Source organism: Vreelandella titanicae BH1, assembly GCF_000336575.1.
GTDB lineage: Bacteria > Pseudomonadota > Gammaproteobacteria > Pseudomonadales > Halomonadaceae > Vreelandella > Vreelandella titanicae.
Genome location: NZ_AOPO01000003.1, coordinates 230687 through 345226, shown reverse-complemented (window position 1 = coordinate 345226; position 114540 = coordinate 230687). Strand labels below are relative to the sequence as shown.

General features: G+C 55.7%; 103 protein-coding genes and 2 pseudogenes (2 of these 105 only partly in view). 57 read left to right on the top strand and 48 right to left on the bottom strand.

Annotation, left to right across the window (positions count from 1 at the left end; translation table 11 throughout):
• The 3 genes from HALTITAN_RS08940 to HALTITAN_RS08930 all read right to left on the bottom strand — a co-directional run.
• Positions 1–392, bottom strand: partial view of an imelysin family protein gene (locus tag HALTITAN_RS08940; protein ID WP_009286895.1) — the 5' portion only. It extends 634 nt beyond the left edge of the window; only the first 392 of its 1026 coding nucleotides appear in the window; the start codon lies at positions 390–392; its stop codon lies off the left edge, out of view.
• 23 nt (positions 393–415) lie between these two features.
• Positions 416–1885: a di-heme oxidoreductase family protein gene (locus HALTITAN_RS08935; protein ID WP_009286894.1), complete on the bottom strand. Its 1470-nt coding sequence runs from the start codon at positions 1883–1885 to the stop codon at positions 416–418.
• 91 nt (positions 1886–1976) lie between these two features.
• The gene (locus HALTITAN_RS08930; protein WP_138799719.1) at positions 1977–3272 is read right to left on the bottom strand and encodes an imelysin family protein; all 1296 of its coding nucleotides are present in this window, start codon (positions 3270–3272) and stop codon (positions 1977–1979) included.
• A gap of 208 nt (positions 3273–3480) precedes the next feature.
• On the opposite strand from HALTITAN_RS08930, the gene HALTITAN_RS08925 reads away from it, so the two are divergent.
• Positions 3481–4347 (top strand): LysR family transcriptional regulator ArgP, encoded by an 867-nt coding sequence (locus HALTITAN_RS08925; RefSeq protein ID WP_027957195.1) that lies wholly within the window; start codon positions 3481–3483, stop codon positions 4345–4347.
• A gap of 206 nt (positions 4348–4553) precedes the next feature.
• A complete protein-coding gene (locus HALTITAN_RS08920) occupies positions 4554–6359 on the top strand; it encodes a diguanylate cyclase (RefSeq protein WP_009286893.1) in 1806 nt (601 codons plus the stop codon).
• A 16-nt stretch (positions 6360–6375) separates the two neighbouring features.
• Here the strand turns inward: HALTITAN_RS08920 and HALTITAN_RS08915 are convergent, their stop codons facing one another.
• Together HALTITAN_RS08915 and HALTITAN_RS08910 are read right to left on the bottom strand one after the other, a co-directional pair.
• A complete protein-coding gene (locus HALTITAN_RS08915) occupies positions 6376–6933 on the bottom strand; it encodes a cytochrome b (protein ID WP_009286892.1) in 558 nt (185 codons plus the stop codon).
• Between the two features lie 129 nt (positions 6934–7062).
• Positions 7063–7935, bottom strand: coding sequence for a LysR substrate-binding domain-containing protein (locus tag HALTITAN_RS08910; protein WP_009286891.1), 873 nt, complete (start codon positions 7933–7935; stop codon positions 7063–7065).
• Between the two features lie 101 nt (positions 7936–8036).
• Between HALTITAN_RS08910 and HALTITAN_RS08905 the strand changes: the two genes are divergently transcribed.
• Positions 8037–8915 (top strand): DMT family transporter, encoded by an 879-nt coding sequence (locus tag HALTITAN_RS08905; RefSeq protein ID WP_039858919.1) that lies wholly within the window; start codon positions 8037–8039, stop codon positions 8913–8915.
• 125 nt (positions 8916–9040) lie between these two features.
• Here HALTITAN_RS08905 and HALTITAN_RS08900 read toward each other — a convergent pair whose 3' ends face one another.
• Positions 9041–10486 carry a hypothetical protein gene (locus HALTITAN_RS08900; RefSeq protein WP_039858917.1) on the bottom strand — a complete coding sequence of 482 codons (1446 nt, stop codon included), beginning with the start codon at positions 10484–10486 and terminating at the stop codon, positions 9041–9043.
• Between the two features lie 325 nt (positions 10487–10811).
• Here HALTITAN_RS08900 and HALTITAN_RS08895 point away from each other — a divergent pair, with 325 nt between their 5' ends.
• The 3 genes from HALTITAN_RS08895 (at position 10812) to HALTITAN_RS08885 (ending at position 15235) form a co-directional block, all read left to right on the top strand.
• A complete protein-coding gene (locus HALTITAN_RS08895) occupies positions 10812–11192 on the top strand; it encodes a septal ring lytic transglycosylase RlpA family protein (RefSeq protein WP_027957199.1) in 381 nt (126 codons plus the stop codon).
• A gap of 227 nt (positions 11193–11419) precedes the next feature.
• Complete coding sequence (locus HALTITAN_RS08890; RefSeq protein ID WP_009286888.1) at positions 11420–12418, top strand: NADP-dependent oxidoreductase; 999 nt, start codon at positions 11420–11422, stop codon at positions 12416–12418.
• 261 nt (positions 12419–12679) lie between these two features.
• The gene (locus HALTITAN_RS08885; protein WP_009286887.1) at positions 12680–15235 is read left to right on the top strand and encodes a glucose/quinate/shikimate family membrane-bound PQQ-dependent dehydrogenase; all 2556 of its coding nucleotides are present in this window, start codon (positions 12680–12682) and stop codon (positions 15233–15235) included.
• Positions 15236–15328: 93 nt separating this feature from the next.
• On the opposite strand, the gene HALTITAN_RS08880 is transcribed toward HALTITAN_RS08885, so the two are convergent.
• On the bottom strand, positions 15329–17392 hold the full coding sequence (locus tag HALTITAN_RS08880) for a TonB-dependent receptor family protein (protein WP_009286886.1): 2064 nt from the start codon (positions 17390–17392) through the stop codon (positions 15329–15331).
• A gap of 155 nt (positions 17393–17547) precedes the next feature.
• Here HALTITAN_RS08880 and HALTITAN_RS24790 point away from each other — a divergent pair, with 155 nt between their 5' ends.
• The 6 genes from HALTITAN_RS24790 (at position 17548) to HALTITAN_RS08850 (ending at position 22959) form a co-directional block, all read left to right on the top strand.
• Positions 17548–17721 carry a YqaE/Pmp3 family membrane protein gene (locus HALTITAN_RS24790; RefSeq protein WP_035538925.1) on the top strand — a complete coding sequence of 58 codons (174 nt, stop codon included), beginning with the start codon at positions 17548–17550 and terminating at the stop codon, positions 17719–17721.
• A 192-nt stretch (positions 17722–17913) separates the two neighbouring features.
• A complete protein-coding gene (locus HALTITAN_RS08870; RefSeq protein WP_035538928.1) occupies positions 17914–18891 on the top strand; it encodes a GlxA family transcriptional regulator in 978 nt (325 codons plus the stop codon).
• Between the two features lie 183 nt (positions 18892–19074).
• Positions 19075–20061, top strand: coding sequence for a TRAP transporter substrate-binding protein (locus tag HALTITAN_RS08865; protein WP_009286885.1), 987 nt, complete (start codon positions 19075–19077; stop codon positions 20059–20061).
• Positions 20062–20121: 60 nt separating this feature from the next.
• Complete coding sequence (locus tag HALTITAN_RS08860) at positions 20122–20619, top strand: TRAP transporter small permease (RefSeq protein ID WP_039858915.1); 498 nt, start codon at positions 20122–20124, stop codon at positions 20617–20619.
• Positions 20616–21896, top strand: a complete 1281-nt coding sequence (locus HALTITAN_RS08855; protein ID WP_009286884.1) for a TRAP transporter large permease — start codon at positions 20616–20618, stop codon at positions 21894–21896. The genes HALTITAN_RS08860 and HALTITAN_RS08855 overlap by 4 nt, the downstream gene beginning before the upstream one ends.
• Before the next feature lie 46 nt (positions 21897–21942).
• Entirely contained in the window at positions 21943–22959 is a 1017-nt protein-coding gene (locus HALTITAN_RS08850; protein ID WP_039858911.1) for a proline racemase family protein, read from the top strand.
• A gap of 45 nt (positions 22960–23004) precedes the next feature.
• Here HALTITAN_RS08850 and HALTITAN_RS08845 read toward each other — a convergent pair whose 3' ends face one another.
• Together HALTITAN_RS08845 and HALTITAN_RS08840 are read right to left on the bottom strand one after the other, a co-directional pair.
• Positions 23005–24267, bottom strand: coding sequence for a dicarboxylate/amino acid:cation symporter (locus HALTITAN_RS08845; RefSeq protein WP_039858908.1), 1263 nt, complete (start codon positions 24265–24267; stop codon positions 23005–23007).
• A 63-nt stretch (positions 24268–24330) separates the two neighbouring features.
• Positions 24331–25275 (bottom strand): AraC family transcriptional regulator, encoded by a 945-nt coding sequence (locus HALTITAN_RS08840; RefSeq protein ID WP_039858993.1) that lies wholly within the window; start codon positions 25273–25275, stop codon positions 24331–24333.
• A gap of 210 nt (positions 25276–25485) precedes the next feature.
• Between HALTITAN_RS08840 and HALTITAN_RS08835 the strand changes: the two genes are divergently transcribed.
• Together HALTITAN_RS08835 and HALTITAN_RS08830 are read left to right on the top strand one after the other, a co-directional pair.
• Complete coding sequence (locus tag HALTITAN_RS08835; RefSeq protein WP_022523629.1) at positions 25486–26226, top strand: SDR family oxidoreductase; 741 nt, start codon at positions 25486–25488, stop codon at positions 26224–26226.
• Positions 26227–26630: 404 nt separating this feature from the next.
• Positions 26631–26837 carry a cold-shock protein gene (locus HALTITAN_RS08830; protein ID WP_007111402.1) on the top strand — a complete coding sequence of 69 codons (207 nt, stop codon included), beginning with the start codon at positions 26631–26633 and terminating at the stop codon, positions 26835–26837.
• 139 nt (positions 26838–26976) lie between these two features.
• On the opposite strand, the gene HALTITAN_RS08825 is transcribed toward HALTITAN_RS08830, so the two are convergent.
• The gene (locus HALTITAN_RS08825; protein ID WP_009286881.1) at positions 26977–27843 is read right to left on the bottom strand and encodes a putative RNA methyltransferase; all 867 of its coding nucleotides are present in this window, start codon (positions 27841–27843) and stop codon (positions 26977–26979) included.
• A gap of 36 nt (positions 27844–27879) precedes the next feature.
• Positions 27880–28809, bottom strand: coding sequence for a DMT family transporter (locus tag HALTITAN_RS08820; protein WP_009286880.1), 930 nt, complete (start codon positions 28807–28809; stop codon positions 27880–27882).
• Between the two features lie 97 nt (positions 28810–28906).
• Here HALTITAN_RS08820 and HALTITAN_RS08815 point away from each other — a divergent pair, with 97 nt between their 5' ends.
• Positions 28907–29842, top strand: coding sequence for a LysR substrate-binding domain-containing protein (locus HALTITAN_RS08815; RefSeq protein ID WP_039858905.1), 936 nt, complete (start codon positions 28907–28909; stop codon positions 29840–29842).
• Here the strand turns inward: HALTITAN_RS08815 and HALTITAN_RS08810 are convergent.
• Complete coding sequence (locus HALTITAN_RS08810) at positions 29835–30593, bottom strand: helix-turn-helix domain-containing protein (RefSeq protein WP_009286878.1); 759 nt, start codon at positions 30591–30593, stop codon at positions 29835–29837. The genes HALTITAN_RS08815 and HALTITAN_RS08810 overlap by 8 nt on opposite strands.
• Before the next feature lie 160 nt (positions 30594–30753).
• On the opposite strand from HALTITAN_RS08810, the gene HALTITAN_RS08805 reads away from it, so the two are divergent.
• Both HALTITAN_RS08805 and HALTITAN_RS08800 read left to right on the top strand, forming a co-directional pair.
• A complete protein-coding gene (locus HALTITAN_RS08805) occupies positions 30754–34227 on the top strand; it encodes an acyl-[ACP]--phospholipid O-acyltransferase (protein ID WP_039858903.1) in 3474 nt (1157 codons plus the stop codon).
• A 232-nt stretch (positions 34228–34459) separates the two neighbouring features.
• A complete protein-coding gene (locus tag HALTITAN_RS08800) occupies positions 34460–34807 on the top strand; it encodes a DUF952 domain-containing protein (protein ID WP_039858901.1) in 348 nt (115 codons plus the stop codon).
• 1 nt (position 34808) lies between these two features.
• Here HALTITAN_RS08800 and HALTITAN_RS08795 read toward each other — a convergent pair whose 3' ends face one another.
• Positions 34809–35564, bottom strand: coding sequence for an alpha/beta hydrolase family protein (locus tag HALTITAN_RS08795; protein ID WP_039858900.1), 756 nt, complete (start codon positions 35562–35564; stop codon positions 34809–34811).
• A gap of 186 nt (positions 35565–35750) precedes the next feature.
• Here HALTITAN_RS08795 and HALTITAN_RS08790 point away from each other — a divergent pair, with 186 nt between their 5' ends.
• Positions 35751–36527 (top strand): glutamate racemase, encoded by a 777-nt coding sequence (locus HALTITAN_RS08790; RefSeq protein WP_009286877.1) that lies wholly within the window; start codon positions 35751–35753, stop codon positions 36525–36527.
• A 16-nt stretch (positions 36528–36543) separates the two neighbouring features.
• Here HALTITAN_RS08790 and HALTITAN_RS08785 read toward each other — a convergent pair whose 3' ends face one another.
• The 6 genes from HALTITAN_RS08785 to HALTITAN_RS08760 form a co-directional block, all read right to left on the bottom strand.
• Positions 36544–36975 carry a helix-turn-helix domain-containing protein gene (locus HALTITAN_RS08785; protein ID WP_022519612.1) on the bottom strand — a complete coding sequence of 144 codons (432 nt, stop codon included), beginning with the start codon at positions 36973–36975 and terminating at the stop codon, positions 36544–36546.
• A gap of 92 nt (positions 36976–37067) precedes the next feature.
• Entirely contained in the window at positions 37068–38795 is a 1728-nt protein-coding gene (locus HALTITAN_RS08780) for a mechanosensitive ion channel family protein (RefSeq protein ID WP_039858893.1), read from the bottom strand.
• Between the two features lie 189 nt (positions 38796–38984).
• Entirely contained in the window at positions 38985–39518 is a 534-nt protein-coding gene (locus HALTITAN_RS08775; protein WP_009286875.1) for a GDYXXLXY domain-containing protein, read from the bottom strand.
• Entirely contained in the window at positions 39515–40585 is a 1071-nt protein-coding gene (locus HALTITAN_RS08770) for a DUF4401 domain-containing protein (RefSeq protein WP_051051964.1), read from the bottom strand. Before HALTITAN_RS08770 ends, HALTITAN_RS08775 begins: the two co-directional genes overlap by 4 nt.
• The gene (locus HALTITAN_RS08765; RefSeq protein WP_039858890.1) at positions 40582–41553 is read right to left on the bottom strand and encodes a DUF2157 domain-containing protein; all 972 of its coding nucleotides are present in this window, start codon (positions 41551–41553) and stop codon (positions 40582–40584) included. Before HALTITAN_RS08765 ends, HALTITAN_RS08770 begins: the two co-directional genes overlap by 4 nt.
• 58 nt (positions 41554–41611) lie before the next feature.
• The gene (locus HALTITAN_RS08760; protein ID WP_009286874.1) at positions 41612–43267 is read right to left on the bottom strand and encodes an FMN-binding glutamate synthase family protein; all 1656 of its coding nucleotides are present in this window, start codon (positions 43265–43267) and stop codon (positions 41612–41614) included.
• Positions 43268–43441: 174 nt separating this feature from the next.
• Between HALTITAN_RS08760 and msrP the strand changes: the two genes are divergently transcribed.
• Both msrP and msrQ read left to right on the top strand, forming a co-directional pair.
• Positions 43442–44458, top strand: a complete 1017-nt coding sequence (gene msrP / locus HALTITAN_RS08755; protein WP_009286873.1) for a protein-methionine-sulfoxide reductase catalytic subunit MsrP — start codon at positions 43442–43444, stop codon at positions 44456–44458.
• Entirely contained in the window at positions 44458–45078 is a 621-nt protein-coding gene (gene msrQ / locus HALTITAN_RS08750) for a protein-methionine-sulfoxide reductase heme-binding subunit MsrQ (RefSeq protein WP_009286872.1), read from the top strand. The genes msrP and msrQ overlap by 1 nt, the downstream gene beginning before the upstream one ends.
• A gap of 29 nt (positions 45079–45107) precedes the next feature.
• Here msrQ and HALTITAN_RS08745 read toward each other — a convergent pair whose 3' ends face one another.
• Positions 45108–45686, bottom strand: coding sequence for an NAD(P)H-dependent oxidoreductase (locus HALTITAN_RS08745; protein ID WP_039858887.1), 579 nt, complete (start codon positions 45684–45686; stop codon positions 45108–45110).
• A 173-nt stretch (positions 45687–45859) separates the two neighbouring features.
• Here HALTITAN_RS08745 and HALTITAN_RS08740 point away from each other — a divergent pair, with 173 nt between their 5' ends.
• The 3 genes from HALTITAN_RS08740 to HALTITAN_RS08730 all read left to right on the top strand — a co-directional run bounded on the left by HALTITAN_RS08740 (position 45860) and on the right by HALTITAN_RS08730 (position 49105).
• Complete coding sequence (locus HALTITAN_RS08740) at positions 45860–46774, top strand: LysR family transcriptional regulator (protein ID WP_039858884.1); 915 nt, start codon at positions 45860–45862, stop codon at positions 46772–46774.
• Positions 46775–46988: 214 nt separating this feature from the next.
• Positions 46989–48353 carry a metal-dependent hydrolase family protein gene (locus HALTITAN_RS08735; RefSeq protein ID WP_235270469.1) on the top strand — a complete coding sequence of 455 codons (1365 nt, stop codon included), beginning with the start codon at positions 46989–46991 and terminating at the stop codon, positions 48351–48353.
• 8 nt (positions 48354–48361) lie between these two features.
• Complete coding sequence (locus HALTITAN_RS08730) at positions 48362–49105, top strand: hypothetical protein (protein ID WP_009286869.1); 744 nt, start codon at positions 48362–48364, stop codon at positions 49103–49105.
• Positions 49106–49305: 200 nt separating this feature from the next.
• On the opposite strand, the gene HALTITAN_RS08725 is transcribed toward HALTITAN_RS08730, so the two are convergent.
• Complete coding sequence (locus tag HALTITAN_RS08725) at positions 49306–49965, bottom strand: NADPH-dependent F420 reductase (protein ID WP_039858882.1); 660 nt, start codon at positions 49963–49965, stop codon at positions 49306–49308.
• A 100-nt stretch (positions 49966–50065) separates the two neighbouring features.
• Here HALTITAN_RS08725 and HALTITAN_RS08720 point away from each other — a divergent pair, with 100 nt between their 5' ends.
• On the top strand, positions 50066–50959 hold the full coding sequence (locus HALTITAN_RS08720) for a LysR family transcriptional regulator (RefSeq protein WP_022519631.1): 894 nt from the start codon (positions 50066–50068) through the stop codon (positions 50957–50959).
• A 9-nt stretch (positions 50960–50968) separates the two neighbouring features.
• Here HALTITAN_RS08720 and HALTITAN_RS08715 read toward each other — a convergent pair whose 3' ends face one another.
• Positions 50969–51823, bottom strand: coding sequence for a helix-turn-helix transcriptional regulator (locus HALTITAN_RS08715; RefSeq protein WP_009286867.1), 855 nt, complete (start codon positions 51821–51823; stop codon positions 50969–50971).
• A 143-nt stretch (positions 51824–51966) separates the two neighbouring features.
• Between HALTITAN_RS08715 and HALTITAN_RS08710 the strand changes: the two genes are divergently transcribed.
• Positions 51967–53133: an MFS transporter gene (locus HALTITAN_RS08710; protein ID WP_009286866.1), complete on the top strand. Its 1167-nt coding sequence runs from the start codon at positions 51967–51969 to the stop codon at positions 53131–53133.
• A 68-nt stretch (positions 53134–53201) separates the two neighbouring features.
• Here HALTITAN_RS08710 and HALTITAN_RS08705 read toward each other — a convergent pair whose 3' ends face one another.
• Both HALTITAN_RS08705 and HALTITAN_RS08700 read right to left on the bottom strand, forming a co-directional pair.
• Positions 53202–54098, bottom strand: a complete 897-nt coding sequence (locus HALTITAN_RS08705) for an NAD(P)/FAD-dependent oxidoreductase (protein WP_009286865.1) — start codon at positions 54096–54098, stop codon at positions 53202–53204.
• A 147-nt stretch (positions 54099–54245) separates the two neighbouring features.
• Positions 54246–54695: an Rrf2 family transcriptional regulator gene (locus tag HALTITAN_RS08700; RefSeq protein WP_027957229.1), complete on the bottom strand. Its 450-nt coding sequence runs from the start codon at positions 54693–54695 to the stop codon at positions 54246–54248.
• A 265-nt stretch (positions 54696–54960) separates the two neighbouring features.
• Here HALTITAN_RS08700 and HALTITAN_RS08695 point away from each other — a divergent pair, with 265 nt between their 5' ends.
• From HALTITAN_RS08695 to HALTITAN_RS08685, 3 genes are read left to right on the top strand one after another with little or no spacing between them, the layout of a single operon-like run.
• Positions 54961–55179, top strand: a complete 219-nt coding sequence (locus HALTITAN_RS08695) for a DUF1656 domain-containing protein (RefSeq protein WP_022519635.1) — start codon at positions 54961–54963, stop codon at positions 55177–55179.
• A gap of 23 nt (positions 55180–55202) precedes the next feature.
• Positions 55203–56087 carry an efflux RND transporter periplasmic adaptor subunit gene (locus HALTITAN_RS08690; RefSeq protein ID WP_039858879.1) on the top strand — a complete coding sequence of 295 codons (885 nt, stop codon included), beginning with the start codon at positions 55203–55205 and terminating at the stop codon, positions 56085–56087.
• 3 nt (positions 56088–56090) lie between these two features.
• Entirely contained in the window at positions 56091–58166 is a 2076-nt protein-coding gene (locus HALTITAN_RS08685; protein WP_051051960.1) for an FUSC family protein, read from the top strand.
• 56 nt (positions 58167–58222) lie between these two features.
• Here HALTITAN_RS08685 and HALTITAN_RS08680 read toward each other — a convergent pair whose 3' ends face one another.
• Positions 58223–59149, bottom strand: a complete 927-nt coding sequence (locus HALTITAN_RS08680; protein WP_039858876.1) for a LysR family transcriptional regulator — start codon at positions 59147–59149, stop codon at positions 58223–58225.
• Positions 59150–59289: 140 nt separating this feature from the next.
• Here HALTITAN_RS08680 and HALTITAN_RS08675 point away from each other — a divergent pair, with 140 nt between their 5' ends.
• The 4 genes from HALTITAN_RS08675 to HALTITAN_RS08660 all read left to right on the top strand — a co-directional run bounded on the left by HALTITAN_RS08675 (position 59290) and on the right by HALTITAN_RS08660 (position 62542).
• On the top strand, positions 59290–59682 hold the full coding sequence (locus tag HALTITAN_RS08675) for a RidA family protein (protein WP_039858874.1): 393 nt from the start codon (positions 59290–59292) through the stop codon (positions 59680–59682).
• Positions 59683–60058: 376 nt separating this feature from the next.
• On the top strand, positions 60059–60802 hold the full coding sequence (locus HALTITAN_RS08670) for an SDR family oxidoreductase (protein ID WP_039858871.1): 744 nt from the start codon (positions 60059–60061) through the stop codon (positions 60800–60802).
• 67 nt (positions 60803–60869) lie between these two features.
• A complete protein-coding gene (locus HALTITAN_RS08665) occupies positions 60870–61397 on the top strand; it encodes a TetR/AcrR family transcriptional regulator (RefSeq protein ID WP_039858869.1) in 528 nt (175 codons plus the stop codon).
• The gene (locus tag HALTITAN_RS08660) at positions 61394–62542 is read left to right on the top strand and encodes an MFS transporter (protein WP_009286862.1); all 1149 of its coding nucleotides are present in this window, start codon (positions 61394–61396) and stop codon (positions 62540–62542) included. The genes HALTITAN_RS08665 and HALTITAN_RS08660 overlap by 4 nt, the downstream gene beginning before the upstream one ends.
• 248 nt (positions 62543–62790) lie before the next feature.
• Here HALTITAN_RS08660 and aroQ read toward each other — a convergent pair whose 3' ends face one another.
• The 5 genes from aroQ to HALTITAN_RS08635 all read right to left on the bottom strand — a co-directional run bounded on the left by aroQ (position 62791) and on the right by HALTITAN_RS08635 (position 67372).
• A complete protein-coding gene (gene aroQ, locus HALTITAN_RS08655) occupies positions 62791–63414 on the bottom strand; it encodes a gamma subclass chorismate mutase AroQ (protein WP_161609175.1) in 624 nt (207 codons plus the stop codon).
• A 113-nt stretch (positions 63415–63527) separates the two neighbouring features.
• Positions 63528–64451, bottom strand: a complete 924-nt coding sequence (locus tag HALTITAN_RS08650) for an AraC family transcriptional regulator (protein WP_039858867.1) — start codon at positions 64449–64451, stop codon at positions 63528–63530.
• A 73-nt stretch (positions 64452–64524) separates the two neighbouring features.
• Complete coding sequence (locus HALTITAN_RS08645) at positions 64525–64932, bottom strand: DoxX family protein (protein WP_083868754.1); 408 nt, start codon at positions 64930–64932, stop codon at positions 64525–64527.
• A gap of 215 nt (positions 64933–65147) precedes the next feature.
• The gene (locus HALTITAN_RS08640; RefSeq protein ID WP_009286860.1) at positions 65148–66656 is read right to left on the bottom strand and encodes an ATP-binding protein; all 1509 of its coding nucleotides are present in this window, start codon (positions 66654–66656) and stop codon (positions 65148–65150) included.
• The gene (locus HALTITAN_RS08635) at positions 66653–67372 is read right to left on the bottom strand and encodes a response regulator (RefSeq protein ID WP_009286859.1); all 720 of its coding nucleotides are present in this window, start codon (positions 67370–67372) and stop codon (positions 66653–66655) included. The genes HALTITAN_RS08640 and HALTITAN_RS08635 overlap by 4 nt, the downstream gene beginning before the upstream one ends.
• Before the next feature lie 593 nt (positions 67373–67965).
• Here HALTITAN_RS08635 and HALTITAN_RS08625 point away from each other — a divergent pair.
• From HALTITAN_RS08625 to HALTITAN_RS08615, 3 genes are read left to right on the top strand one after another with little or no spacing between them, the layout of a single operon-like run.
• On the top strand, positions 67966–68415 hold the full coding sequence (locus HALTITAN_RS08625; RefSeq protein WP_039858865.1) for a (2Fe-2S)-binding protein: 450 nt from the start codon (positions 67966–67968) through the stop codon (positions 68413–68415).
• 45 nt (positions 68416–68460) lie between these two features.
• Entirely contained in the window at positions 68461–70629 is a 2169-nt protein-coding gene (locus HALTITAN_RS08620) for a xanthine dehydrogenase family protein molybdopterin-binding subunit (RefSeq protein WP_051051959.1), read from the top strand.
• 31 nt (positions 70630–70660) lie between these two features.
• Positions 70661–71674, top strand: coding sequence for an XdhC family protein (locus HALTITAN_RS08615; protein WP_051051956.1), 1014 nt, complete (start codon positions 70661–70663; stop codon positions 71672–71674).
• Positions 71675–71845: 171 nt separating this feature from the next.
• Here HALTITAN_RS08615 and HALTITAN_RS08610 read toward each other — a convergent pair whose 3' ends face one another.
• Entirely contained in the window at positions 71846–72805 is a 960-nt protein-coding gene (locus tag HALTITAN_RS08610) for an AraC family transcriptional regulator (RefSeq protein ID WP_236614946.1), read from the bottom strand.
• Between the two features lie 167 nt (positions 72806–72972).
• Between HALTITAN_RS08610 and HALTITAN_RS08605 the strand changes: the two genes are divergently transcribed.
• Genes HALTITAN_RS08605 through HALTITAN_RS26335 form a run of 3 tightly spaced genes read left to right on the top strand, consistent with a single transcriptional unit; the run spans position 72973 to position 75149 of the window.
• Entirely contained in the window at positions 72973–74031 is a 1059-nt protein-coding gene (locus HALTITAN_RS08605) for an aldo/keto reductase (protein WP_051051955.1), read from the top strand.
• Positions 74000–74872: an aldo/keto reductase family oxidoreductase gene (locus HALTITAN_RS08600; RefSeq protein ID WP_039858862.1), complete on the top strand. Its 873-nt coding sequence runs from the start codon at positions 74000–74002 to the stop codon at positions 74870–74872. Before HALTITAN_RS08605 ends, HALTITAN_RS08600 begins: the two co-directional genes overlap by 32 nt.
• Positions 74873–74927: 55 nt before the next feature.
• The gene (locus HALTITAN_RS26335; protein WP_039858861.1) at positions 74928–75149 is read left to right on the top strand and encodes an SDR family NAD(P)-dependent oxidoreductase; all 222 of its coding nucleotides are present in this window, start codon (positions 74928–74930) and stop codon (positions 75147–75149) included.
• On the opposite strand, the gene HALTITAN_RS08590 is transcribed toward HALTITAN_RS26335, so the two are convergent.
• Together HALTITAN_RS08590 and HALTITAN_RS08585 are read right to left on the bottom strand one after the other, a co-directional pair.
• Positions 75136–76059, bottom strand: coding sequence for an NADP-dependent oxidoreductase (locus HALTITAN_RS08590; protein WP_039858859.1), 924 nt, complete (start codon positions 76057–76059; stop codon positions 75136–75138). The two genes, HALTITAN_RS26335 and HALTITAN_RS08590, sit on opposite strands and share 14 nt — an antisense overlap.
• Entirely contained in the window at positions 76056–76526 is a 471-nt protein-coding gene (locus HALTITAN_RS08585; protein ID WP_039858972.1) for an ester cyclase, read from the bottom strand. Before HALTITAN_RS08585 ends, HALTITAN_RS08590 begins: the two co-directional genes overlap by 4 nt.
• Before the next feature lie 102 nt (positions 76527–76628).
• Here HALTITAN_RS08585 and HALTITAN_RS26330 point away from each other — a divergent pair.
• Positions 76629–76814 (top strand): annotated as a pseudogene (locus tag HALTITAN_RS26330) (LysR family transcriptional regulator); the annotation flags it as partial.
• An 18-nt stretch (positions 76815–76832) separates the two neighbouring features.
• A complete protein-coding gene (locus HALTITAN_RS08580; RefSeq protein WP_233973889.1) occupies positions 76833–77534 on the top strand; it encodes a LysR substrate-binding domain-containing protein in 702 nt (233 codons plus the stop codon).
• Positions 77535–77636: 102 nt separating this feature from the next.
• Here the strand turns inward: HALTITAN_RS08580 and HALTITAN_RS24780 are convergent, their stop codons facing one another.
• The 3 genes and pseudogenes from HALTITAN_RS24780 to HALTITAN_RS08570 all read right to left on the bottom strand — a co-directional run bounded on the left by HALTITAN_RS24780 (position 77637) and on the right by HALTITAN_RS08570 (position 78892).
• Positions 77637–77822: an SDR family oxidoreductase gene (locus tag HALTITAN_RS24780; protein WP_236614945.1), complete on the bottom strand. Its 186-nt coding sequence runs from the start codon at positions 77820–77822 to the stop codon at positions 77637–77639.
• Positions 77803–77988 (bottom strand): annotated as a pseudogene (locus HALTITAN_RS26325) (hypothetical protein); the annotation flags it as partial. The pseudogene HALTITAN_RS26325 and the gene HALTITAN_RS24780, both read right to left, overlap by 20 nt.
• Before the next feature lie 22 nt (positions 77989–78010).
• A complete protein-coding gene (locus HALTITAN_RS08570) occupies positions 78011–78892 on the bottom strand; it encodes a LysR family transcriptional regulator (protein ID WP_009286858.1) in 882 nt (293 codons plus the stop codon).
• 124 nt (positions 78893–79016) lie between these two features.
• On the opposite strand from HALTITAN_RS08570, the gene HALTITAN_RS08565 reads away from it, so the two are divergent.
• Complete coding sequence (locus HALTITAN_RS08565) at positions 79017–79886, top strand: SDR family oxidoreductase (RefSeq protein ID WP_039858853.1); 870 nt, start codon at positions 79017–79019, stop codon at positions 79884–79886.
• 37 nt (positions 79887–79923) lie between these two features.
• Positions 79924–80397 (top strand): SRPBCC family protein, encoded by a 474-nt coding sequence (locus tag HALTITAN_RS08560; protein WP_039858851.1) that lies wholly within the window; start codon positions 79924–79926, stop codon positions 80395–80397.
• A gap of 324 nt (positions 80398–80721) precedes the next feature.
• On the opposite strand, the gene HALTITAN_RS24515 is transcribed toward HALTITAN_RS08560, so the two are convergent.
• Together HALTITAN_RS24515 and HALTITAN_RS24510 are read right to left on the bottom strand one after the other, a co-directional pair.
• A complete protein-coding gene (locus tag HALTITAN_RS24515; protein ID WP_161609174.1) occupies positions 80722–81828 on the bottom strand; it encodes a sulfatase-like hydrolase/transferase in 1107 nt (368 codons plus the stop codon).
• Positions 81764–82570, bottom strand: coding sequence for a DUF3413 domain-containing protein (locus tag HALTITAN_RS24510; RefSeq protein ID WP_051051953.1), 807 nt, complete (start codon positions 82568–82570; stop codon positions 81764–81766). The genes HALTITAN_RS24515 and HALTITAN_RS24510 overlap by 65 nt, the downstream gene beginning before the upstream one ends.
• A 272-nt stretch (positions 82571–82842) precedes the next feature.
• Between HALTITAN_RS24510 and HALTITAN_RS25545 the strand changes: the two genes are divergently transcribed.
• Positions 82843–83115, top strand: a complete 273-nt coding sequence (locus HALTITAN_RS25545; RefSeq protein ID WP_161609173.1) for a hypothetical protein — start codon at positions 82843–82845, stop codon at positions 83113–83115.
• 153 nt (positions 83116–83268) lie between these two features.
• Here the strand turns inward: HALTITAN_RS25545 and HALTITAN_RS08545 are convergent, their stop codons facing one another.
• The 3 genes from HALTITAN_RS08545 to HALTITAN_RS08535 are packed head-to-tail and all read right to left on the bottom strand — an operon-like array spanning position 83269 to position 88630.
• On the bottom strand, positions 83269–84411 hold the full coding sequence (locus tag HALTITAN_RS08545) for an amidohydrolase family protein (RefSeq protein WP_009286857.1): 1143 nt from the start codon (positions 84409–84411) through the stop codon (positions 83269–83271).
• A gap of 8 nt (positions 84412–84419) precedes the next feature.
• Positions 84420–87479, bottom strand: a complete 3060-nt coding sequence (locus HALTITAN_RS08540) for an efflux RND transporter permease subunit (protein ID WP_009286856.1) — start codon at positions 87477–87479, stop codon at positions 84420–84422.
• Complete coding sequence (locus tag HALTITAN_RS08535; protein ID WP_236614944.1) at positions 87476–88630, bottom strand: efflux RND transporter periplasmic adaptor subunit; 1155 nt, start codon at positions 88628–88630, stop codon at positions 87476–87478. The genes HALTITAN_RS08540 and HALTITAN_RS08535 overlap by 4 nt, the downstream gene beginning before the upstream one ends.
• Positions 88631–88843: 213 nt before the next feature.
• Between HALTITAN_RS08535 and HALTITAN_RS08530 the strand changes: the two genes are divergently transcribed.
• The 9 genes from HALTITAN_RS08530 to HALTITAN_RS08495 all read left to right on the top strand — a co-directional run bounded on the left by HALTITAN_RS08530 (position 88844) and on the right by HALTITAN_RS08495 (position 99411).
• A complete protein-coding gene (locus HALTITAN_RS08530; protein ID WP_009286854.1) occupies positions 88844–89659 on the top strand; it encodes a MipA/OmpV family protein in 816 nt (271 codons plus the stop codon).
• Entirely contained in the window at positions 89659–90345 is a 687-nt protein-coding gene (locus HALTITAN_RS08525; protein WP_009286853.1) for a response regulator transcription factor, read from the top strand. Before HALTITAN_RS08530 ends, HALTITAN_RS08525 begins: the two co-directional genes overlap by 1 nt.
• The gene (locus HALTITAN_RS08520; RefSeq protein WP_009286852.1) at positions 90314–91678 is read left to right on the top strand and encodes an ATP-binding protein; all 1365 of its coding nucleotides are present in this window, start codon (positions 90314–90316) and stop codon (positions 91676–91678) included. The genes HALTITAN_RS08525 and HALTITAN_RS08520 overlap by 32 nt, the downstream gene beginning before the upstream one ends.
• Before the next feature lie 49 nt (positions 91679–91727).
• Positions 91728–92153 carry a Rid family hydrolase gene (locus HALTITAN_RS08515; RefSeq protein WP_039858846.1) on the top strand — a complete coding sequence of 142 codons (426 nt, stop codon included), beginning with the start codon at positions 91728–91730 and terminating at the stop codon, positions 92151–92153.
• A gap of 130 nt (positions 92154–92283) precedes the next feature.
• A complete protein-coding gene (locus HALTITAN_RS08510; protein ID WP_039858843.1) occupies positions 92284–93435 on the top strand; it encodes an alpha/beta hydrolase in 1152 nt (383 codons plus the stop codon).
• Positions 93436–93542: 107 nt separating this feature from the next.
• Complete coding sequence (locus HALTITAN_RS25320; protein WP_141439856.1) at positions 93543–93872, top strand: hypothetical protein; 330 nt, start codon at positions 93543–93545, stop codon at positions 93870–93872.
• Between the two features lie 654 nt (positions 93873–94526).
• The gene (locus HALTITAN_RS08505; RefSeq protein WP_201304181.1) at positions 94527–95063 is read left to right on the top strand and encodes a class I SAM-dependent methyltransferase; all 537 of its coding nucleotides are present in this window, start codon (positions 94527–94529) and stop codon (positions 95061–95063) included.
• A gap of 91 nt (positions 95064–95154) precedes the next feature.
• On the top strand, positions 95155–96252 hold the full coding sequence (locus HALTITAN_RS08500) for an efflux RND transporter periplasmic adaptor subunit (RefSeq protein ID WP_152419251.1): 1098 nt from the start codon (positions 95155–95157) through the stop codon (positions 96250–96252).
• 3 nt (positions 96253–96255) lie between these two features.
• Complete coding sequence (locus tag HALTITAN_RS08495) at positions 96256–99411, top strand: efflux RND transporter permease subunit (protein ID WP_009286849.1); 3156 nt, start codon at positions 96256–96258, stop codon at positions 99409–99411.
• Between the two features lie 513 nt (positions 99412–99924).
• On the opposite strand, the gene HALTITAN_RS25735 is transcribed toward HALTITAN_RS08495, so the two are convergent.
• The gene (locus HALTITAN_RS25735; RefSeq protein WP_169331550.1) at positions 99925–100095 is read right to left on the bottom strand and encodes a hypothetical protein; all 171 of its coding nucleotides are present in this window, start codon (positions 100093–100095) and stop codon (positions 99925–99927) included.
• A 382-nt stretch (positions 100096–100477) separates the two neighbouring features.
• Between HALTITAN_RS25735 and HALTITAN_RS08490 the strand changes: the two genes are divergently transcribed.
• Complete coding sequence (locus HALTITAN_RS08490; protein WP_009286848.1) at positions 100478–101734, top strand: AAA family ATPase; 1257 nt, start codon at positions 100478–100480, stop codon at positions 101732–101734.
• Positions 101735–101805: 71 nt separating this feature from the next.
• Here HALTITAN_RS08490 and HALTITAN_RS08485 read toward each other — a convergent pair whose 3' ends face one another.
• Positions 101806–102918: an MFS transporter gene (locus HALTITAN_RS08485; protein ID WP_233973897.1), complete on the bottom strand. Its 1113-nt coding sequence runs from the start codon at positions 102916–102918 to the stop codon at positions 101806–101808.
• Positions 102919–103088: 170 nt separating this feature from the next.
• Between HALTITAN_RS08485 and HALTITAN_RS26205 the strand changes: the two genes are divergently transcribed.
• From HALTITAN_RS26205 to HALTITAN_RS08475, 3 genes are all read left to right on the top strand, one after another.
• Positions 103089–103211 carry a hypothetical protein gene (locus HALTITAN_RS26205; RefSeq protein ID WP_255200352.1) on the top strand — a complete coding sequence of 41 codons (123 nt, stop codon included), beginning with the start codon at positions 103089–103091 and terminating at the stop codon, positions 103209–103211.
• 294 nt (positions 103212–103505) lie between these two features.
• Entirely contained in the window at positions 103506–104012 is a 507-nt protein-coding gene (locus HALTITAN_RS08480) for a hypothetical protein (RefSeq protein ID WP_039858840.1), read from the top strand.
• 119 nt (positions 104013–104131) lie between these two features.
• Positions 104132–104428, top strand: coding sequence for a DUF1330 domain-containing protein (locus tag HALTITAN_RS08475; RefSeq protein ID WP_039858839.1), 297 nt, complete (start codon positions 104132–104134; stop codon positions 104426–104428).
• Positions 104429–104508: 80 nt separating this feature from the next.
• Here HALTITAN_RS08475 and HALTITAN_RS08470 read toward each other — a convergent pair whose 3' ends face one another.
• Together HALTITAN_RS08470 and HALTITAN_RS08465 are read right to left on the bottom strand one after the other, a co-directional pair.
• Positions 104509–106635, bottom strand: a complete 2127-nt coding sequence (locus HALTITAN_RS08470) for a TonB-dependent siderophore receptor (RefSeq protein WP_009286845.1) — start codon at positions 106633–106635, stop codon at positions 104509–104511.
• Positions 106636–106927: 292 nt separating this feature from the next.
• Positions 106928–108127 (bottom strand): multidrug effflux MFS transporter, encoded by a 1200-nt coding sequence (locus tag HALTITAN_RS08465; protein WP_039858838.1) that lies wholly within the window; start codon positions 108125–108127, stop codon positions 106928–106930.
• Between the two features lie 210 nt (positions 108128–108337).
• Between HALTITAN_RS08465 and HALTITAN_RS08460 the strand changes: the two genes are divergently transcribed.
• Entirely contained in the window at positions 108338–108847 is a 510-nt protein-coding gene (locus tag HALTITAN_RS08460; protein WP_039858836.1) for a cupin domain-containing protein, read from the top strand.
• Positions 108848–108976: 129 nt separating this feature from the next.
• Here HALTITAN_RS08460 and HALTITAN_RS08455 read toward each other — a convergent pair whose 3' ends face one another.
• The 3 genes from HALTITAN_RS08455 to HALTITAN_RS08445 form a co-directional block, all read right to left on the bottom strand.
• A complete protein-coding gene (locus tag HALTITAN_RS08455) occupies positions 108977–110491 on the bottom strand; it encodes an MFS transporter (protein ID WP_009286842.1) in 1515 nt (504 codons plus the stop codon).
• Between the two features lie 116 nt (positions 110492–110607).
• Complete coding sequence (locus HALTITAN_RS08450) at positions 110608–113754, bottom strand: multidrug efflux RND transporter permease subunit (RefSeq protein WP_009286841.1); 3147 nt, start codon at positions 113752–113754, stop codon at positions 110608–110610.
• Positions 113755–113776: 22 nt separating this feature from the next.
• Positions 113777–114540 carry the 3' portion of an efflux RND transporter periplasmic adaptor subunit gene (locus HALTITAN_RS08445; protein ID WP_009286840.1) on the bottom strand. The gene runs 394 nt beyond the window's last position, so the window shows 764 of its 1158 coding nt (coding positions 395–1158); its start codon lies beyond the right edge, outside the window; its stop codon occupies positions 113777–113779.

The window sequence follows — 114540 nt, the reverse complement described above, 5'->3', positions numbered from 1 at the left end:
GCGATATCTTGGGCATCCGGGGCTTCGGCTGCCTTCAGCCAGCCGCGCACCTTGCTGCCCACCAGGTTTTTACGGTCTGGCCAGAATTGCAGTTGCCAGCCTCGGCTATTCTGCTCGACCGGGCCGAACTGAATAAAACGCACCGCCTGCCAAGCTTGATAGGCGCTCAGCCAGTCATTTTCCAGCCGCTGTCTGAGCGCTTCGTCTGGGCTCTGGCAAAAGCGTGCGGCGCTAGCTTCCAGGCGCTCGGAGGCGGCGCTCAGCTCAGCATACTGAAGTTCCACCGCGCCGTGCCACATTTCCCGCGGCGTAGGGGTGTCCGTAGCAAAAGAGAGCGGCGTCGCGAGTAGCGCGCAAGCCAGCAAACTCAGGCGGCGAAGAGATGCGATCACGTTAACTCCTTAACAGTAATGACTTACAGGGATTCAAGGAAACGTATAAGTTCCGCTCGCTGGTCAGCGGGCAATGCGCGATAGCCCTGGGTAGCGCTTTCTGCCTCACCACCGTGCCAGAGTATCGCCTCTTCCAGAGTGCGGGCGCGACCATCGTGGAGAAAACCAGCCCGGGGGTTAACCGTTTGCGCCAAGCCGATGCCCCACAGCGGCGGGGTGCGCCATTCGCGGCCATCGGCCTGGAACTCGCTGCGATGATCAGCCAGGGCATCGCCCAGATCGTGGAGCAGTAGGTCGCTATAGGGCCATATTTCCTGATTGGCTAGCGCCGGACGGGCAGCATCCGCAGCGGTGCGATGGCGCGGCGTATGGCAGCTCGCGCAGCCGAGCGCGTTAAATCTCTCAGCGCCCTGTTTCACCGCTGGGTCATCCATATTGCGTCGCATCGGTACCGCCAAGCTGGAGGCGTAGAAGGTCACGAAGTCGGCCACGTCATCGCTGACCTCAGGCGTGCCACCGTTAGGAAAATCATCGCACCCCTGGCTCTCCATGCAGTCGGTTTGTGGCACCAGACTGGAGGTCAGCCCCATATCCCCGGCAAAGGCGTGCAGCCCCTGCTGCTCAATGCTGGGCTCGCCGGCTTTCCAGCCAAAACGCCCTAGCACCGTGGTACCACTGCGCACATCCCATACCTGGTTGTAGCGGCCGGAAATCCCGTCGCCATCAGCATCGTCAGGGTCTGCGGCAGCGATAAGGTCAGCTTCAGGAATCGCTTCTAGCAGGCCCAGGCCAATCATTGGCGGTGCCAACCGTGGCGAGGTTTGCAGTGACTCCGGCAGCTCTCCGTAAGCGGGCTCGGCAATCGAGTAGAGCGGCTCCTGCAAGGTGACGCTGGTGCCATCGGTGAAACTCACTTCCCGAGGACGATACTCAATCACCAGCTTGGCCTCGGGCTTGGCACCGCTAATCGCCGCGGTTTGGAGCTGCAAACCGTAGTTAGGTACCGGAAGCGCGCCCCGCTGCTCCAGTGTTTCTGGATCCGCTTGGCTTGCGGGTAGCGAGAGGCGCAGAAACAGCGCGATGGGGTTTTCGTCGCCGGTGGGTGGGTGCCCCCGACCATCTTTAAGGTGGCACCCCTGGCAGCTATTGGTATTGAGCAGCGGCCCCAGGCCATCCCGGGCCTCGGTGCTGGCGGGCGCCGCCACCCAAGGGTTGCGAAAGAAGCTGTTACCGACGCTGAAATCCAGCCGCTTGGTCATCGACATATTACCCAACGGCAGCGAATAGGCGTTATGGTCAAACTGCTCCACCGAGCCATCGCCACCACTCATGGGCGTCGTTTGAATGGGATAATCTTGGCTAGGTGGCGCATTTTGTATAGGTGATTCGGCTGCCTGCAAGGGCACGGCCAACAAGAACAGTAAGAAACTGCTGTGGGCTAATGTGCTGGGCACCCACTTGGCTAGGACAATAAACCGGGGTAAGCGGTACATGGTGATACCTTGAGAAGGAAGATACTGACAAAACCAACAGAGCCGCGCGATAGCAACACTATCGGCGGCTCATGGTAGACGCTAGTCCGCTCTAGAACCGGTGACCGGCATCATCAGGCTGTAGGGAGGTCACGCCCAGTTCACCTGCGGCCTGTTCGATAGACCCTGTTTGCGCCACCAGGGAGAGAATCGCCTCGTTGATCAATTCACTGCCCTGCTCGTTACCCGGCGCAATCATCATATCGAATGCCATCGGCGAGCTTTCCGCTTCAGCCGCCTGCTTGATAGCATCAAGCCTCGCCATGGTGGCTTCAAGCTGCGCACCAAGGGTGTCGGCTAGCTCGCTATCTGCTTGAGACAGTAAGTCTTGCAGCGAAGGCCCCTCTACCACACTGCCATCAAGGCGTTGATAGCTGCCGGTGTAGATATTCTGAACACCCTGGCCGTTGTAGTAGTGAGAGTTGTGGGTATTGTCACTGAAGCAGTCGTGTTCATCCTCAAAAGAGTTGGCTTCCAGCGCTACCTTCATGCGCTCACCCGCCAGCTCGCCAAGCGACAGCGAGCCCATGCCAAACAGCATGCGGCGCAGGCCTTCCTGATCGCTCTCCGCCAGCAGCTCCTGGCGATAGTTGCCTTCAGTTTCCGGCGCCCACTGGGCCACCATCCACTCAAGGTCGTCAACGAGCAGGTCGGACACCGCGTCCAGATAGCTGCGGCGGCGATCGCAGTGGCCATGAGTGCAGTCATCGCCGGTTTGGTAATCACTCACCGGTCGTTCGCCGTTGCCTTCCTCAAAGCCATGCAGATCCTGCCCCCAGAGCAGAAACTCGATGGCGTGATAGCCGCTGGCGACGTTAGCCTCCGAGCCGCCAATTTCATTCAGGTCGGCGAGTAATGCTGGGGTAATGTCGCTAACGTCCAGAGTTTCGCCGCCGACAGTGATTTGCTCGTTGGCAATAATATTAGCAGTGGCGCCTTCGTTACCCAGCTCATGCTGGTAGTCGTCGCCTTCGACATAATCGATCATGCCTTCGTCCAGAGGCCAGGCGTTGAGCTGTCCTTCCCAATCGTCCACCACCGCATTACCAAAACGAAACACTTCGCTCTGCTGATAAGGCACCCGCGCCTGCAGCCAGGCTTGCTTGGCTGCGCTCAGGGTTTCGGCCGTGGGATTGGCGAGCAATTCGTCGATACGCTCGTTCAATGCTTGGGCAGCATTCAGTGCATCGGCGTAATTGGCATGAGCCAGATCGGCGTAGTGTTTAACCACGGCGTCAGCGCTAACGGTGTCAGCAGCAGCGGTGTCGACAGCAACTGGGGCAAAAGGCATCAGCGCGCTAAGCGCAACGATGCCAGCAAGAGGGCGACGGAGCATGATGGCGGGCATTACAGTGTCCTTTAGGCTGTGGCATTACAGAAACTACTCACATAAAGTGCTAGGCAACCCGAGAGGGTTTTGGTGCTCTAGCCCTGCCTGAAATGTAATTCATTGACCTATGAGATTCAATCCTATTTGATCTTAAATAGAGAGCACTACGCCGTTTCATCACCATTTTTTGCTCTGTGTCACTTTTTGCTGCCTTGGGAAAACCGACATGCTGGATTATAAACTGCTTCATGCCTTGGCAATCGTGGTGGAGTGCGACGGTTTTGAGCGCGCAGGCGATGTACTGGGGCTTTCGCAGTCAGCTGTCTCCCAGCGCATTAAGGCACTGGAGGTTCGCCTTGGGCAGCCGGTGCTTATACGCTCTCCTCATCTAGCGCCGACCCCTGCGGGCCAGCGGCTGTTGACCCATTACCAGCAAGTACAGCTATTAGAGCGCGATCTCCGCGGCTCCCTACCCACGCTGGATGACCAGGCGCCGCGTCTGCGGATTGCTATCAATGCGGATAGCTTGGTCACTTGGTGGGCCGAGGCCGTTGCCACGATCTGCCAAGAGGAGGGTTTACTGCTGGATTTGGTGATTGAAGACCAGGATGTCGGACTCAAGCGCTTGCGCGATGGCGATGTAGCGGCCTGCCTGTGCGCCACACCACAACCGATAGCCGGTGCACGCAGTGTTGCGCTGGGAGAAATGCGCTACCACCCTTTGGCGACACCGGCTTATATCGAACGCTACTTTCCAGAAGGCCCTTGCAAAGAGAGCTTTCAATCCGCGCCAGCCATCGTCTTCGGCCCTCACGATCAGTTGCAGCATCGCTTTCTTGCTCAGTGCGGCTATCACGGCCACTTTCCTTATCACCTCTGCCCATCTTCAGAAGGGTTTGTGCGCTTAGCCACAGCCGGGGTCGGTTACGGCATGATGCCTCAGTTGCAGGTCGGCGAATTAATGGCCAGTGGCCAACTAGCCAGTGTTGCTCCCGGTCATTTTTTAGCAGTGCCCTTGTACTGGCATTTTTGGCGCCACAGCGGGCAACTCATTCAACGACTTACGCAACATTTAAGTCGTGCTATGACTTAAGCATGAGAGTTTTCAACGTTTCCTTTCACCAAAGCCAACTACACTCAAAGAGCTTATCGTACGGCACAAGGAAATTTGAGCTGCTTTTGAGCGGGGTGGCATGCAAACCGCATCTGAGCGCTATGCCGACGAATTAGCGGCCCCCGGCGGGTAAGGGAACCCAGGGAACAGCGAACGGGGTAAAAAAACGAAAAAAGCGATACCCTATGCATGCACAACGTTTAACAGCGGGTGTTTACACCGGCTTATTGCTGCTGCTTGCGGTTTGTTTTATGCCCTGGGCGCAGGCAAATACTCTCCTATCCGCATCGCCAAGCCAGGCGAGCTATTCACTTGCCCCTTATAACGAGTTCTGGCACGCCGACGAACAGTCTGTAACGCTTAACGATTTGCTCGCCCAATCGCGTACTTTTACACCCACGCACCAAGCCCAAGATTTAAATTTCGGCTATACCCGTGGTGATGTGTGGCTGCGCACTCAGGTGCGCAATGATTCGTCGGAACCCCAGCGTTGGATCGTGGAGTTTGAATACCCGTTCTTGGATTACGTTACCCTTTATACGCTTCGCCAACAGCTCCGCGATGTGCAGCAAAGCGGCAGCGCGGTTCCCGTTGAACAACGCGCGCTCGCCCACCGGCAGGCGGTTTTTCCACTGGAGCTGGCCGCCTTTGAAACCGTCACGCTGTATACCCATGTGGCTGCCTCAGGCAGCAAGATGCTTAACTATAACTTATTAACGCCAGAGGTGTTTTATACCCAAAATGATCGTCATAATTTTTGGCTGGCGACCTACTTTGGCATGCTGCTGGCGATGGGTTTATATAACTTACTGCTATTTTTTGGCTTAAAAGAGCGCGCATTTCTTCACTACTCGCTATTTGTCGCTGGCTTTGGACTTGCCATTCTGGCGTTTAACGGCATTGGCACACTCATGTTTTGGAGTTTTCTGGGTGAGAACACGTCTCGCTTGGTGGCGCTCGGTTTCACCTTTGCCTCTACCATGGCCACACTGTTTGCGCAGAGCTTCCTAAACACAGAGACGTACTGCCCACGCTGGCACCAGGTATTAAACACCTTTCGCAGCTACTGTTGGCTCGCCGTCATTGCCTCGCTGCTGCTGCCCATTCCTGCGGCCCTCCACCTAATGGATGTGACGGGGTTTATGGCGGCTTTACTGCTCCTGATATGCGGCAGCTACTGCAGCTTTCGACGCATACCCAGCGCTAGATTCTTCGTGTTTGCGTGGTCGATATTTCTGCTGGGTGCAGGTGTCTTTGCACTCCGCAACCTGGGCATACTGCCGGCTAATTTTATTACCCTACACGGCATTCAAATTGGCTCGGCGCTAGAAATGTTACTGCTTTCGCTTGCACTGGCATCACGCTTTAACAAACTTAAACGGCAAAAAGAGCGCGCTCAAGCCGCTATGCTAGCTGCGCTAAAAAAGCAGGAAGCCGTGCTGGAACAAAAAGTCGCTGCCCGAACTAAAGCGCTAGAGCATTTAGCCAACGGCGATATGCTGACCGGTTTATTAAATCGCCATGGCCTGGCGCGCTGCGCCGCAGAAGCTCTGGAGCGTAATCGTCAAAACGGCCATCGCTTGGCGCTCCTGATGCTTGATCTGGATCGTTTCAAACCCATTAACGACTGCTACGGCCATGAGGCAGGTGATTTTGTCTTACAACAAATTGCCAAACGTATTGCCCATATGGCGCGTACCGGTGACCACTGTGCACGCTTTGGTGGTGATGAGTTTATTATTATCATGGAGAACATCGAACCTCACGATACGCTTGAGAATATACAGGCACGTATCGACGAAGCCATTCGCTCACCCATCAAACTCCCCTGCGGCGAGCGAGTTAGTGTTAGCGTGAGCATTGGGGTAAGCACTTGCCAGGGAACAGAGGGTGCCACTCTTGAGAGTTTACTGCGTGAAGCCGATAGCCATATGTACGCTGTCAAATCACGCCAAGCGGTAGAGTTCTATCGCTACGGCTCGGCGAGTTAGGTATTAACCTTGGTCATTAATCAAACAGGCTCATACGTTTCATAACGTTATCGCGTTTGATTTTCCAATGGAACATGGCACCGGCGACGTGCAGTACCACCAAACCTAAAATGGCCCACCCCAGGCGCCCATGCCACATAAAGAGTTGCTCAGATAGTTGCTCGCGCTCGCCAATCAAACCGGGTAAATGCCAGTGGAAAAACTCCACGGGAAAGCCGCCGCTTGCGGTAGCCGCCCAGCCCAATAAAGGCATAACGACCAACGCCAAGTAGAGCAAATGGTGAACGCTGGTACTCACCACCCTCTCGAAGGCATTTAGAGGCGGTTCATGGTCAGGCACCACAAAGGCCAGGCGGGTAATAATACGTAGCGTCATTAGCAACAGGATCAGCACACCCAGCGTCTTATGGCTGGTATACAGCAAGTTCGTCAACATATTGCCGACTAGAGCGAGGGTGCGTTCATAGCCCAAAAAGCCTAACGTTAAACCGCTGGCCAAGGAGAGCAGCACCGCGCCAGCCACCAGCCAGTGCAACACCCGATGCGGGTAGATATAGTGATCCAGTTCGTGCATGCAGTGCTCCTAACAGCCAATTCATTTGCTCTTCATTCTAGTCAGTAACGCTCCCTTACGCTGATTAAAGCACTACACGGCCATCAACGCTAAGCACTACCTAGGCTCTACTTGGTCTCAAAAGCCACTTTATAACGCTTGTTCGGGCACTGCCAGCTGATCGCGTATTAACTCTGCCAAACGGCGCGCAGGCTCCGAAGGTCGGTGCGGCGCCCGGTGCAGCGCCAACTCAATCATCGGCAGCGCAGGCAGCCCACTGCTCTCATCCAGCGGTCTCAGTGCAGGGGTTAGCATGCTGCGAGTCACCACCACGATGGCCAGCCCAGCGGTCACAATTGGCGCCAGCCCCGCCATGGATTGGCTGGTATAGGCCACGCGCCAGCTGCGCCCCGCCGATTGCAGCGCCTGCTCGGCCACTTCACGGAATACGTCAGCCCCCGGTGAGTAGAGCGCCAACGGCAACGGGTCGCTTAGCAGCGGCTGCTGGTTCATACCGACTGCCCACAACAGCGGTTCCCGGCGAATCACATCGCCGCCCGGCGAGTTGCGCTGCCGGGTCACCAGGGCGAGATCCAGCTCTTTAGCTTTAACCTGCTCAACGAGATGCGCGCTAGTGCCGCAGATCACCTTTAACCCCACAGCGGGGTAGAGCTGATGAAAGTAGGCAAACACCGAAGGCAGCAACGAAGCGTAATCTTCAGGAATGCCGAGAGTAAGATCGCCTGTCACCTGGCGCGCCTGCATATCGCTCCACGCGTCATCGTTAAGTGCTAATAGCCGTCGGGCGTGGTTAAGCAAGCGTTCACCTTCTGAGGTAAAGCGTATTCGCCGCCCTTCCCGCTCGTGCAGCGTGAGCGAGAGCTGCGCTTCTAACCGCTGGAGCTGCATGCTCACAGTGGACTGGGTATACGCCAACCGTTTAGCAGCTGCGGTCACACTCCCAGTGTCCGCAATCGCCACCAGGGTGCGTAGCAGGGTTAGGTCTAACGTGGGGGCACGCATATATCACCAAGCTTGATGAAAACGATCACAAAAGATCGATATTGTGATGCATTGATGATGAGTATGCTGCTCGGTACATGCTCAAATCAAGGAGAACTCTTATGCATCCCGTTCACTCCCCTGCGTTATTCCCACGTTGGTACAGTGTTGGTGCGGCGCTGGTGGCCGTGATGCTTTGGAGTTCGGCACCGCTGCTGGCTGAGTTTGCCAAAGCGACACCGCCCTTGCAGTTAACTGCCGTTACCCTGTTAGCGGGATCATTGGCGACGCTACCATTAAGCCGCCGTATTAATGTCGCTGCCTGCGGCGCGGGTTGGCAACTCAGCGTTTGGATGGGTATCCCACTGCTCATCTTTGGCGCCGTCAGCACCTACTTTATTGGTATGCGGCTAGCCCCCGCCGCCGAAGCAGCGTTAATTACCTACACTTGGCCCGTGCTGTTTGTGCTACTCAGCCAATGGAGTCGTTTTGGCCGCCTGCGCATCGCAGGGGTGGTCGGCGCTCTGATTGCGTTTTCAGGCGCTTCGCTACTGCTGGTTCCTCAAACCATCAGTGGAGGGCTGGGTGGTGCCACCACGGGCTACGCGCTAGCACTGCTGGCCGCCTGCTGCTGGGCGATCTATTCATGGTTAAGCCAAGCTGCACCAGTGGCCTTAACACCCCTGCTGCCGCGGCTACTGCTGATTGCCTGCGCTATTGCCGTGGCAGCCAGCTTAATACTGGAAGGCACCCTCGCCCTCCCCAGCGGTGAAGCGTTACTCGCGGGCATCGCACTGGGCTTGGGGCCTTACGGAGTAGCCATGGTGGCCTGGGATAAAGCATTGCGCTGGGGGCACGCGAGCCTTGTGGGCAGCTTGGCGTATGGCGTGCCGATTCTAGCCGCCCTACTGCTGGTGCTAGCAAACATGAGCGTGCTCGACTGGCGCCTACCCGCCGCGACCGTGCTGGTAGTGGTAGGCTGCCTCAAAGCTGGCCGTTAACCTCCTCACGCCTAACTATTTACGCCTCACGCCTCACCATTTACTCATCACCATCGACCAATAAACCAACGCCCCTATCACGATAAGCAACAGGGGCGCTGGGTATTATCGATTAACGCTAACAATTAAAGCTCTGGGGGAATGTCCGTCGGCTCCATGTCGAGGCTTAGTTCAAATAAGCCGCTACCGGTAGCGCTAAACCCGCGTGCGCTTACCGTGTAAGTGCCGGGCAGCAACTGCTCTTGAAGCCGTGAGTCGGTACCGCCCGCGCCGTCGTCATCGCTGGCGATAAAACCCTGACCACTGATCTCAATAAAGGTATCAAAATCGTCAGAGCGCATTTCCAACGTCACTAACGAGCTCTCTTCTACTTCCAACTGATACGTCAGCGGTTCACCGCTATACCAACCGTTAAGCGCTTCACCAGGGGTAAGCGTACCTTCATTACGCAGATCGACATCTGGCATATCACGCGGTGCCATGGAGAGCGTAAACATGCCACTGCTCTCGCCATAGGCAGTACGTGCCGTTAACTGATACTCACCGGGAGCAAGAAAATCAGCGATGCTAGCATCCAGGTTGCCGGCACTGTCATCATCTTCGCGGTAGTAACCGTTAGGCCCTTCAAGCACCAGGTAGGAATCGATGTCGCTGGAGCGCATCTCAATTTGGTACATGCCTGCTTCTTCTACTTCTACTTGGTAACTAAGCGCCTGGCCACTAAACCAGCCGTTGAGAGAGTCATCGGGCGTCAGAGCGCCATCATTGCGCAGCTCACCATCACCCGGTAACTCGTGAGGCTCTACTGAAAGCGTATAAACGCCATTGCCATCATCGTAGGCGCTACGTGCCGTCAGCGTATATTCACCGGGCTCAAGGAAATCAGCGATGCGCGCGTCTAAATCACCGGCGCTGTCGTCGTCTTCGCGGGCGTAACCGTTCGGCCCTTCAATCTCCAGGTAAGCATCGAAGTCGTCAGAGCGCATTTCCAGTTGGTAGAGGCCTGCCTCTTCTATGTTCAAGGTGATTTCACGGGCACCCCCTTGCAGCCAACTATCGATGGGCTCGCCCACTGCCACTGTGTCGGCATCCGTCAGCTCAACGGTTCGGCTGACAACGGTAAACGGGCCATAACTGTGGGCATCGGCACCGCTAACCACCACTACATAGTCGCCGCTCTCTTCTATACGGTGACGAACGATAGGGGCATTATCGAGCAGCTGTAGCTGATCATCATAAAGCGCCACAACACCTTGCAAGGCTCCGTTGAGAGAAATCTCAACAATCTCATCCTCTTCCAGTGCGATGGCGTAGCGCATGAAGCGGCTGCCATCGCTACCGTTCAGCTCGCTGGCCGAGGTTATTTCGCCACGCATGCGCTCATCAAGCGTGAGCTTTTCAAGGCCAACAATAGCCTCGGCAACGGACGGCTGATCAGTTGTCTCAGCAGTTTCGGCAGGCGCTTCATCGGCGGTTTGCCCCGGTAAGGGAATAATTTGAGCAGCGAGAAAACCAACGGCTGCGCCACCGATCGCCACCAATACAAACGTAAACGAAGAAGATCTAGCCATGAGCGGTTCCTTGTTGAGTCGCAATGACAATCATTAATTAGATAAGTGTCAGTGATTATAAGATGCTTACTCAATTAAAGTGAGCGTTTCATGAAGAATGTTGCTTTGCACAAAGTGCTTTCTCTATTCATTTCATACCTGGGTTGATAAGTCACTGAAACCCAAGGCCACATAAGCAGAGATTTAAAAATCTTGAAATTGAACCTATTTGCATCGATCTTCTCAAAGCTTGCTGACTCGTTGCGACAAGGGTAGTATCGAAAAGCCTATTCAGGCACCTCATCAAGAGTGCGGGATTCGCAACAAGCAAAACCGAGGTACTCCCATGGGAGCCGAAAAACGACTGATCCGAACGATTTGTTTGGCAGCGATAGTGGTAAGTAGCGCTGCTAATAGTGCTTTTGCACATGAAACAGAAACGCAGGAAGGCGTCGCCTCCTTTTACAGTGACCGCTTTCAAGGAGCGACCACTGCCAGTGGAGAGCCCTTTGACCAGCAGGCGTTGACCGCCGCCCACCCGAGTTTGCCGTTTGGCACCAAGGTGTTGGTGACACGCCCGGACACGGGGCAAGAGGTAGAAGTACTGATCAATGATCGTGGCCCTTTCATTCAAGGACGCATTATTGATTTATCTAAACGCGCGGCAGCGAAGCTTGGCATGATTCGCCGCGGTACAGCTCCAGTGATGGTAACGCTGTTGGATTAACGGATAACACATCCTTGGTTGTTGTGTGATACCCATTAGCCTAATCAATGCGACAGCACACGAAGCATCGTTATCTTAAAGTAGTCAACAGACAGGGTGACCAGCAATGGTCACCCTGTTTCTTTATGTGGCTACTTTCCGATACATTAACGAACTTGCAAGCAGGCTAATGGTCTCTATGCTGCAAGGAGTTCGATACACGCCAAGTATTTGCAGGAGATACATCCATGCAGTCACAATTTTACACGCTTACCGATTATCCCAAAGGCCTGCCCGATCGCACGCTCTTCAAGCTAGAAACACAAACCCTACCCGACCTAGCCGAAGGCGAAGTGCGTATTCGCAACCGCTGGCTTTCCGTCGACCCTTATATGAGGGGGCGCATGAGCGGCATTCGCACCTATGTGGAGCCGTTTGAACTCGGCAAACCGATGGAAGGCGGCGCCATTGGCGAAGTCATCGAGACCAATGATTCAAGCTTAAAAGTGGGCGACAAAGTGAGCCATATGGGCGGTTGGCGGGATATTGCCCAACTGCCTGCGCAGGGCGTCACGCCGCTACCCGATATCGATGTTCCCGAACAAGCCTATCTGGGCGTACTCGGTATGCCTGGCATGACCGCCTGGACTGGCCTCAACCTGATTGCCGAATGCAAGCCGAGTGACAATGTGTTGGTTAGCGCGGCTAGCGGTGCCGTAGGCTCCCTGGCAGTGCAGTTGGCCAAAGCCAAAGGTTGTCATGTGGTCGGTATTGCCGGGGCTGCGAATAAGCTGGCCTGGCTTGAATCATTGGGCGTTGAACCGGTTAGCTATCGTGACCGTACCGCACAGGAGTTAAGCGACGCCATTAAGCTCGCCAGCCCCAACGGCATTGATGTGTATTTCGAAAACGTCGGCGGTATCTGCCTAGAAGCAGCATTGAACCAGCTAAATGAAGGTGCGCGGATTGCCGTATGCGGCATGATCGACAGCTACAATGCAAAAGAGCCTACCCCCGGCCCGAGCAATCTCTCTCAGTTGGTAGTGCGCAAGGCCAAAATGCAGGGCTTTATTGTGGCTGACCATTGGGCTAGCTACCCCTATTTCCTGAACGAAGTAGCCCCCCAAGTAGCGGAAGGTAAGCTGGTATATAAAGAGACAGTGAAAGAAGGCCTGGAGAACACCCCCGATGCATTCCTGGCCCTGTTTGACGGCGGCAATACCGGTAAAATGCTGGTCAAGCTATAAACCTCACGCCTTCTGGCTAACCCTACCGCGACATCAACTACCCTGGCGGTAGGGCACCCGCCTTAGAAAAAAACATCAAATCGTTAGACCAATAGCGAATTGATTATTAAAATCATCCACCATAGCGGTGTGTTTTAACCCATCGGCGCCGCCGATGGGTTAAAGCGCGTTGCGGGTTCGCCGCTTGGCACTTATTGCTTGAATTTAGGGTTTAAGCGGCATGCATTAACGTATTAAGTACGTTTCACTAGGGGAAATCTCATGGAAGAAAGCACGCGCGCTCACAGTAAATGGCCAGCTATTATAGTTGGCCTGCTACTATTTATTATCGGCTTGGTGCTTGCTTTTGGCGGCAGCAAGCTCGTCAGCGTAGGCGGCAGCGCCTACTACTTAATTGCCGGGCTTAGCATTATTGCTTGCGGCATTCTATTTGCCCTGCGCAAAGGCGCCGCTCTGTGGCTCTACGCGCTGATTCTTTTTGCCACATTAGTGTGGGCTCTGTGGGAGGTTGGTCTCGACTGGTGGCAGTTAGTGCCTCGCGTTGCCATTCTCTGTTTAATAGGTATTCTGCTGCTCCTGCCCTGGTGGCGTAAGCCACTACACTCAAAAGGCGGCAGTCTGGCGCTTGTTGGCAGCATTACTGCCGCTGTTATCGTGGCCATTGCCAGCCAGTTTAACGATCCCGGTACTATCGAAGGGTCGCTAGCCGCTAACAACCAATCAACAACCGATAGCGTAAACCCTGCCCAAGTGGCGGGCGATGATTGGCCCGCCTATGGCGGCACCAATGCAGGCACCCACTACTCTTCCCTTGCTCAAATTACGCCGGAAAACATCGGCGAGCTTGAAGAGGTATGGCGGATTCAAACCGGTGACAAAGCGGGCCCCAATGCGCCCCCGGAGATCACCAATCAAAATACCCCGCTGAAAGTGAATGACAGCCTGTATATCTGTACCTCTCACAGCCGGGCGATGGCGCTCTCCCCTGAAACCGGCGAAACCCTCTGGGCATTTGACCCCGAGATCAGCACCATGGGGGCGGATGACTTTTCTGGCTGGGCACATATGACCTGCCGCGGCCTCGCCTACTATGACGCCGCAAACTATTCTACTGACACTAATGACTCTGCAACCGATAGCACAGAAGTGACGAACAGTGACGCTGCCCCGAACAGTGCAACGGCACTCTCTTTTGATATCTTCGATGACAGCGATATTTTCAGTCTGGATCTCTCCTTCTTGTCACTGCTGTTTGGTGTTGAAGAAGAAAACGGCGCCCCGCAGCAACCCATGCTCAGCGAGACCGACGTCATGTGCCCACGCAGGCTCTACCTGCCCACGGCGGATGCACGCTTGATTGCGCTGAACGCCGACACGGGTGAGCGGTGCGCCAGCTTTGGCAATAACGGTGAAATTGATCTCACCAACAATATTGGCGATTTCTCACCAGGCGGTTACTACTCCACCTCCCCTGCAACGGTAACCGAAAATCTGGTTATTCTGGGTGGCCACGTCACCGACAACAGTTCCATTGACGAGCCCTCAGGCGTTATTCGTGCCTTTGATGTGCATACCGGCGAGCTGGTATGGAACTGGGATAGCGGTAATCCCGACGACACCGACCCGCTACCAGAAGGCGAAACCTACACCCGCGGCTCCCCCAACGTATGGGCACCGATCAGCGTTGACGAAGAGCTAGGCCTGGTTTACCTGCCAATGGGTAACGCCACGCCTGACCAGTATGGCGCTGACCGCACCGAGAACGATGAAACCTACAGCGCGGGTCTAGTGGCACTCAACCTGGAAGATGGTCAGGTTGAGTGGGTTTACCAGTTCGTACACCACGACCTATGGGATATGGACTCACCTGCGCAACCGGTACTGATTGACCTAGCCACTAGTGATGGCACCCAGCCCGCGGTTATTCAGCCGACCAAGCAGGGCAGCCTATATGTATTGAACCGTGAAACCGGTGAACCGATTGTGCCCATTGAAGAGGTTCCTGCACCTCAGGGCGCCGTGGAAGGCGACTGGACCGCCGAGACTCAGCCGCGTTCAGCGCTTAACCTGCTGCCACCGCCGCTCACCGAGCGCGACATGTGGGGCGCTTCACCGTTTGATCAAATGATGTGCCGCATTCAGTTCAACTCTTTGCGCTACGAGGGCCAATACACGCCACCTTCGCTGGAAGGCAGTATTGTTTATCCAGGTAATGTCGGTGTAATGAACTGGGGTGGTGTGGCCGTTGATCCCGAGCGCCAAGCGCTCTTCACTGGTGCTAAATACCTGGCGTTTGTGTCTACGTTAATTCCTCGTGAAGAGGTAGAAGAAGGCCAAGGCTCTGCCAGCGAACAGGGTTTACAAGCCAATGAAGGCGCACCTTATGCCGTTGAGCTTGGCCCGCTGCTTTCAGTGCTCGGCCTGCCCTGCCAAGCGCCCTCCTGGGGCGATGTAGCCGGTATCGATCTGCAAAGTAACGAGGTGGTGTGGAAGCACCGCAATGGCACCACACGCGACAGCATGCCGTTTGATCTACCGATTGGCTTGAACGTCGGCGTTCCTGCACTAGGCGGCCCGCTGACGACGGCTGGCGGGGTGTCGTTCTTAAGCGGCACGCTGGATCAGTACCTGCGCGGCTACGACATCACTACTGGCGAAGAGCTGTATAAAGCGCGCCTGCCAGCAGGTGGCCAAGCCACGCCGATGACCTACACCGGCCAGGATGGCCGTCAGTATGTGGTCGTCACGGCGGGTGGACACGGCACCTTTGGCACCAAGATGGGCGATTACGTGATTGGTTACGCTCTGCCTGAGTAAACGGCTAACTTAGCGTTATCACCCACGAGAACGGGCGGCCTCAGCAATAATGAATGAGCGCCGCCCGTTTTTATTTACTTGCAGTATTTCGACTTAAAAGCGTACTTCTAAACCGCCATACACACTGCGCCCCGGAGCAGGTTCATAGAAGCGACCAAAGGTGCCGTTCAAGCGCACGTTGGCGTAGTGCTCTTCATCTAAGAGATTGCGCACGCCCACATACGCATTTAGCCGTGTATCGCTTCCCAACCGCCAACCATCACCCACCCGCAGGTTCACTAGCCAGTAGCTATCGACTTCTGTCTCATTGGCGTTGTCCGCCACCATATCGCCCACGTACTGGGTTTCCAGCGTGGCAAAGCACTCATCCAGACCCTGCCAAGTGAGTTGATTGACCCAGGTTTGCTCGGGCAGCCCAGGAATGCGATTCCCGCCAAAGCTTTCAGTTGGTGTAGCAAATTGATCAAACTCATAGCTCGCCAGCGTAAGAGCGCTATTCAACCGCCATTGGTCGGCGAGCTGCCAGCCTAGCGCCAGCTCAATGCCGTCGCGGTCGGTGTCGCCTGCGTTTTGGTAGAAGGTGCGGCCGCCGTCATCATAAGGCACCAGTTCGTCACGCACGCGCACCGAAAACAGCGTTAAATCGTAGTCCATGGCCAGCGGTGCAACATAGCCACGCGCGCCAACTTCACGGTTCCAGGCTTTTTGCGGCGACACGGACGGGTTGAAACCGCCCCCCAATGGATTGGCAAACTCTGAGAACGTCGGCGTTTCAAACGCCGTACCGGTATTCACATAAACCTGATGTTGGGGGCGATAGCGGTAGCTAAGACCCGCTGAACCGCTCCACTCATTGAAAGTTTGCTCACCGCTTTGGTCGCCATCGCTCAGGTAGCTGTCGTCTACCTTTAACTCAACGCTATCAAAACGCGCGCCAAGCGAGAGCGTTACCTGCTCGGTCAGCGCTAAATCACCCTGAGCAAACACTCCTGCGGAGGTCGCCGTCTGGGTCTCTTCCGCCAACTGCTCGCCGACCACACCTTGGCCATTTACCGCATTACGAAAGCGCTCATCGTCTTGACGCGCCACATCGACACCGGTGATATAGCTCAGCGGCAGGCTGCCCAAGCTGACTTCATGGTGATACTCAGCACTCGCGCCCAGATAATCACGCTGGTAGCCGATACGGCTATCGCCCACGTAGGGTAGCTGCTGCTCAAAATCACGCTGCGCAACAAAGCCTTTTAAATAGAACTCACCAGGGCCGGCGGATAAATCTTCGTACTGTAAGCCAAGAAGCTGCTGATCTACGTTCTGTCCTGCATTCAACGCCAATGAGTTCGGCGCTGCTTGATCACGGCCACTGGCCACTTCACGCGCGTTCAGCGCGCCAGGGTCTTCGGAACGGGGATTTTCAAGCAGGTTGATAATCGCGGTTAACGCCCGATCACTGCCTAACTCTCGGCGCAGTTTGGCATTCAGCAGGTATTTCTCTGTAGAGCTCTGCTCCCGATAACCATCCACATTGAGTGCCGAGAAGCTGACGTGGTGCGACCAATCACCCCGGGCTCCACCGGTTTGTACGACCGCCTTACGGTAGCCATCACTGCCCACCTCGGTTCGCACGCTTGAGCCAGGGTTATCGCGGCCATCGGCGGTGGTCACATCAATTACCCCACCCGCCGCGTTGCCGTAAAGTACCGAAGAGGGCCCACGGATAACTTCGATGCGCTCAGCGCTGTCCAGATCAATGGCATCTAACTGTGCCTGACCATCGGGTAACGTATACGGAATGCCATCCACCATCACGGTAATACCGCGAACGCCAAACGGCGCCCGAGCGCCGAAGCCGCGAATGGAGATTCGCTGGCCTTGGGCAAAGTTATCGCGGTTTTGCAAAAACATGCCAGGCACGCGCACTAACGCCTCATCCAGCCGTGTGCGCTGCTGCCCCTGAGCAATCGCCTCACGGTCGAGCGTTGAAACCGCAGCGGGCGTGGCGTAAAGCTCTCGCGATAGTCGTGGCGCCGTCACTTGAAGTGTGGCCAGCGTGTTGTCAGTTGACGGACTCTCTTGTGCCCAACTCTGGCCAGCGCCAAGACAACTTAATAAACAAAAAGACGTGGTGGTTACTTTTAATGGCACTTTGATGAACACGGAGTCCCTCCCAAACAGCGTAGAGCGGAAATAAATGACGGAATTGAACGATTGCCTACTCGGCTAGTCACAGGGAATTAGCCAAGGCATGGATAAAGTAGGTTGATCGTGCCTACACTTGTACAAGTTACACCAATGAAAGCAAAGGAGGCTTCATGGCGTTTACAGCGACTGATCCAATCAAAATGATTTTTGCCGTAATACTTCCCCCGCTCGGCGTATTTTTTGAGGTCGGTTTTAAAGGGCATTTCTGGCTGAATATTATTCTAACGCTATTTGGCTTCATACCGGGCATCATTCATGCGTTTTATGTGATATTGAAGCACTGATACCCGAGAGCAGTAGATTGCTTTAACCAAACAGGCGTCTCTATTTAGGGGCGCCTGTTTGGGTTCAAATGGGATCGTTATCGATGACTACTATGCGTATGGATATGTGTAAAGTCCGGCCATGGCACCTTAGGCTGGCTCAGGGCATACTCTAAGGAGTCGTGCCTACTCACCATCAAGAGCCTCCCCCCTATGCCATTGGGCCATCAACCGCCTCTGCGCGTCGGATTTATCCTACTCCCGCTATTTACCATGAATGCCTTTGCAGGGTTCATCGATTCATTGCGCTTGGCTGCCGACAAGGGTGGCCGAAGCCGACAAATCCACTGTAGCTGGCAGATCATGGGCCCCGGTCCAATCACCTCCAGCTGCGGCTTGGAGGCCCACCCACAAACACCATATCGTGAACCGAGTGAATTCACTCATATTGCCGTTTGTGGTGGTAATAATTATCTCAATCCCCACGAAGATCAGGCACTGAGTCAATATCTCAAGGAAGCGCATAGCAAAGGAGTGAAACTTGTCGGTGTATGTACTGGCACGTTTGCTATTGCCCGTGCAGGCCTGCTGAGAGGCCAACGGGTATGTGTGCACTGGAACGTAATCAATGATTTTCGCCAACAGTTTCCCAAAATCGACGCCACTCCCGATCGAATATTTCTGGAATCCGCCAGGGTAATCACTTGTGCAGGCTCGTCAGGTGCAACGGATATGGCCCTGCACCTGATTCATCGCACATGTGGCCCCGAGAAGGCCCAGCAGGCGGTTCGTCACATGATCTTAAACGGCATGCGTACGTCCAACTCTCCACAAACACACTTTTTTGAAGCCATCCATGAAATTCGCGATGAGAGAGTCCGGGTAGCCGTACTCACCATGGAGCAATCGCTGAATACCCGTCTAAGTGCTTGTGACCTGGCCAAGCGGATCAATTTAAGCCCCCGACAGCTTGATCGACTCTTTCGTCAAGAACTGGGAATCACACCTATGCGCTACTTCAAAATCATGCGCCTGCGCTATGCAGACTGGCTACTCCACCATACCGACAGCTCAATTGCCGATATTGCCGCTGACTGCGGTTTCTCCGATGCCGCTCATCTCGCCCGAGACTTTCATACGCATTTCGCTTGTAGCCCAGGCCAGTCACGCCGTCAGGAAAAACGTTTGTAGCTCTTCGTTAGCCGCCTGCTGTCATGATTTTCAAACAGTTACTACGTGCGCAATCCGTCCAAAAAATTCAATTTTCTGTCTCTTTTATTCTATAAATCATGGTGGCGCAGACCTACTCTAGAGACACGTGATCGTAAAGGTCCGTGACATGACTCCCGCAAAAACAACCTCCGGAGCGTCACCATGAAAGCACTTTCCTCCGTACGACATATTGCTTCCTTCGCCCTAGGGCTCGGTTTGGCAGGCCAGGTAGCTGCCGCCGAGCTAGAGCTTCGAGCGGCGACCATTGGAAGCCAGCAAGGCATCCAGATGGCGGGGTTGAATGCCCTAGCCGCACACGTGGCAGAAGCGACCAATAACAGTGCCGACATAAAACTTTTTCATTCTGGTTCACTTGGCGATCAAGTCAGCAATATAGAAGCAATAGATACACGCTTGTTAGATATCGCCACTATTGAAACGCCGATTACTACCATTGATGAAGATATGGGTATTCTTTCACTTCCCTATCTATTTCGAGACAGGGAGCATGTGAGCAATGTCCTGAGCGGTGAAATCGGTCAAGAATTAAAAGACAAGCTTCAAAAGCAAGGCTACCGTGTTATCGGTTTTTATGAAGGAGGTTTCCGTCATATTACCAACAATAGTCATGCCATTGAAAAACCTGAGGATCTTGACGGGTTAAGAATCCGTACCCCTGGCAGCCGCCAGCGTGTCGAGATGTTTAATGCCTATGGCGCTAACGCTTCCCCGCTGCCTTATCCAGAACTTTACTCCGCCCTTCAGACCGGTGTCTTCGATGGCCAAGAAAATCCTCTCGTCGAAGTAGAGGCCAGCCGCTTTTACGAAGTACAGGATTACCTCTCACTCTCTGGGCATGTTTACACCGTCGGCTTCCTGCTGATGAACGAGTCACGTTTCCAGGATCTTGATGCCAGCGTTCAGCAAGCTCTACTCGAGGGTGGCGAACAGGCCTTCGAGGCAACGGTTAACTTTGGAGAACAAGCGGATCAGAGCGTCGTGGAGCTTGTAAAAGAGAACGGCATGGAAGTGAACGAGGTAGACACTGACACCTTCATAGCAGCCTCTCAACCTCTATGGGACTCCTTTACCGAAGGACTGTCACAAGAGGCACGTGACATGGTGCAACGCATCGCCGACCTCCCCTAACGACAGAGCACACTTCCCGGCGGGCACTTCCTGCCCGTCGCTACTCCCGGGAGTACTACCATGCTTGATCGTTTTTTTGAAGCGGTCGCGGCACTGCTGTTGGCTGCCATTCCTCTCCTGGCAATAGCGGCAGTGGCTGCGCGCTACATCCTGAATGCCTCGCTATCGTGGAGCGCCGAAGTCTTAGTGGGTCTGCTGGTCTACATTACCTTTTTCTGCGGTTATCTGGCACTCAGGCAAGGCGCTCATCTACGTATTGATGTTATCGCTGCCTTACTTCCCTATCGCGGTCAATGGGTATTGTTCTTTATCAACCAGGCACTGATAGGGCTGGTCTGCGTCATCATGATCGTGTGGGGCTTGGAACAAACACTCACCTTTTCCAACCGTACAACGCTTATGCTAGGTGCACCTCAGTGGCTTTTCTACTCCGCCGTGCCTATCTCCGGCGCGGGCATGTTGCTGGAATTGGTTCGCCAGTGTGTCGTTGCCGCCAAGGCAAAGATACCGCCCTATGAAGCTGCTCGAAGAGCCGCTCTGGAGGAGCCAGAGCTATGATTCTACTCGTCATACTACTTGCACTTCTGGCTCTGATTGGGCTGGCCATGCCAATCGCCTTCGCTTTGACACTTGTTTCTATCGGCGTACTCGCTTTTTCCGGTGTCGATATGCTCGTGCTGGTACAGCGCCTATACCGAGGTACCGAGTCCTTTCCGCTATTGGCTGTTCCGCTGTTCATTCTAGCGGGCCAGATAATGAACCACAGCGGTATTTCAGCACGGCTTGTCGATCTGGCTCGTTCCATGGTGGGGGCCATACGGGGTGGGCTGGCGGCGGTCAATATCTTGACCTCCATGTTCTTTGCAGGCATGAGCGGCACCTCCATGTCAGATACGGCCGCCGTGGGCGGTGTGATGATCCCCCAGATGGTCAAACGGGGTTACTCCGTACCCTTTACTGCCGCCGTGACTGCCTCCTCCTCCACTATTGGCATCATCATTCCTCCCAGCGTGCCCATGGTGTTATTGAGTGCCTATATGGGACTTTCGACAGGGGCGTTATTTGCTGCCGGTCTAGTCTCAGGGCTCCTCATTGCCATAGGACTCATGCTGATGGCGTGGTGGATATCGGTGAAACGCCAATATCCTATCGAAGCTGCATTTTCGATCAGGCAACTGGGCAGTAGCTTGGTCAGTGCATTCCCGGCCCTGCTAATGCCAGTCATCATCCTCGGCGGTATCCTCGGCGGCATTTTCACACCGACCGAAGCCTCCGCCGTGGCAGTCGCTTATGGCATCTTCGCTGGCATGGTGCTTTATCGTTCGCTTTCACTACGTGCGCTTTACCGTGCCCTGGTTGAGAGTGCCGTGTTGACCGGTGCGGTCATGTTTGTGACGGCAGCGGCACATACACTCGGCTACACCTTCACTTACCAAAGTCTCGGGCAGCTAGTTCTCGGGCCGATAGCAGCTCTGGATATGGGCCCCATCGGCTTCCTGCTGATTTTGAGCATCGTCTTGATTATTGCCGGTACCTTCCTCGATGGCATCGCGATGATGTTCATAGTGGTGCCACTGTTCCTGCCCAGTGTTCAGTTGCTAGGCATAGACCCTCTCCAGTTCGCCATGGTGGTCATTCTTTGCTGGGGTATTGGCCAGCAGACACCACCGGTCGGGGCCGCCTTGTTTATTACGAGCGTGATTTCACGTGTCGATATCATCCGCATTACCTACGCCAACCTACCGTTCATTGCCGTGATGCTGGCGGTGCTGCTCGCCGTGATTGTCTGGCCTGCTGGCATGGTCATGAGCGTACCCCGCTGGTTTGGCCTTTAACCCAAGACTAATAACCCAACCGCACAGCCCACAGGAAGAAGCAACCATGAAAAACCAACAGTTCCTTGACGTTATCTATACCCATACGGAAGGCGAGCCAACCTGCATTGTGCATGCTGGCATTCCCTACCCGTATGGCAGCAACATTCTATCCAAACGCGCTTATTTGAAAGAGCATCACGACCATGTCCGCACTAGTCTGATGCGTGAACCCCGCGGCCACCAGCACATGTTTGGTGTTTTTCTAACCCCACCTTCCGATGAACATCATGACGCTGGCATGCTATGGATGGATGGCGAACAGTTCGTCGACATGTGTGGTCACGGCACCATAGCCCTTTCCATGGCGATGGTTTCTCACCGCTTGGCGCCCCCAGCACAAGAAGACGGCATGACACGCATCCGTTTTGAAACTACCGCTGGCACCGTCGTCTCGGAGGTCAAAGCCGATGCCGACAAAGTGCATTGGACTCGCTTTGAAAATGTGCCCGCCTTCGTGATGGAGCAGGACATTCCTGTTGACGTTCCGGGGCTGGGTACACTAAAGGCTGACCTGGTATTTGGTGGCAACTTCTTCGCTATCATTCGCATTCCATCTGACAAGCAACCCATCTGCCCCGAAAATGGCAGTTATTTTTCGATGGCGGGAGAGGCGGTCAAGGCAGAATTGAATAAACGCATGACGATTCGTCACCCCGTACATGCTCACATCAATGGTCTGAATTTCGTTACGTTCTGGCATGGGGGAACGCAGCCAGATTCACTTTACCGCAATGTCCATGTGTTCTCAGGCGGCAAGCTGGATCGCTCGCCTGGTGGCACTGGAACCAGCGCCATGATGGCCATGTTTCACGCACGAAATGAACTGGAAGAGAACAAGGAAATCTACTCGGAAGGCCTGCTGGGAAGCGGCCGTTTCACGGGCAAAATATTGGGTAAAACCGAAATTGGTGGTTATTCTGCCATTCGTCCAAGCGTGCAAGGTACCGCTGAACTGATCGGTTATGCCAAATGGCTGATTGATGAGAGAGACCCCGTGGGTCGCGGCTTTATGATTGGTTAACGCGATCTCCCCCCTAAGTCGTTCTCAGGGGGGGAGATAAACGCACTACCCTCTTACTGCCAACCCCGCGTCTTCGACGGGCTCCTCTTGCAACTCCTCGCCTTCACTACGGGCTATCACGGAGGTGCCGACCAAGTCGCCTGTCACGTTCAGCGCCGTACAGCCCATTCCCACCAGTGCATCGATAGCGGTGAGCAACGCGACGGTTTCAATTGGCAGGCCCACCTGAGTAAATACTGTGGCAATCATTATGATACCGGCCCCCGGCACCCCTGCCGTGCCCACCGACACTAGCGTGCCGATCAACACTATTTGCACCATGCTGATGAAATCCAGCGGTGCACCAATCACGTTGGCGGCAAACACCACCGAGATGGCGATACGAATCGCCGCTCCATCCATATTTAAAGTAGCCCCTAACGGCAGACTAAAACCATAGATGCTTTTGGGAATTCCTAAGCGGTGGGCAGCATTAACCGTTAGCGGTAACGTACCCGAGCTACTCTGGGTAGCAAACGCCGTGGCCATGGGCGTACGGGCTTCGCGAAAAAAGGTGCGCAGCTTCACGCCAAACAGCCGCATGATGCCGCAATAAATCAGCAGCTGGGTTGCCAGGGCGATATAAAGCACAATCACCATATCGCCCAATGAGAGCAGCGTTGCCAACCCCTGCTGACTCACCGTTTCGGCGACAATCGCAAACACGCCGATGGGCACGTAGTGCAATACCCCCGACATTACTTTTAGAGTGACCTCGTTTAGCGCTTCAATCACCCCATAAAGGCGTTCCCCCATGGCATGTTGGCGCTCCGACTGGCGCATTTTTAGCAGTGCGATGCCAAACACCAGCGCCGTAAAAATAATGCCCAACATGTTGAGTTCGGCAAACGCACCAATAATATTATCCGGCACTATATTCAGCAGCGTATCGACAACGCCTGGATTCTCGGGCACCGAGAAACTGGCACTCTCATCCAACGTCATACCGCTGCCGGGGCTAAACAACGTGGCAACCGCTAAGCCCACCATGATCGCCAGCGCTGAAGAGGTAAGGTAATAACCAAACACCTTGCCGCCCACGCGGCCAGCTCTTCCCTCCCGGGACTGATTCACCCCCACCATCAGCGTAAACAGTACAATGGGGACAATCAGAAAAGTAAGCAGCCGTAGCAGCAGGTCACCCAGCGGCGCTAGCCAGGCAGCCACTGTCTCACCACCAATAAGCCCAACGACAACGCCCAGAACAAGCGCAACAGTGACGCGTAAAATCAACGATGCCTGAGCATAGGCCTTCCATATACGAGTCATTTGCGTCCCTACAGATTTGAAGAAGTTGGTAGGTCTAATTTGATAAGCGTACATCACACTCTATTAGTGTGGCACAGCGATATCTACCAGGTGAGTAGGCGGCAATAAATCAAGGCTTGCCTTCATGGTACGCACCTCCTCTGCTGGTGGGCGGCCAAAGAAGCGCTTGAATTCACGACTAAACTGGGAGGGGCTTTCATAGCCCACTCGGCTAGCGGCCGCGGCAGCCGTCAACCCATCACGTATCATTAACAGCCGAGCATGGTGCAAGCGGGTGGATTTAATGTACTGGATAGGTGAGGTCTGGGTGACCGCCTTGAAGTGTACGTGAAAGGCTGGCGCACTCATGCCAGCTTCATTCGCCAGGCTTGCTACTTCCAGCGCATCGGCATAGTTAGCATGAATACGGTTGAGCGCCTTAGCAATTTTACCAAATTGCCCATAATGGGAGAGCGCTGTTCGAACACTGCCGCCCTGCTCTCCCGTCAATACCCGATAGCAGATCTCCCTGACAATAAAAGGGGCAAGAATATGCGCATCCGTTGGTGAGGTAAGCGCATTCAATAAACGTAATGTCGCATCTGCCAGCGGCTCTTCCAGCAGGCTTGAAAGCATGCCGCGCGGCGCCTCAAACCCATACTCGCCTGACGCCTCCAACATCGTCACCAATTCGGCGATTACCACCGCATCCAGGCGGATAGCAATACCCAGCATTGGCTCGTCAGGGCTGGCTTCTGTTTCCGAAGTAAACGGCAAGGGTACTGATAGCACCAAATAGCGCTGCGCATCGTAGATATACACCTCATCTCCCAAATAGCCACGCTTTCGGCCTTGGCAGATGATGACGATACTCGGCTCGTAGAGCACAGAGGTGTTTTTAAGCGGGCGATTGGAACGCATAAAGCGTACGCCGTCCAATAGCGACTGGGTATACCCCTCGTGTGGTGCGAGTTGGTATAAGCATTCGACGATATTGCTGTAAACCACAGAATCGCTCTTCAGTGTCATGTTAACCACCTTGGTCATGCGTGCCGCACCTGAATCAACCCTAAGAGCCAATAACACCATAAGAGCAATATACATGCTGTGTTGCTTGCCTCGCCGCCCACCTTTAACAAACAAATAGGATTAGGCAAGCATGCAATAGGATCGCCTATACAGATGCCAGCCGCAGCAGCTTAATCTTCTCTGGGTACCCACCACCCTTAGGATTATCCAATGACTGCTTTAACAACCCCATCTTCCAAAGTCGTTTTACTGACCGGTGCCAGCAGCGGCATCGGTGAAGCCACTGCTCGCTGGCTTGCAGGTCAAGGGCACCGTTTGATTATTGGCGCACGCCGAACTGATCGGTTGGAAGCATTGACCCACTCCCTTCGCGAAGAGGGCGGCAGCGTGGATTTCCAGGCGCTGGATGTCACCGACCTTAAAGACATGCAGGCGTTTGCGGATTTCGCGATCAAAACCCACGGCCGCATAGATGTCATCGTCAACAACGCGGGCGTCATGCCCCTATCGCCTTTGGCAGCGCTCAAAGTAGATGAGTGGAACCGCATGATCGATGTCAACATTCGCGGCGTACTCAATGGTATCGCCGCTGTTCTGCCTACTATGCAGGCCCAGGAAAGTGGCCAGGTGATCAACATCTCCTCCATCGGTGGCCTCACTGTTATGCCCACCGCAGCAGTCTATTGCGCCACTAAATATGCGGTGCGCGCTATTTCCGATGGGCTACGTCAGGAAACCGACAAGATACGCGTGACCTGTGTCTACCCCGGGGTAGTGGAGTCAGAACTGGCCAATACCATCACCGACTCTGAAACCGCAAAGGCAATCGACCTTTTCCGCCAAATTGCCCTCAAGCCCGAAGCGATCGCCTCCGCCATTGCGCATGCCATCAACCAGCCCGATGACGTAGATACCAGCGATATCGTCGTACGGCCTACGGCGAGTCACTAACTGCGCGTCAGGTGCTGTCCGAGCTTTTGGCCAAACGTAAACATTAGCACGAGCGATATTCATGTAAGAAAACAAGCTTCCCATTTACTGGAAACGTGCCCTGATGGTCGCTGGCATTATCACTACTTTCCAGCGACCACCTCTAATAGAGGCTCTCACTGCGCCCCATAGGCAAGACAATCCAGAAAGGCTTTGACACGCGCTACAATTCATGACAATGTAGCGCCAGTTGGTTAGCAAGCAAGCATGGTTTCAGAAGTGTACGAAAAAGATTTAGAAATGTACGAGATAGACGTGTACAAAATCTTTCGGCAAGACTGTAATTGTATTCCTTGTTTTATCCGCTATTAATCTGGGTGATACCAGGAACTTTACAAAGCGCTTTGCGCGAAAGGATTTTTACTATGTCTACTGGCACAGTTAAGTGGTTCAACGATACTAAAGGCTTCGGTTTTATTGCTCCTTCTGACGGCGGCGATGACCTGTTTGCCCATTTCTCTGAAATTCAAGCAGACGGCTTCAAAACCCTGCAAGAAGGCGCTAACGTTTCTTTTGACGTTACCCAGGGTAAGAAAGGCCTTCAAGCTTCAAACATCAAGCAAATTTCCTAAGCCCTAGCGCTTAAGAATTTGCTCGAACCTTCTAAGGTTCGGATAACAAGGCCCGCTTATGCGGGCCTTGTTGCGTTTGGGCATATTAAAACTGCGCGTTTAGAGCAGACTAAAGGGAAGCTGCGTTTGCACTACCCTTCTATATTCGCATGTACATCACTATTCGCACATCCACCGTCACCACCAGCACCTCAAGTGCCGCTGCGCGATCACGCCCCTCAGGGCTGGCTCGGTAAAGATGCGGCGTCATCGCCAACAGATCGGCAATTTCCTCACTTCCATTTAGTGCAATTGAGTAGCTTACCCTCTCGCTGCCATGGTGAATAAAGCCATCGGGCACTACCGTCTCACTCGCACGTTCAGCTTTTAACGTGGGGTAGATAATCTCCCGCAGCTCCCTCAAGTGATTAGGCCCCGCTTCAACCTGCAGTAGTACGCCACCGGTTTTCAACACACGAGCAAACTCGCTTACTACTGGAAAGCCAAACATACACAGCACGCTATCCAACGTTCCCGTCTGCACCGGCAAGTGTGCATTACTCCCCACGACCCAGCTGCTTAGCGGTGCCTGCTTAGCATCCTGTTTTGCTGCGGCCAATACCGCCCATTTAGAGATATCCAGCCCCATCAGTGAAAGTGGCTGCGCGTTAGTCGCCGCGTCAGCTAATTGGCGAAGGTAATAACCTTCACCGCAGCCCGCATCCAGGCAGCTAAAAGGCAGTCTGTCTGCCTTTTGAACCTCGGCATGGCCCAACACAGCATGACTGACTGCCTCCGCAATGGGTTGATAGTACCCCGCGTTAAGAAAACGCTGGCGAGCAGCTACCATCGCCTTGCTATCACCCGGATCGTGGGAACGCTTTTGCTGCACAGGTAGTAAATTAACGTAGCCCTGCTTAGCAATATCAAAGCTGTGGCCATCAGAGCATCGCCAAACACTAGCCGACCAACTGAGTGGTTTTCCGTCTAGCGGGCACGCCAGTGCTTGAAAAGGGGTGATGCTCATATCGGTGTCTTCGCAAAGGTAGATGGGTGCATGCGTTTAGCGAGTCACCAGAATGATGCCAACTAAAATAACGCCACCGCCGATTATAAAATTAATACTCAGCGGCTCATTGAGCAGCAGTGTACCAAACAGAATACCGAAAAGCGGCGCCAAGAAAGAAAACACGCCTAACTGCGAAGCGCGGTAGCGGCGCAGCAAGGTAAACCATAACAGCAGCGCAGCAAACGAAATGATCAGCGTCTGAAAACCAAGGCTGGCTAACGCCATTGGGGTAAACTGCGCGCTCATTAGCTGCCCGGATATAGCCGCCACCGGCAGGAGCAACAACGCCGTCACGCTCAGTTGATAGCTCAGAGTGAGCTCTGCTGGCGCCTCAGAAAGCGAAGTCTTGCGGATCACGACGGTCGTGGCCGCCCATGAGAGGCCAGCGAGCAAGCCCAGCATATCCCCAATAAGAATCTCGATGCTGTAAGCACCGCTTGGCGTCATGGCAATCACCATTCCCAGAAATGCCAAGCCAACGCCCCACCACTGGCGAATGGAGAGTTGCTCGCCAGGTACCCAAAGATGCAAACCCAGGGCAGCGAAGATGGGCGCAGTATACAGAAAGACCGACATGTGGGACGCCAAGGTATAGGTTAATCCCCAGGCGATAAAAGCGAACTCAGCCGCAAACCCCAGGCCCACCAGCAACCCAGGGCCCCAATGATGACCCACATCCGCCCAGCGAATACCGCGCCAAGAAGCCAGCCCGCCGACCAGACACACCGCCAAAGCTGAGCGCAGGGCCATCTGCACCACGGGTGAGATATCCTCAGCCACACCCTTGATCGCCACCTGCTGAAAACCCAACACCAGGCAAAATAGCAGCATCAACGATGCTGCCGTTGCGTCCACTGACTTTCGCTGCGATCGACCAACCATGCAGACAGTGTGGTTGTTGGAGACTATTCTTTGATTACTCATTGCGGGCTCCTATAACATATAGGTGCCCATTGCAGCAGTAAGCGTCATTGCATACAAACGATTACTTATCGACCCTAGGCTTAGGAAAACTCACTCTATGAGAATAGAAAGGCTACCGCTGAATGCATTGCGCGCGTTTGCCGAGGCCGTGCGAGAAAATAGCTTCAAAGCCGCCGCTTATCGCCTCGGGGTGACGCCTGGCGCCGTTAGCCGACAGGTCAAACAGTTGGAAGGCCACTTAGGCGTGGTGCTGTTTGAGCGTCATGCCAATGGGGTATGCGTTACCGAAGCAGGCCGGGTACTGGCTGAAGATGTGCAGGCAGGCCTTTTGCGCATCGCCAGCGGTGTACAGAACGTCACCGAGCGCTCAGAAGAGGCCTTTCGATTGCTACTGAGTGCACCACCCTCCTTTCTACAACTCTGGCTACTCCCCCGCTTACCCCACTTTGAAGCTAATGAACGGCAAATAGAAATCTCTCTGGATGCCGAGGCGCGCTTAACGCCACCGCTGTGGTTGCCCAACAGGGCACGCTTATCATTGCGCTATGGCCAGGGCCCTTGGCCCGGTGTCACCAGCCTGCGCCTGTTTGAAGACACGTTATTTCCGGTTTGTTCGCCCTCGCTATTAGCGCAGGCAAACATGCAAACCCCCGACGATTTGCTGGCACAGACACTGCTCACCGTGGATTGGTGCAGCCACGCAGGCCACCCCATTCCAAGCTGGAGCGATTGGTTTAAAAGCGCCGGGGTAGCGCTAAACAAGATGCCCAACCAGCGGCAATACTCGCTTTACAGCTTGGCTCTCGATCAGGCCATTGCCGGGCAAGGCGTGGTACTCGCCAGCTACCCATTGGTGGCTGACCGGCTAGCGAGCGGTGTTTTGGTACGCCCCTTCGCGGAACACTATCCACTCGCTTCTCCGTTCGCCTACGAACTGATTCTGCCTAGTGATGGAGAAACGCCACCAGCGGTAGCACGCTTCGTCGAGTGGCTAGAACAAGAGGCCACTCTCTTCCGGAACACATCTACGTAGCGTTGGGAGCTACTTGGCCTCCCCGCTTGTAACCCTGAAACAGCCCATACTGCCACTGCCGTACCGCCAGCACCGAAGTCGTGCCAAACCGCTGATGAATGGGTAGCCCGCTCTCTCGTTCGCATAGCGCATGAAACTCTTTCGCCAAGCGCTGCATGGTCTGCTGCCATTCAGCATTTCCCGCAGGGGATAATAGTCCGTTAAGGACAATGAGTTTTTCGCTGTCACTATCAAAACGGGAGCGGAAAAATTCGTTGGCGATATGCTGCTGAAAGAAACGCTGGATTGGCCCATCCGCTCGCCAGCGGAAATTAGCAGCGACCCGCCGCCGGATCCGGTTATCGGGAAGTAGCTCTATCAGCGTAAGCCGCTCAAGCTTCAGTAACTGCCGGATACACTCTGCTTCACTTAGCTGGTACTGGTGATGAATTTCGTCGAAGCTATAGCCATTGATGACGCAGACAGCCACCAGAAACAGCTCACGGTCATCCACAATACTCTGCTCTTGGGCATGGGTTAGCTCCTGCAAACGCTGCTCGTCCGCTTGCATGGTTTGCACCAGCTCAGCGAATTCGATATTTAGCTGGTCACAGATACACTCCAGCCGCGATAGCGTAAAGTGCTTTTCGGCGAACAGGCGCTTCACCGAGGCCTCGCTCAGCGCCAACCACTTAGCGACATCGGCATAGGTTTTACCCTGAGCACGGAGCTGGCGCTTTAGCGTTTCAATCAGCGAATCTGCTTGGGACATAGCAACCTCTTAGGCGGCATGAAAAGGCATTACACACAAAAAGTAGCAAATAATGATACCAACCAGCACCCATAACACAACTTTGTGTAAATGAGTTGCAACCAGTAAGCCTCACAGAGAAAGTGCTACGACTTCCAGGGATTAAGAAGGCTAAACAACGATGCATCGACTACTGCACTTGAAGGGCGCTTTGCCCTATTTGATCGCTATTTTTCTCAATGCCTTTGTGGATCTGGGGCACAAGATCGTCATTCAGAACACGATCTTCAAAAGTTACGATGGCGAAGCACAGGTCGTACTCACCGCACTGGTCAACGGACTTATCCTGCTGCCGTTTATTTTACTGTTCAGCCCGGCGGGCCATGTGGCTGACAGCTATCCCAAGGTACGTGTTCTGCGCACATCGGCCTGGGCCGCCGTCGTGGTCTCACTGGGCATCACCGCCGCTTACTACCAGGGCTGGTTCTGGTTGGCATTTTCCATGACGCTGCTGCTGGCGATTCAATCGGCCTTTTACTCACCGGCCAAATACGGCTTGGTAAAAGGGCTATTCGGCAAGCCGCGTTTGGCGGAAGCCAACGGGCTGATCCAGGCCGTTACGATTGGCGCCATTCTAGCGGGCACCGTGGCGTTTACCGCGCTATTTGAGACCTGGGTCTCACCGGAAGATCAAACCCCAGCACAGCTGTTGCGCCAAATAGCCCCTCTGGGCTGGCTGCTGGTGCTCAATAGCGCCATCCAGGTCGTAGCGCTTTACCGCCTTCCGCTTGATGCATCCAATCGATCAGAGACACCGTTGACCTGGCAGCGCTACATCAAGGGTGCTGCCTTGAAAGACAACCTGAGGATTATCGCTCGCCAGCCTGTCATCAGGCTCTCCATTATCGGCCTTGCCACCTTTTGGTCAGTGGGCCAAGTACTGCTGGCGGCTTTTCCCGCTTATGCCAAAGATGCCCTCAGTATCGATAACACCTTAGTGCTCCAGGGAATTCTCGCCGCTAGCGGCATCGGAATTGCACTTGGTTCCCTATTCGCCAGCAAATTTTCCCACAACCGTATTGAAACCGGCTTGATCCCCGTAGGCGCTATTGGGGTGGCCGTGGGTTTATGGTGCTTACCGCTGTTGACCACGCCCGTTGGCCAAGCGCTGAACTTTGTGTTCATCGGCATCATGGGTGGGCTGTTCATCGTGCCGCTCAATGCGCTGATTCAGTTTCACGCCGCCGACAACGAGCTAGGCACCGTGCTGGCCGCCAACAACTGGATTCAAAACATCGCCATGCTAGGCTTTTTGGTGCTCACGGCGCTGTTCGCGTTGGCGGGAGTGAATAGCCACTACCTGCTGCTACTTATCGCTACCGTGGCCATGGTGGGCGGTGGTTACACCATTGTTAAGCTACCCCAAAGCTTGGTGCGCTTTCTGTTGAGCTTCCTGCTGACACGCCGCTATCGCGTAGATGTCCATGGCTTGCAAAACCTGCCCGCCCAGGGCGGCGTGCTGCTATTGGGCAACCATATCAGTTGGGTGGATTGGGCCATGGTACAGATCGCCAGCCCTCGACCGGTGCGTTTCGTGATGCTCAGATCGGTTTACCAGCGTTGGTACCTGCGCTGGTTCTTCAAAGCCTTGGGCTGTATTCCCATCGAGCGTGGCAGCGGTGCCGAAAAGGCCCTAGCCGGTGTTGCTGAACAGCTCAACGCAGGCGAAGTGGTGTGCCTGTTTCCTGAAGGGGCGATCAGCCGCACTGGTCAACTGGGCGAATTCCGCCGCGGTTACGAGCGTGCCTGTGACATGGCAAATCCAGACGTCAAAATTGTGCCCTTCTACCTGCGAGGCCTGTGGGGCAGCCAGTTCTCCCGATCTTCCAGCAAGCTTAAAGAGCTGCGCAATGCGCCTCTGCACCGCTCGGTAGTGGTCGCCTTTGGCAAGCCGCTGCCCAAGGACACCCCCGCCGATGTGCTCAAACGACGTATTTTTGAGCAGGCTACCCGCTCTTGGCAGCGGGCCATGGGCGAGCTCCCGAGCCTGCCTAACGCCTGGATTCAAAGCGTTAAGCGCCGCCCTAGCGACCTTGCCCTGGCCGATACGCTGGGCCGCCCACTCAGCGCAAGCCAAGCGCTCACTGCCAGCCTGCTGATGGCAAAACGACTTCGCAAGCTCAACCCAGGGCAGAACGTTGGCCTACTGCTACCTACCAGCAGTGCCGGGGTTATCGCCAATATGGCCACGCTGCTAGCGGGTAAAACGGTGGTGAATCTTAATTACACCGCCGACCACGAGGCGCTGACCTCTGCCCTTTCCCAGGCGGAAATCGCTACCGTCTTCACCTCACAGCGCTTTGTGAAGAAGCTCGAGCAGCGCGGGCTCGACGTTAGCCAATTGCTTCGCGAGAAGCAGGTGGTTCTTTTAGAAGACCTGCAGGCCACGATTGGCCGTGGCGAACGTTTGAGTACCTGGCTGGCGGTGAGAATACTGCCGACTTGGCTGTTACAGCGCTGCTTCTGCCACGGCCACGATGCCGACGCCACCGCCGCCATCCTGTTCTCCAGCGGAAGTGAAGGCGAACCCAAGGGCGTGATGTTGAGCCACCGCAACCTGATGGCCAATATCAAGCAGACCTCTGACGTGCTCAACACCCAGAGCAACGACGTTGTAATGGGCTCACTGCCGCTGTTCCACGCCTTTGGCCTTACGGTCACCCAGCTGCTACCGCTGATTGAAGGGCTGCCGTTGGTGTGCCACGCCGACCCCACCGATGCCCCCGGCATTGCGGGCGCTATTGCCAAGCACAAAGCCACTATCATGTTCGGCACCTCCAGCTTTTTAAGACTGTTTATACGCAGCTCAAAGGTGCATCCGTTAATGCTGGAGAGCTTGAGGGTGGTGGTTGCCGGAGCCGAGAAGCTCGACGAAAACGTGCGTAGCAGCTTTGCGCTGAAATTCCACAAGCCTATTTATGAAGGCTACGGTGCCACGGAAATCGCCCCAGTCGCCTCAGTGAATCTGCCCGACGCCATGGGCGTTCACTATCAACAGGTGCAGCGGGGCAGCAAAGCAGGCACCGTCGGTATGCCGTTACCCGGCACCAGCTTCAAAATCGTCGACCCTGACAGCTTTGAAGAGCTGCCGACCGGTGAGGCCGGTATGATATTGATTAGCGGCCCGCAAATAATGCAGGGCTATCTCAATGCCCCCAACCGCACAGCCAAGGCGCTCCATGTGATCGATGGCCACCGCTGGTACATAACGGGGGATAAAGGCTTTATCGATGAAGACGGCTTCTTAACCCTGATTGACCGATACGCTCGATTCGCCAAGATCGGCGGCGAAATGATCAGCCTCAGCGCCGTTGAGGCGGCAGTTAAAGCGGCTCTGGAGGATACAGACACATCGCTGATGGCGGTGAATATTCCCGATAGCCGCAAGGGCGAGCGCATTGTGCTGCTTTCAGAAACAGCGTTAGACGCCAAAACCGTCAAGGCCACTATGCTCGCTAACGGTACGCCACCCATGATGATCCCCAGCCATTGGTTTACGGTAGAGACCATCCCTCACCTTGGCTCTGGAAAAGCGGACTTTGCAGGGGCGAAACGTTTGGCCCAAGCACTAATAGAGGAAGAACTGAAGCATTAAAAGCTAGTGTTGGAGTGAGATACTGTACAGCAAAGCCCAAACTCAATATGCGCTGTGCAGTATCGAGCTCTTCTTAATAAATCAGTTCTAAAATCAGCAGGCCGCTTAGCTTAGCCATTGCTCAATCAGCAGCATGACTTCATACCTGATATTACATCTTCAGCGCCACTTGACCTCAAGTTAACTTTAGGTTTTAGGCTACCTTAGTCGGAAAAAAACCACTGGAGCTCTTATGCGCTTATTCAGAGTCGTTAGTAAAACTATTTGGGATCAAACTCAGCAACTTGGCTATGTACCCCGCTGCGGAAACGATCATAAGCTCGACTGCGTTCATTTGAATGTTGAAGAAGCTGTTCTTTTTATCGCCAACAAATACTTCGTCTATGCAGAAGCACCGTTGGTGTTAGAGATTGATGATGCGCTATTTAACGACCGTATTGAGTGGTTGCCACCCAGTGATGAGCAGCCCTGGCTGCAACCGAGAGCGCATATCGACAACCTGCCCCAAGCAGCCATCATCACCGCCATACCTCTTAGCTACCGAGATGGGCTTTTTGGATGGAAAAATGAGGAACAGTGACTTACAGGTGTTTTGAAAAGAAATCTAGCAGCAGCCCATAGTGCTTATTCTGCCCTGAGCTACTAGGTATATGATCTTCACCTTCGTAGTAGTGCACTTCCGGGGATCGACCATGCTCGCGCAGGCGTTGTTCCAGGCGTTTGGTCATTTCCACCGACCACATTCGGTCTTTGGTGCCATGGGAAAGTAGTAGCGGCCCAGGGTAGCGTTCGATTTCGATCGGCGTGGTCGGTAGCAAGCTTTCGTGACTGTCACGCCATGTCCAGGCGCGCTTGCTGACATCCCAGGCTTGCCAACCTGGATCCCCTCCATCGCGAAAATTACGTGCATCAAAGGCTCCGCACACAACATCTGGCGGGCTATGCGCGGCAATGGCATCAGGCATACCTTCGATCTTATCTCTTGCCATCAGTGAGCCGAGCAATAACGCATGCTCGGCGCCGCGTGAAATACCATAAAGCCCTACCCGCTCATCAGCGAACTGGAATTCTCGTAGGGCTTTAAATGCCTCCACGCTGCGATCCAGTGGGTAATCGATAATATGCCCCGCATTCCATGCATTACCGCCGCTTGAGTAGCCATAAGGGAACGCCAAGAAGCCATGGGCGGCGAATAGCATCGCATCACGATGGCTCCACCCCGCCCATGCGCCTTCAGAACCATGCAACAACATGACGGCTGGAAAAGAGTCATGGCCCGGTGGGCCATAAGTAACGCCCCAGCCGGGTAGCAAACGCTGCACAATATTTAACGACATTTAGACAACCACTTATTCACCATAAATTTCTCTGCCATCACCATGCTATACATTCATTTCGAATTTATGCGATGCCGTGCCCCAACATCGTATAAAGTTTAACTAGCATAGCAGCTGGAAATATTGCTTCCATAGCGATGGAATCTTATGGATTATTAGGTTTTAGACAATACCAAGGATATTACTATGCACCAGCCAATCGCTGTTTTCGACGCTGGCATTGGTAGCTATGCCATTGTTGCCGAGATACATAAGCGCCTTCCCAAACAGGATATTGTTTATTTCGCTGATCGGGCGAGCTTTCCTTATGGGAGCAAAGGGCGTGAAGAGCTACTCGCTGTCATGCATCGCACACTGCGTTTTCTTGAGGGCTATGCACCCTCTGCCATCGTCATCGCATCGAACGCACCGTCTATCATGGTGCTGGATGACGTTCGCCAAAGCACCTTGGTGCCATTGTTCGGCGTCTACCCGCCCATCGAAGAAGCACTCGCTATGTCGGCGAGCGGCAAGATCGGCATCATGGGGGTGCATTCACTCATCGAAAGCTCGCCGCTCAAGCAGTTCATAGCTCGCCATGCACCCCACCCGGAGAATGTCAGCCTGATCAATGCTTCGTCCATGGTGGAGCTTGTCGAGAATGGCTCCTTTCTCTTCGACCCAAAAGCGACGCAGAAAGCGGTCACTGCTTTTATCGACAGCGTCTTCCGGCAGCACCCCGATATCGACACGCTGACACTTTCCAGCACGCATTTACCATGGCTTCGCTCCTTCTTCGAAGCGGCGAGACCCAGTTGCCGATTCCTCGACCCCGCCGAATCGATTGTCGCTGGATTAGGCGATGGCACGCCGGGCACAGGCCAAATTCAAGGTCTGGTGACAGAAAGCGAGGCCTATGATGTTGAGACATTCCGACGTATGTTGCAGCAGTTCGGCGTCGATATACCGCTAGAGGTAGTCTAAGCGCCATAAGGCTTTATCAGGTCAAAACGCGTAGTTTTTCCCTGGGTTCTTTAAACGAGTCGGTAGCGATGCCAAACCGTTCCGAAAGCTCGCAGATTTGGCGCCAGTTCAGCTTACGGCGCCCACTGAGAACTTCAGACACCACTGATTGAGCGCCAACTTCAGGTAGCTCGCTCTGCGCTATCCCATGCTCTTGCATAAGGTAGCGAAGTACCTCACTTCCAGACACCTCAGGCATCGGGCGATGTGCTTCATCATAGGACTCAATGATATCACCCAAGCGATTCGCCAGACCGACAAGTGGGTGTGTCTCATCGTCACCGACAAGATCAAGAATTTCATCAAGCGCCTCGACCCGGGCATCGTATTCAGCTTCGGAATGTGGGTCGCTAAGAAGAGGGGCAAGATAAACCCAGTGTTCCGTCGCTTGCTCAACGAGTGCGTGCATAGTCACTCCTTTTTCCACTTACCCTTGTCATAACAAGACTACTCTATGGATAAAATACGCAAAAGCGTTATCTTCCGCTGCACAATCCCCCTTTATTCAGATGGTTTCACCTCAACACTATCCATTTCCCCCGAGCTTTTGCCTTGCGCCCCGCGGGCGATATCGTTGTGACTGATAACCACAATTTCACGTGGCCACCACTCTGGATGGTTATCGCGGATAAACGCCAACAGCTTCTCGCGCAAATTCATTTCCGCTGTCCAACCCGCCAAAGGGTCTGAAGTCATGAGGTAGCAGGTGACGGTTTGCGCCGTTCCTGTTTGTGCCGTTACGTAGCAGAGCAGCTTATGGTGTTCGATAACGCTGTCTTCTTCTTTAGCGAATTCGAGGAATTTATCTCTTAATAGTCCTATATCGGCGCTTAGGTGAAGCGTCAGCGTCAATGAGCGGTACATCTTGGTACTTTTTACCGACAAATTGTCGAATGGCTTAGAAGTAAAATAGGTAACGGGCACAATCAAACGCCGCTCATCCCATGACCTCAACCGGATAAAGGTATAAAAAATACCTTCGACATAGCACCACTCGTCTTCAAAGATCACCAAATCGCCAATGCGAATGGGTTTAGCAAACGATAACTGAAATGAAGCGAGGATATTGCCAAGTACCGTTTGGCCCGCCACACCCACTAATACGGCCAATACACTGGCAGACGCCAGAATCGATAAGCCAAGAGTTTCGAAAAGCTGAACCTGACCCAGTATGTAGATGGATACGCCAGTAACGGTGATCAGAATAATGACCCGGCGCAACGCGTAGAGCGACGTTAGCAGTCTGCGCTCGTCTCTGGGCTTGGTATCATCGATTTCCCCCACAATACGCCGCGTTAAACGCAGCATAATGGTATCCACTAAGCGCAACGCAACCGTGCCGACTCCCCAGGCCAAAATACTGATGAGTAAAACTCGGAAGGTCGTCGTGGCAACCGCTGAAAACGACACCACATAATCCAGCACCATCTGGGTAACCAGCGACATCGCAATCAGCGCCCCAGGCATACCGATTTGGCTGGCAAAAATGCTCGACACTCCTGAAGGTAACCATTTCGACATCAAGCTGATCAGACGGTGAACTCCCCACCCTACGAGCCCGATAAATAGCACAAACAAGGGAATCGCGATCCATTCCCAAATTCTCAGGACGCCAAACGAGGTCTGGAAGCGTTCGGGAATATAGCTTTCCAGAGCTGAGGGGCCGTACTGTTCATACAGCGCCGGAATATAAGACACACTGATAGGCATGATTAGCCAGACTGGCTCCTGGTCACCCACGCGGTATCGACCCAAGCGGATATCGTAGGTTTCGCCATCGGCTTTTAAAGAGGAGACCTCAACGTTGCGACGGGTCTCGCCAACGCGGGGGTTTTGGCCTGCGGGATCTTCAATCACCGCGTCTTCGCGACCGGGCAGATCGGAAACGCTCAACCAATCGCCGCGTTGAAAAACCTCTGCCAGTTGCCGGGCGAGTTCACTCCCCTGCTCGCGTTGTTCATCCTCTGAGAACTCGGAAAGGTTGAGCATATGGGCAGCGGCCTCATACTCCTCCTGATCCGTTAGCTTCAGAAAACTCCTGATCGATTCTCGCGGTGTTACTCGGTTTGCCTCTTCGGGAGGTTCACCAAGCCCCGTATTTAACGCATCGATGGTAAACCACCGCTCACTTTCGCTCTCTCCTCCTTGAGTTTGTGCCGCGCATAGGTTGGAAAAGGTCAGCGCCATCACCAACAAACCCCATGCGAGCCACGAGCTGTTTGCTTTCATAAATGCCTTATTCATTGAAGTGGGTCAGTTTGACTACCCACCGACCGGCCCTATCGAGCCAGTCCAGCGTCATTACTGGACTATCCATGTCAGTGGAGGAACAAAGTACAGCCTACCTTACTGAATGAAGCAAGACAGAATGCAATAGTGAAAAGTGAGATGAGAACAGCTCGCCAGATAAAGTAAATTTTACTTAACGCTTTCTCCTAACTTAGTTAATTCTGCATTGTATAAAGCCACCAGCAAGGGCTCGCCCTTGGTATTCACCCTAAACTGACCATAACGCGCTGGCTCATAGCGCTCACCGTGCCCCTCCTGAAAGAAAAACGCATCGGTGGCAAAGCGTACCTGACCATTGCGTAGCCGGTAGCGCAGGCGTTGTTCGTCATCGCGTAAAGAAGTACCTTCATCCAAACGCTGGAAGTGAGCAATACGCTGTTCATCCAAACGCACCACCACATGGCCGTTACGTGTTTTCAGCGAGTCTTCATCACGCTCACTCTGATGAAGCGCGCTTTGAATTTGGTTACCCAGCGCAAAGTTTAGCGCCATATAGTCGCCCTGCATCAATGAGCGCGGGTCGACGGGCGCCAGTTCCAAGTAAACAATTTCACCTTCGGCTAAGTGACGCTCTTTCTGCCAAATTGCCCAGTTCACCGCCACCAACACAACGACGGTGGTTAACACTATGATCCAGCGATTTCGCTTGGCTTTCAGCATCATTTCCCATGTCCTTCCACAGAGGTCGACGGACTATTTTCCGCTACGCTCAACCACTTGAGCAGCGTCCAACGTAGCGCCAGCAGCCCTCCCCCCAACACCAGCAACGTTAGAGCCTTGGTTAACAGTGTTGCGTCCAGCCAGTAGTAATAGCTGCCAATGCCCATCAGCAGAGAAAGCACTCCAAGCCCCAGCACTAGGCGATGCCCGATCGCGAACCCTAACAGTACGACGACCAAACCTTGGCCCACACTCGGTGCATAAAATGAGACCAACAGCAGCGCTAAAGGACTGAGATACAACCCCCAATGGGTTTTGGAATGAGGGATGGTATAGAGCAGCAACGCCAGAGAGAGTGCCACGAACACGGCGTTCAACCAGGGTGCTGACCATGCAAAAGCGTTAGTGCTCTGTGCGTCAAACCAGAAGGCAAAGGAGTGGCCGCTATGCGCTAATCCCTGCATCACCAGCAGGCCTATCAACAGGCCGTAGCCCCATGCTTGCACATCTTGAATACGGCCAGAACAGCGAAACTCATTCAGCCAGAGCAGCGCCAGTGCCAACAGCACCAATCCACCCGCTGCTGGCGCCATAGCGTTCACTGCCAAAGCCATATAGAGCGCCAAGCTGGCGGTAAAGGCTGAAAAGGTGCGATGTACCTGGCTTGGCATTACCAGCGCCAGTGCGCACTGTAAGGCCAGCAGCGACCACCACAAATAAGTGGACACATTCCAGAACTCGACCAGCGCCCACGCTATTAGCAGTTGCCCGGCTAAGCTAACCGCAAGTGCCAAGTGCTCGAGCACATCACCGCGAGCTTTGCAAAACAGCCCATAAGCCGCGCCGATCATCACAAGCCCCAGGCCCAACGACGCGGCGGGGCTCTCCACCACGAACACCACGCCCATAGCGATAAAGCCGAGCAGAAATAGCGCCGCTAACCAGCCTGAAAAGGCCTGCAGCGCACGTACAAACCAAGGCGTTTGCAACTGCGCTGGGGAGGTAGGCTCGTTTAACGGAATACCCGCTTGGCTCAGCCTAACGCTTAAATCATTAACGTTGTTCGTCACTGGGAAATCTCCCGATGTAGCCGCTTTAGCCATACCACGGCCCCAGCGCCCATCGCCAGTACCGCGATGGTGATCAGCAGCAGACTTCCCTCCTGCCAATCGCCTTCCCAGAGCAACAGCCTGGCAAGCAGCAGTGTGGTCACCGTTAACGCCGAGACACAGCCGCCTGCGATCATAAACAGGTCAGGCCGCCAATAGCGATAAACGCCATACAGCACCGCCAGCCAGAGTGAGTAAATCGCCAGCATTGGCGACCATACGAGGCCTGCATCGACTATCAACCTCATCGTTAACAGCGTCATAGGCACCCCGCTACCCACCGCCAGCAAGCGTAGTGCCCACTGCCGTGACCAGTTCCGGCAACGAGCCCCCCATTCCCATGTCGCCAAGGCAAGGGTATTGAGCCCAAACAGCCCCCAAAGCGCGGCATCGCTACTGACCAAAACGCCAAACGGCCCGCCCCAGGTACGAAAATAGAGCCCGACGACCAAATTGAGTAACCCCAGCCACAACACCCAGAGCAGCTCAAAGCGCGCCACCCAGACCCAGGGCAGAGCAAGCAGCGCCCAGGTAAAAAACAGTTGCCAGGGGTCGGCACCGGTTTGGTACACCTGCCCGAACAACGCCAACAGCACGCCCACCAATAAAGTGGCCGAGGTTAGCGCCACACGTTGAACCATCGGGCTGGCCTTGTGCCAAACGGCGATGCCTACCGCCAGCACCATCGCTGCCTGCACCACGTCAAAGCGCAGCCAACGGCCCATCTCAGCCCAGTTATAAGCGATGAAAAACAGCACCGCGAAGGCCAGCGCCAGTCCGCCTAGCCACAGCAGTAAGCGATCAATAAACAGCGCCCAAGCGCGAGGCGAAGGGTGCAGCCCAGAAGCTTGCACTGCGCGCGTCACCTGTTCAGGCGGTATCACGCCCTGCTCAATCAGTGGTATCAGTTCACGGCGGGTAGATGCCATGGGGGCTCCCTTCTAAACGGCGCAGTGGAAACAAAGTAATCTAGGCTAAGCGCCACGATCACTCCAACTTAGTAAAGCGCAACCGAGCAACCTGCGCAGGCGGCTGGAAGGAGTCGGCTCGGGCATTTTCCCAATAGTGCTTGAATACCGTGTGCTCGCACTTTGCATTGAGCAGTTCATTGGGTTTTAAGAAGGTGAATATCTGATCGTAGGACTGAATCTCGTTTTCCGAGACACGCCGGATAATGTGTTCGGGCCCCAGCTCGCTAGGGTGGCTAAGCCCTGCGGCCCCCAGCATTTCCGCCAGCGCTTTTAAGGTATTGCGGTGGAAGTGGTAGACCCGCGCTGTTTTATCGGCAATATCCAGATGGCGGCTGCGGTTGGGGTCTTGAGTAGCTACGCCGCTGGGGCACTTGTCGGAGTGACAGTTAAGCGCCTGAATACACCCCAATGAAAACATAAAGCCCCTGGCCGAATTGCACCAATCAGCCCCTAGTGCCATGGTTCGGGCAATGTGAAAACCGGACATAATCTTACCCGCCGCGCCGATACGAATCTCCTCGCGCAGCCCGGCCCCCACCAGGGTGTTATGCACTAGCGTAACGGCTTCTGTTAAAGGCACACCTATACGATTGATAAACTCCAGCGGTGCCGCACCGGTTCCTCCTTCGCCACCGTCCACCACTATAAAATCAGGCCGCTCGCCGGTTTCTAGCATCGCCTTAACGATCGAAAACCACTCCCAGGGGTGGCCAATCGCCAGCTTGAAGCCGATCGGTTTACCCCCAGAAAGCGAACGCAGGCGGGCAATGAATGCCATCAGTTCCAGCGGCGTCGAGAAAGCTGAATGGGCAGCGGGTGAAATCACGTCCTGGCCCATGGGGACTTCTCGCGCTTCGGCAATTTCGGCAGTTACCTTAGCCGCTGGCAATATACCGCCATGGCCCGGTTTGGCGCCCTGGGAAAGTTTGATTTCGATCATTTTCACCTGATCGACACTGGCGTTAGCTGCAAAGCGCTCCGCATTAAACGAGCCATCGTCGTTGCGGCAGCCAAAGTAACCAGAGCCTATTTCCCAGACGAGATCACCTCCATGCTTGCGGTGATAGCCGGAAATAGAGCCTTCACCAGTATCGTGATAGAAACCGCCTTTACCAGCGCCCGCATTCAGCGCCTCGATAGCGTTGCCCGAAAGCGAACCGAAACTCATTGCCGAAATATTGAAAACACTCGCCAGGTAGGGTTGGCTGCAGCGGCTACCGCCCACCCGAATCCTGAAGTCACTGTTTTCGATAGCCCGGGGAAGTAGCGAGTGGTTGATCCACTCATGCCCCGGCTGATACATATCCAGCAGGGAGCCAAAAGGCTTTTTATCACTCTCATTTTTAGAACGCTGATAGACCACAGCGCGCTGCTCGCGGGAAAATGGTCGTTCGTCAAGATCGGACTGGATAAAATACTGACGTATTTCCGGCCCAATAGACTCTAGAACATAGCGAAAATGGGCCAGAACAGGATAGTTACGGCTCACCGTTCGCCGCGTTTGGCGTAGATCATAAAGCCCCAGCCCAGCGAGCATGCCAAAAATCGCCACGCCCCAAAGCCATGCTAAAGAAAACACCACCCCCACCAGCGAAACCAACAGCAGAATCAGGCAGGCAACAAAGACGGCATTACGCAGAGGAATACGGGTCAATCCCCGGGCTTCGATCATCTGAACACGAACTCCTTATCAACAGTTCACCACAGGGGCGACCAGCTACCCCGACAGGCTCAATTTAAATCGTAAGGGTTTTGTGTAAGTTTTGGCGAACTTACTACACCCATTAATATCGAATGCTGCACTCACCTCGTATGCTACCCACAAAGGCCTTAGTGGAGACACCCAATGCTAATAAAGATTGCCAAACCGAGTGATTTACACGAATCCGATGTCACGCCGGAATCTATCTACCTCTCCCGGCGGCGCTTTATGGGCGGTATCGCAGGCCTAGGTGCAGGGCTCGCCCTATCCGGCCACGTCCGCGCTAACGACAACTACTCCGATGTACCCGAAGGCGATGCACCAGCGTGGTTAAAGGAGAAAATCAGCGAAACCCAGTGGCGAGCCGTCACCCCTAGCGATCCTGACAAAGATAAAATTGCCCCCTTTGATGACGCCAGTGGCTACAACAACTTTTTCGAATTCGGCACCGACAAGGGCGACCCTGCCCGCCATGCGGGCAGCCTGGAAACCCAGCCCTGGAGCGTGGTGGTCGATGGCGAGGTCAATAACGGCGGGCGCTTTGCCCTGGAGGACTTCGCCAAGCCCTCGCAGTTTGAAGAGCGCATTTACCGCCTGCGCTGCGTTGAGGCATGGTCGATGGTCATTCCCTGGCTGGGTATTCCGCTGGCCGATATCATCAAACGCGCCGACCCCACCAGCAAAGCCAAATACGTACGTTTTGAAACTCTGGTGGATCCAGAGCAAATGCGCGGGCAGCGCTCCTCGTTTTCGATCATTGATTGGCCCTACGTGGAAGGCCTACGCCTGGACGAAGCCATGCACCCGCTGACGATACTGGCCATGGGTATGTACGGCCGGGAATTGCCCAATCAAAACGGCGCCCCTCTGAGGCTGGTCGTGCCGTGGAAATACGGCTTCAAGAGCATCAAGTCGATTGTGCGGATATCGCTGACGGAAGAACAGCCGGTGAATTCCTGGCAGAAGATCGCCGCCGACGAGTACGGCTTTTACGCCAACGTGAATCCCAACGTCGACCACCCCCGCTGGAGCCAAGCCACCGAGCGTCGTCTGCCCAACAGCCTGTTCAACCCCAACACCATTGATACCCTGATGTTTAACGGTTACGCCGACGAAGTTGCCGAGCTCTATGCGGGTATGGATTTAAAGGAAAATTATTAATGGCCAGCCCACGTATATGGTTAGCATGGCGCGTGGGCGTGTTTCTGGCCGCGCTAGCACCGCTGCTGTTTTGGAGTTGGCAGGTGGCAAATAACGCCGCAGGCCCCGAACCGGGACGCTACCTGCTGCTGAATATCGGCATCGGCGGACTGTGGATGCTGCTGCTCACGCTCAGCCTTACCCCACTTACCAAGCTCACCCGTTGGAAAGGCTTTGCACTGATTCGGCGCCAACTGGGCCTATGGACGCTCGCCTACGCCACCCTGCATATGCTCAGCTACGCGCTGTTTATTCTGGGGCTTAACTGGGCACTGCTTGGCAGCGAGATCGTCAAACGCCCCTACATCATCGTCGGCATGATCGCGCTGATCGGCCTTGCTGTGCTGGGTGCCACCTCCAACCGCTGGGCAATGAAGCGCCTGGGCAAACGCTGGAAACCGCTGCACAAATTTTCCTACGCCATTTTGGGGCTGGTACTGCTGCACTTCTTCTGGGTGGTGCGCGCGGATATGCAGGAGTGGGCCATGTATGCCGCCATTGCGGCGCTCATCATGTCCACTCGCCTGTCCCCCGTTGCCCGTACACTGCCTAAACTTCGCCATCGATTGAGTCGTACTTAGGGCTTGTAAGAGATATCAACCGACGAAACCTAGCCAAGTACGCAGCGCAGATGCTTACGATAAGCCGCTTTATCGCGATCGACATCCGGCATCTTCATCACATCGTTGGCGATAAAGGTTGGCAGCGCTTCTAAGCCGATAAATTCCTGAGACTTATGGAACGGGAAGTAGACACCATCCACACCGCGCCCTTCGAAGAAGTTGTCAGGCTCATCGAACGCTTCCAAAGGCGCGTTCCATGTCAGCGATAGCATATAGCGACGGCCCTGCAGCAGGCCACCACTGCCGTACTGCTTGGTCGGATCTTGGCGGCTGCGGCCATCGCTGGCGTAAAGCGAACCGTGGCCTTCTGTAAACACCTCATCAATGTAACGTTTGACGATCCATGGCGCGCCCATCCACCAGCCAGGCATCTGATACACAATCGTGTCCGCCCACAGGTAGTTCTGCACCTCAGTATCAAGATCATAGCCCTGATCAATCACCGTCTCGCGCACTTCATAGCCCATTTCCTGCGACGTACTCACCGCCACACCGTGCAACGTATTATTGAGTTCACCGCCAGAGTGGGCAAATGCCTTGCCGCCGTTAATCAACAGAACTTTCATCAATAAAACCTCCCATAATGGCTAGCATACCCATACCTATATACTTTGGCATGGCGTTTAATGAGCGGTATTGTGGATTCAAAGCATGCGGAAAAATAGCGACGTTTCAGCAAGACACTTTTGATTTAAAATCAATAGTCCTGATATTTACTATTAAGGCAACCAGTAATGTTATGAAAAGCACCCTTGAAGAACAGCAGGCCTTTGTGACGGTCGTCGATAGCGGCTCAATCACCGGTGCCGCCGAACGTCTTGGCATTACCGTTTCTGGGGTTAGCCGTGCGCTCAACCGCCTGGAGCAAAAACTCGGCGCTACCCTGCTACGTAGAACCACGCGTCGCCTAGAGCTGACCGAGGAGGGAGAAACATTCCTAAACCATTGCCGCCGTATTCTTGCAGCCGTGGAAGAAGCCGAAGAGGCGATGCTGGATCGCCACAATCAGCCTCAAGGCAGGTTACGGATCAACGCCGCTCCCAGCTTTATGCAGTTCGTGATTGTGCCGGTGATTGGCGAGTTCCGCGCACGCTACCCTGGTATTACGCTGGAACTCGACACCCACGACCGCTTTGTCGACCTGTTGGAACAGCGGGTTGATTTGGCCATCCGCATTGGCAAACTGGAAGATTCGTCGCTGCACGCCCGCCTCCTTGGCTACAGCCCGCTGCGCCTTCTGGCCAGCCCCGCCTACCTTGAACGCCACGGTACGCCGGAAAGCATCGACGACCTTCAAGATCACAGCTTGCTAGGCTTCAGCCAGCTCGATCATCTCAACCGCTGGCCACTGCGCCGCGCCGATGGCCAGCCCTTACATATTACCCCAACGCTGGCGGCCTCCAGCGGAAGTACGCTAATAGAACTGGCCATGGCAGGAGAAGGCATCGTTTGCCTTGCCGACTTTATGACCATCACTCCCCGTCACAACGGCACACTGGTGGATGTACTACCCGACTGCACAGAAATGCAGACCCAAGCTGTGAACGCCGTGTACTACCGCCAAACCACGCTTTCACAGCGTACCCGACTGTTTATGGAGTTTTTAGCAGAACAGTTACAGGGGCAACTGCATGGAAGCTTATCCAATCACTGATTACAGCTTGCGCGATTCACTCCCTCATTCTAATTTACTTATATGCAAGGCTATTCAACGTCGCTCCAGATGTCACTTACCACATCGCTACTGAGATAAGGTGCCGCCTATGCCTCCCGCCGCCGCCCACTCTTTATTGCAGTCGCCACTAAATCACTCACACGGGGCTTGCTGTTGCGGTTCACCGTTACTACAACGCTTTCATGAGCGTGTGATGGCAGATATTACCCGCCGCCAATTCATGGGAGGAGCCGCTGCAGTAATGGCACTTTTCTCTGGTCTGCGCGCACCCACCGCCATAAGCGCTCAACCTAAACGGGCTGATGGCCCACTATTATTGACCAATCTAAGGCTATTCGACGGCAGCGGCGCGGCGTTACGCGACAACGTTTCAGTACGTATTGAAGAGCAGCGTATCCAGGCTATTTTGCCTGGTGATGCCGCACCTGAAGGCGCAGAAATCATCGACTGTGGTGGTAGCGTATTAATGCCAGGCTTGATTGATGCCCATTGGCACACGACGCTGGCGGCTATTAGCCAAGTAGACGCCATGACCGCCGATCTAGGCTATATCCATCTAGTGGCGGCTCAGGAAGCAGAGAGAACGCTGATGCGTGGCGTTACTTCAGTGCGAGATGCGGGCGGGCCATCCTTTGCACTGAAGCGTGCTATTGATGAAGGAATTGTGGCTGGACCGCGCATACTTCCAGCAGGAGCCATGATCTCCCAAACCTCCGGCCATGGTGATTTTCGAATGCGCTACGAAATCCCACGGGCCAACAACGCACCGCTTAGTGAACAGGAACGCCAAGGCGTAGCCGTCATTGCCGATGGGGAAGCAGAAGTATTACGACGTACCCGTGAACAACTCATGCTAGGAGCTTCACAGATCAAATTGATGGCAGGTGGCGGCGTGGCGTCTACCTATGACCCATTGGATAGCACCCAATTCAGCGAGCGCGAGCTGCGCGCAGCGGTGGATGCGGCAGAAGACTGGGGTACCTATGTCATGGTGCATGTTTATACCTCCCGAGGTATTCAGCGTGCATTAAGGGCAGGCGCTAAATCCATCGAACACGGGCAGCTCGCCGATGAAGAAACCGTAAGGATGATGGCAGGGGAAGGCGCATGGTGGAGCCTTCAGCCTTTCTTGCAAGATGAAGATGCAAATGTTTATCCCGATGCCGCTCGCCGCGAAGCACAACAACAAGTAGCCGAAGGCACCGTGCAGGCCTACGAGCTAGCCCAACGTTTTGATATCAAGACAGCCTGGGGCACTGATATTTTATTTACCCCGCAAAATACCCCCAACCAGCTGCGTCAATTAGTCAAGCTGACTCGCTTTTATGACCCACTTACCGTGTTGGCCATGGCGACTGGCCGCAATGGTGAGCTTCTTTCACTATCAGGATCACGCAACCCCTACCCTGGCACGCTCGGTAAAATAGAGCCGGGCGCGATGGCCGATCTACTTTTAGTAAACGGTGACCCTAGTAAGAATCTTGATTTCCTTCATGACCCTGAACGCAATCTGCGACTGATCATGAAGGGCGGACGCATCTATAAAGACAATGTATAAGGATTTCTGTGATAGCCAAATTACGCCCGTTTATCACTGCCTTCAGCATCTTAGCGATAGGCTTTGCAACGAATGCCAATGCCCAAGAGGATGCTTGGCGTTTCCAGCTTACCCCTTATGTCTGGATGACGGGTTTAGCTGGCGATGTGCGCCCTCTGGCGACTGCTCCTACCATTAGTACATCGCGCTCATTTAACAATGTACTTGATGATCTTGATGGTGCCTTTTTCATGGCTGGCAGCGCACGCCGCGACCGCCTAGTGCTGTTTGGTGACATTACCTGGGCATCGCTTAGCCACGAGAGCACGCTGCTTCCTGGCGTTGCTATAGAGGGCAAGCTGCGCCAACGCTCTTTAACTGCAGCAGCAGGTTATCAAGTGGTCAATACTTCGAGCCAATACTTAGATTTACTGGCGGGCGCTCGCGCTTGGCGGATTGAGGCGGAAGTAGATGTGCCCGCGCTGGGAGTTAGTGCAAGCGAGACCGAACGTTGGATCGACCCGACTTTAGCCGCTCGACTGCGTTCCACCTGGAGCCCCCAGTGGTCAACATTAGTGCATGCCGATATTGGTGGCTTCGGAATTGGTTCTGATAGCACCTGGCAGGTAGTGGCTACCGCTAATTACCAAATCAGTAAGGCGCTCCACTTATCAGCAGGCTATCGCCATTTGGCAGTGGATAGAGACGAATCGGGTACACGCATCGATATATCGATGAGCGGTCCTTTGCTGGGTGCTACTTGGCGCTTTTGAGTAGGCCAATTCTTCCCTCTTAAACCTCAGAATCATCTCTCCTGCCATAGTCCACCCACACCCGGCGGGCAATGGTGGTCAGAACGCTACGCGGCTCATGAAGTTTGCTAAAGGAAGGTGTCCTGGGCCAGATCAGCCGCCTGCTTTCACCTCCAGTCTTTGGATTTCAATACACAGCCAATTTTCTCATTATTTGTCTTTCACCGACGCCATGACCCTTCCGGCATATCAATGTCGCGTTGAGCCTCATCGAGCGCCTGACGCACCCCTTCCCGATCAAACGGTATACAGTAAGCTGGTTTGGCGCGCTCAAAACGCCAGCTTTCCGCCAGCGACCCAGCATCGACAACGTCGAAGCCGAACTGTCGCACCAACCTTGCGACGCTCTCCTTAGCCGCATCGTCATCTCCCGCTATCGGTAGGGCGCGCCGGTTTCCCGAAGGCAGCGTCTGCCCACCCTTCTCCAGATCGGAGGCCAGAATCGCGTTGAATGCCTTCACGAGACGGGAGCCTGTCAAATGCTGCGCCAGCAGTCCACTCGTCGTCGCCCAGCGCTCATCCAGTTCGGGGATCGATCCATCTCGATCTGGATAGTAGTTATTGGCGTCCAGCACTATCTTGTCACGCAGTGGCTCAACCGGAAGAGTGGCATATTGATGAAAAGGAATGGCGATCAGTATAATTTCGCCGAAGCCTATGGCTTCATGCAGGCTGCCAATCTGTGCTCCAATTTTCGGCGGAATGCTGCTGAGTGTCTGCGGCCCCCGCGAGTTGCTGATCATGACGTCATGGCCTGCCGCAATCACCTGGCGTGCAAAGGCTTGTCCGATAAAGCCCGCACCAATAACCCCAATCCGCATGTCTTTCTCCCGACCGTTTTAAGATAAGCAGTACTTTATTGCGTTACTCAAACGTGATAAACAGGTCTTTATTGACTTAATAATCCACTGAGAGTTGATAATGCTGGATCGGTTAACGAGCATGGCTATTTTTGTGAGGGTTGCCGATCTTGGCTCTTTCACAGCCACCGCCGCAGAATTCGGCCTATCGACGCAGATGGTTTCCAAACACATCATGGCCCTGGAGCAGCTGCTTGGGTCGCGGCTCTTGCACCGCACCACGCGCAAACAGAGCCTGACCGAGATCGGACATCTCTATCACGAACGATGTCAGGTTATCCTTGCAGAAGTCGAGGCGGCCGAAGCGCTGACGGAACAGGCCCGGGCCGTTCCACGGGGTCGCCTCAGAATCAACGCGCCCGTCACATTTGGCAGTCAAAGCCTGGTGCCTCTTGTCACCCGCTACCTTCGTAAGTACCCAGAGGTGGAGGTCGACCTCACCTTGTCGGATCGTCTGGTCGATCCTATCGAGGAAGGTTACGAAGCTGTCATTCGCCTCGGGCCCATCAGCGACAGCACCACATTGGTGGCACGTCCGCTTGCCCCCTACCAGCTCATCGCCTGCGCCTCGCCTGCCTACTTAGCGAAGCATGGAGAGCCGGAGACGCCTGCGGATCTGGTTGAGCATGAGTGTCTGGGGTTCGCCTATTGGTTCGGCACCTTGGGCAGGCAGTGGCGCTTCAGTCGCGACAACTGCAATTTCGACGCTTCCGTGAACGGGCGGCTACAAATCAACGACTGGAAGGGGCTGCTTCGCGCAGCATTGGAAGGATTCGGCATTACATTGGGCTACGAAGCTGCATTGACGGAGGCGTTATCCACTGGGCGGCTGGTGCGCATCTTGCCAGACTATGCTGGGCCATCAAGACCAATGCACCTGCTCTACGCCGCAGATCAACGCATGACGCCGAAACTACGTCATTTCATAGACGACGTTGTGGCCACGTTCGCTTAACTTCCACCGTTACCTCGCGCCTTTGTCGTCACTCACCCAGCGGGTAAAAGCAGCGACCTGAGGATCCGCCTCCTTTACGGCATAATAAACCAACCGTAGGTGGCGCTCTTCATCAACGGTTAACGTCGTGTGCTCGAACGCTACCTCGCCTAACTCCTCAAGGTGAAGATGACGTACTCCCTGGCAAGGGGCGTTGACCTCCTGGGTTTTCCACAACTGCTTAAACTCAGGCGAGACCTTGGTTAACTCTTCGACAAGCTCATCAATGGTGGGGTCTTGCGCCGCTCGGGCAAAGTCGCGGCGAAAACTGGATAGCATTTGGCTGACCTGCGTTTCCCAGGGTGACAAGCGCTGACGCATGGCAGGGTCGGTAAATAACAACCACAGCATGTTGCGGCGCTCTGGTGCATGGCAAGAGAAGTTGAACAGCTTATTGGCCGCGCTGTTCCACGCCAGCACATCCCAGCGCAAGTTCAGGATATACGCAGGTCGCGTAGGCAGGTCGTCCATCAACCTTTGAACCAGCGGCGGCACGCTGCACCAGGTTTTGCCTAGCTCAGAGGGTAAGCGCTGATGGGTAAGCAAGAATAGATGCCGGCGCTCAGCCGCATCCAGCTTGAGCGCTTTGGATAGATTGTCCAGAAAAGTGGCCGATACGCTGATATCGCGACCCTGCTCCAACCAAGTATACCAAGTCAGCCCCACGCCTGCTAAAGCGGCGACTTCTTCACGCCTTAACCCCGGCGTACGCCTTCGGCGGCCACGAGGAAGCCCCACCTCTTCTGGTGCGATTTTCTCTCGGTGCATGCGTAGAAACTCAGCTAGGTCTTCCCGCGTTCGAGTCAGCGTCCGTGGAGCGGTCATTTTATTACCTTGAATAACTTATCACTTTTAGTAATAGCATAAATAGTTAAATTGTACCCCCTTTAAAGCCTCTCCAGAATAGCCCTTCGCTGGCAAAACAGCGCTGGCGGATTCTTTTCTAATGCTTATGCCTGGAGTGCGTTATGGCTGACCAATCTCGTCTATCGGTATATCTCGTGGCACTGGGTGCGTTTGCACTTGGGATGGCCTCTTATGTGACTGCGGGGCTAATTCCCCTCATCGAAGACGCCTTTAGTGTCTCTGCGGCCACGGCTGCTCAGTTAGTCACGGCATTCACCTTAGCCTATGGCTTAGGCTCGCCTGTCGTCGTTGCGCTACTACCTGGCAAGCACCAACGCCTGGGTTTACTACTAGCGTTAGCCGTTTTTATTGTGGCAAATATCGCCAGCGCACTAGCCAACAGTTTTATATCACTCTCGATATGGCGGGCGGTCGCTGGCGTTGGCGCAGGGGTTTACCTTGCCATGGGCATTGCCGCCTCAGCCGCCATAACGGCTGAGGCCCACCGCGGTAAAGCGATTGCCATCATTATGGGCGGTATGGCGAGCGGCACGGTACTGGGGGTGCCTATCAGCCTGTTGCTAGCAGAGCGTTTAGGTTGGGAGTCAGCGATGTGGCTTATTTCAGCACTTGGGTTAATCGCCTACGCGGGGCTACAGGTAAAACTACCTGCTCTTCCATCCGCACCAACGCTTTCACTTGTTCGCAAGCTCGCTATTTTGCGAAGCCCTCATGCCATGGCCATTCTGGCGGTTTCCTTATTGGGCGCTGTGGCCAGTTTGGGGATGTATACCTTTATTGCCCCGTTTATGGCGGCCACCGAGTCAGGTGCTGTTCAGTCAATTACCGGCTATTTATGGGTGTGGGGGATTGGCGGCGTCGTGGGCAGTTTTCTGATTGGGCCTCTGGTGGACAGGTTTATCGGCCCTGTGATTACCCTGGCGATTATGTTGCTGCTCTTTTTGGCGCTCATTGCTCTACCTTTCACGGCGTCGGTTCACCCACTGCTGACGTTACTTCCAATTGCGCTTTGGGGTGCTGTGGGCTGGGCGCTTCAAGTGCCACAAAACAATGAACTCGTTCGTGCACGCCAAGCCCACGGCGACGGTAACCTGGCGGTCGCACTCAATGAATCAGCGCTCTATTTAGGCAGTGCGATAGGCGCGGCGTTCGGGGGCGTTTTGCTGGCTTTCCACCTTCCCGTTTCGACATTAGCCATTGGCGCGGGGGTTATTGCCGCTGCAGGTGCAGCAACACAGCTAATCATCGTCATGCGCATGAAGCGCTAGATCAGTTAGTGCACGCCAAGTGGCACTCTTCATGCCCCTTGGCGGCTCTACATAGATCAGTCTTTTGCTTAACACCCAAACATCAGCGACCGGTGTGTAGAAAGCCCGGCCATGGCGCCATCAGCCACGGCAAAGGTGACCGACCCTGCGGCGCGGGCTACATCACCGCAGGCGAAAACACCGGGGATTGAAGTGGCCTGCATTGCATCGGTTTTAACAATGCAGCCCATGGGAGACTCCTCTAGCTCGCATCCCAATTGAGCTGCTAACGGGCTAAGGTGAATGCGCGGCGCGACAAATAAGCCCACCAATGGAAACACCCGACCATCCTGCATGACCAGCTCAACGCCAACCTCTGTTTGGGAGACTAGCCGTGCCGCTGCGCCATATTCGATATGAGTACCGCGCGCCTTAAGCTGAGCCAGTTGCTCAGCAGTGGGTTCAAAGGCATCGTTAACAAACAGCGTGGTTGCGCCCCAGTCGGGCAGCATCAAACCATGGTGCATCGCGAGTTCTGAGGTTGCCAGCACACCGATACCCTCTTTGCCCAGCTCATAGCCGTGGCAGTACGGGCAGTGGAAAACGCATTTTCCCCACTGCTCGGCGAGCCCCGTTAAGCCTGGAAGCTCATCGGTAACACCCGCGGCCAGAATAATGCGCCGTGCCTGATAGGTGCTGCCATCGGCCAGCGCCACCAAGAAATTATCAGCCGTCCCCGTTACTGCCTCCACCCGCCCCGTGCGCCACTCAACCGTTGGGTACTCCATCAGTTGGCTACGGGCCTCTGCTGCTATCTCTGCGGGTGGTGCACCATCCTGGGTTAAAAAACCATGGGAGTGAGAAGCAAAACGGTTACGGGGTTGTCCCGCATCTATCAGTAATATTTTCCGCCTTGCTCGGGCTAGCTGTAGCCCTGCCGCCATGCCTGCGTAGCTGCCACCGATAATCACTGCATCAAAACTCATTGCCCTTCCTCCGTGTACACCCAGTCTTTTAAGCCCATGGTGAATAAACTCATTTCATGTATCTTTTATTGATACATTAAAAAGCGTACAGAGGTCAATGGCAATGTTGAGAATGCCGATTAACGCTAATCGGGTTGGTGGTGAAGATTAAGGCGTCGGCAGCTGGTAGCCTTTGCGCGTCGCAATATCGTCAAACTGAGTGGCTAGTTCCGCCAGCGTGACCGCTCCCAAGCGGTCGATCAGTAGCGCTTCTGCTTCGCGCATGGCATCAAAAAGCGCCGCATTAACCACCTGCTCTACCGCGCAGTCCGGGTTATCACGGTCGGTGCCGATGGCGAAAATGCGCGGTCCGCCTACGGCGTTGTGTATATCCAGCAGCGTTACGCTGTGCAAATCACAGGCGATGCGCCAGCCGCCGTTGTGCCCCTTTTCAGACTTTACATAGCCCGCCTTACGAAGGCCCGCCATAGTGCGCCGCACCACGGCAGCATTGGTGCCCAGCATGGCGCCAATCTGCTCTGAAGTAATCGGTTGGGATTCCCGCGCGATGTGCAGCAGCACATGCAGCATACGAGAGAGGCGGCTATCTGTTCTCACGGGCAACAGTCAACTATTCAGAGGATAAACAAAGGAAAACAACGAAGCTGCACTTTAGCACACCCGCGAGCGGGGCTGGGAATGAACCCAACCAGGGCCACCGCACACGAACCTACACCTCGTTCGCCGTTATAAGGCAAACTATGCTCTCGCTCTCTATACTGGTGCTGAATCACTTTCACTGGCAGGGGATAAATGTCTGGCACGTCATTAGCCCCATTTAGCGCCTCCCATTGTCGTTACTTCCAGGCCACTTAAGGATGTTATGGGTCTTCACGAAATCGCTGTCGGTGGCATCTACTTAAGCCCTCTGTTGATCTACGCGCTGATCGGCTTTGTGGCTACGCTGACCATTCGTTCACTACTGCACTGGGTGGTCGGCGAGTACGCGCTCTGGTACGAGGCGTGGTTCGACATTTCATTATTTGTCATCCTCACCGCTGCCACCACGTTCATTTTTACTGTTTTGCTTCAAAGCCCTTAAGACAGCCCTTGAGAGAATCGCCGATGCGCCCTTCGCTCCGTATTTTGCTCACCCTCGTTATTGTCGCCATTGCCGTTGCCGCCGGTGCATGGCTATGGCACTACTACCTCTATACCCCCTGGACTCGTGACGCTCGGGTTCATGCGGAAGTGGTGACGATTGCCCCCGATGTCTCTGGCTGGGTACGCACACTTGAAGTCGTGGACACCGACCATGTTGCCCAAGGCGATACGCTGTTTGAGATCGATAACACGCGTTACCAAGCGGCGGTGGACAGCGCCCAGGCCACGGTTGACCATCGCCAAGCAACCCTGGAGCTAAGCCGCGCCGAGGAGAGTCGACGTAACCAGTTGAGCAACAATCGTGCGATTAGCGCAGAAAACCAGCAGATTGCCCAGATCAACTCGCGCATTGCCGCCGCCGATTTACAGCAGGCTCAGGCGGAGCTGGCCAGTGCCCAGCTTGATTTAGCGCGCACCCAAATAACCGCGCCGGTAAGCGGCCATATCCTCAATGTCCACCTTACCGCTGGCACTTACGCTAATCGCGGCACGCCGGTAATGGCGCTAATCGCAGATAATTCCTTCTATGTCGTGGGTTATTTCGAAGAGACCAAAATGACGTCGATCGACATGGGCGATCCGGTGGATGTGATTCTGATGAACGGCGACACCCATCTGGAGGGCCGAGTGGTGGGTATTGGCCGAGGCATTGCCGATAGCAACACAACCCTTAACCAGCAGTTGCTACCGCAAGTGGAGCCCACCTTTAGCTGGGTGCGCCTGGCTCAGCGTATTCCGGTGCGCATTGCACTAGAAGACGTTCCTGATGACACCCTGCTGAGCGTCGGCATGACCGCAACCGTGCGTGTCCGCCCTGCTAAAAACGCTGCCGTGCAGCCTGAGTAAGCCATGTCGCCGTTTGTTAGCACCTACCTGACACCCAACGCTACGGCGGTCAAGTTTGCGATCAAGACCACCCTGGCGATGATGCTCGCGCTCTATATCGCGCTTATGTTCGACTTGGAGCGCCCCTACTGGGCGCTGATCTCGGCGGCATTTCTGCAGATTCGCCCTATGAGTGGCATGGTGGTTGAGAAAGGCATCTGCCAGCTTGGCGGCACCTTGATTGGCGCCGTGGCGGGCATCACGATCATGGCCCTATTCGCCCAGGCCCGCGTACCTGCGCTTATCGTGCTTACCGCTTGGATTATGCTATGCACTTACGTGGGCTCGCTGTGGCGTAATAACTACACCTACGGCTGTCTGATGGCCTCCGTAACGGCCATGCTGATCGTGGTCATCTCCAGCGGTAGCACGCCCGCCGGGATCTTCGATATCGCCGTGGCGCGCCTTACCGAACTGGGGCTGGGCGCCATCTGCGCCATGCTGGTCAGCTCGCTGCTCTGGCCGTCCCATGTGGGCGCCCACCTTGCCACCCAGGCCGACAGCGTGATCAACGAAGCCTTCGAGCATGCCGCCCTGCGTTTGGAAGCCAGCGACGATATCCCGGCGATGCAGAAAGCCCTGCGCAGCAGCCTCGTGCCGTTAACCCTGCTGGAAACCGATAGCCAGGCCGCCCGCTTTGAAGGCCCGGTAGGCCCCGGCCGAGTTCGGGCAGCCCATGTACTAACCCGCCGCACGCTGCGCTTTTTCGCCAACCTGCAGGCGCTGCACCAACTGATGCACGACCACGCTGACCGACTCGCTCCGCAAAGTATCGAACTCGCGGGCGAGGTCGCAAAAGGCTTTCGCGATGCTGAACACGTCAAAGGGGTCATTGAGGCCAGAAAAGCTCTCCAGTCGCTACGCCACCGGGTTCATGAAAGCGAGGAAGAGGCCAGCTTAGCTCCCCTCGATCGACGTCTGCGGTTGGGGCTACGTGAATCGATCGGCCACGCCATGATCATGCTCGATGCCCGGGAGGCGATTGCCTCGCCGGAGAGCCATAAACTGCGCTCATCGCCACTGGCCTGGCACCGCGATCACCTCGCCGCCGGTATTAACGCCATTCGCTCAGGGCTAGTATTTTCGCTACTGGCGACTTTCTGGATCGTCACCGCCTGGCAGAGCGCCATGATCGCGATGATGCTGGGCACACTGTTTTCCGCCTTTTTCGCCAGCCGTGACAATCCCCTCGCCATCACCATGATGTTTTATAAAGGTATGCTGGCGGCGATTCCTAGCGCTTTTCTGTTCGGCCATGTATTGCTCTCCCAGGCCAACGGTTTTCCGATGCTAGCAATGCTGTTTGGTACACCGCTGTTCTTAGGACTATTAGGTGCCACTAACCTAGCCACCATGGGCTACTGCCTAGCCTTCACTATCTTCAATATTCTGCTAACCATGCCCGGCAACGGCATGGATTTCTCGTTCGACAGTTTTGCCAACCGGGTGGTGGCCGTAGTGATTGGGCTAAGCTGCGTGGTAATGGGCTTTCGTCTACTGCCGGGGCTGGGCACCCGACTTCGGCGGCGACGTTTAATCAATGCGATTTCCACCGATATCCATGAGCTAAGCCAGCGCTCGATTCGCGACGCCGAAACCCGCTTCAGCGGCCACATGGCGGATCGGCTTCTGCAACTGGCGCAGCATGACGACATGCTACCCGAAGACCAACGCCACCTGTTTATTCTTGGTTTGACCGGGTTGGATGTTGGCACCGCTACGCTGCGCCTGCGTGATCGGCTTGATGATGCACCGCACCCGCGAGTTCGCGAGGCGCATCGCCACCTACTAGGCACGCTAGCTGGCGGGTTTGAAGAGAGCGCCAACGGGCGCCAGCCACAAGGAATTCGCGAAGCAGGCCAGCAGTTGGAAGAGGCAATAGAGGCTTACGGTGACGTGCCCGCTGACCGCCGTGTACTGTTGGAAGGCTTGGTTGAGCGGCTCGAACTGGCTCTAGAGCGTCTGGGGCGCATCATGGCGGAGCGGCCACAGATTAAGTCTATGCATAAAGCCCCGAACGCTCCCGTGCTAAAAAAATAAGTGTCCGTTCATGGAATTACCAGAGTAAAGCGCTAGTGAACTAGCTACTTGTATCGCTACTGCCCCCGTCGATCAACCATGGGCGCATGCTGAGCCATCAACTCCACAACCCAATCGATAAACACGCGCAGCTTGGCGCTTACGTGCCGATTCGGTGGAAAAGCGACGTACATCGGCATTGGGTCGAGATGCCAGCCATCAAATAGGCGAACCAGCTCCCCGCGAGATACGTGCTCACTGACCATGTAGTCAGGAAGCCACACTACGCCGAGCCCCGCTATGCCTGCCGCAAGACCGGCATTACCGTCATCGACCGAAATCACATAGCGCCCTTGTACGGTAACGCGCTCTCCGTTGCGGTACATGGCGTAGGGAGAAGACGCCCCGGCACGGGCCCATCGGAACCCTACAATGTAGTGAGGGGGAGCTGAGAGTTCTTGCGGGTGCAAAGGCAAACCAGCGCTTTCCAGATAGCTCGGCGCGGCGTAAATACCGATCTTCAGGTCGCCTACGCGACGCGCCACTAACGATAAATCCGTGAGTTCTCCGCCGCGCACCACACAGTCCACGCTTTCACCGATCAGATCCACCATGCGGTCACTCGCCCCCATATCAATTTGAATATCGGGGTATTGAGCGTGGAAAGCAGGCAAAGCTGGTATCAAGATCATGCGCGCGAAAGGGCTGGGCACGTCCACCCTTAGTCGGCCGCGAGGCGACACCGAGGCGTTGGACAAGCTGGTTTCAGCATCATCCATATCGGCTAATAGCTTTATAACGCGCTCGTAATAGGCGGCGCCGTCAGCCGTTACGTTCACCTTGCGCGTGGTGCGGTTGAGCAGCTTTACCCGTAGCCGTGCCTCTAATTGTTGCACGAGTTGCGTCACGCTGGTTTTGCTCATGTGAAGTGTTTCAGCTGCCTTGGTAAAGCTGCCCGTCTCCACGACCCGAGCAAAAGCCTGCATTGCGTTAAAACGATCCATGAGGGTGCCAAACACCTTTGATTGTTTGAAATATACAAACAATGTTGAACAGAATTCGCCGTTTATCCACCTCTACTGACGGCTTAAAGTGACGCCATCGTAGATAAGGGGTCGGCTTCGACCTATTGATGGAGATTCACATGACTCAACGTGACGTTGTTTTCCCCCCAGGCCGTCAGGCGCTTTATGAACAGAACGCCTACTCCGCTGCCATTCGCTCTGGCGACCTCCTGTTCGTGTCGGGCCAGGTCGGCAGCCGTGAAGACGGCTCGCCCGAGCCGGACTTCGCTGCCCAGGTACAGCTCGCTTTCGACAATCTGAAGAGTGTCTTGGAAGCAGCGGGCGCAAGCTTCGAAGATATCGTCGACGTGACGACCTTCCATACTGATCCCGAAGCCCAATTCACCACCATCATGGAAGCCAAGGCACGCGCATTCCCGGAAAAGCCCTACCCTAACTGGACAGCGGTCGGCGTGACATGGCTGGCAGGTTTCGATTTTGAAATCAAGGTCATTGCCAGACTACCCGAGTAATCAAGTGCCATGTGGCACAAGCGCCTATTCGCAGGGACATCGCTGCATGGTTACTGGCTGCCTCGATAGTTTTCTGACAGCGCAGCCTGTTTAGCTGCGCTTGGCATACGTCCGGGTGGCCTATTTGAGTGTATTCGTCTGATTTTCTCCCGCCTTTCAACTCAACGTTAGCAAGATGCTGAAGGTATTCACCCGCCCCTGCAGGATCAGGCAAGTTTTGCGCAAGGGTTGGCAAGCCCTGCCGCCGTGGAATTGTTAAAAAGTAAAGGTCAGCGCAGCCGTTCAGGGGCCTCACCAACGAAGCGGTTCGAGCTGCGCGACTATCGATGTCCATATTGATGACATTGAATCCTAATGATAGGCGGAGTGTATAACAGTGAAAACATCAGGAAACACCATTCTCATCACCGGCGGTGGCTCCGGCATTGGCCGTGAGCTTGCTCTACGCTTTAACGCGCTGGGCAACACCGTCATCGTCGCTGGACGACGCATGGAAACGCTGGAGGAAACCATTGCCGGTCACCAAAATATGCACGCGATGGTCGTCGATGTAGAGGATCCGCGAGCAATTGTGGCCTTTGCTGAGCGTGTCATCGCCGAGCACCCCCGCCTTAACATGCTGATCAACAATGCGGGTATCATGCGCCGCGAGGACTTGACCAGTACCCATGACCTCATTGATGCCGAACAAACGGTCGTCACCAATCTGCTTGGGCCTATCCGGCTGACCAACGCACTGACCGACCACCTGACAAGCCAGCCAGACGCGACGATCGTGAACGTATCGTCCGGGTTGGCGTTTGTGCCGTTAAGCGGCACGCCCACCTACAACGCCACCAAGGCGGCCATTCACTCCTATACGATTTCGCTCCGCGAACAGCTCAAGGGCAAGGTCGAGCTTATCGAACTGGCACCTCCCGCCGTGCAGACGGAACTGACACCCGGCCAGTCGACCCGCAAAGGCTATATGCCGCTCGATGACTTTATCGACGAAGTCATGACGCTGTTCCACGAAAAACCCACACCCAAGGAAATTCTCGTGGAAAACGTCAACTTCCTGCGCTGGGCGGAGCGCGACGGCCACTTCGATGAAGCGGTGGAGATGCTCAACAAGATGTGAATTCTTCGTATTTCATCACGAGTAGGTAAAAATTGACGATGTAAAATGATCGTTTTACACTGCTCGCATGGATACCAAAACAAAGCTTATTTCAGCAGCAGAGCAGCTTTTCGACCGGCACGGCTTTACCGCCACCGGGATGGACAAGCTAACCAAGGCGGCTGGCATGTCGAGCCGAACGCTCTACAAGCATGCGGGTAGCAAAACGGCGCTGATAACGGAGGTGCTCAAAGAGCGCCATCGACGGTTCCAGCCACACATCGAAGTGGGCAGCGTTGATGCACTCTTCGACGCGCTGGAAGAATGGATAAGGAGCGAGAGCGCAAGAGGATGCCTCTTTTTGCGTGCTTACGGCGAAACCGGCGGTGACATACCGGCAATCACTGAGGCCGTGCTGGCTCACAAGGCAAGGCTTTATGACAAGATCCAGGATATTGTCGCGATAGAAAACGATGAACAGGAGATGCCGGAACTCGCCGAGCAGATCCTTATCCTGTACGAAGGCGCCACCGCGGCCGCGATTTACCGTGGCCCGGGGGCGGTAGTCTCGGCACACAAAGCCGCATTAGCACTGCTCAAGCAGGCACGATCATGAGCCCGAGCGTGTACCTCAGTGCGACGGGGTTTGGCCTGATTGCGGTGTGCTATGGCTTTGCGCGCTTCGCCTTCGGACTCTTCCTGCCCCAGATCGACACTGACCTTGCTCTCACGCCCACCTTGAGTGGTTTCATATCGGGTGGATCATTTCTGGGCTACTGTGTCGCCATCATTTTATCGGCGTATCTGACCGAGCGGATCGGTGCTCGCGCCGTCGCCATTGGCGCGGCACTGGTCGCGACCGTCGGCATGGCGGGCATCGCCATGGCTCCCTCCCCACTATTACTCGCCTGCGCGGTCATGCTGGCAGGCTCAAGTACGGGGTTAGCCTCTCCGCCCATGGCGGCAGCGGTGGCCGCCGCCGTCCGCCCTAAACGGCAGAGTGCCACCAACACGATCATTAATGCCGGAACGAGTGCCGGTGTGGTGCTTTCAGGGCCAGTCGCGTTACTGATGGGCGGTCAATGGCGGTTGGCGTTCGCGTGTTTTGCCGTGGCCGCTTTTGTGATGGCGGTAGTCGCCGCAATCAGCGTACCCACCCGCACCAAAGCGACCCAGACCTCGGGCGGCTTACCGCCCTTTAACAACGTTGTTATGCGCTTGATCGCGGCTGCTTTTCTGATGGGCGCGTCCAGCACCGCTATTTGGTATTTCGGCGGCAAACTCGTCGCGTTGCAGCTTGGCTGGGGCAATACCGGCGCAGGGCTGCTTTGGATTGCTATTGGCGCCGCCGGTATTGTGGGCGCAGGCGCAGGCACGTTAGTGGCGCGCTTCGGGATCGACCGGGTGCATTGGCTTTTTCTGGGGGCATTGGCAGCAGGCATTCTTTTGGTTGGTACCAGCGCCACCACTCCCCTACTGGCAATCGTCGGTGGCATGCTGTTCGGTGCTGCTTACATCATGGTGACAGGTGTCTATCTGGTATGGGGCGTCACGGCATTGCCCGACCGGCCCGCCACAGGTCTGATGATTGGCTTCCTGACCATCGCGATCGGCCAAACGGCTGGCGCCCCACTCTTTGGCTTTTTGATGGATCGGCTGCCCCCCGACTACGCTGTGCTGGTCTTCGCATGCATTGCCTTTACCGCGGGGCTGGCAAGGGCCGGCAGCGCCATACCCAAACCCGCCCCAAAAGCCACCTAGTCAGCACAAGAGGTAAGTCGCCTAATAGCGGGGTTACTGACCATACACCGACAATAACGAGGCAGCGTTAACGCTCCTGACACAATACGTTGAAGCAGCCAAAACGTTCGCTGCGCTTATTCAGTGTGGATTGGCCTAATAGAGACTAAGCTCGCAACTCTCGCAGCAGGTCGATAAAAGTCCGCAGGCTGGGAGGCGCATGACAGTTATCCGAGTAGATACACGCCCCTTTCTTGCCAACGCTGAGCTTATTGCACCTCCACATTGGCAGTGTCGGTGGCTTCGTAAAGTGGGCGTAATGCCTCTTGCCGAGCGGCACCTCCTACGCCGTCATTCACCAAGGCTTCGGCATTATTTTCAAGATATTGTCTAACTCCTTCGCTTTCAGCAACAACCTGAAAGTCGCGAAGTGAAGCCATCAGTTGTGGTGTCAATTGGTCAAGTTGGGGGCGAATATCTTCGGCAAGGTCTGGCGGGGATGCAAAGGGAGGCTGCTCCGTTTGCCTCCATTGTTCATGGAGCCGGTGCTGGATAACCTTGCTTGCCTCAAACTGGTGTTTGAAAAACGTCTGGGCAAAGGCCTCATTGATACCCGCCCGCGTGGCTTCAGCCACGACCCTCTCTAGAATTTGCGCTTCTCGTGCGGGAGCATCAATAGGATCACCAGAGTTCCATTTAGCCTTTGCAACATCGGGTGCAATAGCAAGCCGCTCATCAACCAACCGGAGCAGCTGATCCACCGTCTGTCTGACGTCATTGGAAGGCTCGGCGGCACGGGCCTGATATCCAACACCGAGCACCAGCGCCACCAGGAGAATGGCGGACAACATGACACGCAGGGAAGCAAGAGAGATCGTTCTCGAAGAGATCATCATAACCGTCCATAGCTAGTTAGAGTGAATTCAGTTTTTCTGTTTGCGACGCGTCAAAGTTTAGCAAAAGGCATACTGGCCAACACGCTTACGCATTCAATGGGACGCAAAGGTCACGCTGTGGTAACCGTTAACGGCGATACTCTATGTTCAATAGATCTTCGAGCTCGCAGAGCGTCCTGTTTCGGCGGCTTCTGAAACAGCCGCCCATATTCGCGGGTAAACTGGGGCACGCTCTCGTAGCCCACCTCAAAAGCAGCGCTGCTCGCAGAGAATCCTTCATTGAGCATCAAACGGCGCGCTTCAATCAGGCGAAGTCGCTTCTGGTACTGCCCCGGCGTGAGCGACGTCATGTGCTTAAAGTGCTTATGAAACGAGGTGCTACTCATTCCCGCTTCTGCCGCAAGTCGCTCAACGGGCACACGCGACTGATACTCAGCTCTGAGTACCGTAATGGCGGCGGCAAGACGGCTTGCATGGCTGTCAGGGTCTGCCAGCGCCCGCAAAGCATTGCTGTGAGGCCCTGAAAGGAGCCAGTAGTGCAGCTCCCGCATGATTCCTGGGCTCAAGAGCGGCGCTGCTTCTGGGCGATCCAACAGGTGCATCAGCCGTGATGCGCAATCGAGCAGTGCGGCTTCGGTGTCGACGGCGAATAGCGTAGGCATCCCTGAAGTGCGCTGCGGGCGGGGGGTATCGATATGGGCGGTGAGTTCGCGCAAGAGCGCCACCTCCAGTTCGACAGCGATCGCCAGATAGGGCTCGCTCGGGCTTGCTTGCACGACCCGTCCGATGACCGGCATGTCAGCACTAACGAGGACGGACTGCCCGCTAGAAAAAACCCGTTCCTCATTTCCCACTATTAAGCGCTTCGCACCCTGCAGAACCAGGCATATCAGCGGCCTGTAAACCGAATGCAGGTCGCCGGATGGCGCCTTGAGGCACATCATACGTAACCCCGGAATCGGGGTTAGCGCCATACCACGGTTGTCGGCGTAGCGGCTGGTATAAGCCCGGACAGCCTGTTTGAGCGAGTTCATAGGTTTCCTCCCGCATTTCAGCTGGAACTTATCATAAAGGGATGGCATGAGGGGATGGTTTCAAACAACGGTCTCACCCCACCCGGCTTTGCGCACGCGAAACATCAAAGCTCCACACGCCAGGGCCTGCGGCACTAATATAGAGAAAGATGAAGCAATAAAGCATGGCCGCTTCACCGTGGTTGAGAACAGGAAAAAAACTGTTCGAGCTGTGCGCGATAAAGTAGGCAAATGCCATTAAACCAGAAAGTAAGAAAGCCGTTGGTCGCGAGAACAGACCTATTATTAGCAACAACCCGCCCACTACTTCCAGGATGCCAGCGGTATAAAGCATGGGGTTAAGGGGATACTCGAAAGGGGCGGGCCAGTTGAAAAGCTTCATCGTCCCATGTGTCAGGAAAGACCCAGCGGCAAAGATTCGCAGAACGCTGAGAAAGTACGGAGCCAATTTGCTCAAGCGGTGCATTGGTAGTGTCGGCATATTGTCCTCGCTCTATGCTAGAGATTACGGTGCCGAGCTAACTAAGCTCTACGGCGACAACGAGGATGGTAGGTGATGGTTGTGTCCACGATATGCCGTAGTTTTGGTTATTTTGTAGCGAACTGTGCCACTAACGCTAAATCATAATAAACAATGTGATGAGTTTGCCTTGCCATATTGGGCATGGTTACTGGAGTGTCAGGGCAAGAAACAGGCTATTTCGGTGAGTGAGCACTTTGCACGGAGCGTGAAGTTTTTTTGAGTCGCCAGATACGCTCTTTTCGCACTGGCGCTGCGTCTACACTGCCTTCTCTGGGAAGCGAAATGATGGCTTGCATACCGGCTTCGCCATTGAAAAACGAGATATCTCCCCCGTGCTGCCGTGCGACTGCACGCACTATCGAGAGGCCGAGACCGATGCCTCCGGTCTGTCTGTTTCGCGACGTTTCAAGCCGGACAAAAGGCGCGAAAACCTTCTCTTTCATGTCGTCCGGAATCCCTGGCCCACGGTCTTCAACGACGATATCAACCGTGGAAGGAGTCTCCCGAAGAGACACTTTTGCCTCACCCCCATAACGCACCGCGTTCTCGACCAGGTTTCTTAACGCGCGGCGAAGGCTATCTGGTCGACAACGGTACTTCATCTTAACGCTCTCGACATGGGTGACCGGATGTCCCAGATCAGCGTGGTCGTCACAAATACTCCCCACAAGCGCTTCCAGATCAATGGTGCGCGTTTCCTCTTTAATCGACTCTCCACGTGCGAACGAAATCGCGGCTTCCGTCATCGACTGCAGCTCGTCAATTGTCGCTATCATCTTACGCTGGATATCTTCGTCGTTAACGAATTCGGCTCTTAACCGAAGCGAGGTCAGCGGCGTCCGTAAATCATGGCCAATCGCTGCAAGCATCTTCGTCCGATCCTCTACGAAACGATGTAGACGGCTTTGCATCTTATTGAAGGATTGAGCTGTGCGCCTGATCTCTTCTGGCCCCTCTTCCAACAATGGCGGCAGGTTTTGCCCTCGCCCTAAAGCTTCAGCGGCTGTGGACAGATTTCGTAGTGGTTGGGCGATACGGCTTGCTATAAAAATGCTGATCAAAGCGAGCATGATAGCAGTAAGCCCAAGCGAAATCAGAGGCTTGGATGTCCACAAACTACCTTTATCGTGCTGATAAAAGGCCGCATTCAACCAACGCCCGTCACCCAGTTGCGCCTTGTACCCATACCCAAGACTGCCTGAAAACTGGAGCACCTTGGTTGGCTGCGACAGCATCCACAAATAGGGCGTTGGCGTCCACCATGGGTCATCGGCGTTTGCAGTGGCCACTTCGTCGACGTTCGGTAATTTCGGATGGGGAGACCCAGCCCATCCTAATGTTCCATTTGGATCGACGGCGCTATCCAAAGGCCGGGAAAGCTGGGAAAGGGCCGCTAATCTCCAGGCATTAGGATCCGCAGGGTCGCTGTCGGTCAACCAGTATCTTAAATAACTGCCTTCACTTGCACGCAGAGCCTGCTCTCTCAATGGCGGCGATAGCGATTCCACCAAGCGGGTCACTGATGACGCTCGGCTGATAAATTCAGCTTTTACCCCTGCATCGAACTTTTTGGTGTACTCATCCATGGAAATCAGGAAGGTAAGCGCCTGGGAGACGATTAACGCCGCTAGCGTCAGCCCGATGATTTGTATAGCCAAGCTTTTACGCCAAAGACGAATCATTCGAACACGACCTCAGTACACAGGCTGTAGCCACCGCCCCAATGGGTTTTGATGATCGACGGATTCTTGGCATTCTCCTCAATCTTCTTCCGCAGACGGCTAACCTGGTTATCAATGCTGCGGTCAAAGATGTCGGCTGTCCTCCCAACCGTCAGATCAAGAAGCTGCTCTCGGCTGAGTATTAACCCAGGCCGCTCAATGAAAACCTTGAGAAGACGAAATTCCGCTGTACTGAGAGGAATGCCAACACCATCATCACCGAAGATTTCCTGGCGCCCTAAATCGAGCTTCCAATGTCCGATGCGCACTATCCTACGATTGAGAATTGTACCCACCGGCGTAGAGCTGGTAGCACGACGGAGGACGGCTCTAATTCGAGCAAGAAGCTCACGCGGATTGAATGGCTTAACCAGGTAATCGTCCGCGCCAAGCTCGAGACCGACGATACGATCTGTATCTTCGTCCATCGCAGTCAGAAATATGATAGGAACATCTCCGGATGCCCGAACCTCCCGGCATAGCGAGATACCGTCCTCACCGGGCATCATGACATCGAGAATGATCAGGTCGACCGTCTGTCGCGCGAGGATTCGTCGTAGGGTTGCCCCCCCTTCCGCTACGCTGACCTTGTAACCTTGATGCTCGAGATACTCCCGCACCAGATCCCGTATATCATTATGATCGTCAACGACGACTACATGTGTGGCCTCGTGCATTGCCCTAACCTCCGCGCCGTGAACCTGAAACTCTCGTCAGCCGATATCTGGCCAGCCTTCTTAGCCAGTTCATCATAGAGTCGCGTCGCCTTCGCCAACCCCGACTTCACTTTAATCATTGACGGAATCCTAGGAACCCCACCGTGCGCTTCTGGATTAGTTGCGGCATAGGCAGCATAGAGTGTCGAGAGCGCTCCGGGTGAGACGTGATGCAGAGCATAATCAATACGATCAATTTGTCGCTTAAGTGTGCCGTACTGATACCAAATTGTAGCAAAGTGTCTCCCAAAGGAGGCGAGCTGGGCGGACGAATCCTTTCAGCTCCACTTGTGACTTCAGAATCGACCAAATAGAGCGAATCTACCTGTTTCCCTGCCGCATTCAGGTTGAACTTAGCATGATGTCGAAGGCCTTCCTCGCCCCCTGCAGGAAAAGGCAAGGTTTGCGCAGGTGCTGGCAAGTATTGTCTCCATCAAGTTGTTAAAAAAGATAACGCAGCCTTGGCCGAAGCCAACTGCTGCCTCTAAGGCAATCGAGAAGAGCCAACAACCCTGCCATGTTACGACCCGGAATGAGGCCAAGGAGAAACACCCATGACAGCATTTACGATCAACGGACGTGCGGTAGACGTTACCGCCGAGCCGGGTACACCGCTTCTCTGGGTGATCCGGGAGCAACTGAAACTCACCGGCACCAAGTTCGGCTGCGGCGTCGCACAATGCGGTGCGTGCATGCTGCATGTGGATGGTGAGCCGGTGCGTGCCTGTGTTTTCCCGTTATCTGGCGCCGAAGGCAGATCCATCACCACGATCGAAGGGTTGTCCGAAGATGGCTCGCACCCCGTCCAGCAGGCCTGGGTGGAACTGGACGTCCCGCAATGCGGCTACTGCCAGTCGGGTCAGATCATGAGCGCCGCTGCGCTTCTGGCGCGCAATCCGCACCCTACCGATGCGCAGATCGATGACGCAATGAGCGGCAATCTTTGCCGCTGCGGCACCTATGTGCGCATCCGGGCGGCCATACACCGTGTCGCCGAAAGCTAACCGGCACCGTATCACCTCAAGTCTTATGGAAAGGACAGGTCAACAATGAAAACACATCATTTATCCTTTAGCCGTCGCGCCTTTCTAGGCGGCACCTTAGTGGCAGGCGCCGCGCTCATCATTCCCCTTCGTCTACCCACGGCCTGGGCACAAGAGGAAGAGGATCCCCTCCTTTCGCACGCTTATATCCGCATCGGCACGAGCGGCCAAGTGACCTTCCTGCTACCCACGAGCGAAATGGGCCAGGGCACCCACACAGGCCAGGCCCAGATTCTCGCCGAGGAGCTGGGCGCCGATTGGTCGAGTATTACTGTCGGCATGCCGAATAAGCTCTCCGACGACTACAGAATTCCATTCATCGGCCAGATGCGTTCTGTGGGTTCGTTCGGCATCCGTTTCTGGCACGACCCGCTGCGCCGCGCGGCCGCCCAGGCACGGCAAATGCTGACCCAGGCGGCGGCCGAGCGTCTAGACGTAGCAGCGGCAGCCTTGCACGCCGAGAACGGCTGCATTGTCCACGCCGACAGCGGCCGAAGGATTCCCTTCGGTGACCTGGTGGAAGACGCCATGGCGCTGCCGATGCCTGAGGATCCAACCCTCCGACCCGATAGCGAACGCACGCTGACCGGGCGCAAGGTAGCGCGTCTCGATACCCCGGCAAAGGTGACAGGCAAAGCCGTATACGGGATAGACGTCGAGCGCGAAGGCATCCTATATGGCGCCGCCCGACTCGCCCCGGTCTTTTCCGCCGACGTCGAGTCATTCGATGAGAACAGCGTCTCCGGGATGCCGGGCGTTGTCGCCGTGGTTCGCGTGCCGCGCGGCGTAGTGGTGGTTGCCGACTCCTGGTGGCAGGCCAAACAAACAGCCGACGCCCTGGATATCACCTTCACACAAACACCGGCGGATACGCTTTCCACCGATGAGATAGATGAAATGCTTCGCCAGGGACTGGATCGAACCGATGTCCCTATCACCACGCTGCGGGGCGAGGCCGAGGCAACCCTGTGGGACGACGGTCAGGTCGTCGAGGCCGAATACTCGGTGCCGTTTCTGACTCATGCCAGCATGGAGCCGATCAACTGCACGGCCGAGTCCACCGAGGAACGAACAGAACTATGGATCGGCACGCAGGGCCAGGACATCGTGCGCATGACGCTCGAGAATGCGATGCAGATACCGGCTGACCAGTTTTTCATCAATACCACCTATTTGGGTGGTGGCTTCGGGCGCAAGACCCACGGCGAGATCGCCCTTCAGGCAGCGCTTGCCAGCCGCGCCGTCGATGGTCGGCCGGTCAAGGTGCTATGGGCGCGCGAGGATGATGTTCAGCAGGGCCAGTATCGCCAGACGATGATGTGTCGCTTCCGGGCGGTTCTGAACGAGGCCGGCCAGATCACCGGCATGCGCATTCGCGTCTCCGGGCCGCAAATGGGCCGCGAATACGGCATTGATCCGGAGCAGCGGGCGCAGTCGACGGGCAATCTCGCCAACTTCGATCCCTTCTCGCTCGGCGGCCTGTCGGACATGCGCTACGTCATCCCCAATTTTGTCGTGGATCATGCCGTGGTCGACCTGCCAATCCCGCTTTGCCCCTGGCGTTCGATCGCCCACTCCTTCAACGGCTTCTTCTTTGAAAGCTTCATGGACGAATGCGCTGCAGCAGCGGGCCGCGATCCGCTGGAGTTTCGCAGAAGCCACTGCACCGATCAGGCGAGGATGCTCGCCGTCCTTGACCGGGTCGCCGAGATGTCGCATTGGCACGAGCCTGCGGCAGAGGGAATCTCGCGCGGCTTGGCCGTGGTAGAAAGCTACGGCTCCTATGTTGCCCAGGTAGTCGAGGCTAGGGCTGACGATGAAGGTATTCAGGTGGAACGTGTCCATGCCGCTATCGACTGCGGACGCGCGATCAATCCGGGCCAGGTGGAAGCGCAACTACAGGGCGCCGTCATCGATGCGCTCGGAGCAGCCATGAGGCAGAAGGTGACGATCCGTGACGGCCACGCCGAGCAGTCGAACTTTCACGACTATCCGTTGCTCCGCATCGGGGAGGCACCAGCCGTGACGGTGAGCATCGTCGATATCGGCTCGCCGCTAGGCGGCGTGGGTGAGCCGGGCATTCCCCCGCTCGCCCCGGCGCTGGCCAACGCGCTATTTGCCGCTACGCAGCAACGAATCCGCCACCTGCCGCTTTCCGATCATGTTCAGGGTTAGCGCAGCCGACCACAGATTGATGAGGCCTACCATGTACCTGGAACACGCACAGGATGTCCTTGGACAGTGGCTCGATTGGCGCAGAGAAAGCAAGACAGCTCTCGTTATCGTGACCGCGACGGAAGGTGGCGCCGTGCGCATGCCAGGCGCCATGATGGCCGTGTCCGCCACGGGTGACCGTTGCGGCTACATTTCAGGCGGGTGCATCGACGCGGATGTGGCCCATCATGCGCGGCAAGCGCTTAGCACGGGGCGGGTCAAGCGCCTGAGGTACGGCAAGGGCTCACCGTTCATCGATTTGCCGCTACCCTGCGGTGGTGCCATTGATGTTTGCGTACTGCCCAACGCCCAGTTCAGTGTTTTGCGTGCCTGCCATGATCAGCTCGCCACGCGCCAGCCGGTAACGATCACACTTTCTGACTCTGGCTCGCTCGGATTGGGGCATCTGCCCACTCCAGGCGCTCTGTCTTTTCAGTACATACCCAAGCTCCGCCTGCGCATCGCCGGGCGCGGCGCCGATAGTCTGGCGCTTGCCCGGCTGGCGACGGCAAGCGGCATCCACACCGAGCTGCAACTCCGCGATGCTGCCGAAGCCCAGGATGCCCAACGGTTAGGAATCGAGCGCGTTACGACGCTGACGGTTCCTTCGGCGCTTCCCAAGCTGGACGATGATCCATGGACGGCGTTTCTGCTCGCCTTCCATGACGTGGACTGGGAGGAAACGCTCCTCGCCCAAGCGCTCATAGGCCCCGCCTTCTATATTGGCGCCATTGGCAGCAAAGCTACCCATGCGCGGCGCTGTGAGAGGCTTCAGTCAATCGGTTTTACTGAGAAAGAGACTCACCGCATCCGCGGGCCCGTCGGATTGATACCTTCCATGCGCGACGCTTCATCGCTTGCCGTGTCCGTACTCGCCGAGATCGTAGAAGCCTATCAACGCAAGGTACGACATCCCTTCAGCTCGACCGCGCTTGCGCTGCTCGCCGATATGCCGAACGTTCCAGACACACACCTTTTTCAATCTTCGTCATGCACTAACGCCTGAGCGCTCCGCGGTCATGTCCGTTGGAGGGGGATCCCATCTGCCACCTGCCATCTTCGCTAGCACAAGCTGAATTGGATCATTTAGTCGAAGCAACTCGAGTCGATGGTGGATTGGGAGCCTAAAGGTGAAAGCTCAGCCGCCGCCCCCGCGATTGCTTGCCTGAGTTTAGGCTCAAGCAATGGATCCGGTCTCCGGTGAGCTATCGGCTTCGGCCTGTAGCACCCTGTCAAACGAAGCCCCCCGGGCATAGCGCGCAGGCGGCAGCCCGACATGGCGGGTGAAGGCGACGCTAAAGGTGCTGGCGGAGCTGTAGCCAACCCGTTCGGCGACGTCAGCGATACTGGCTTTTTCTCTGCGCAGCAAATCCTTGGCCAAGGCCATACGCCAGGCGAGCAGGTACTCCATTGGCGCGATGCCCACCGCGCGACCAAACCGCTCGTAAAACGCGGAGCGGGAGAGTGTCGCTTCGTTTGCAAGCTGTGCAACCGTCCAGGGGCGCTCGGGACTCTCATGTATCCGACGGATTGCGATCGCAATCCGCTCGTCGGTAAGACCGCGCAGTAGCCCGGGCGAGGTGTCCGTCGTACCGTCAGAGCGAAGGGCCTCGATGAGCAGGACTTCCAGCAGGCGTTCCAGAACCACATCCCGCGCCGGTCGCTGCGCACGCGCTTCATCGCCGACGAGTTGCATGAGAGTGGCCAGCCGATCCACTCCCCGAACGTGTACAAGCTTGGGGAGCAGCGACGAGAGCAGAGCCGCATCCGGGGATCGAAAGACACAGTAACCCACCAGAAAGCGGACATCGGGAGAGCCGTCTGGGGTGCCGACCCTGTGTTCGCCATCGGGTAACACGATGGAGGTATGAACGATGTCTTCGGGGGTCGTGGGCGAGTGGCTCGACATTGAGAAGTTATACGCGGAAGGGAGGAGCACGAAATCCCCCTCTTCGAGGACGATCTCGTCGTGCCCGTCGGCTTTGAGACGGCATGCTCCCTCAAGAATGGCGCAATAGAAAGGGCGCCCGACCTCTGTGCGGAGAACTCTCCAACGACCGGCGCCGCTACCCCGTTTCGAAAACGGGGTAGCGGGTTGAAGGAGCGTGACTACCTGGGCAAGCGGATCGAGCAACACAGGACACCTGCAAACTAAATACGGACGATTTATTGTAGTTCATCCTGTTTCGGCTTGCCATACTCGATTCATGGCAGATGCCAGAGGCGCTCTGCAGCGGGGATCTCTCCCGCGACTGTTGTGAACATGATTCACCTGCGCCGTTGCCATCATACGAGGAGAACACCATGCAATATCGTCAACTTGGCCGTACCGGCATCCAGGTCAGCCCCTACTGCCTGGGCACGATGATGTTCGGGGGAATCGCCAATGCCGATCACGATGAATGCGTCGGCATGATCCACAAGGCACTCGATTTCGGCATCAATTTTATCGACACCGCCGATGCTTATCACCAGGGCGAGTCCGAGGAAATCGTCGGCAAGGCACTGAAGGGGCGGCGAGACGATGTCGTCCTTGCCACCAAGGCGTCTCTCCCGATGGGGGACGACCCCAACCGCCGGGGTGGCTCGCGGCGTTGGCTGACCCGCGCGGTCGAAGACTCGCTGCGCCGCCTGCAGACCGACCATATCGACCTTTATCAGATTCATCGGCTGGCGCCGGATACCGACATCGAGGAAACGCTGTCGGTTCTCACCGACCTGATGCGCGAGGGCAAGGTGCGAGCCATCGGTGCCTCGACCGTTCCTGCTTCCGCCATCGTGGAGGCGCAATGGGTCGCCGAGCGACGCGGGCTGGCCCGTTTCCGCACTGAGCAGCCGCCCTATTCTATTCTCAACCGTTCGATCGAGCGGGAGGTGCTGCCCATCTGCCAGCGTTATGGCATGGGAGCGATGGCTTGGAGCCCGCTGGCTAAGGGTATGCTCACAGGCAAATACCGCAAGGGTGGAGAGCAACCGGACTCGCTGCGCACGAAATATTTCCCCAAGGCGATGTCCGACGAAGCCAGCCTCGACGCTGTCGAGCAGCTCATCCCGCTGGCCGAAAATGCGGGCCTGTCGTTGACCCACATGGCACTGGCCTTCGTCGTGACGCATCCGGCGATTACATCCGCCCTCATCGGCCCCCGCACGCCCAAGCAACTCGACGATCTGCTCGCCGGCGCGGAGGTGCAGTTAAGCGATGAAATCCTCGACCGGATCGACGAAATAGTCCCACCGGGCGTTGATGTGGCGCCGCTGGAAGGAGCGGCCTATGTCCCGCCGGCGATCGCCCAGACATCCCTGCGGCGGAAAACCAAAACAGGAGACTTTCATGAACGACATCGAACAGGTAGGCACCTTTAAATTAGGTGATCGGCAGATCAAGCGCATGGGATATGGCGCAATGCAACTGGCCGGCCCCGGCGTATTTGGCCCGCCGAAGGACAAAGAGAGCGCCATTACCCTACTTAGAGCAGCCGTGGAATACGGTGTGGATCATATTGATACGTCCGACTTCTATGGCCCCCACATCACCAACCGAATCATTCGGGAGGCCTTGCATCCCTATCCCAAGGAGTTAACGCTTGTCACAAAAATCGGCGCCAGGCGTGACGACAAAGGTGACTGGCTTCCGGCCTTCTCTAAGGCTGAGCTTACCCAGGCAGTCCACGACAATCTGATTAATCTAGGCTTGGAGCAGATAGAGGTGGTGAACTTGCGGGCAATGTTTTCTGCGCACGGTCCGGCTGAAGGTTCCATCTCTGAACCCTTTTCAGTACTTGCAGAACTACAGCAAGAAGGGCTTATTCGCCATTTGGGTGTCAGCAATGTCACCGAAAAGCAAATCGAAGAGGCCCGCGCCATTGCGCCTATCGTCTGTGTGCAGAACCATTACAACCTTGCCCACAGACATGACGATGCTCTCATCGAGCAGCTTGCACAGGATGGAATTGCCTATGTCCCTTTCTTCCCCTTAGGAGGCTTTACACCGCTGCAGTCTACAATTCTGCAACAAGAGGCAGAAACGTTACAGGCATCGCCGTTGCAGGTTGCTCTTGCCTGGCTGTTACAGAGATCCCCAAACATCCTGTTAATTCCTGGAACATCATCCAAGGTACATCTAGAGGAAAATTTGGCTGCCGCACAGTTGGTTTTGCCGGAAGAATCGGTCAACAATCTCAATCGCATTGCCAGCGAAGCTTGAGTGGAAGCAACACGGGCAATACCGCAAGCGCCCCCGAGGTAAGGGGGCCATCCATGTGCACGGACGTGATACGTTACGCGGAGCGGCCGTTGTCCATGCCGTCGAACAGGCCGGAGGAACCGCCCGGTTCTTCGAGGCTGACTTCGCCTCTCTTGGCAACGTGCATAGACTCGCTGATGCGGTTCACGCGGAATGCTCTCATCTTGACGCTCTCGTCAATAATGCCGGAATCTCGAAGCTGGGGCTGGCGGCTGCGGTCAAGCTCAATCGAATGTGATGATGATTTTGCCCCGTGCATGCCCCGAGGCCTGATGTTGGAATGCTGGAATGAATTCTGTAAACGGCACTGTTCGATCCACAAGGATCCGTAGACCGTACTGATCGATAGCTTTCGATACTCTCGCCAAGCGCTGGCCGTCGGAAGCATGGAATACGAAACCGGCAGTGACGTTATGAGCGGCTGCCAAAGTGTCATCAGGTGGCATGACGGTAGATAGTAGATGTCCACCCGCCCGCAGCACGTCGAAAGAGCGTCGCTGGATTTCGCCGCCCATCGTATCGAGGACGACGTCGATGTCGGATAGCTTCCGGGTGAAGTCCTCGCGGCGGTAATCGATGCACATGTCAGCACCGAGCAGGCGGACGATATCTAGACCGCTGCCCGAGGCCGTTGCGATGACCTTTGCCGCGACACGATGAGCGAGCTGAATGGCAAAGCTGCCGACGCCACCCGTGCCGGCATGGATCAATACTTTCTGTCCCTCAGTAAGCTCGAAGGACTCGAACAAGGCTTGCCAGGCCGTTCCGGCAGCTGTCGGAATGCCAGCTGCTTCATTGAACGGTAGAGTACTAGGTGCCTTCGCAAGGAACTCCTTCGGCACCAAGGCGTATTCTGCAAAAGCACCTCCGGCGGTCGGGTCGGTTCTGGCGACCACCTGGTCGCCGAGAGTCCACCCTTCGACATCCGCCCCCAGTTGCTCGATGACACCGGCGAGATCGGTGCCTAGCGTGTAGGGAAAGGTCAGGGGAAAGAACTGTTCCATGTAGCCACGTTGCAGCTTGACGTCGAGCGGGTTGAGACTAGCGGCCCGGACTCGAACCAATACCTGACCGCTAGCCGGCACTGGCTTGGAGACGTCATCAAGGTGCGGCTCGGCCTCATAGCCGGTGATACGGATGACTTTCATCGTGTGTTCTCCTGCTGAATCGCAGGCCAGGCGCCGACCTGATTGAGCCATCCAAACCAGTCTTCAAGGTGCCAGGTATGGGTCAACCTGCCGTTAGCGATATGGTGGAATTCGTGAATCGCGAGCTGGCAGGTCTTGCCGGTCGGTGCAATGCCAAACCACTCGCCTTCATGTGTGCCTGAGATCACGGCTCGCACGGCGGCCCGGCCAGGAGCGCTGATGATCTCGTGGATAGTAACCTTCGCATCGGGAAACGCAGCTCTGAAGTCGGCAATGAGCGGTTTCATTCCGTCTCGACCTGCTATTTGTCCAGGAGCGAGTGGTATATCCTGCCAATCGGCCGCGACAGCATCGTCGAGCAGTTCCGGCTTTCCTTCAAAGGCGCAATAGAATGTTTCGATAGCCTTGAGTTCTTCAGCGGGTAGGCTCGCTACTTCGGCCTTGTGCTGAGTGGTTGAATCAATCATGGGGGGCTCGCTGTGAGGGTTCTCGTTGTGAGGGTTTTCATAGCTTAGGGCTGCAAAGAACATACTTGAAATCGATTTTTGATATGCATTAACATCCATCTCATGAATCTACACGGCATAGATCTTAACCTGCTCGTCGCTTTCGATGCCTTAATGGTGGAGCGAAGCGTCACGCGAGCAGGAATACGGATCGGACGCACCCAGCCCGCAATGAGCGCTGCGCTCTCAAGGCTTCGTGTTCTGCTCCGGGATGAGTTGTTCGTACGCGGAACCAACGGTCTACAGCCGACCCCACGGGCACTCGAATTGGCCGAACCGATTAGCCATGCGCTGGCGGAAATCCAGCGCACGCTGGATTTCACACAAGAGTTCGATCCTTCTTCATCCACCGTCGCTCTTTCTATCGGCCTGTCCGACCACCCGGCGTTCAGGTTTTTGCCGCGGCTGGTGGCGAAGCTGCGCGAGGCAGCTCCGGGCATAACGCTAGCTGTACGGAATTTCACCAGTCGGGATGATGCCATCTCAATGCTTGATGCCGGGGAAGTGGAAATGACTATCGGCGTCCCGCCCACATCAACTGGCCGCATTCTTAGCGCTCCCCTGTTTGAAGAGCGCTTTGTCTGCATCCTGCGTAAAGATCACCCGGCCATTCGTCAGGGTCTGAACCTCGAAACATTCCTGTCCCTGACGCATCTTCTCGTATCTCCAGAGAACGACCGTTTCGGCGTTGTGGATACAGCCTTGGCAAAGCAGGGGCTGAAGCGGCAACTCGCTTTGACCCTTCCGCAGCTCTACGCCGCTCCGGCTCTTGTCGCCTCGTCGGATATGATCGCGACGATTCTCGAAGGGGTGGTGGAAGCTTCAGGTCAAGCGGAACGTCTCTACGTGGGAAGCCCGCCGATCGAACTCGACCCGGTTCCTTTCACGCTATCCTGGCATCGACGCAACGATACTCACCCTGCACAGCGCTGGTTCCGTGACCGGGTTATTGAGGTATTTAGTGTCTGAACATGCTTAAGCGATGCCACCATTCGCTCATAACCATGGGTATTCAGTGCCAGCGTGTTGCTGAAAAGGCTGATAATACGGACTGCATCGCAAAGTCTCCGCTCAGCCAGCAGTAACGGTCATGCCTCCGTCGGCCATGACGACAGTGCCGACCATGAAGCTCGCGCGCTCCGACGCCAGGAAAGCGACCACTTCAGCGATCTCTTCCGGTTGTGCCGCGCGGCCAATGGGCGCGCCCTTCGATGGCGCAGGTGCAGGCGGGGGACTTCTACCTGACCAGCACTGCATTACCGTATGAGATGCGTTGGCAGGCCAGAGAAGGCGACACTTTCGAAGTGAGCATCTGTATCTCACCCATTCGCTGTTTGTCGCCCCCCATGGCGAGGGTGGTCATCATGATCGGACGGAGGCGCTGGCGACAGGCATTGATGATCGCGCCCCAGCGATTCAGGCCGTGATCTTTCCGCGCCCAGAGATTATTCCTGAACTACAAATGATCCATTGGGGTAATAGTTGCAGATGAACTCCACAAAGGCCCGGACTTTGGGGCTCTGTAAGCGTCGGGAGGTATGCAGAACCCAAAGCTCGACTTCGTTGCCGGCGGCGCCCCACGACACCAGCTCGCCTCTTTCCAGCAGGCCTCCGATGATGGATTGCGGCAGCATGGCCGCTCCTGCACCCGCTACAGCGGCATCTCGAACCGTCAGGAGCGAGGACAGCCGTAAAACAGGCTGTGGTTCGACGGACAGTTGGCCATCCCGGACGGACCAGACCTCACCTTCTCGATACGTCGGCATGACGATCGCCGGAATGCGGGGCGGCTCATCCCTGCTCTGCTTTGGTATCTGAACCGAGGGAGCCGCCGCCAAGACAAGTCTGTCTCGGGCAAAACACCTGCCCACCAGCATGCTGTCTTTGTGCGGATTGATGCGGATGGCGACATCGAAATGCTCTTCGACGAGATCGGCGAGCCGGTCTTCGGCCACCGCTTCTATCTGCACGTCGGGATGGATCGCCTGGAAGGCGGCGGCCAGCCGCCCAAGCGCCACCTGCGAAAACAGCAACGGTGCCGCTACGCGCAGCCGGCCTCTCGGGGTATCAAGGCCATCTCGGGCCGCCGCTACCGCTTCGGCCACCTCACGCATGGGTCCCTCAATGCGTGCGAGCAGCAGTTGGCCGGCTTCGTTCAGCTCGAGGCTGCGGTCACTTCGTTCGAAGAGCCGAATGCCTAGGCTTTCTTCCAGATCAGCCACCCGGCGCGACAGGGTTGCCTTGGACCTGCCACTGGCCCGGCTTGCTCTTCCAAAACCGCCGTGAACGGCGACCAGTTGAAAATCCTGCAAAGCATTGAAATCCATTGTGTCTCATATACGGAACATAGTGTCTGTATTTTATGCTCTTTGTTTTGATAATGAAACGACCTATTGTTCAATCCGTACGCAACTCTGGTTGCAACAAATACCCCCAACCCAGGAAATTACCATGACCATTCTCGTTACCGGCGCAACCGGCACTGTCGGCCGCCACGTTGTCGAACAACTCGTCAAGCGCGATGCCGATGTCCGCGTGCTCGTCCGCGATCCTTCGAAGTCAGACTTTCCGGCCAGCGTCAGTGTCATCCAGGGCGGCCTGCTCGACGTCGACTCGTTGCGCAACGCCTACCATGGCGTTTCGACGCTCTTTCTGCTCAACGCCGTGGTAGCCGACGAGTACACCCAGGCCCTGCTCGCGCTTAACCTCGCCCGTGAGGCCGGCATCGAGCGAATTGTCTACCTCTCGGTAATCCACAGCGACCTGTACGTCAATGTGCCGCACTTTGCCGGCAAGTATGGAGTGGAGCGCATGATCAAGCAGATGGGCTTTAACGCCACCATCCTGCGGCCCGCTTACTTCATCGAGAACGACCTGACCATCAAGGAGGTAGTCACCGGATACGGCATCTACCCAATGCCGATCGGCAGCAAGGGCCTGGCGATGGTCGACACGCGCGACATCGGAGAAGTCGCCGCCCTCGAGCTCCTGCGCCGCGAGCAGTCAGTCGTACCGCTACCGATCGAGCGTATCAATCTCGTTGGCCCCAACACGCTAACCGGCCAGGACATTGCCGCTATTTGGACCGATGTACTTGGTCGCCCCATCGCCTACCCGGGTGAGGATACCGTCGCGTTCGAGCAGAACCTATTGCAGCACATGCCGAGTTGGATGGCTTACGACATGCGCCTGATGAGCGAGCGTTTCATCACCGAGGGGATGCTCCCCGGTACCGGTGACGTTGACCGGCTGACTGCCCTTCTGGGTCGCCCCCTTCATTCTTATCGCGAATTCGCCACCCAGGTCGCGGCCTCAGTCTGACGGCAGCGCACTCCCAATCAACATAAGGAAACTCACCATGATCTACTCGACCGCTACTGTCCCGGTGAATCCGGCAGGGGAAACCACTCTGACCCGAGCACAGGCCTGGCAGGGCCTGGTGCTCAAGGCCCGCGACGCCCGCCTGTTCCTACCCAAAGGCCTGTGCACCCGCTGCGACGTCATGGAGGAAAGCACAACGCACTTCGTGCGCGAAGCCACCATCGCCGGCACCGATCTGCGCGAGATCATCACCCTGGAGCCAGAAAGCAAGGTCACCTTCTTCCAGGCCACAGGTCCCCGTGAGGGCGCCATCGTCAACGAACTCTTTGAGGATGAGGCCGGAGCGCTCCAGCTTCGCTTCTACTGCTATCTTGGCCTGCGCGACAAAGCACCGGGCGGCCCTGAGGAACAAGCCGAACAAATCCAGTTCGACAGCGACAACGGCTACAAGGCCGCCTTGCTGTCCACGCTCAGACGCACCCGGGAATTGATTGCCGACGGCAAGCTCTGAAACGGGCTTTAGCTCATGCAGCTCTATCGTTGTGTAGCGAGCAACGATAGAGCTGAAGTCAAGGTCAAATCCTGGGCAAAATTAGGTGCCAATTGTGTATGTGCCTCGCTTCACACAACGGCGCAGCCAATTCACTATGCCACTACACTTGTTGTTCCTGGCCATTGAAACCGCCAAGCCTTCAACGCCACACCGGGGTTCGGGGTCGAAGACCTGCACCTTGTCGGGCTACCCATTGGCCTGCTCAACAGATGGTTATAGGCATTGAGGCCATGGCCGATTCACTCCGTACGCTAAAGCCGGCAATGCACCATCCTTGGTGTCTTAGCGATAGAATTTCGACAGCGCCCTAAGTACCTCGTTCGACACCTGGGACTCGAGCTTGATATCGTCGAGTTCGTTCATGCGGTAGTCATAGACTTCGAAGGCCCGCGTGGGGTGCACCGCCACCTGATAGTCGGGCATCAGGATGCCATAACCCATGTAGCTGCCTGAAAGCATCCAGTCGCGATGGGGGGCGACGTCCAACAGGCTTTGCCCCAGGGTGTAATGTTGAGGAGCTGATTCACAATCGAGCAGTTCCTCGAGCAGGGTCGGTGCGATATCGGCGTGGTGCGTTCGCCGCTCCAGCGCACCACCGGATCGCCCCGGCAAATGCATCACCAGCGGAACCTGGATCTGCTCCGGCGTGTAGTTGCTGCCATGTCCCCAGTAGTTCTTGCCATGTTCGTTGAAGGACTCACCGTGGTCGGCAGTAATCACTATCGCAGTATCCTCAAGCCGCCCACGGCGCTCCAGGTCATCGAGTACACGTCCCAATTGCTGGTCCACATAGCGCGCTGCCGTACGATAGCGGTTCCAGTAAGGTTCGGGATCGAAGTCAGGCCCCAAGCTCATGTGGTTGATATGCTCCCAATAGGGCATGAACCGCGGGAAGTCTGGCGGATGGCTGTAGCCGTGCACGGCGTCATAGAACAGGAAACCAAAGAACGGCCGCTCATCTGACCTTGCCTCTTCTTTGTCCATCCAGGCTAGCCAGTCATCGGTGATCTGCTGGTCGCGCTCCCAGGGCTCGCCCTGTGCTGGCTCCAGCGAGATATCCTTGAGGCCGGCAAAAACGTTACGGTCAAAGGCAGGGCTCACCAGCGTTGCCGAAGAGAGAACCTGAAATCGGTAATCGGCAGCCTCTAATCGCTCCATCAGTACCGGGGGCGTCTGGCTGGCAGTAAATGCATCCCAGTAGGTGACTGGCAGGCCATAGAAGAGGCTGAAGACGCCGGCCTTGGTGGAGTTGCCACCGCTGATATGCTCACGCGCCCTGAACCAACCGGGTTGATTGGCGTACCGGTAAAGATTCGGCATCACTTCAGGAGTGAGCACGTCGTGGCGCAGGGTATCCACCAGCACCAGCAGCAGGTTGTCGGGAGACACCGACGGCGAGCAGCTCAGCGGCGCGGAAGGGTAGATCAGGCCCTGCGCCCTGCGCCCCGCCCTTCGTCGCCTCGAGATCCACCCGATCGCGCACCGCCTGGGGGTCGACCCACCCCTTTTCGACGAAGAAGCGCTTGGCAGTGGCCGGATAGAAGACCGGCACATGACGCGTCATGCTGGTGATGTCGCGGTCGTAGTGGGCATCCGCCCAGGCATGCCAACCGTGCACCCCCAGCAGAGCCAACAAGCTCACTACCAGCATTGCGCCCACAGGCCGTGAAGGTTGACGTCGCTTGAATAGCAGCCCGAGGCCACCTTGCACCGCCAACATACCCAGCACGCCACCGACGGCCAGTGCCCAGGCGACCCATGAGAAGCTGAACACGTCGCCCCCGGCGTTGAGCAGCAGGTCGAGAATAAAGCCGCTCAGGTGAAAGCGATACTGAGCGTAGACGAAGGTATCAAGCAGCAGTAGCAGCTGCAGGCCACTCGCCCACAGGGTGGTTATCAGCCATAGCCCGGTGCCGCGTAAAAGCGTGGCCAGCAGGAACATCGGCAAAGCTCCCAGCCATACCAGCAGCGAGAGATGGCCGAGGAAAACCATCAGCAGGTAGCTCCACTGCTCGGCCCCTTCGGGCTGAATATAGCCGACATAGCGCAGCGAGATCACCCAGGCAAGCAGCAGGTTGGCCAGGGTCCAGGCGCCAAGCCAGCGCCACCGGTACAGGAGTCGATAGATCATGCACGAATCCTCGAAAGACCAGAGGCCATTCAGTCGACGTTGAGTGGAAAGAGTGTTGACTGTCGCTGCCGCTGGCTTACTGAAAACTTACGCAATACTTCTCGATCGTTCCGATCCTCCGCTAAGGCTTCTGAAAGACGCATTACCGGGCAGTCTCGTCCTATGCGACGAGGACACCACATGCTTCCATCCACCGATGTCATTCCTGATGCCTTTATGCCTCGCCGCCGCTGCTCAATGATGGGCCTCGACAGGTCTGTATTGGCCTAGACATGATCGGAGAACGGCAGACTACGGATCCTCTGCTGTGTGGAGGCGAACAGCGCGTTGGCCAGCTCAGGCGCGAGCGGGGAAATGCCCGGTTCGCCAACGCCGCTTACCGGGAACGCGATGGTGACGTCGTCGAGCGCGACGATGGCGGACTCGCCAGAGCCGTATCGCTTGACTACGCCGACGAGCATGGCCGTTGCGTCATCAGCGTTGGATGGCAGCGCCCTCCTGGATCGCCGATTGACGACCGTGGAATCTGGATTGGGGGGACATGAGACCTCCGATGAGTGGTTGGCCACGATGAGGGAGGCAAGGGGCCTCGCTTGGCATCCTTTGGCTGTACCCTTGAGATACAGCCAAAGTGATCTCCGGTTATGGCCCCGCTGACACCAAAACCAATCGGCATCATTCGATCCCGGGCGGATGCGTCAGACCTTTATTCCGAACAGCTTTTCTGCATTTCGGAACGCAATTTTTTCCTTGGCTTCACGGGGCAGATCCACCGCCCGAAACCAGTCGGTTCCTTGCTTCATGTCTGCAAACGGGTAATCCGTTCCAAACATCACTCGATCCACACTGATGTACCTCAGCAAAAGATGAAGCAATTCGTCCTGGAAGAATGCGCTGGTTGTGTACCAGAAATTGTCACTGAAGTATTGCCCGATAGGCTTGTTCAGCGAGTCTTCGGTCGACTCGCTCATATCTCCCACGATACGCTCGTAGTAGAACGGAAGGCCCTCTCCCATATGGCCGATAATCATCTGCAGTTTAGGAAATTTATCGAACACCCCAGTGATGATCAGTCGAAGACATTGAGTCAGCACCTCCTGGTGCCATCCATATCCTGAACCGCTGAAAATGTAGTTCTGGAACAATTGGTCATACCCTGGCCGCATGGTGTTGTAATAAATATTGAACACGTCTTCCGGGGGGAAGCCTGGATGCAGGTATATCGGCACATCAAGTGCCTCGGCGCGCGCCAGAATGGGCTCGAAATCCGGGTGGTCGAGGAATTTGTTGCCAATGAATCCATTGGTCATGGCCCCCAGAAAGCCATCTTCCCGAACGGCGCGTTCCAGTTCGTCCGCTGATGCTTCCGGGTTCTGCAGAGGCAAGGTTGCATAGGCCTGGTACCGCCCCGGATGGGTGGCCATCGGGCCATCGGCAATCATCTTGTTGAGACGATAGGCAAAATCGATGCCTTCCTGACCGGGGACATTCTGCACGCCCGGCGTATGTGCGGAGAGGATTTGAACATTGATCCCCGCCTTATCCATTGCGCCGATGCGGCCAGGGCCGAGTTCGGCAAGACCTGTTTCCCTGAGGTACTCTACGTGTTGATCGTTAATCGCGTTCAGCGCGATCAGTTCCTCGGTGGTATAGGTCTCTTCCGTGGCGATAAAGGGCAGATCCTGGTCTCGCAACGCGATGACCGATTTCTCTGTCGCGACAGCACTGGAGATAATGGCAGGCGCGGACAACCCGGCACCAACACCAAGTGCAGCCGCGCCAGTTAGAAAACTACGGCGTCCCATTGTCAGGCTCTCTAGGGTTTTTTCGATCTGTTTCATGACAATTTCTACTCCGATGTTTGCGTTGCGTGGTTTGGGGGCAGCTTGAACCGCCCCAGGATATTGCCGATGTCATCCACGTAGCTGTACACCACCGGGATAACCAGCAAGCTCAGAAGCGTTGAAGTGAGCAGTCCGCCAATGACCACGAAGGCCATGGGGGCCCGGAAGCTGGGATCGCCAGCCCATCCTAGGGCGATCGGCATCATGCCCGCCCCCATGGCAATGGTGGTCATCACGATGGGCCGGACACGTTTTTTGCAGGCATCAACAATGGCGTCCACACGTTCCAACCCATGCACCCGACGGGCGATGATGATGTAGTCCACCAACAGGATTGAGTTCTTGGTGGCGATGCCCATCAGCATGATCAATCCGATCATGGCGGGCAGCGACACGGGCGTCTGCGTGAGGAACAGCGCCAGGAAAGCCCCAGGTACGGAGAGCACCAGCGCCACCAGAATAGTGACCGGCTGCATGAAATCCTTGAGCAGCAGCACCAGCAACATATAGATACACAGCACGCCGGTCAGCATGGCAATCCCGAAGCTTGCGGCAAGCTCCGCCATTTCCTCTGCATCGCCTTCTGGTGTCTGAAACACGCCGCGTGGCAACTGACGTAAACTGGGCAGTGCCTGCACGGCCTGTTCGATTTCTCCCAAAGGCTGCCCTTGTAGGCTCACCTCGAAATTGACGTTGCGCAGACGATCATGCCGGGTGATTTCCGAAGGACCGCTGCTCCACTCAAAGTTAGCCACGCTTTCCATCGGCACTGGTCCGTTCACACCAGGCACTGGTAGCCGTTTAAGGGTCGCCATATCCTCCCGAGCGGCATCCGCCAGTCGAACCATCACCGGCACCTGACGCGAGCTGAAGTTCAACTTAGGAAGGTCCTCGGCGTTATCGCCCACTGTCGCGATGCGCAGCGTATCGGCGATGGCCTGAGCCGAGACCCCAAGGTCGGCGGCGCGGGCAAAATCAGGGCGTACAATGAGTTCAGGCCTGACCAGGCTGGCCGTCGAACTCACCGCACCGATGCCGGGAATGGCGCGCATCTCCCGCTCGACTTGGCGGGCATGCAGTTCAAGCACCCGGCTATCCTCACCGGCGAGCACCAACTCATAGCCATCCCCCTCGTCGCCTACGCGAGTTCGCACGCCGGGAAGTGTGGCGAGTGCAACGCGTAACTGCTGCTCTATGTCTTGCTGCGTAACGCCCGCGCGGGTTGCGCGATCCGCCAAACCAACGGTCAGTTCCACCGAGATCACATCAGAGTCACTGCTGCCGGAGTCCTCACCGACGGCCGCGAAGACGCTGACTACATGCTGTTGCGTCTCCAGTCGTGAGCGTGCCTGCTCGGCAAGCGCCTCCGCTTCAGAAAAGGTGCTACCGGGCGGCAAGGTGAGCGTCGCCTGCGTCTGGGAACCATCATCGGGGGGTATGAAGGTACCCGGCAGGGTCGAAGCCAGCCAGATACCGCCTGCAAAGCAGGCCGCCGCCGCGAGGAGGGTTGTCTTGCGGTGGCGCAGGCACCAACGGGCGACAACCAGATAGTAGCTAATCCACGCTGGGTCGCGATGATGCAGATGGGGTTTGCGCAACAGATACGCAGCCAGCATGGGCGTGAGAAGGCGCGCCACCAACAGCGAGAACAGTACTGCCACAGAGGCCGTCCAACCGAACTGAACGAAGAATTTCCCGACGGTGCCGCTCATAAATGCTGTGGGCAGAAAAACGGCAATCAACGTAAAGGTGGTGGCGACCACAGCCAAGCCGATTTCTGCCGCCGCATCCATGGCGGCCTGGCGCGGGGGCTTGCCCATTAGCAGATGCCGTTCGATATTCTCAATCTCGACAATGGCATCGTCCACCAACACCCCGATCACCAGCGAGAGCGCCAGCAACGTCACCACATTGAGCGAGAAGCCCATCAGGTGCATGAAAGCGAAGGTGGGGATGATCGACAGCGGAAGCGTAACCGCCGCAATCAGTGTGGCCCGCCAATTGCGCAGGAAGCAGAATACCACCAGCACCGCCAGCGCCATGCCCTCGAATAACATGTGCATGGAGCCCTGGTAGTTCTCCAGCACCGGCCCGACGAAATTAAAGGCTTCTTCGACCTCTATATGAGGATATTGCGCCTGCAACTCAGCGAGTGCAGACTGCACGCCCTCGGCCACATCCACCTCGCCGTACCCCTCGGCACGGGTCATCTCGACGCCGACGACGGGCGCGCCATCAAGCAATGCCATCGAGCGCCGCTCGGCCACGGTATCGGTAACCGTCGCCACCTCATCAAGGCGAATACGGCGGCCATCGCTGAGTGCCAGCTCCATCTTCGCCAGCTCGGCTGCGGATTCAGCGTTGGCGATGATGCGCACTGCCTGTTCGGCCCCGCCGACATCCACACGGCCGCCGGGCGCCTCCAACTGCGCCTGACGCAGCTGGCGTGATATATCCAGCGCTGTCGTGTTCATCGCCAGCAGACGATCCGCATCCAATGCTACGCGGACTTCGCGATCGACCCCGCCGATACGCCGAACCGAACCAACGCCTGGCACCGACAAGACGGCCTTGGTCATTTTGTCATCGACAAACCAGGAGAGTGCCTCATCGTCTAGATCAGAGGAGGTCACCGCGTAGCGTACAATCGGCTCACTGAAAAACTCACCCTTGCGAATCACTGGATCACGCAGGTCGGCGGGTAGATCCGAGCGGATGCGAGCAACAGCGTCGCGCACATCCTCAAGAGCCTCTTGCAAGGACTTTTCCAGCCTGAATTCGATAGCAATGTCGGCATTGCCATCCGTCAGCGTTGTATTGATGTTTTTGACGCCGGAGACGGTAGCGATGGAGTCCTCGATCTTGCGGGCAACCTCGTTCTCCATTAAGGCGGGGGCCGCCCCCGGCAACGAGGCGGAGACCTCCACGAGGGGCAGCTGCACATCCGGCAAGTCCTGAATAAACAAGCCTCGGAAGGAGATGAGCCCCCAGAAGGTCAATAGGATGAAGAGCAGAACAACCGGAATAGGATTGCGAATCGCCCAGGATGAGGTATTGAGCGTCATACCCCCTCCTCGGCGTCGGTATCGTTCGCTTGGGGTGAATGAACTGGCTCTCCCTCAATCACCCGCACCTGGTCACCGTTGCCAAGAAAAGCACCGCCCGAGGCGACCACTCGGGCATCGGGTTCAAGCCCGGCGCGAATTTCGATTCGATCCTCCGTGTGCTGGCCCAAGGCAACTTTCTGCTCCGTTATCTGGCCTTCACCGCTGACGCGATGTACATAGCCAAAGCCGTCGCGTAGTTGCACCGCGGCACGGGGAAGCGTCATCACTTGGCGGCTGCCCAGTTCAAATTCACCCCGTGCAAACATTCCCGCCCGGGCAACGTCGCTTAACGGTAGGTCGACATAAACCAGACCATTGCGTGTAGCGGTGTCCACTAGCGGCGCGATGGTGCGCAAGCGCCCTTCGAGGTCGTAGCCGCCAGGCAGGCTTATCCTGGCAGTCTGGCCGGGTCGCAGCTTATTCAGATCGGACGCGGCGACCTCGGCCCGCCACTCCAGCCGACCGTGGCGCGTCAATCGGAACAGCTCCTGATCGGCACTGGTAACGGCGCCAAGCGTGGCCGTGCGCGAGGTAATCAAACCGTCGTCCGGGGCGACAACCTGCGTCTGATCCAAGCGTAATGCTTGGGCGTCTTGTTGCGCCTGCGCAACGTTGAGCCTCGCCCTGGCGGTGAGCTCGGCGGTTTCGTATTGCTGAATCTGCTGTTCTGAAAGCGACCCGGTGGTTTTCAAACCCCGGGCACGTTGGGCGTTAGCCGTTGCCTCCGCAAGCGTTGCTTCGGCTTCCGCCACGGCGGCGCGGCTTCTAGCCAGCTCCGCGCGCACGGTCGTGTCGTTATAAACGGCCAGCACCTGCCCTTCCGTGACCTCATCACCCACGTCTGCCTTGACGTCGACCAGCCGCAGGCCACCGATTTCGGTACCGATAATGATCTCCTGCCACGCAGCAATATCACCATTGGCCGCAATCGTCGTTGGAAGCGTCTGAGGTTCTAATGTCGTCACGTTGACTGATAGTGAGGGCTGCGCCGTCGGTTCGGCGACGGCATCACTTTCCGACGACACCGCCTGCATACATGCCAGCGCGGCAGCGCTAGCAATCACGACAAGCATAATGCCGAAACAACTTTTTCGTTTTGGAAATGGCATAATCCAGGCCTGCTTCAAAGGGTTCAATTTATTGATGAAAAAGAAAATCCAAGAATTTCAGTTGAACCACTATCGGCCTGCCTTCCTTTCTCATTTCTTACTGACGTCACGTTTTAAATAAATCCGGCACCAGTAAGAAACGCGTAAGATAGCGCTCCTGATGATGGCACTTTCATACCACTCTCACTTTCAAACCATGCTAGGAGTGCCACCATGAGTTATCATCAGTCGCTATTACTGAACGGCCGCCTCATCACTATAAGATTGGCGACAGCCGCATGTATCGGTGGTCTTGTTATTGTCTCTCCGTTGGCGTTCGCCGACGAAGAGGACTCAGACGAAACCACTTGGGGATTGGGCGTAGGCGCAATAAGCGAACAGGATCCCTATGCCGGTATCGACAGGGAAAACACCCCATTTCCCTTGTTCCTGATCGAAAACCGGTACATTAGTGTCTTCGGACCGGAAATCGAATTTAAACTGCCGAGTCTTGTCATCAACGACTCACAACAGCTCAATTTCGGCATCGTCGCCCAGTACGATGAGAGCGGCTACGAGCCAGGCGATGCCCCGATTCTCAACGGCATGCGTGAGCGCAAGGGCGGATTTTGGGCGGGGGCCAAAATGGAATGGGAGACCGACTTCGTTGATGTTAGTGCCGAATGGCTCACCGACGTCTCCGGCAACAGCGACGGACATCGCTTCGATCTTGGCCTGGAGAGAACGTGGGAATTCGGCGAACATATAATGGTAACCCCACACGTGGGGGCGTCCTGGCAGGACGACAAGAACGTCGATTACTACTTCGGCGTTCGCGATAATGAGGTTCGCTTCGATCGCCCCGCCTATAAGGGAGAGTCGGCTACCAATATCGAGGCGGGGGTGCGCGGCGTGTACCAGTTTGACCAGCATCACTCTGTGCTGTTAGGTGTTGAGGTCACGAGCCTGGCGAACGAAATCAAAGATAGCCCACTGGTGGATCGTTCGACCCAAAACGCCGTGTTAGTTGGCTATCTTTATACATTCTGATGAGCCGCATACTACTGATCGAGGATCATGACCGGCTAGCCCACTTGATGTGCAAAGGGCTGGTGGACGCCGGTATCGGCGTTGATGTGGTCGACCGCATCGATTCGGCTTGGGCTGCCGTTCAGCAGATGCCCTACCAGGCACTGGTACTCGATCGTGGCTTGCCGGATGGCGATGGGCTGCTATTGCTCAAGAAGTTGCGCAACGCGGGCCTTAGCGTGCCCTGCCTGGTGTTAACGGCTCGCGATGCGCTGCATGACAGGCTAGAAGGCCTCGAAGCCGGTGCCGACGACTACCTCCCCAAGCCGTTTGCCATGGATGAGATGGTGGCACGTGTCCGTGCCTTGCTACGCCGCCCTGCGGAATTCCATTCAATCGACCCCATTCACGGCGACCTGAGGCTGCATACGGAAAGCGGCGTTCTGTTTAGCGGCGACAAGAGCATTACCCTCGCCCCGGCGGAGCTGCACATCATGCAGTTGCTGTTATATAAGCACGATGAGGTAGTTCGCCGCAGCGCGCTGGAAGCAGCGGCCTGGGGGCTAAGCGAGGCGGTGACACCGAACGCCTTGGATGTCGCCCTGCACCGTTTACGCCGCAAGCTGCTTGCCATCGGTTCGCGCCAGCGGATCGCCAACGTGAGAGGGATGGGATATGCGCTTCGTCAAGCGGATGACGCTCAATAGCCTGAGGCTGAAGGTGCTGCTGGCCTATTTGGCAGGTATGGTGCTGAGTATCACACTGCTGGTAATTGCCGCAGCAGTGGTGCTTCAGAGCGATCTACTGCCTCGTATGGATATGGCCGACGCGGCCGATGGGCTGGTGGACAATGTCGAGTTCGACAGCCGTGGCCGGCCCGTTGGTTTCGACGCCAGCATGGACGACCGCGCTTGGCTATACGAAGGCCCACAACCCGAAACGGCGTACCGTATTCTGGATGATGCCGGGAACGTGGCGGTGGCCTCGAGTGCCAGAGAAGCTTTCTGGCCAGCCGACGGCGAGGTTCTGCGTTTGGCGCGGGGCACCTTTTCCTTTGAGTATGACGACAGAACTTTCTACGGTGCCACGGAGCCCTTTGAGCATGGTGAAAGAACGTGGTATCTGCAGTTCGTCGCCAGTTCAAGATTCGTTGATGTCCTCTATCTCGTCGCCTTTCCACTGGTGGCAGCGGGCGTACTGGTGTTTGGCTTTGTCATGTTCGTTGCCTTCGGTCTATGCGCCTACATTACCTTGCGCTTAACCCTCAAGCCGCTGCGCGATGTTTCCAAATCGGCGGCGGCTATCTCGCCGCGCTCTATAGACGCCCGTCTCGATACGGACGCCGTGCCTGTGGAAATTGCCCCGCTGGTACATAGCTTCAATCACGCTCTGGAACGCCTTGAGCGGGGTTATCGCCTGCAGCAGGAGTTTCTCGGCCACGCGGCCCACGAGTTAAAAACGCCCCTGGCGCTGATCCGCGGGCAGGTTGAGTTGCTCGAGGAAGGGCGAAATGACCGCAAGGCGCTATTGAGCGATGTCGAGTACATGACCCGCCAGGTGCAACAACTGCTACTTCTGGCCGAAGCGAGCGAGGCGCACAACTACCAGTTTAGCGTTGTTCGAATGCACGACATCGCCCACGAAGCTTCCATCTACTTGCAACGCATGGCGGAGTCCGCCGACGTGCATTTAACGGTGCTTGCCGCGGATCAAGGGGTGACATGGAAGGCTGATCACGGGGCATGCTTCACTCTGCTCAAGAACTTGCTGGAGAACGCCATCCAGCATGCCCCCGCGCAGACTCTCGTCAGCATGGAAATCCAGAGCAATACGATAACCGTGCGTGACCGAGGGTCTGGCGTCGAGCCTGAACAGCTGTCTCTGCTGTTCTCTCGTTTCTGGCGAGGTGCACATCGACGCGACCATGGTGCTGGTTTGGGGCTGGCCATCTGCCAGGAAATCGCCATGGCACACGGCTGGGTGCTTTCGGCTCACAACGCCCATCCCGGGTTGATCATGACGCTACGCAAAGAAGCCTAGGGTTAATCCCTGCAAACAGCGCCCTACATCACTTATCAACGAGGTGGTCATGCAAATTTTAAGACGCAAGCCCCTAAATCCGCCCAACCTGCCCGATACCTTGATCGAAGGTCACAGCCAAGCCGTATTAGTTCAGGGAGGCTCCCGGGTGCTGATGTCCAGCCAGGTAGGGGTCGATGCCGAAGGCCATTTAGCGGGCCCTGAACTTCCCGAGCAGACCGAAGCAGCGCTGAACAATATCGAACGATTGCTATCAAGCCTCGGCGGCGATCTCTTGCGGGTGGTGATGTTGAGAATCTACTTAGCCGAATCCGCTCGCTACGACCAGCAAGTGGTAATGGAGGCGCTGAAGCATCGTTTCCCCACCGCCCCGCCGGCTGCTACTTGGTTGATTGTGTACGGCCTTGCCGAACCAGAATGGTTAATCGCTATCGAGGCCGAGGCAGTGCTGCCGGGGTTTGCTTTAAACAGCTAAATGACCGCAATAGTCGAAATAATAACGCTGCTCGTTAAACACCGCACCGCCCGGTTGCCCGATCATTCTAAATAAGGGGGAGCACATTTGTGGCTCTCTGTTAGAGGCAAGCACCTACAGAGAGGGTTTCATGATTAGCCGCCTGAACGTTCTACTTTTCACACTTTTCTTGCTGGCTTCCTGCGCCGTGCCACCGGATTCGCCGGGTTTTCAACCCTCAGAAAACCTGCCTCGCTATGATCAGGAGAGTTTCGATCAATATGTGCGCGAAACACGTGCATGGATTGCTGATAATCGCGCTTTCATCAGTGAGAACCGCGACCTTGAAATAGAGCTCAATACGCCGTTTGAAATCCGCCCTGATAAACCGGCAAAACGCGGTATCCTGTTAGTGCATGGACTGGGCACAAGCCCGTGGTATTTCATCGATATCGCCAACGCTATGGCGAATGACGGCTGGCTGGTTCGCTCCATCCTCCTGCCCGGCCACGGTACACGTCCAGCCGATCTGATACTGCCTGATAATGATGATTGGGAAAACATCATTGCCCATCACGCCAAACTGCTTGCAGCCGAGGTCGATGAACTTTGGCTTGGCGGTTTCTCAACCGGAGGTAATCTAGTCACCTCTCATGCGTTCACAGACGACAATGTCGATGGCCTGCTGCTGTTTTCTCCTGGATTTTACCCCGATACCCACTATCTATTTCTCGCCCCGACCATTTCCTATTTATGGGACTGGCTCGATATCGATGATGAAGACAATATCGTCACTTACCAATCATTTCCTGCGCGAGGGGCCTCGCTCTATTATCACTCGGTCAGTACCGTGCAAAAAAATCTCAAAACCTCACACTTTAATAAACCTGTCCTGATGACGATGAGTCAACATGATAGTGTCCTTGACCCCAACGCGACGCTCATTGCCTTTCAAAACCGCTTTCCCAACCAACAATCGCGCTTCATCTGGTACGGCGATCCACCACAACACCTTGACGATTCCCGCGTCACCGCTTTTATCAGTCACCTACCCGATCAGCGCATTAGCACCTTCTCCCACATGAATGTGCTGTTTGCGCCCGAGAATACTTATTACGGCCAAGCGGGTAGCTATCTTATGCTGGAAAACGGCCAGGACGGTCTCGCGCCACCCGATGACACCAACGCCCTCTGGTTCGGCGCATGGGGACAGAGCGACGCGGAAAAATACCACGCTCGCCTGACCTGGAATCCCTATTTTTACGACCTCCTCGATGGTATTCGCGAGGTAACAGGAGACTAATCGACGTCCCTCCCCGACTGAGCTTTTCGGGACTCATGGAGAATAGGTGCAATAAGATGGTTATATCTATATTTTCACTATCCAAGTGTTTTCTTGTAACGCTATGCATGGAAGAGAAAACGTCATTCTCAAATGCTTGGTTCCCGGAATCCCCTGGAACATTAAGCCATTCACAGTGCTTTGCTTTACGTATTACAATAACTTTAACTGCTTTTTTAGCTTTACCCATGATGCTTCTTAATGCAGGATCAATTGAAAGCGTCATTGCCGTCTTTAGCGTTGAAGCTAGCACTACAGCCTTAATCTTTTCCAAAGTAAAATCAAAAAGCACTACAGCTTGGCTACTGAGTGATATTGAGGATGAGATACTAGATTTCACCAATACAATAGGAGTGGCAGGCGTAGGGACTCTTTTAGTTATATTTTTGTTGGCCTAATCCACTTCTTAATTGCTGTGCTGAATATCAAATGACGAATTAATCATTAATAACGACTTGGCCGTAGAATCTGAGAAAAGCAGCCCCTCGAATATACTTGCGGGAAGAGACAGGTAACAGCACCGTGTCACTCGCAAGCCGGTAGACACTCACTCGGTAAGTCAAAGACAGTCTCTTTTCTTTCAATGTGCCGCTTCAAAAACTCCCCCCCGATCGCCAATCAGCATTCGCCTGAAACCACTGCTTAGCATTCGTTGAGTTTGGCCTCGACCATTCGCAATAGAACTCTCCTCCGGTGGAGGTGGATAAGTAGCTGCGTGGCTTCAGCAACATTTATCGCGCTTTATCTATCTTGATGCACCTTGCTACAAAATAACCAATTCTTGACACATTGTGGGCACAACCATGGCTTACTTTTTCATTCCCAGCGAAAAGTTTTGATAGCCCGTCTCGGTAAGCAGAGATAATCACATATAGAGATCAGCGAAGTATTAATAGTAGGCAGGGTCTTGGTAACAATCGATAGTCTTCGCAGATGCTGCCACCTTCGATTCTTTTGAAGAGTTTAGAAAAGCTATGGAACTTAGAAACCTGTCCGACACACTTTTATTCTTCAAGGCTTGGCTCTTTAACCCACTGAGTATTGGTGCGCTCATGCCTTCCGGTCGAGCGCTGGCCAACCTTATCACCTCGGAAATATCTACGGATACGGGTCTGATCATCGAGCTTGGGCCGGGGACGGGTGTCTTTACACACGCACTCATTGAGCGTGGTATCGACCAGAAAAACATAGCATTAATCGAGAATGACGCGGCATTCGTTACCAAGCTACAGCATCGCTTCGGGCATGCTCACACGTTTTGTATTGATGCTTCAAGGCTACACGAAGTTAAGTTTTTCGACGGGGCGCATGCTGGTGCTGTCGTCAGTGGGTTGCCCATGCTGTCAATGTCTCCACGTAAGATGATCGCCATTCTGGACGGCGCTTTTGCCAAAATGCGGCCCGAAGGATCTTTTTATCAGTTCACTTATGGCCCGAGCTGCCCTATACCCCGAGCGCTGCTCGACCGCCTTGGGCTTAAGGCAACGCGTATTGGTCGCATACTCGTAAATGTCCCTCCCGCCACCGTCTACCGCATCGTCCGACGTAAGCCTCGTCCTGCCGCTAGCGGTGAGCGCATCGGCGTGTGATGACGGAGTGTCATCTGCACTACTCCATTCACAGTAATCGAAACCCACTGATGGCTTTTCTCCTAGCAGAGGATGGCCGGAGAGGATGACTATGACCATCAAATTCTGGCTTTCTGGATTCGCCTGTTTTCTGCTGACCGCCTGTGGCACCCCTGCTGACGATAATATAAGTGACAATGAACGTGCTGCCGTACCTGTCTCAGCGGCACCAGCAGAACTGGCGACGTTAGGCGAGCAGTTGTCACTTACGGGTACCCTAACCGCTGAGCGCCAGACACGCCTCTCCCCTCGCGCGGACGGACTCGTGGCACGCCTGCATGTTGAAGCGGGTGATCATGTTGAGACCGGACAGCTACTCCTCGAACTCGACCCGGCCCTTGCACAACAGGCGCTCACGCGTGCTCGCGCTCAGGAGGAAGAGGCAAACGCCTCGGTGCGAGAGGCTGAACGCTTGGTAAATGAGGCACAGCGGCTCGCTGAACGTCAGGCCATCCCCGCAACAGAGGTCGCATCGCGTGTTGCCGCGCTAAATCTAGCACGGGCATCGGCAGCCTCCGCTCAAGCAGCCACACGAGAGCAGGAAGAACTGGTTGAACGGCACAGTTTGCCAGCCCCCTTCCCAGGCGTCGTCGCCGAAAAACTCACCGAAGTTGGCGAATGGGTGCAACGGGGAACGCCGGTGTTATCGTTAGTCACGATTGATCGTATACGTCTGGATGTGCAAGTGCCCCAAGAGCGATTTGGGCAGCTAGATGAGCAGGCACAAGCGCAAGTATTTGCCGATACGCTGGATGACACCCCATTGCCAGCGCAGATCATTGCACGGGTTCCCGTCACCGATCCTGATGCAAGAACCTTTCTACTTCGCCTTCTGGTAAACGATCCGCAGAGCCGGTTACTTCCTGGCACCTCTGCCCGGGCAGAAATTTCTTTAACTTCGCAAGCAACCGATACGTTGGCCATCAGTCGCGATGCGTTGCTGCGCCAACCGGATGGCAGTCACAGCGTCTACATCGTCGATAACACAGACAATGAACGCATCGCCCGCCGGCGCCAGGTGCAAATTCTGTATGAACAGGGCGGTCAGGTCGCCGTCGCGGGTGACACCCTGCGCCAGGGCGATCAGGTCGTCACCCGAGGCAACGAGGCCCTGACCGACGGTCAGCCCGTGGAAGTGGTGGAGCGTTAACACATGGATTTCGGACGCGTTATTCACCACAGCACCCTGATTGCCGTCGCGGTTCTGATCCTTTGCTTACTGGGGATCACTGCTGCACTGCGTGTACCGGTTCAGATGATCCCCGACCTGGAAGTACGCACCATCAGCGTGGAGACAAGCTGGCCTGGGGCGTCTCCCCGTGACGTGGAGCAAGAGATCCTTATCGAGCAGGAACAATACCTCCGCACCTTGCCCAATCTCCAACGAATGGTTTCCACCGCCAGCATCGGCCAAGCCAGTATCGAGCTGGAGTTTCCCTTCGGCGTCGACATTAATGAAGCGCTGATACGCACCAACAACGCGCTTAGCCAAGTATCCAGCTACCCTGAAAATGTCGATGCCCCCGCCCTGACGACAGTCTCTTCCTCGGACGAACCCTTCATGTATTTCCGCATCGGGCCACGTGCGGAAAGTGGGGAAAACCTCGATCTGGCGATGATGCGTAACTTTCTGGAGGATGAGGTGCGCCCCCGTCTGGAGCGTGTCAATGGTGTTTCGCTCGTGGAAATATGGGGCGCGGAAGCACGGCAGGTGCGCGTAGAAATCGATCCGTACCGTTTGGCCGAACGCGGGCTCGACATGACCGATGTGCGCAATGCACTGCAGACCCGTAACGTCGACAGTTCAGCGGGCGACCTGGACAGTGGAAAGCGCAGTGTGATGGCACGCACGATCGGCCGCTTCCACGAGCCCGCCGATATGGGCGAGTTGATCATTGCCGAGCGCCAGGGCGCCTTGATGCGGCTCTCCGAACTGGCCAATATCCGACTCAGTCATCATGAAATGCGTACCCAGGCATTCTATAACGGCCTACCTTCACTGATCCTGGCGGTGCGCCGAGAAACGGGATCGAATGTCGTCCAGACCAAGTATGCCGTACTGCCGGAAGTCGAGGCGATCAGCGACGAGATTCTGGCGCCGCTGGGTCTTGAAATGACGCTGATCAACGAAGATGCGCGCTACGTTGAGGACTCGGTCGCCAACGTCTGGAATAACCTTTTACTCGGGACACTGCTGGCAACACTGATAATGTTTGCCTTCCTGCGTTCGGCGCGCAGCACCTTTGTCGGGGTGATTGCCATACCGGTCTGTACGATCGCCGCCTTTATCGGCCTGTTACTCGCAGGCCGGACGCTGAACGTTATCTCATTGGCCGGCGTAGCGTTTGCCATCGGCATGACACTGGATAACACCATCGTCGTCCTCGAAAGCATCGATCAAGCACGACGACGCGGCCTGAAACCCTTCGATGCCGCAGTGGCGGGTGTGCGCCGGGTCTGGACGGCGGTCATGGCGAGCACGCTTACGTCAGTCCTGGTATTTGCCCCCACACTATTCATTCAGGAGGAAGCCGGACAGCTCTATTCAGATATCGCGATTGCGATTTCCTCTTCTATTCTTGCGTCGATGGCCGTTGCGGTGACCGTGCTACCGGCGATGGCGGCACGACTGCTACCGACAATCCAGCCAGGGGTTACCGCCGAGGACGGCGCCTTTGACCGCCTCGGCCGCAGGATCACCCGTGCCTATCGCCATCCGATACGGCGAACGATGATTCTACTCGGCACGCTTGGCTTGTCGGCATGGGTCGTGGTGTGGCTAACCCCACCGGCGGAGTACTTGCCGGAAGGCGAAGAGGCGCGCATCTTCTCTAACATGATCGCACCGCCGGGCTACAATCTGACGGAGATGGGATCCATCGCACAGGAGCTAATCCCGGAGCTACAGCAGCGTCTTGATGACGAACCGGCACGCTTCCACCGTGGCGAAACGAATATGCCCGCACTGCGCTTCTTCGCCATGTTCGTCGATGCCCAGGGCATTCGTGTCATTACCGACCCGAAAGATCCAACCGATCTGGAAGCGTTAATGGGCGCCCTCGAGGCACGCTTTACGGCCTGGCCGGGCATGCGCGCATTCGCCTCACGGGGCTCCATCATCTCCACCAACGATGGCGGCACGCGCAGTATCAACATGGACATTTCCGGCTCTGATCTTGGCGAGATCTATCAGGTTGCGAGCCTTGCCTATGCCCGCGCAGGAGCACTGTTCGACGACGCGCAGATTGGTTCCGAACCCAGCTCACTCAGCCTGGATCAGTTATTGCTGGAGATCCGGCCTCGGTGGGAGCGTCTGGTGGAAGTCGGGCTCGACGCTGAGCGCTTTGGCTATTCCGTGGCGGCGCTAAGCGATGGTGCTTTCGCCGACCAGATGATCCTGGATGACCGGCGGGTCGACATCTACCTGTTCAGCAGCGCGGGTAGCGATCAGCGGGCAGAGCGCCTGGGTGAGCTGCCCATTGCCACACCGTCTGGCGACGTGCTGCCACTTTCTGCATTGGCCGATTTGAACGAGTCCGTCGATACGGACAGCATTCGACGGCTGGACGGGCGCCGCACGGTGACACTGAATATCGTGCCGCCACGCTCGGTGGCGCTGGAAACGGGCGTAGAACGCGTGCAAAACGAGTTGATTGAGGCCATGCGCGTCGCTGGCGAGATCCCTCACGGAGTATCGATAGATATCACCGGCGCCAGCGACCAGTTGCAGGCTACCCGCGAAGCGGTCTCGGGTAATTTCATGATCGCGGTGTTGTTGTGCTATTTGATGTTGGTGGCGATTTTCCGCCACTGGGGGCGGCCGTTATTCGTCATGGCCACGATTCCCTTGGGGCTCGCGGGCGGGATTCTTGGCCTGGCGATACTCAACGGCCTCGGCGCTCCGTTTGGCATCCACCAGCCTTTCGATATGATCACGCTACTCGGCTTTCTGGTATTGCTCGGCTCCGTCGTCAACAACCCGATCCTGATCGTTCAGGAAGCCTACAAGCGGCTGGAAGAAGGCGCGGAATCCATCGTCGCGGCCGTTGATGATGCGGTCAATATCCGTCTGCGCGCGATCCTGATGTCCAGCCTGACCACCATCTTCGGTATCGCCCCTCTGGTACTGATCCCCGGGGCGGGCACAGAACTCTACCGTGGCCTGGGCGCCATCGTGATGTTTGGCATCGCGTTCTCCACGCTCATCACGCTGACTTTCCTGCCAAGTTTGATGGTAGCCGCCATGAGCGGGCAACAGCGTATTGCCGGGTGGGTATCATTGCGTAGGGCTCAACGCTCAACACCATGAAAGGCGCGGGGCTGGACAAAGCAACACTTCACCTAATGGGGTAAATGTTGTGCTTGGCTATTGAGACTGCAGCCCTAGGAGGTAGCGTAAAATCTCAACCTTACTGAATCAAATGGAAGCCTGAAAATAAACGGGCGGGCCTAAAATGACTAGGCCCGCCCGGCATTATTGCCTACATCAAAATTAATAATTCGCTTTAAGGTTTATAACCAGCGTGTCAGATAATAACAAACTTCTTTCGCTTGCTGCGAAGACATTGACTCGATATAAGCAATCTCTCTATCTTTATCGGAACCTCTCTCAACGGATGTTTCACCTGATAAAAGTACTAATACAATCATTTAGGCTGCATGTAAAATCTTCATAATTTACTCCTTACCCTTAAATGACTAGCCATCACTCGACCAACCCTGTGACATGTGATTAATTTAAAATCCACATGCCACCGAGCAGTTTTAATGACTTTACGTTACTTCAAAACACACTACCTACAACTGACCTACTTAGCTCTGTTCAAGGGTTGTCAGCAAGCACCTGGGAGGCCGGAATATTCTGAGTACCGCTATCTGTAGACGTCGAATCAGAATAAACAATCCTGTTATCTTCATCCGAGCCTCTTTCCGCAAGCGCCACGCCTGAAGAAAGCATTAATGCAATGATTAAGGCCGCATTTAAAAGTTTCATGATTTACTCCTTACGTTAACTATCTATTCAACCTACCGAGCCGAAAAAGAACTTCATGGATCGCTTCCTCTCTAATTTCCCACCTGTGATTTAATCATCTTCTTTAGAGAAGGAGGCTTGGTTTTCTAGTCTCTTTATCAGCACATGAATGATAGATTCAAAATGAACGGATCAGAATGCCAAATACTCTTCCTTTCTTGCCTGATCCAGTCTTTTGGTATATTCCCGAGAATCTTTTAATATTGAGAAGAAGTGATGCCCGCCTGACACTCTCGTCAGACAGCTCGTACAGAATAAAGGCAACTGCCGACCAAAACCCTCGCCGAAATCGCGGACATGAGCATCCTGCCCCTCAATCGACACTTAAAATCTCCAGCTATCGATGTCTTCTAGTGAGGGTGCACTTGGGGCTAAACTGGTATTTTCACAATGCCAAGAGCAGCCAGCCCCCAACGCTATGATCAACACCTTTGCCGTATCCAACTACCGCAGCCTGAAAAACGTTGTCTCTCCCCTGTCGAGTCTCAATGTAGTGACTGGGCCCAACGGGTGCGGCAAATCCAACTTATACAAGTCACTGCGGTTACTGGCGGAGACCACCAAAGGCAATCTTATCTCATCGATTGCTCAAGAAGGTGGGCTTGATTACACCTTCTGGGCAGGTCCAGAAAAACTCACCAGAGGCATGAGAGACGGCTCCAATCCCATCGAGGGCACTGCCAAGAGAAACAGTTCTCGGCTTAGGCTGGGTTTTGTGGGTGAAGATTTCGGCTACGCCATTTCATTGGGGATGCCCGCACCTCAGGGCTTTGCGGGCTACCAAGACCCGTCCATGTTCCAGTTCGACCCCGAAATAAAACGTGAATGCATTTGGGCAGGCAATGTTTGCCGACCCAGCAGCTGTTTGATCGACCGAGTTGGGTCTGTGGTCAAAGTGCGAGCGGGTCGCAAATGGCAGGTTTACGGCGCCCACCTTAACAGTTACGAAAGCATTCTGAACGAAATCAGTGACCCGATCGCCGTGCCTGAAGTCCATGCGGTTCGGCAAACTATTCGTCATTGGCGCTTCTACGATCAGTTCCGAACCGATCCGCACTCCATCATCCGCACACCGCAAATCGGTACCCGTACCCCGGTGCTGGATCACGATGGCCACAGCCTAGTGGCCGCATTGCGCACCATACACGAGATTGGCGACCGAAAGGCCTTGTATGAGGCAATTGAAGACGCCTTCCCCGGCGCAACGATTGATTTTGGGGCCGATGCGGGTAACCGCTTTGTACTGCAGTTTCGACAGAAAGGGCTATTGCGCCCCTTAAATCAGTCGGAACTATCAGACGGCACACTTCGCTACCTATTGCTGGTGGCGGCACTGCTCACACCCAGGCCGCCTTCCTTGCTAGTGCTAAATGAGCCGGAAACCAGCCTACACCCGGATTTGCTGCCCGCCCTGGGGCGCCTGATTATCCGTGCATCAAGGGAAACCCAGGTGTGGGTGGTCTCCCACGCGCCGCGCCTAGTGGCGACACTGGAGCAAGATCAGGCCTGTAACTCTATCGCGCTGGATAAAGAGTTTGGCGAGACCGTTATCCTCGGTCAGGGATGGCTGGACGAGCCGCCCTGGCAGTGGGCGGATTAAACAGAACGCTAACGAACCGAGGGCACTAGCGTTTCGTCTTTTCCGTTTAGATTGCCGAGAAGCCCTTTTCACTAACTAAAGTGTAGCTGTTGGGGTGCTTTAGATTGATCAAAACGTAGGCTCATCACTATCAGCCCTATAAAAACCACCCCAAGCATAAGCCATGCCTGCTCAAACCCTCCCAGTAAGTCTTTTATCAACCCCGCCGCGATAGGTGCTAAAGAGGCAATGAGATAGCCGATTCCTTGTACCCAAGCAGCAAGCTGGCCCGCTAGCACGGGATCGTCTGAGTGATCCATAGTGATGATCAAGCTTAAGGGAAAAAGGCCTCCAATTCCTAACCCCAGCAGCGCGGTTGCCAACCAAGCCATTGTTTTAGGCATTAGCCCAAGAAGCAAAAAGCCCGCCACCGATAACAGAAGCACCAGCAATAACACCGGGCGACGGTCTTTCATCTGTTGAGCCAGTATGGGGAACGTTAGGCCAGCCATCACCTCAATGGCAGTTAGCCAACTAAGCGCCAGCCCCGCTTGCGTTTGAGACCAGCCTAAATTGATAAAGGTGGGCGGAATCCAAGCCAGAAGGCAGGTATAACCCGCCGTACCTAAACCAAAGAAAATCGCCAACGACCAAAACCGAGGCTGCCGAGCCATCGCTGAAAAAGCGATGCTAACACTGTTGTTTTGACTAGGGGCTGGCAGTACTCGCCTGCGCATCACCCAGCAAACGAGCCCTGCAAGTGCTAAAAGTCCCCATAACGCCAAGGCGCTCTGCCAGCCAATATAATCACTCACCACAGGCGTAATGGCAGAGGCTAGAGCCGCGCCCCCCATGATGGAGGCAATGTAGAACCCCATCACCATCGGGGTTTTCTCGCCTGCCGCCTGTTTTATCACCGCAGGAAGTGCCGCCTGGATAAAGGCTATGCCAATACCGGCGCCCAGCGCGGCTGCCCATAAGCCTGTATACCCGAAGCCAAACCAGTGTAACGCGTCCGATAAAGCAATCGACGCAAGCGCCAGGGTAATCACGCTATTAAAGCCGATCCGCTTTGCAAGCAATGCGCTAACAAAACACCCTAACCCCATCGCTAGTACCGGTAACGTGGTTAAAAGCGACAGCTGTGTAAATGAAAGACTCACATCATACCGGATTGCCTCAACCAGCGGGCCAATAGCCGCCATGGATGGCCTCAGGTTGAGCCCAATCAGAATGATCAGAAGGATCGTTCTTACCAACGGTATTGATCTCGAATTGCTATTGCGCATACCCACTGCCCACCCTTTATCGGCCATTGCTAAAATAAGAATCGGCGCTTACTTTAAAACCTCAGGTTAACTTGAGGTCAAGATAAATGGAGGGTCGTCGCATAGCCCCTGGGAAGAGAGCATTGAGTGTGGACGAAGAAGAGAAAGAGCCGCTGAATGCCCTACCCCAACAAAGCCCCCCTTCTCAACAGGATTGGCAGGCGCTATAACTTGGCCAGGTATGGCTATGGTATTAATGACGGGTTTGATGGTATTGCGTCAAAACCGTCCCTAAAGAAACGACAGCGATTTATCATCGCATTGCCTATTCGCGTTGGATAACCGCCTGCCGATAACGTCGCTTAGTCCGGTAGCGGCGCTTAGGGCAAGATACGGAGGGTCAACTATACTCCGCCCTAACGTACATGATGTCGTTCCCTTGGCTGGTTTGTTCAGCCTGCCTAGATAAATCAATGAGTTGGGGCCGCATAAGGAGCTTGCCGTTCGTGAATAAAGGATCTTATATGATCGAGTCACTAGAAGAGCTCGAAGCCATTAAACAGTCATGCCGTTCGATGGTAACGAAGAGCTCAAGCCTGTCAGCTGGCACTGCGGTTATACCCATACCAGGCTTAGATATTGGCTCAGACGTCGCCATATTGATGCGGTTAATTCCCAAAATTAATGAAAAATTTGGGTTAACGCCTGAACAGATCGACAGCCTGGATACAGAATCCAAGCTTTTTGTGATGACGGTCATTTCAAATACCGGCAGCAAGATGGCGGGCAAATACATTACAAAAGCACTTATTATGACGCTGCTCAGCAGAATGGGTGTCAAGGTTGCTTCCAAAGGCGTTGCTAAGTTCGTCCCCTTCGTAGGTAGCGCTGTGGCAGGCAGCATTAGCTTCGCCGCCATGAAGTACATGGGTAACAGCCATGTTGAAGATTGTTATCAAATTGCCTTGGCAGCACTGGAAAAAGAGCGTCGGGAACATGAAATCGTGATTGAGTCAGAGCCAGGCGTATAACCCGCCCCTCACTGCCGAGATACTCAGTAAAGCTGAATAGCGGTCTTTCTAATGTGGCTCCGCTAGTGGGCGGTGATATGCTCTAGCTGATTTCTTAACGATTACATCAGGAGAATTTAATGCCCGCTTACGTCGTAATGACCCGCGAACATACCCACGACGCCCAGGAAATGGAGCGCTACAGCGAGAAAGCAAAAGCCGCTCGCGCAGGCCACGATCCGCAACCGCTCGCTTTTTATGGTGATTTTGAAGTGCTCGAAGGTAGCGCTATGGAAGGTGCGGTGATTCTGCGCTTCCCGGATATGGCTGCCGCCCGCGCCTGGTACCAAAGCCCCGCCTACCAGGAAGCCCGCAAGCACCGCTTCCAGGGTGCCGACTACCGCGTGTTTATCGTTGATGGTCTAACAGAAGCCTAAATACCAAAACGCCCCGCCTTTAATGTTCAAGTCGGGGCGTTTTGCCGTTGCTTTACCTCTGGGATATAGGCGGAATTACATCACCAGCGATAGCTCACTTTCGCGCTGATTTCGCGACCCGGATTATAGTAATCGGCCGTGCTTGAACCGACCACGTGCTGCTCGTCGAGCAAGTTGCTGACGTTGACGGCTAGGTCGGCGTCTTTGGTGAGCTGGTAGCTGAAGGCTGCGTCAAAGAGTGTTGCCGCACTGCTCTTTGACGTATTGGCGACATCAAAGTAGTAGGAGCCAATGTAACGGGCGCCGAGGCCAACACTCATATCCTGGCTTGGCAAGGTATAGTAGCCCCACAGCGACGCCGTATGTTTGGGTGCTGCAGTGAACTCGTTACCCTCTCTGGCTGCGTTGCTGTCGCGCACCACCTCCGACTCCATATAGGAGTAACCACCGGCCACGCTAAGGCTATCGGTCAACTCAGCCTTGGCCTCCAGATCAAGACCCCGCACGCGGGATTCACCAACGGTTTCCCGCTCGATAACGCCATTGTCCTGTACAACCGAGATGGTGACGTCGTCCCTGGTTAGGTCATAGATGGCCGCCGAAAACAGCGCATTCGTACCAAAGGGGGCGTATTTCGCACCAATTTCGTACTGTTCGCCCCGTTCAGGCTCGACGCCAACCGTGGGTGGTGCGACCGACTCCACCATGCTGACATAGGTAGAAATTTCGTCGGTGACCCGATAGGTCAGCGCACCGCGAAGTGAAGTCTCAGAGAAGTCATCGGAATCGGTAACGCCCGCCATGTTGGTGCTTGAGACATCCATCGAGTCGTTGCGCACACCCGCTGTCACGATGAATCGGTCATAGAAGGACAAATTCTGGGTCAGGAAAACCGACTCGGTGGTAAAGTCCTGCTTGTTACGGCTATAGACGTTCAGGCTACTCGGGGCACCGCTAAAGACGGGGTTTGCGATATCAATGGAGGTCGCATCCCCGTAAAACGAACGGTCTTCGGTGGAAGCATCGCGATACTCGACACCCACGAGCGTGCTGCTGTCGACCTGATCAAAGCGGGCGTCGTATTGCAGGATAGCGTTGCCGATCAACTCCTGGGCTTCGTTGTCCGTTCCAAAATAGTCGCGATCCACCACGCTGCCAACTCGCGCCGCGGAGTCAGTGATATAAACGTAGCCGAAGTCATCAGTCAGGTCGCTATAGCGCAGATTACCCCGCAGCGTCAGCCCGTTGTTGAAATCATGGGTGAGCTGTCCGGTAAGGCTGGTACGCTCAACATCGTGATAATTAAAACCAGGCTCACCAAAGAACTCGCTGCGGTCGTACTCCCGGTCGAGCGGATAACCACCGCTATTGGGGGTGTCGTCACGTTTCAGGTAATCGAAGATAACGCTTGCGGAGGTGTACGCCGTCGGCTCCCAGGTCAGGCCACCCATCAGGAAGCCATTGTTGTCTTTGGAGTGATCGTATTCGCGGTCGCTGTCTCGGATGGTGCCGGTAAAGCGGTAGGCCACTGTCTCGTCAGCGTTCAGCGTGTCACCCACATCAACACCGGCTTCTTTTGCGTCAAATGAACCGTAGGAGAGATACCCCTCTCCAAAACGCTCAAAGCGTGGCCGCTTGCTCACGAAGTTGACCGAACCACCTGGATCCGCCGGGCCAAACAGGGTGGAGTTGGCCCCACGCAACACTTCAACGCGTTCGTAGGCGTAAGGCTCTTCGCGTACACCGCGCATTGAGCCTAGCGTAAGCCCGTCACGGTAGGTGGTGGCCTCGAATCCGCGAATTTTAAAATAGTCGTTACGGTCATCGGTGCCGTAATAATCAGTGAGGACGCCTGGCGTATATTGCAGCACTTCCTCGGTGGTAGAGGCGTTGCGCTGCTCAATTTCCTTCTCAGTGACGACCGACACGGAAGCGGGGGTATCAAGGATACTGGTAGCCACCTTACCGCCGACCCATAGCTCTTGGGCCACTATCGAGTTGGCATCATCATCAGCGTAAGCCTGAGCATTGACGATAATGGGAGCAAGGCGATAGCCCTCATTACCTTCACTGCTCTCGCCGGTTTCCTGGGCGTTCCCGATCATGGGAATAGTCACCAGCGTGGTGCCGCACAGAATGGCGGTAGTGGTCTGCTGCCACCGTAACCAACTTGCGTTGCGCCGGACTGTGCTACTGCTATCAGTCATGTTGAAGATCCCTTGAAATGATTAAACCGGCCCTGCTCGCCTTATGGTTTTCTTTTAAAAGGCCGTGAGAGTATCCAAAGGTGGCAGCACCTAGTCAATAGTAATAACACAAATCATAATCATTTATTTTGAACTTTAGTTCATGATTGCAATACACGTATGAGGTCATGCACCAACCGACTACCCGTCCTATATCTGCAGCGCTCGTGTACTAGCGGCATCTGATCAACAAATAAAAAAAGCCCCGTGTTATCCAAAACACGGGGCTTTTGACAAAGGAGTGTGGCCTGGCTCAGTGTGCCTCGACAGCGGCACGCCCTTTGATGATAGAGCGGGCAAGCATCAGATACGCCACCGAGCCACAGGCGGCCATGGCCAGAATGACCGCTTCAAGCGTATGCGGCAACATGGCGGACAATGCGCTCAGCAGCCCGGCGACACCGAACTGTGCTGCACCCAGAAGCGCTGCGGCCGTCCCGCCACTGGTGGGAAAGAACTCCAAAAAGCAGGCCTGAATATTCGGAGAGATCGCCCCCACCGCGCCGATGGTCAGCATCATGGCGGCGAGGAAGGCGTAAAGCGACCAATCCATAAAGGCAGCCATCACCAGCAATACTATACCCACTGCCTGACAGCCCGTTGCCAACTGCAGGATACGCAGTGACGGTAGCCTGGAAAGCAACACTCGATTGAGAATATTGAAGATAAGCATCGCGACGATATTCGCCGCAAATAGCATTGAAAAGCTTGAAGGCGACTGGCCGAAATGCCCCTGATAGATAAATGACGCATAGGTGATGAACATCATCAAGGTAGAAAAAGAGGCAGCCTGCCAAACGATGAACGGCAGGGCCGGCTTTGTCGACAGCACCAGTTTATAACGCGCCAGCAGGCTCATCTTAGGGCTCTTCGCGCGGGATACCTTGCCCGTACCGGTAAAAATCACCCGCACCAGCAACGGCACCAGCAGTAACGCGTATACCGCCAAGGCGAAAAAGATATAGTGCCAGGAACCCAGCGCCAGAATCGCGCTGCCTACGCTCGGAGCGATCCCAGGCGCCAGCACCATGATAAAACCCATCATCGAGAACAGTTTCGCGGCGTCGCGCCCCGCCACCCGGTCACGCACTAACGCCGGTACCGAAACCAGAGTCAAGCCGGCGCCAATGGCCTGAATTGCCCGCCCGCCGAGCAGGGTGTTCAAGGAATCCGCCATACCAATGACAATGCTTGAGAGCGCAAAAATCGCCAGCCCACTCATCAATACCCGCTGGCGCCCGAAGCGGTCTGAAAGCGCGCCGCCGATTAACTGACCCAACGCCAACGCAAATACATACACCGAAACACTTAACGATACCGCCTGCTGAGAAATTCCCAGCGATTCACCAATGACCGGAAAGGCCGGCAGGTACGTATCCATGGAAAACGGGCCCAGCATCATGGTCATTGCCAGGCTCAGCACCACAATGAAGGGCGTTTTAGATTGGGTCATAGAAGCTCGCGGTAAAAGGGCGTAATGATGGACAACATCAACGATATGATACCGACTGATGCTATCAAGGCAATCGAACAGAAGATGAGGGATACGCTGCCGGGCGGTAATTGACAAAACACACAGCCAGTTTGTTATCGGTTAGCGCGGCTATGCAAAAGAGTGTGCTCAAAGCTATTTTATAAACACACCCCCAAAGAGGAGACCAGGATGTCTACCCCTCAGCCAGAACGACTCCATCTCGACAGCGATGCAGCGACCGGCTACCCCAACTCCCCTCTACCAGTGCTGGTTTATCGCCAGGTTCTCGATATCAGCAATGCAGAGGAACGGGCCGATGCCTTTGAAAGTATGTTCAAACGCCACGGTTGGCCGCCTGCGTGGCGCTACCACCTATATGACTTTGACCACTTTCACTCCACCGCCCATGAAGCACTGAGCATCTTCCGCGGGCAGGCCCGGGCGCGGCTGGGTGGCCCTAACGGTCAGGAGTTGATGCTTTACCCAGGCGATGTGCTGGTTCTGCCCGCCGGGGTTGGACATGCCAGCCTAGAGGCGGACGATGATTTCTGCATGGTAGGCGCCTACCCACCAGGCCAAAAGCCGGAAATAGAGCGCGGTGATCCCGCAAAACTTGCGGCAGCAAAAGCCCGAGTCGCTGCCGTTGCCTTACCCGAGGACTCCCCGGTAGGAGGTTCACTAACAGGGCAGTGGGGGTAAGGCGACGGTTGATCAACTGCTCCGATGGACGGGGCAGATAGATGAGACTGCCAAGGCAACCCGCCACGCTGACCTTAACAGCTAACACCGGGGCTAAAACCGCATGGATGTGCCAGTGCCCGACCAGCATCACTCGTGCGCCCCCACCTTTTCTGGGTGGCTACCCAGCATCAGAAACACCACAACCGACAGTAAAGCGATGAGAATCGCAGCAGTTGTTAGCAAGATCGAGTGCGTGGTGGAGAATGCCGCCTTCGCGGCCATGATGAGTGCATCCGCCTGATCTGCAGCCAGTCCTTGTGCCACAACGATGCTGTCGCTGATCGAGCGCACAGCTTGTGCACCGAGGGCTGGATCCAAGTGTGACGGCAGCACGATGGTGTTGGTGTACACGCTGGCCATGAAAACCCCGAACAGGGTAATGCCGAGCCCGCTGCCCAATTCATAGCCGGTGGCTTCCAAAGAGCCGGCAGCCCCTCCTTTACTGGCATCCACTGCCCCCATAATGGCAATTGAGGAAGCGGTCAGGCCGATGCTCAGGGTGAGCCCCAGCACGGCCAAAGCTGTTGGCACTGTCCAGTCAGGCGCGTGGAAGTCAGCATGCGCCAGATAGGCCAAAGCGGCTGCCGCGATCGCCATCGACATGCTGGCAACCAGCCGTAAGCCAAACCGGTTGGACAGGTAGCCTGCAACGGGGCCACCAACTGCAGCGGCCGCCATGATCGGCACCATAACAAGGCCGGCCTGCAGCGGCGTCTTGTCCAGCACATATTGCAGCTCTTGCGCCAGCGTCAGCTCGACACCTGCCAGTGCACCGGAAGCCACTAGCGCCATCACCATGCCAGCGACAATGGCCGGATGGCGAAATAGCGATAAGTCCAGCATCGGCTCCACCGAACGCAACTGGATACGTGCAAACCAGGTCAGCATCGCTAGCCCCAGGAAGAGCACCAACCCTGCACGCCACAGCGGCTGCCCCGCTCCCACCCCAGACTTGACGCCGTAAACCACCGAGATGATACCAACAAGCAAAATCAAGGCCTGACCGAAAGCCCATTTACCTGGCGTCGTCGCCTCGCGGCGGGGCAGCAGCGCATAGGCGACCGGCGCCACCACTAGCATGATGGGCACATTGATGAGAAATACCGAGCCCCACCAGTAATGCTCCAACAAGACACCACCAATCAATGGGCCAACTGCCGCGCCTGCGGCCCCAACCGTTCCCCATAGGCCAAGCGCCATCGCACGCTCGCGCTCATCTTCGAAGGTTTTGCGGATAACACCTAGCACACAAGGCATAATCATCGACCCGCCAATGGCGAGCAGCACTCGAGCACCGATCAACATGACGGGTGTCGTCGAGAATGCCGCCAGTAGTGACGCCACCCCGAACACCAAGAGTCCGGTCAGCAGCACACGGCGCGTACCGACTCGGTCAGCCAGGGTGCCCATCGGCACCAGTAGGCCCGCCATCAGCAGCGGATAAATATCGATGATCCACAGCACTTCGGTGCCAGTGGCACCTAGCGCAGGCGTCAGTACAGGTATAGCGACGTGCAGGATTGTCATGTCGATGACAACGGGCAGGAACGCCAGCATTACGGCAAACAGAACTAGCCAACGTTGTGGGATAGCAGAAAGCATTAGCCACTTAACTCCTAGATAATGATGTCACTTCCAACGCTGCCACTGAAAAGGTGTCTGACACAGGGGACGCCGACAGCGTTAGCACGATAGGCGGAATCAGTCGGCGCATGGCATTAATGCTCTATATCGTTATCGGGTTGTAATGATGAAGGGCGACGAGCCGTACGCCAGCCACTAACGCGCTCCTGAAGACCTATCACGAAAACGAAGAATACCGGGACGAAGAGAATCACCAGAAGCGTTCCGCTAACCATGCCGCCGAAAACGCCCGTGCCTATCGCATGCTGGGTTTTGGCACTGGCGCCAAACGCAACCATCAACGGCACCACTCCCAAGCCGAAAGCGAGTGAGGTCATAAGGATCGGACGCAGGCGCAGGCTGGCGGCTTCCACCGCGGCCTCCATCAGCCCCTTACCTTGCTCACGCAACTGTTTTGCGAACTCAACGATCAAGATCGCGTTTTTCGCAGACAACCCGATCACGGTGACCATACCGACTTTGAAGAACACATCGTTAGGCAGGTCACGCAGCAACATAGCAGCCACCGCACCCAGCAACCCCAGCGGCACAACCAGGATGACCGACAGCGGAATGGACCAGCTCTCGTAGAGAGCGGCTAACACCAGAAACACCGCCAGGATGGATAGCGCAACCAGCATGGGTGCCTGAGCAGCGGACTGGCGCTCCTGAAGGGACTGCCCCGTCCAGGCCACTGCGAAACCGGGCGGAAGTTGCTGCGCCAGACGCTCCATTTCAGCCATGGCATCACCAGTGGAAGCCCCCTTCGCCGCACTGCCGGAAATGCTGGTGGCGGGATAGCCCAGGTAGCGCACCATTTGTAGCGGTGTTTCGTCCCACACCGGAGTCACCACCTCTGACAGGGAAACCATGCCCCCCCTGCTATTTCGCACATGCAGCTTGAGCACGTCGTCGACCTGCATGCGTGCCGACGCATCCGCTTGCATAATCACCTGCTGCATCCGGCCCTCATTCGGGAAATCGTTGATGTAGGACGACCCCATCGCGGTAGACAGGATTTCGCTAATGTTGGCGAACGACACGCCGAGCGCTTCGGCTTTCTGGCGATCGATGTCAAGACGAATGCTCGCCCCTTCCGGAAGGCCGTCGGAATAGACGTCACTAACTACCTTGCTCTGCGCCGCCAGTTCCAGCAGCGTCGTCTCGGCAGCCTTAAGGGCGGCCGGCCCCTGGTTGCGGCGATCCTGCAAGAACATCGTAAAGCCGGACTTGGTACCCAATTCATCAATGGCCGGCGGCAACATACTCATCACCGTCCCTTCGTTCAATTGACTCATGGCTGCCTGAGCTCCTTCCGCTTCACTCGCCGCCGTGGCACCGTCGCGCTTCCCCCAATCCTTTAGCGTGGTGAACGTCAGCGCTGTATTCGCGCCAGACCCAGAGAACCCGAAGCCCAAAATAGACATATTGCCGTCCACAGCAGGGCGCGCCATGACGTACTCCTCATACGCCTTGACCACATCCAAGGTACGCTCGGTTGTCGCATTAGCGGGCAACTGGATACTGGTCATGAAATAGCCTTGATCCTCTTCCGGCAGAAAAGCCGAAGGCAACTGGCGGAAGGCGAACACCAGCACACCTGCGATGACCACAAACACCAGCATGACCCGACCGCTGCGGGCGACCAGTTTCCCCACACGCGATTCGTAACGGGCGGTCATACGTTTAAGCGACCGGTTGAACACGCCGAAGAAACCGCCTTTGTCGTGGTGCCCCGGTTTAATGGGTTTGAGAAGGGTGGCGCATAGCGCCGGTGTTAGCGTCAACGCCAGAAACGCTGAGAACAGAATCGAGACCACCATCGCCAGCGCGAATTGCTGGTAGATCACACCGACCGAGCCACTCGAGAAGGCCATCGGGATAAACACCACCGTCAATACCAGGGTGATGCCCACCACCGCACCAGTAATTTCCTTCATCGCCTTGATGGTGGCGTCCTTTGGCGACAATCCCTCTTTGGCCATGATGCGCTCAACGTTCTCGACCACCACGATAGCGTCATCGACGATGATGCCAATCGCCAACACCATGCCAAACATCGTCAGCACGTTGATTGAGAAACCTGCCAGCAGCATCACCGTGAAGGTCCCCAACAACGCAATCGGCGCGACCAGTGCGGGAATCAGCGTGTAACGGATGTTCTGTAGAAACAGCAGCATCACCAGGAACACCAATACCATCGCCTCGATAAGGGTATGGATGACCTTCTCGATAGAAACCTTAACGAACGGGGCCGTATTAAAGGGAACCGATGAGCTCATGCCCGCGGGTAGCGCCTGGTTTAACTCAGCCAAACGCGCCTGCACACTTTCCGACGTGCGGACAGCATTGGCGCCGGGTGCCAGCTGTATGGCTGCCGCCGTCGCTGGCTGGCCATTCTCACGATTGGAGAAGCCGTAGGATTGGGCGCCCAACTCGACTCGCGCCACATCGCCCAACACCACTTTGGAGCCGTCGACATTCGCGCGAAGTACGATAGCGGCGAACTCTTCCGGCGTGCTCAATTGCCCCTGTGCGGTCAACAGTGAGGACACCTTTTGGCCGGGTAAGGCCGGAGACGCGCCGATGCTGCCCGGCACAATCGGTGCGTTCTGCTCCGTGATCGCGGTCGAGAGATCATTCACCGACAAGCCGAAAGCAATCAGCTTCTCCGGCTCTATCCAGATTCGCATTGCTTGCTCAGCACCGAACAGCTGCACACGACCAACACCGTCAATGCGGCGCAGCTCCTCGACGATATTGCGCGCCATATAATCGTTCAGGGCGATCTCATCAAAGCGCCCATCATCGGAATTCAGACCTACGATCATCAGAAAACTGGATGACGCTGACTCGACGCTCAGCCCATCCTGACGAACCGCCTGGGGTAACCGAGGCTCGACTGCCTTGAGTCTATTCTGCACATCCACTTGAGCCAGTTCCGGATTTGTCCCTGGCTTGAAGGTGGCGGTGACAGATGCCGACCCTGAAGAGTCCGCCGACGATTCGAAGTACAGCAGATTCTTGACGCTGGACAGTTCTCGTTCGATGAGACTGAGCACGGCATCGTTCATGGTCTGCGGTGTGGCGCCGGGGTAAGTCGCAGTGATGGTCACCGAAGGGGGCGCTACCGAGGGGTAGTGAGCGACCGGCAGCTTAGGAATGGCGATCACGCCCAGCAGGATGATAAACAGCGCGACCACCCACGCAAAGACTGGGCGCTGGATGAAGAACTGAGGCATTGCGGAGACTCCTGAAGCTTAATTAAGAAGATGCCACTGAAGCCTCAAGAGGCGATGACCTATGCCAATCAGTCGCGCTGACTTCGACACCATCAGAAAGTCGCTCTATCCCCTCGACGACAACCTTCTGCCCCTCTGTCACCCCCGTCTTAATCCGATAATTACCGTTCGCCAATTCACCAAGCTCCACTGAGACCATCACCGCCTTGTCGCTTTCACCAATCAACCACACGTAGGGCTTACCGCCGATGCGCACCACGGACTGTTGCGGCACCGTCAACGCGTTGTCATAGCGTGCGTAGGGCACGCGGGCGCGCACAAACATACCGGGCAGCAGGCGTCGATTGGGATTGTCCACGAGTACACGCAGTAAAAGGTCACCCGTGCTGGCATCCACATTGATGCCCGAAAAAAGAATGCGTCCGGTGACATCGTAGGGTGTACCGTTGCTGCCGAGGATGGTGACCGGTAAACCATTATCTAGCGAAGGTTGCGCCGCCATCGCATCTTGAAGCGATTCAAGTGAGGAAGCCGAACGCTGAACATCGACATAAACTTTATCGATCTGCTGAACACGGGCCATGGGCGTGCTATCGCTGCTGCCGACAAGCGCTCCCACCGTTACCAACTCTTGATCAATTCGGCCAGCAATGGGAGACGCCACCGTGGAAAACTCTAAGTCAAGGCGGCGACGTGACAGCGTGGCACGCGCTTGAGCCACCTCAGCAGCGGCCTGCTGACTTTTGGATACGGCGTCGTCATAGGCCTGGCGGCTCACCGACTGCC

Bases quoted from the DNA above. Each gene is read 5' to 3' on its own strand.
- HALTITAN_RS08935 (WP_009286894.1), bottom strand. From the start codon at position 1,885: ATGTACCGCTTACCCCGGTTTATTGTCCTAGCCAAGTGGGTGCCCAGC.
- HALTITAN_RS08735 (WP_235270469.1), top strand. From the start codon at position 46,989: ATGGCAGATATTACCCGCCGCCAATTCATGGGAGGAGCCGCTGCAGTA.
- HALTITAN_RS08660 (WP_009286862.1), top strand. From the start codon at position 61,394: ATGAGCCCGAGCGTGTACCTCAGTGCGACGGGGTTTGGCCTGATTGCG.
- HALTITAN_RS08475 (WP_039858839.1), top strand. From the start codon at position 104,132: ATGCCCGCTTACGTCGTAATGACCCGCGAACATACCCACGACGCCCAG.
- HALTITAN_RS08795 (WP_039858900.1), bottom strand. From the start codon at position 35,564: ATGTCGTTAAATATTGTGCAGCGTTTGCTACCCGGCTGGGGCGTTACT.
- HALTITAN_RS08785 (WP_022519612.1), bottom strand. From the start codon at position 36,975: ATGCACGCACTCGTTGAGCAAGCGACGGAACACTGGGTTTATCTTGCC.
- HALTITAN_RS08505 (WP_201304181.1), top strand. From the start codon at position 94,527: ATGCCTTCCGGTCGAGCGCTGGCCAACCTTATCACCTCGGAAATATCT.
- HALTITAN_RS08665 (WP_039858869.1), top strand. From the start codon at position 60,870: ATGGATACCAAAACAAAGCTTATTTCAGCAGCAGAGCAGCTTTTCGAC.
- HALTITAN_RS08510 (WP_039858843.1), top strand. From the start codon at position 92,284: ATGATTAGCCGCCTGAACGTTCTACTTTTCACACTTTTCTTGCTGGCT.
- HALTITAN_RS08485 (WP_233973897.1), bottom strand. From the start codon at position 102,918: ATGGCGGCTATTGGCCCGCTGGTTGAGGCAATCCGGTATGATGTGAGT.
- HALTITAN_RS08845 (WP_039858908.1), bottom strand. From the start codon at position 24,267: ATGACTCGTATATGGAAGGCCTATGCTCAGGCATCGTTGATTTTACGC.
- HALTITAN_RS08685 (WP_051051960.1), top strand. From the start codon at position 56,091: ATGTCGCCGTTTGTTAGCACCTACCTGACACCCAACGCTACGGCGGTC.
- HALTITAN_RS08835 (WP_022523629.1), top strand. From the start codon at position 25,486: ATGACTGCTTTAACAACCCCATCTTCCAAAGTCGTTTTACTGACCGGT.
- HALTITAN_RS08620 (WP_051051959.1), top strand. From the start codon at position 68,461: ATGAAAACACATCATTTATCCTTTAGCCGTCGCGCCTTTCTAGGCGGC.
- HALTITAN_RS08765 (WP_039858890.1), bottom strand. From the start codon at position 41,553: ATGGCATCTACCCGCCGTGAACTGATACCACTGATTGAGCAGGGCGTG.
- HALTITAN_RS08515 (WP_039858846.1), top strand. From the start codon at position 91,728: ATGCAAATTTTAAGACGCAAGCCCCTAAATCCGCCCAACCTGCCCGAT.
- HALTITAN_RS08710 (WP_009286866.1), top strand. From the start codon at position 51,967: ATGGCTGACCAATCTCGTCTATCGGTATATCTCGTGGCACTGGGTGCG.
- HALTITAN_RS08805 (WP_039858903.1), top strand. From the start codon at position 30,754: ATGCATCGACTACTGCACTTGAAGGGCGCTTTGCCCTATTTGATCGCT.
- HALTITAN_RS08590 (WP_039858859.1), bottom strand. From the start codon at position 76,059: ATGAAAGTCATCCGTATCACCGGCTATGAGGCCGAGCCGCACCTTGAT.
- HALTITAN_RS08820 (WP_009286880.1), bottom strand. From the start codon at position 28,809: ATGAGTAATCAAAGAATAGTCTCCAACAACCACACTGTCTGCATGGTT.
- HALTITAN_RS08450 (WP_009286841.1), bottom strand. From the start codon at position 113,754: ATGCCTCAGTTCTTCATCCAGCGCCCAGTCTTTGCGTGGGTGGTCGCG.
- HALTITAN_RS26205 (WP_255200352.1), top strand. From the start codon at position 103,089: ATGGAGGGTCGTCGCATAGCCCCTGGGAAGAGAGCATTGAGTGTGGAC.
- HALTITAN_RS08645 (WP_083868754.1), bottom strand. From the start codon at position 64,932: ATGCCGACACTACCAATGCACCGCTTGAGCAAATTGGCTCCGTACTTT.
- HALTITAN_RS08520 (WP_009286852.1), top strand. From the start codon at position 90,314: ATGCGCTTCGTCAAGCGGATGACGCTCAATAGCCTGAGGCTGAAGGTG.
- HALTITAN_RS08920 (WP_009286893.1), top strand. From the start codon at position 4,554: ATGCATGCACAACGTTTAACAGCGGGTGTTTACACCGGCTTATTGCTG.
- HALTITAN_RS08900 (WP_039858917.1), bottom strand. From the start codon at position 10,486: ATGGCTAGATCTTCTTCGTTTACGTTTGTATTGGTGGCGATCGGTGGC.
- HALTITAN_RS08565 (WP_039858853.1), top strand. From the start codon at position 79,017: ATGACCATTCTCGTTACCGGCGCAACCGGCACTGTCGGCCGCCACGTT.
- HALTITAN_RS08625 (WP_039858865.1), top strand. From the start codon at position 67,966: ATGACAGCATTTACGATCAACGGACGTGCGGTAGACGTTACCGCCGAG.
- HALTITAN_RS08740 (WP_039858884.1), top strand. From the start codon at position 45,860: ATGAAAAGCACCCTTGAAGAACAGCAGGCCTTTGTGACGGTCGTCGAT.
- HALTITAN_RS08585 (WP_039858972.1), bottom strand. From the start codon at position 76,526: ATGATTGATTCAACCACTCAGCACAAGGCCGAAGTAGCGAGCCTACCC.
- HALTITAN_RS24790 (WP_035538925.1), top strand. From the start codon at position 17,548: ATGGCGTTTACAGCGACTGATCCAATCAAAATGATTTTTGCCGTAATA.
- HALTITAN_RS08760 (WP_009286874.1), bottom strand. From the start codon at position 43,267: ATGATCGAAGCCCGGGGATTGACCCGTATTCCTCTGCGTAATGCCGTC.
- HALTITAN_RS08930 (WP_138799719.1), bottom strand. From the start codon at position 3,272: ATGCCCGCCATCATGCTCCGTCGCCCTCTTGCTGGCATCGTTGCGCTT.
- HALTITAN_RS08465 (WP_039858838.1), bottom strand. From the start codon at position 108,127: ATGACCCAATCTAAAACGCCCTTCATTGTGGTGCTGAGCCTGGCAATG.
- HALTITAN_RS08470 (WP_009286845.1), bottom strand. From the start codon at position 106,635: ATGACTGATAGCAGTAGCACAGTCCGGCGCAACGCAAGTTGGTTACGG.
- HALTITAN_RS08855 (WP_009286884.1), top strand. From the start codon at position 20,616: ATGATTCTACTCGTCATACTACTTGCACTTCTGGCTCTGATTGGGCTG.
- HALTITAN_RS08810 (WP_009286878.1), bottom strand. From the start codon at position 30,593: ATGTCCCAAGCAGATTCGCTGATTGAAACGCTAAAGCGCCAGCTCCGT.
- HALTITAN_RS25735 (WP_169331550.1), bottom strand. From the start codon at position 100,095: ATGAAACTTTTAAATGCGGCCTTAATCATTGCATTAATGCTTTCTTCA.
- msrP (WP_009286873.1), top strand. From the start codon at position 43,442: ATGCTAATAAAGATTGCCAAACCGAGTGATTTACACGAATCCGATGTC.
- HALTITAN_RS25545 (WP_161609173.1), top strand. From the start codon at position 82,843: ATGATCGGAGAACGGCAGACTACGGATCCTCTGCTGTGTGGAGGCGAA.
- HALTITAN_RS08840 (WP_039858993.1), bottom strand. From the start codon at position 25,275: ATGACACTGAAGAGCGATTCTGTGGTTTACAGCAATATCGTCGAATGC.
- HALTITAN_RS08675 (WP_039858874.1), top strand. From the start codon at position 59,290: ATGACTCAACGTGACGTTGTTTTCCCCCCAGGCCGTCAGGCGCTTTAT.
- HALTITAN_RS08860 (WP_039858915.1), top strand. From the start codon at position 20,122: ATGCTTGATCGTTTTTTTGAAGCGGTCGCGGCACTGCTGTTGGCTGCC.
- HALTITAN_RS25320 (WP_141439856.1), top strand. From the start codon at position 93,543: ATGGAAGAGAAAACGTCATTCTCAAATGCTTGGTTCCCGGAATCCCCT.
- HALTITAN_RS08490 (WP_009286848.1), top strand. From the start codon at position 100,478: ATGTCTTCTAGTGAGGGTGCACTTGGGGCTAAACTGGTATTTTCACAA.
- HALTITAN_RS08800 (WP_039858901.1), top strand. From the start codon at position 34,460: ATGCGCTTATTCAGAGTCGTTAGTAAAACTATTTGGGATCAAACTCAG.
- HALTITAN_RS08600 (WP_039858862.1), top strand. From the start codon at position 74,000: ATGAACGACATCGAACAGGTAGGCACCTTTAAATTAGGTGATCGGCAG.
- HALTITAN_RS08640 (WP_009286860.1), bottom strand. From the start codon at position 66,656: ATGATTCGTCTTTGGCGTAAAAGCTTGGCTATACAAATCATCGGGCTG.
- HALTITAN_RS08815 (WP_039858905.1), top strand. From the start codon at position 28,907: ATGAGAATAGAAAGGCTACCGCTGAATGCATTGCGCGCGTTTGCCGAG.
- HALTITAN_RS08830 (WP_007111402.1), top strand. From the start codon at position 26,631: ATGTCTACTGGCACAGTTAAGTGGTTCAACGATACTAAAGGCTTCGGT.
- HALTITAN_RS08545 (WP_009286857.1), bottom strand. From the start codon at position 84,411: ATGAAACAGATCGAAAAAACCCTAGAGAGCCTGACAATGGGACGCCGT.
- HALTITAN_RS08535 (WP_236614944.1), bottom strand. From the start codon at position 88,630: ATGCCATTTCCAAAACGAAAAAGTTGTTTCGGCATTATGCTTGTCGTG.
- HALTITAN_RS08905 (WP_039858919.1), top strand. From the start codon at position 8,037: ATGCATCCCGTTCACTCCCCTGCGTTATTCCCACGTTGGTACAGTGTT.
- HALTITAN_RS08570 (WP_009286858.1), bottom strand. From the start codon at position 78,892: ATGGATTTCAATGCTTTGCAGGATTTTCAACTGGTCGCCGTTCACGGC.
- HALTITAN_RS08725 (WP_039858882.1), bottom strand. From the start codon at position 49,965: ATGCGGATTGGGGTTATTGGTGCGGGCTTTATCGGACAAGCCTTTGCA.
- HALTITAN_RS08540 (WP_009286856.1), bottom strand. From the start codon at position 87,479: ATGACGCTCAATACCTCATCCTGGGCGATTCGCAATCCTATTCCGGTT.
- HALTITAN_RS08745 (WP_039858887.1), bottom strand. From the start codon at position 45,686: ATGAAAGTTCTGTTGATTAACGGCGGCAAGGCATTTGCCCACTCTGGC.
- HALTITAN_RS08885 (WP_009286887.1), top strand. From the start codon at position 12,680: ATGGAAGAAAGCACGCGCGCTCACAGTAAATGGCCAGCTATTATAGTT.
- HALTITAN_RS08695 (WP_022519635.1), top strand. From the start codon at position 54,961: ATGGGTCTTCACGAAATCGCTGTCGGTGGCATCTACTTAAGCCCTCTG.
- HALTITAN_RS24780 (WP_236614945.1), bottom strand. From the start codon at position 77,822: ATGCAGTGCTGGTCAGGTAGAAGTCCCCCGCCTGCACCTGCGCCATCG.
- HALTITAN_RS08605 (WP_051051955.1), top strand. From the start codon at position 72,973: ATGCAATATCGTCAACTTGGCCGTACCGGCATCCAGGTCAGCCCCTAC.
- HALTITAN_RS08495 (WP_009286849.1), top strand. From the start codon at position 96,256: ATGGATTTCGGACGCGTTATTCACCACAGCACCCTGATTGCCGTCGCG.
- HALTITAN_RS08910 (WP_009286891.1), bottom strand. From the start codon at position 7,935: ATGCGTGCCCCCACGTTAGACCTAACCCTGCTACGCACCCTGGTGGCG.
- HALTITAN_RS08680 (WP_039858876.1), bottom strand. From the start codon at position 59,149: ATGGATCGTTTTAACGCAATGCAGGCTTTTGCTCGGGTCGTGGAGACG.
- HALTITAN_RS08915 (WP_009286892.1), bottom strand. From the start codon at position 6,933: ATGCACGAACTGGATCACTATATCTACCCGCATCGGGTGTTGCACTGG.
- HALTITAN_RS08895 (WP_027957199.1), top strand. From the start codon at position 10,812: ATGGGAGCCGAAAAACGACTGATCCGAACGATTTGTTTGGCAGCGATA.
- HALTITAN_RS08865 (WP_009286885.1), top strand. From the start codon at position 19,075: ATGAAAGCACTTTCCTCCGTACGACATATTGCTTCCTTCGCCCTAGGG.
- HALTITAN_RS08870 (WP_035538928.1), top strand. From the start codon at position 17,914: ATGCCATTGGGCCATCAACCGCCTCTGCGCGTCGGATTTATCCTACTC.
- HALTITAN_RS08480 (WP_039858840.1), top strand. From the start codon at position 103,506: ATGATCGAGTCACTAGAAGAGCTCGAAGCCATTAAACAGTCATGCCGT.
- HALTITAN_RS08790 (WP_009286877.1), top strand. From the start codon at position 35,751: ATGCACCAGCCAATCGCTGTTTTCGACGCTGGCATTGGTAGCTATGCC.
- HALTITAN_RS08560 (WP_039858851.1), top strand. From the start codon at position 79,924: ATGATCTACTCGACCGCTACTGTCCCGGTGAATCCGGCAGGGGAAACC.
- HALTITAN_RS24510 (WP_051051953.1), bottom strand. From the start codon at position 82,570: ATGATCTATCGACTCCTGTACCGGTGGCGCTGGCTTGGCGCCTGGACC.
- HALTITAN_RS08455 (WP_009286842.1), bottom strand. From the start codon at position 110,491: ATGCTTTCTGCTATCCCACAACGTTGGCTAGTTCTGTTTGCCGTAATG.
- HALTITAN_RS08460 (WP_039858836.1), top strand. From the start codon at position 108,338: ATGTCTACCCCTCAGCCAGAACGACTCCATCTCGACAGCGATGCAGCG.
- HALTITAN_RS08890 (WP_009286888.1), top strand. From the start codon at position 11,420: ATGCAGTCACAATTTTACACGCTTACCGATTATCCCAAAGGCCTGCCC.
- HALTITAN_RS08780 (WP_039858893.1), bottom strand. From the start codon at position 38,795: ATGAAAGCAAACAGCTCGTGGCTCGCATGGGGTTTGTTGGTGATGGCG.
- HALTITAN_RS08500 (WP_152419251.1), top strand. From the start codon at position 95,155: ATGACCATCAAATTCTGGCTTTCTGGATTCGCCTGTTTTCTGCTGACC.
- HALTITAN_RS08530 (WP_009286854.1), top strand. From the start codon at position 88,844: ATGAGTTATCATCAGTCGCTATTACTGAACGGCCGCCTCATCACTATA.
- HALTITAN_RS08705 (WP_009286865.1), bottom strand. From the start codon at position 54,098: ATGAGTTTTGATGCAGTGATTATCGGTGGCAGCTACGCAGGCATGGCG.
- aroQ (WP_161609175.1), bottom strand. From the start codon at position 63,414: ATGATCTCTTCGAGAACGATCTCTCTTGCTTCCCTGCGTGTCATGTTG.
- HALTITAN_RS08720 (WP_022519631.1), top strand. From the start codon at position 50,066: ATGCTGGATCGGTTAACGAGCATGGCTATTTTTGTGAGGGTTGCCGAT.
- HALTITAN_RS08690 (WP_039858879.1), top strand. From the start codon at position 55,203: ATGCGCCCTTCGCTCCGTATTTTGCTCACCCTCGTTATTGTCGCCATT.
- HALTITAN_RS08525 (WP_009286853.1), top strand. From the start codon at position 89,659: ATGAGCCGCATACTACTGATCGAGGATCATGACCGGCTAGCCCACTTG.
- HALTITAN_RS08715 (WP_009286867.1), bottom strand. From the start codon at position 51,823: ATGACCGCTCCACGGACGCTGACTCGAACGCGGGAAGACCTAGCTGAG.
- HALTITAN_RS08850 (WP_039858911.1), top strand. From the start codon at position 21,943: ATGAAAAACCAACAGTTCCTTGACGTTATCTATACCCATACGGAAGGC.
- HALTITAN_RS08635 (WP_009286859.1), bottom strand. From the start codon at position 67,372: ATGCACGAGGCCACACATGTAGTCGTCGTTGACGATCATAATGATATA.
- HALTITAN_RS08615 (WP_051051956.1), top strand. From the start codon at position 70,661: ATGTACCTGGAACACGCACAGGATGTCCTTGGACAGTGGCTCGATTGG.
- HALTITAN_RS08925 (WP_027957195.1), top strand. From the start codon at position 3,481: ATGCTGGATTATAAACTGCTTCATGCCTTGGCAATCGTGGTGGAGTGC.
- msrQ (WP_009286872.1), top strand. From the start codon at position 44,458: ATGGCCAGCCCACGTATATGGTTAGCATGGCGCGTGGGCGTGTTTCTG.
- HALTITAN_RS08775 (WP_009286875.1), bottom strand. From the start codon at position 39,518: ATGATGCTGAAAGCCAAGCGAAATCGCTGGATCATAGTGTTAACCACC.
- HALTITAN_RS08650 (WP_039858867.1), bottom strand. From the start codon at position 64,451: ATGAACTCGCTCAAACAGGCTGTCCGGGCTTATACCAGCCGCTACGCC.
- HALTITAN_RS08825 (WP_009286881.1), bottom strand. From the start codon at position 27,843: ATGAGCATCACCCCTTTTCAAGCACTGGCGTGCCCGCTAGACGGAAAA.